The sequence below is a fragment of the Lactobacillus sp. ESL0259 genome (assembly GCF_003693045.1).
Classification (GTDB): Bacteria; Bacillota; Bacilli; order Lactobacillales; family Lactobacillaceae; genus Lactobacillus; species Lactobacillus melliventris.
This window is the reverse complement of record NZ_REHP01000005.1, coordinates 115344-230686: the sequence shown is the minus strand read 5'-3', so window position 1 is coordinate 230686 and position 115343 is coordinate 115344. Positions and strand designations below refer to the sequence as shown.

Sequence of the window (115343 nt, the reverse complement as noted above, 5' to 3'; positions counted from 1 at the left end):
ATCATTTGCATCCAGGAACTTTACCAGCAGCGGAAATTCTTTACTTTCAGGGTTGCCAAATAGCGTCGGGTTTTCTTGATAAACCTGACGCAGACTTTGCCCTTTAAATTGACCATTGATTACTGTAGAAGCATCCTCTTTATAGCCGGAGATTACCCAAGCTTCTCCAACCTTGCCATCCGGAATATTATAATTAAAGATTGTTTTCAATTTGCGTCCACCCCAAATTTTGGGTCTAAAATAAGGAGTAAGAAAAATTGGCTCCATTTTAATCACCTCTCTAATAGTTTAATCTTTTAAGATGTAAATTTAAAACTATTTTTTCAAATATGACAACATTTATTATTGTTATAATAATACTTTTTGCTAGCCCCTGCTCACATAAAATAATTTAATTGTAATAGTGTGCTTAAAAAAGGGCAAGAAAAAACCCGCCAGTTTATCTTGACGGGCTTTTTAGGGGAATAATTTACTACTTTCTTTTTGCTAATCTATCATTTTTTATTCTTTAGTTTATCTAGTCGTGATTGTGCTATTTCCTGCTCTAAATCATGTACATATTGAGTCTTTTGCTCTTTATCCCAGCCATAGTAATCAGACATATGGTTAACGACACCTTCTTTAACCTGGTTTAAAGTATCACTCTTGAATAAGATGTGATAAGTACGCCTTAAGAGATAGTCAACAGGTGTCAATGTCATTTCTTCAGCTAGTGAATAATCAAGGGCAGCTGTTTCGCCAAGACTTAATCCTGCAGCGGGCTTAATGGTTTTTGCATAGTCATAGATTTGCTCTGCTTGTGAACCAAACAAGTTGGCAATTTCCTTGGCATCATCAGCAGTAATTCCGGCTGCTACGCCATCTTTAGCAATTCGAGCAAGTTCTTCTTCTGCATGGTCTGAATCAAAGTCACCACCTGCAACTTTAATTTCAGCAGAATTTTGTAAAGTAAAGTTCTTAGAAAACTTGTCATGAAGCTTTTGCTGTATTTTCTTCATGGCACCATTAGCCATAATACGATAATCTGTTAATTTACCACCAGCTAGAGTAATTAAGCCATCCTCAGCTTCAGTTAATGAACTACCGCGAGATACAGCGGACGGCGCTGAAGTACTGTCAGAGACACTGGCACCAGTTGCTGCATCTGCTGCTTCATTGCCTTCAACTTCGACTTCAATTAGAGGACGAACTCCAGCCCAGCTGGCTTCAATATCGTTAATAGTTAAATGAGCGGAAGGATACTTCTTATTAATAATATTTAACAAATAATCGACATCACTTTGTTCAACAGTAGGATGAGCATAATCACCGGTAAAGTCGGTATCGGTAGTGCCAAAATAGGTTTTACCTTCTCTAGGAATAGTAAAAATCATACGACCGTCTGCTGTACCTGAACCAAAGTAAGTTGGTTGCGGCACAGTCAAGCGCGATTGGTCAACTACTAAGTGAACACCCTTTGTAGGACGCAGACGCGGCTTTTTATAAACAGCTTTATCTTCCTGTCTTACTAAATCGGACCAAGGCCCAGAGGTGTTAATAACTACATCCGCATGAATTTCAAATTCTTCACCGGTCAAGTTATCATGGACACGTACGCCGTTAACCTGCTTTTGCTCGTTATGTAAAATCGCAATGCATTTCAGCCGACTAACAGCCAAACATCCTAATTCATGTGCCTTTTTGACATTTTCTACTACTAAACGTGAATCATTGTTTTGGTAGTCTAGGTAAACGCCTGCGCCTTGTAGATTTTCGCTGTTTAATTGTGGCTCCCGTTTTAAAGTTTCTGCTTTATCCATTGTATAGTTGGCATACTTAATTAAAGGAGAGTCACCCTCGATTCCAGCTAAATGATCATATAGATCCATTGCTACTTTGACGGAAAACATGGTAAAGGTTGTTCCCGGCTCATCATAAATTGGTAAAATCATAGGATCAGGCCGAGTCATATGAGGAGCAATATGCTGAACTATTGCACGTTCCTTGACTGTATCAGAAACTACTTGGACATCAAAAGTCTTAAGATAGCGAATACCACCATGAACTAACCTGGTTGAACGTGATGAAGTTCCGCCACCAAAGTCCTGCATATCGATTAAACCGGTTTTCATCTTAGCTGCACTAGCTTGCAATGCAACGCCAGCTCCAGTAATACCGCCACCGATAACCAATAAATCTAATTTTTCATTTTTTAAACGTTCAATTTCTTCCTGTCTGGTTTTAATTGAAAACGCCATGGTATAACCTCTTTCTTTTAGTAAAACTGTTAACTAATTCTTTTGGTAAGGTTTGTATGAAAAACTTTGAGCAGCCTTAACAGCTGACTTCCACCCTTCATAAAGATGGTCTCTTTCAGCGCCACTCATTTGTGGTTTAAATATCTTGCCGACTTTTTGGATTTTCTTTATATCCTCGAAATCTTTCCAATAGCCAATAGCTAAACCAGCAAGAAAAGCAGCACCTAAAGCGGTTGTTTCAAGATTAGCCGCACGCTCTATTTCAATTCCTAAAATGTCTGCCTGGAATTGCATTAGATAGTCGTTATTGGCAGCACCGCCATCGACTTTTAATTTAGGAATTTTAATTTTGGTATCTTCATGCATAGTATCAATAACATCGCGACTTTCATAAGCCAAAGATTGTAGAGTTGCTTTTGTAAAATCATCCCTTGTCGTACCTCTAGTTAAGCCAAAGACTGAACCACGGACATTTGAGTCCCAGTAAGGAGCACCTAGACCGGTAAATGCTGGGACGACAAAAACTTCATTGTTATCCTTGGAACGTTTTGCGGCTTCTTCTGATTGAGGAGCGTCATCAATAATGCCCAATTGATCACGCAACCACTGAATAGCAGAACCGGCAACGTAAATACTACCTTCTAAAGCATAATTTACTTTGCCATTAATGCCATATGCCACAGTCGTTAACAAGTTATTGGCCGAGAATTTTGGCTTTTCCCCTGTATTCATAACAGTGAACGCACCGGTACCATAAGTGTTTTTAACCATTCCTGGTTCAAAAGCTAATTGACCAAACAGAGCTGATTGCTGGTCACCAGCCATTCCGGCTATGGGAACTTGACTGCCATAGAAGTGATATTCCGCAGTAGTGCCATAAATTTCAGAATTAGAACGAATTTCCGGTAAAATTTTTCTAGGAATATTTAATAATTTTAGTATCTCATCATCCCAATCAAGTTTGGTAATGTTAAAAAGCATTGTCCGGCTGGCATTAGTGTAATCAGTAACATGAACTTTGCCGCCAGTCAGTTTCCAGACGAGCCATGAATCGATGGTGCCAAATAATAATTCACCATTTTCAGCACGCTCCTGAGCGCTAGGAACATGGTCAAGTATCCAGCGAATTTTAGTTGCAGAGAAATATGCATCAGGGATTAAACCGGTTTTTTCATGGATCATATCGGAATACCCGTCAGCAATGATTTTATCGGCAATATCTGAAGTTTGCCGAGATTGCCAGACAATTGCGTGGTAGATTGGCAAGCCAGTTTTCTTATCCCAAATTACAGTAGTTTCCCGTTGGTTAGTGATACCAATAGCGGCAATCTGGTTAGGCTTAATTCCTGAATTAATAAACGAATTGGCAATAGTCGATAAAACTGAATTCCAAATTTCGTTAGCATCATGTTCTACCCAGCCAGGTTTAGGAAAATATTGATTAAACTCTTTCCGTGAATCAATTACTTTTTTACCAGAATGGTCTAAAATAATTGCACGTGTACTTGTAGTACCTTCATCAATCGCTAAAATATATTTTTCAGCCATTATACTTCTCCTTTTTAGTTACAAAACTAATTTAGTAAAGGTAACTGTCGTTACAATTCAATTTTACCCTCGCTTTTTAGTAAGCGCTAACATATAATGATGATAACTTATTAGATAAAGTTATAAGTAAAAGGACAAAATGTGATGAAATATAGCCTATTAGCATATAAATATTTTATAGATGTTGTAGAAACTCAAGGATTTACTCCGGCCGCTAAGAGAAATTTTGTTTCTCAAACAGCCATTAGTAACGCAATAAAAAATTTAGAGGAAGATTTAGGCGTGCAACTGATTGATCGTTCAACTTCCCATTTTAAAGTTACTTTAGCGGGTATTAATCTGTATCACTGTGCAGTACCGATACTTAAGAAATATTATGAATTTAATGAAAAAATTAGTCAGTTAAATGATTCATTTCAAACGTTGAGAATACATTATTTACATGGTTTTGATTATTGGGCCGTTAGCTTAGCGCGATTACTTACAAAAAACAATTCAGGCTTACAATTACAATTAGATACCGAAAATTTTGCTACTAGTATACCGAAACTTGATGCAGAGGATTACGATGTGCTGATTGGTTTCTCAACAGCGGTAAGTAAAATTAAGAATATTCATGTTAAGAAAATCGGAACTGCCAATTTTGGGATTTTACTGAGCAAAAAAGCTGTTAATCAAGATGGTAGGCTAAAAAGGAATGTTATAAAAAAGCAGCCCCTTTTCTTGCAAAAATGGACTGCTACAGATAAGAATGATGTACAAACAAAAATTAAAAATATTTTAGCAAAAAAGAATATTCACTATGACCAAATTATTTATTTAGACAGTTTCGACGCTGCATTATCGAATGTTGTTTTAGATTATGGTATAGCTATCTATCCAGATGAACTGCCATTACCAACAATTTATGCTAAATATGTTACTTTCTTACCAAACTTACCTAAATTAAAATATGATGTTGTAGCAATTTATAAGAATCCAGCTATTTATAATATATTAGACCATTGCTTGTCTAAAAAATAAGTTTTACGTTGTTTTTTATTAGTGTAACTTTTCCAGCCTACCCAATTTACTCAAACCAGTAGCTAGGGAAATGAACACAGAAAGAAACATGCAGACGGAAGCCACAACAAAATTAGAATGAACTTCTGCTTTAATTAAGAAGCCACTAACTAATAACATATTCAGGTTAGTGATGTCGAAATTGATGTTGTTGTTTCCTTAAATTGAGGCGGAGTTTCTGCGTGAAAAATGGTAAAAAGTTTGCCTGTGACCAGACGCTACTAACCAAAACCAATGCGTAACCAAAAGTGACCCAAACAAATGACTGGACATCAAGCATAATTAGGAAGCCCCCATTATTAATAGAGCAATCATAATCATTTGTGTACCAAGTTTCATATTCTTATTAGTACGCAAGTAAATAAAATTGCCAATAATAATGGCAACCGCAGCTACTGTGTAAAAACACTTACTAGGTTTACCGAGACCTTCATTTCCTGTTTTAATAAAAATTTAACATGGGAACAACTGCTTGAAAACCAACATTAGCAACAAAAAAACTGTAATCAGCCATTTAATGTCATCATGAGTAAGTAAATAAGAAAGCCCTTTTTCAGCACTTTTCATAAAGTAACCAGAGCGGCCCTTAATATGTGTCGCATCAAGATACCGTGATCTAAAATTTAACCATGTACCTTCTAATAAGCTGTTCATGCTATATTGCAAAGTAAATTCCTTGCAGCCTCTAAACCCGGACGGATCATTAGTAACGCTTATAAGAAAACCAACTGTTGAAAATGGTGACTTAGCAGCTATTTTAGTAGATGATGAGGCTACGATAAACGTGTAAAGTTTTTTGGAAATAAAGTCATCTTAATTCCTGAAAATAATGACTATGATTCGATTGTTTTAAACAAAAATCGGTAGAGAAGAATTCTAAGAAAAATTGTTCATGTAGAATATGATGTTCAATAGCACTGAAAAACATATGCCAATTTATTCTTTTAAGTCATTTATAAAAATGGTAAATTGTAATTGTATTGTTAAAAATATAGTGGGAGATGCAAATGAAATTCTTATGGATAATTGCACTAATAATATTTGTTATTTACATAATTATTAGTGATAAAAAATTAAAAAATAGAAAAGATTATAAAGAAGCATTAACACCAAGTAAAAATCCATCAAAGGAACTATTAGTAAAACGTTGGTGGGTATGGGGACTAGTACTAGTTTTAATTTGTGGTTTCTTTGTACCAGATTTAAATAATGCCGAAAATCATGATGAGACATACAAGACTAGCTCACATCATTCAAAAAAACCATCATCTGTAAAAAAGAGGAAAAGCCTTTCTGACTACGCTTCCAAAAAGGTTACCAAATTTATGCCAGTGAAGAACACAGCTAAAGCAGTTACTTTAGGTGCTGGTAAGTATAAGGTCGGTAGAGATATTAAGCCAGGCAGATACGTTATTAAAGCAGTCAAGGGCAATGGTAATTTATCTAATAGCGATTTCACTATTAACGTTATTTTAGGAAAAAATGTTAAAAGCGATCAGGTAACTTCTTTTACTACCAACTTAATAAAAAACGACAAAATTAAGTTAGACTGGATAGAGTCTACAAGCTTCACGCCAACACCAGATAAATATACTTATAAAACAAAATTAAGTGCTGGTATATGGCTAGTAGGACTTGATATTAAACCCGGAAGATATGTCATACGGCCAATAAAAGGCAGAGGTAACTTGATATCAGAAGATGGTTCTGATGATAATTTAAACGAAATATTAGGCAAAGATGCTAAACGAGATCAAGTCAGCAAAGTAACGGCTGATTTAACTGCTGGTGAAGTTATATTGTCTACTCTAGAATTAATTGGCTTAAGTAAAAAATAAGATTTAAATATTTTGAAAATAAGAAACTTGGTAAATTGTAAAATGAAGTTGAACACTTGCCCTGATTAGAAAATGAAAAAAGTCCATTGGACTTCTTTGATAGAATGTAATTAACTACAAAATTCTAGAAAGAAGTTACCAATGAACTCCCTTAATTCTACCATATCTACTCACCAAAAAGGCCAACATCTTGCTGTGCAAGACCGCATAATTATCCAAGTTTTACGCAGCCAATACCAGGAACACTGGCACGAAGTTTTTAAGACCATCACCACCGATAATGGTTCTGAGTTTGCGGATCTAGCCCAGTTAGAAGAAGCAGCGCAGACGCTGGTCTACTACGCGCACCCCTATACTTCTTGTGAGAAGGGCGGGGTTGAGCGGCACAACCGGCTAATTCGGCGCTTCATTCCCAAAGGCAAGACCATCAAGGATTATGACTTAAGGCAAATCTATGGCATTGAGGAATGGTGCAATAACCTGCCCCGCAAGATCTTAGCCTACCACACACCCGATGAATTATATGAAAGAAGATTAGATTGCATCTATCAGATCAAGTAGAGTGTTCAACTTAAAATTGCAATTTTCGAAACAAGAAACTTCAAAGAGATCATTGTTCGAATTTAGATTTCTTAAAGGCTCTATAATTTATCCTGTTGATGACTTAGCTGTTAATAGGTTTTTTATTGCATAAAAAAGGAGGACATCTTCCTCTTGCTTCTTGTAATAAAATATTAACTTCACCCAATATTTTATAGAAGGTTTGAATTATGTCCTCTTTTAATAATTATATTAAATTTGCGCTTGATATTAAAGATCAAAACATTGTTTTTGAAGATTATTTCTGCCGTTTGGTTAACGGCCATAAACAAAAAGTTTACCAAGCTGTCTTATTGCAGCCCAAATGTCCCTTTTGTGGCTCACAGGATGCGGACACAATGGCCGTTTGAAAACCGAAATCCGCTATCCTGCTGCCAATGCCAGTCAGCCAGTCATTATTAGACTTTTTAAGCAGAGAGTCTGGTGTCGCACCTGCAATAAACGCTCAATGGCTCAATCTGACCTGGTAGGCAAATACTGCTGTATTTCCCAGCCTGCAAAGCTTAAAATTCTCAGTGCCTTAACAGAAGACCGTTCAATGACCAGCATTGCCCGGGAAAACAATGTCTCTGTCAATACGGTGCAAAGAGTGCTGGGCTCTTGCTCGCATCAGTTTAATAGCAGCTATGATTATTTGCCGGAGCATCTAGCCTTCGACGAGTTTAAAGGCGTTGACCGCACCCTGCATTTTATTTGTCTTGATGCCGACAAGCACGAGGTGGTGCAGATTCTCCGCACACGCTATAAAAAAGCAATTATAGCCTACTGCAAAAAGTTTGCGCCAGCGGCTTTGCAAGGCGTCAAAACAGTTTCTCTGGACCTGAATTTTTACTATCAGGACATTGTGCGAGCATGCTTCCCCAACGCTGAGATTGTGCTTGATCGCTTTCACATGGTACAAATGCTTACGCGCTCCTTCAACTCTCTGCGCATGCAGGTCATGAAGAAATTCAAAAAGACCAGCAGAGAATACAAACTGCTTAAATCACCGTGGAAACTGTATCTCAAGCAGTACCAGGCACTCGACAAAATTCATCCGCATTACATCCGCATTACAATTGGAATTGCAAAGACAATCTGACGCAAGAGCAGATAGTCAACGAAGGCATCGCCTGCAGCACGGAGCTTACTAATGCCTACAACCTGCTGCAGGCATTTTATGAAGCTTTGGCTGCCAATGATCCGCTGGCAATTAAAGAAGTGATTCATGCTAAAGAAGAAGCAGATAAAAGTATTGTCATACTTCTATCTGCTTCCTACTTTAGGATGTTTGACAAAGAGCTAAATAAAACCCTATGAACGCTTTATTCATAGGGCCTTATTGGTATATTTTATGGAGGTGAGGGGAATTGAACCCCTGTCCAAACGCATTCCGTCACTGACATCTACGATCATAGTTATATTATTTGAATTTCACTAGTCCAAAACGCCATATAACAGGGCTAGTATGGACTAGCTAACCTGGAATGACTCTTTTTAACTATTCAGATGAGGTAGTTAAACGTAACTCACTAAGTTGATACTTGAATTCAGACGTGAGTAATCCGAAAGCAAGCAACACATGCGCCTAAACTAGGCAGCTAATGCGTAAGAATTTTCTTTATTTGCAGTTATAAAACTGTGACGTTTTTACGTAGACGTGACCTACGAACCGCAGTCAATGCGAATCTACGCCTGTCGAATCCCAAAACACCCCCGCTTTAGGTAATACAATTATAGCATAACAAAGCGAAATTGCCTAATGTCAAAGCGGAACCTTGAATTCTATCTAAAAAACAAATTGGTCAAAAGCCAAGGCAATTCCATCTTGATTATTTGATGCAGTTTCAAAGTTAGCTTGGTTTTTCGCTTTAGAAGAGCCATTTGCCATAACTACTGAAGTTCCTGCAACCCTAAACATAGGTATATCGTTTCGCTCATCCCCAATTGCCATCACTTCATTAGTTTCAAATCCTAGTTTTTTTGTCAAAAATTTAAGTGCCACCCCCTTGTTAACATCTGGATGCATTATTTCTAAAAAGTTATCGGCTGCTCGCACCACATAATTTTCTTTGCCAAAGGTTTTTACAACATTAGCTTCAACTTCGTCAAGCTTGACTTTTTCGTCAGCAAAAACAGCCTTAATTATTTGTTCATCTTTAGGTAGTTCATCAGGCCTTCTGATTAGAACACCAGCACTATTTTCCCACGCCTGGACAATAGTAATTCGATTAACATTTAAATTACTTGTAATGATTGCACTGTTTTCAGCGACAACATTGTAAGCCACGCCATGCTCTTTAGAATATTGGTCAATCTTTTCATAAGTTGTTTGATCAATTCCCAATTGTTGAAGAGTCTTACCTGTCACCGTCTCAATGACAGCGCCATTAAAAGTAACAACATATTGATTGTCTTGAACTATTCCTAGTTCATTCAAAAAATGCTTCACACCAGCTAATGGTCGTCCAGAACAGAGTACTACCTTGATATTTCGCGCTACTGCCTTCTTAACTACTTCAATAGTAGATTGAAGTAACCTTCCCTGACTATTTAATAGTGTGTCATCAACATCAATTGCAACTAATTTAATCATTTATTTTTCCTTTACCATTTCCTTCAGGTTTACAGTTATTTTCTATCGCAGCCGACCATACTTTTGCAAATTATTTTGATAGTCAGACCAGCTCAGCCATCACTATTAAGTTTGTCTCGAAATTTTTGAGCCAATTTGTTTTTTGCCAATCAAATATAATATTTCATTATGATGATGCTTTGCTTTTCGAATACTATAATATCAAAAATAAACAAAAAAAGTCGCTAATTTTTTCTTAGCAACTTCTCTATTTTATTATAAATTTCATCATTAACTCAAGTGAGCTAAACGAACGACATCCCGTTCAATCATTAATTCCTCATCAGTTGGAATAACTAAAGCTTTAATTTTTGAATCTGGCTTCGTAATAAATTTCTCACCATTTGATTTATTTGCTTCTAAATCAGGGTTTAAACCAATAAATTCAAATGATTTAATGATATTTTCACGAATACCAGAATCATGCTCACCTACTCCAGCAGTGAAAATAATCGCATCTGCACCTTTCATTTCAACCATGTAAGAACCAATATATTGAATGACACGATTTACAAAAATAGCTCTAGCAAGATCAGCTTTTTTATCAGAATTTTTCTCTAGGTCACGCATATCTGAGGAAATCTCAGAAATACCTAATAGACCAGATTTATCATTCAAAATATCAATCATTTCGTTAATATCAATATGGTCTTTATTCATGATATATTGCAAAACAGATGGATCAACATCACCGGAACGAGTACCCATAGTGATGCCTGCTAATGGAGTGAAGCCCATAGATGTATCAAAAGACTTGCCACCTTTAACTGCAGTAATCGATGCTCCGGAACCAAGATGACAAACAATCAGGCTCAAATCCTTGGCATCTTTACCAAGCATTTGAGCCGCACGACCAACTATATAACGAACTGAAGTACCATGGGCTCCATATTTACGTACGCCATATTTTTCATAATAATGATATGGAATTGAATACATGTAGTGAACAGGATCCAAAGTTTGGTGAAATGATGTATCAAACACGCCTACTTCAGGAACACCTGGTAGTAATTTCATAAAGGCTTCAATGCCTTTGCCTTCTGCAGGATTATGAAGGGGGGCATATTCTTTTAAATCATAAATTTTTTGTAACTTATCCTTGTCAATTAGTGCCGAATCGGTAAATTCTTCGCCACCCGCAACTATTCTATGACCTACACCAACAATTTCGCTTAGGTCATTAACAACATGGTATTTCTTCAAAGCCGAAAGCAATAAATTAACAGCAGTTTCCTGATCTGGAATTGCAACTTTCTCAGTATGTTTTTCGCCATTTGCCAGTTCAATTTGGAAAGAGGAACCATTAATGCCTACTCTGTCGGCAATTCCTTCTGCCAAAACCTTTTCTTCTGGTAAAGCAAACAACTTATATTTAAAAGAAGAGCTGCCTGAGTTGATTGCTAAAACTTTTTTCATAAATGTAATTCCCTCCATAAACTTGAATTATTAACTTTTCACAAATCAATTAATATTTTTAGTATACCACTCATTTAGTTTAACATTAAGCTTTATTAGGTCTTCTTCCTTTTTAAACGAGTCTAACTTTGTGAGAAATACTTCACTATTTCTGGCATTTTTTCCATGATTTTGAAAAATTAAAATTGATCTTTGGTTAAATTTGTTTTGAAAAGCATTGTCAGGCAATTCAATTATTGACCGTAAAAAAACTTTTTCTGACAGCCAAGGCATGAAGTCACTGCCGCCTTTACCAGAAAGAATTGTCTGTGGTACGAGTAGAAAAGCATAACCAGCTGGCCTGAGGTTCTTAATAATTTGTTCTATAAATAAAAGGTGAGCAAGCGAATGACCTTTCACAGATTTAGTAGCAAAATTAGCAGCATTATCATCAACCGGATAATAACCTACAGGCAAATCACTTACAACAACATCTGGGCTGGGAAACATCCAAGGAGTTAAACCATCTTGACAAAACATTTCAATATCAATTTTATTCAAATGGGCTGCAATATCTGCAAAGCTTAGCATTTCTTCATAATTATCAATACCATAAAGTTCAAAATCCGCTTTAGAATGGTTGGAATTTTTTAGTTGTCTGACTACAGAAAATAGCAAATTGCCAGTACCAATTGCCGGGTCAATAATAATTAGTTTTTCTTTTGGCAACAGTTTGAGCATAAACATAGCGATAACAGTAGCAATAGCAGGTGGAGTCGGCATTTGATTAACATCTAGCCCATCTTCATTAACAGCTTTTAAAACTAACAAAGTGAAGATTTGTATCTTAATTTTTGGTGAAAGCTGATCGTAGTGCAAATTAGCATACTTTTGACTCAATTTTTGAACGGTCTCTTTGTCAGGAGCTCCCAACTCAACTTTTATCTGATTATTTTCTAAATTGTCAAAGGTTTCAACTAGAGCATCACCCAAAGAGACATTCAATGCTTCTTGTAAACACTTAACACAATCCAAAAAATTATTAAAAAGTTTTTCTATATTATCCATAATTTCTTCCCCTTATCTCCTAACCATTTTAATTTTAATAGAAACAAGGTTATAAGAGCAAGCAAATCAATTATTAATCAGATATTCAATCAATAAAAAATTATTTTCCATACTTTCCTGATAAACTTCTAAATAAAATTGAATAAAAATCAAACAGGTAGTCAAAACTAAGACACTACTTAAAAGTGCGTTACCTCTTATTTTCCAACTTTTGCTTTTTATCATTTACTACCTTCTTCTTCAAATTGGGACGAGAATTAAATTTAAAGTATAATTCAGACTTTCTACCATCTTTTTCCATTACATTTATTTTAATCAACCTATCTTTTGTAAGAAAATCAGCTTTTTCAACATTCAGTAATAAAGGCATGTGCCCTCCTTTAGGTGTTGTCACACGTACCATATCTTTGTATAGCGTCAAATAATAGGTAGTTGTCTCATTCTTCATATTTGTTTTTACAAACACTGCTTTTGAGAAATTTGAATCTTTAGGTAAGGTATAAGCCTTTATACCCTTTTCTTCATTTATAAACCGATTTAATTGCACATATGAAAAAACAACATCATCTGTTTTATGGTGTGCTTTATTAGCTAATGTCAATGTCTTTAACAAATTTTGTAACATCAATACTACAATTAAGGTAATAAGAACTGAGAGCATTGTTTCAGCTAAAATAAAGCCTTTACTTCTTAATTTCATATTTTTTATTATTTTTTACATCGAGAATTTTTTTATTATCTACAAAGCGATAAAGGCGGTCATGCACCATTACCTGTTTAACGTTGGTTTTTTTCATCACGTTCCAAGCATAAGTACGGTCAGTTTTTTGCTCAATTTTCCTTTCAATAAGTCTACTTTCCCCAATTATTAATTCTACAGTGGTAATTCCAACACATGCGATTATTAATCCAATCATGCTTTCCATTACTAAAAAGCCACACATTTTTTTATGAATCATTTATAGCACGTCCCCAAGTCATTTGTAATTTTATCTTTCGTGTATTTTTATCGTTACTGATGGTAATAGTATGAGGAGCCATTGAACCGGTAGTTGATATTTGTAAATTAGACAAATTATAAACATGTATTGGCTGGCTTATTTTTAATGATTTAAAGTAATTATCTCCGACAAATTCTATTTCTTTCAAATCCGGAAAATATTTAATAACACATGCTTGTTTACTTGTTGCTGAAACACGAGCGGCTTGTTCCACTGCACTCCTAATTTCTCCAACTGTATTCTCTAAAATTAATTTTTCTTTATAAGCATTTAACTCTATTGCACCTATTCCTGTGATGATTATTGCTATGGCCAAGGTAATAACCATTTCTACGAGAGTAAATCCTTTTAAATTAACTTTATTTAGCATTCTTTTCAACGATACCATCTTTTACAGCATAGTCCTTCGACTTTGTCAGTTGCTTCTTAGTTAGATAACCATCTTCAAACATGTTCTGAAAACTGATTGTTTTACCATTACGATCTTTATCATCTTCGTATAAAGTTACTTGAGTTTGTAAAGTTGATTTAAAGGCGTCATCCGTTTTTTTATTTGCATTGTTTTTCTGTTTGGCTAAGTTCGGGGCAATAATCACTAAAAGCATCATAATTATTGCAACTACAACTACCATTTCTATTAAAGTAAATCCTTTAACTTTACTCTGCTTAGGTATCAAATTTAGTATTTTTTTCTTCATCATTATTCCTCAAATCTTTTGCATCATTGCATACATTGGTAAGAGTAACTTTAAATATAAGCCAATAATACATAACCCTATTAAAATAAAACAAAAAGGTTGTATGTTCACAATCAATTTTTCTATCTTTTGTGCTAATTCATTAAAAAGTGCGTGTCCTAGAAGCATGAATTTTTTACTTAAATCTATTTTCTTTGAACCGGTTTGTAATAACAAAAGTAATTCATTCGGTAAAAAATTCTCTTTTTTGATTATTAAGTCAGGACTTATTCCCTGAGCCAACTGCTTACCCACACTCAAGCCAATTTGTTGTTGTAATGAGCCTTCAACCTGCATAGCAGCATAATCACAAATTTTTTGTAAAGAGAACCCACTTGCAAGCAAAAGTCCAACATCGTAAATTAAAATATATTCCACATATATTTGAACTAAGGGCCCAATAATGGGGAAATGCCTCAGTTTACATAAAGAAGCATAATCTTGCTTTTTTAGTAAAAGTAACACTTTACTCATAAAACAAATTATTACTAAGCAGGAAAATAATAAAATTAACAACATGAAATCGCCAGTATGTTCACCAGATTCAGCAAATTGATTTGCTACAAAAGTTTGCATAAATAGTAAAAGGAAAATCATCATTAAAACTAAAACAAAGGGATAGGTCAGCTCAGATTTTAGTTTTTTAAGCTGATCATTTTTCAAGCGATTCAGTGTGGCAATTTGAGTCAGGCATTCTGTTAAATTTCCTTGTGCCATTGATAATTCGATTTGAGTTACTATTGTTTTAGAAAAACCTAACTTTAACATTTCTGAACTCAATTTCTTTCCTGCTTGAATTTCAGTACACAATCTAATAAAAATATTTTTGTGATTTGGCCATATTACTGGCATCATTTCTAAACTCGCATTAAGGGAAAAGCCGTTAGATAAACTATTTTGTAAATATTCCAAAAATTCTAGTCGTTCTTTACTCGTTAATTTATCCTTGTTGATATTGGTCAAATATTTGCGCACTTATTTTTCCTCTTTCTTTGAGCTCACTTAAATTTTCTGGCCAAGAGACAAAATCTGCCCTTTTTTCTTGGCTAATATCTTCTTGCAATTGGGAGCCGCTATCAATATCCATCAAACAGGCAAAACCATCTGCTGTAGGTAAAAGGCGTTGATAACATACAGCCGTCAAACAGTTATACAAATCTGCTGTACTAACGTGTAAACTTTCTAATCTAGAAATAGTTTGTAAAGTGCTTTTGGCATGAACCGTAGCAAAGACAAGGTGTCCACTTAAAGCTGCATCTACAGCTAATCTTGCAGTGACTTTATTTCTAATTTCTCCAATAACCAGAATGTCTGGTCGATGGCGCAAAGATGCTTCAAGTAGTCCCTCATAGCTAATATCAGCTGCTAAATTAACCTGTGTTTGCAAGAAATCCGCCTCTTGAATTTCAACAGGATCTTCAATAGTCATTACCATTTGGTTTTTACCTACTATTTTTGCCAAATTATACATAGTAGTTGTTTTACCTGACCCAGTTGGCCCACTGGTAATTATCAATCCCCTTCTTCTAGTTAAGTCTGTTAACTTTTCAATTTGCCTATTAAAAAAGTATTTGCCAGAGTTAATTTGATAAATAATCCTCACAACTAAAGATTCATTATCATTAAAATCCCCAATGCTGGAAAGTCTTAAATAGTACACAACATTTTTATACTTATATTCAAAAGCCCCCACTTGTGGTCTCCGATGTTCAGCTATATCCATTTGAGCACCAAATTTCAAAAAATTAATTATTTCTTTTCCTTCATTCACTGAATATTGAGCTTGATTATCTATTCCGGCAATTGTTCTAAAATTAACTACTAACTTATTTCTCTGCAATAAGAAAAAAATGTCACTTGCACGTTCATTTATTGCTTCTTCAATTAAATTATTAACTGTATCTTTGATTCTCATCAATTCCCTCCTTTTCTTTGTACTAATATTAATTACGCGAAATTGAGATAAAATTTTTAAAAATTTACGAAAAAACATGATCCCTAAATTTAAGAATCATGTTAGATATGCGTTTACTATTTAAATATTACTAATTGATATAATTTGAAATTTCAATCAAATTCTGGTCTGGATCTCTTACATATATTGAACGAATCTTACCTTCTGCTCCAGTTCTAATTACAGGTCCCAAAACAATAGGTAAATTATTTTTTTCGAATTCTTCCAGCAAATCATCAATCGGTGTATCACTAATTAGGCAGATATCAACAGATCCAGGTGTTGGATAGGCAGCTTTAGGGTCTTTCATGACCTACTTCATGCAAATTAATTTTTTGATGTCCGAACTTCAAAGCAGTTCTGCCATTCTGAAAATTAACTGCTTTAATATCAAAATAATGACGGTAAAAATCAGTTGTTACTTTTACATTGTTAACTGTTAATACTAAATGATCTAGTCGTACTATAGCCATTGGATAAGCTTCCTTTCGCTTTTTACTCTACAAACAAAAAATTAACTAAACTTATTTCAAAAGTTTTATAAGCAATAGAGTGAAGTGTACTGTCTTAAATTAACTTTAAAATGATATATATTATTAGTATATACTAGTAATAACTAAATTTTATATTTAACATATTACGTTGGTTTACCTTACGATGTTAGAGTTAATGTGCTTTTCTTTAAGAACTTAAAAATTCAACCGATGAAATATGTTTCTCTAACTTTTAGAGAAAAGTTTAACCACTATTCCAATATTCTTGATATAAAATATTGAATTAAATTTGATTAACGAAAATATTGACAAAGGATAAATAATAAAAGTCTTAATACCAAAATGTACTAATCTTGTTTTGGATGAAGAGAAATAATCGAAACTTTTAAAGTCGCATATTTTAAGCCCTAAAAATAGAAGAAATATTTTTCTTGCTTCTTATAAAAAGTACCAACTATACTGAATATTTATTGAAAGTTTAGAGTCACAGCTGCAATAAGCGCTTAATAGTTCAATCCGATTGGTAGGCAAATACTGCTTATTTCCCAGCCTGCTGAGCTTCTGCTCGCATAAATTTAACAGCAACTCTGATTATTTACCTGAACATCTGGACTTAGACGAGTTTAAAGGCGTTAACTGCACTTTGCATTTCACTTGTATTGATGCTGACAGACACGAGGAAGTTCAAATGTTCAGAATGAACCGTAAAAACTAATTACTGCTTTCCTCAAAAAGTTTAAGACGTCAAAACCGTTTCTATAGCTCCAAATTTTTACTATCAGGATAGAATGTTTCACCAACGCTGGTATCGTGATTGATCGTTTTCATATGGTTCAAATGCTTGTAGGTTCTCTCAATGCTCTGCGCGCACAAGGTCATGAAATAAATTCAAAAAGACCAGAAGAATACAGACTGCTTAAATCACTCTGGAAACTGTACCTCAAGAAATCCAGTAATCGACCAGATTCATCCTCATTGCATTAGCACTACAAAGATAATTTGATGTAAGGGTAGGTTAGCCTGCAGTGAGGAGCTCACTAATGCCTACACCTGCTGCACGCATTTTAAGAAGCTTTGGCTGTCATGATTCGCAAGCAATTAAAAAAGTCATTCATGCTAAAGAAAATATGATAAAAAAAGAATCAAACGGTTTACTAGCTGCTTGATTCTTTTCATTTATACTTTATCAACTGGTTTTTGCAGAGAGCCAGAACTTTTCCATTTGATTATTTTTAAATTGCTAAAAATTAGCTTTTTTAATATAACGATTCTTACCAACGATGTAATACAATTTCTTGTGCATTTTTACTGCTCCACCATAGGTCTTCAGTTTGGTGTGCTTTTTGAGTACCTTGCGGCCCAGACGCTTAACCTTCTTGTTAGCTTTCTTAGTGTAGATGTAAGCATTGTGCTTTAATTTACGGTTAACTCCAGTTATATTAACTGTTTTGACAAAATCATTATTGCCCAAATCATAGTATTTTTTGCCTTTAATTAGCTTAGTACCATATGTTTTGACCGTTTCACCAGCAAAGTACTCCCCCGTTTTACGGATGCCATTTTCATCATAAACGTATGAATTATGGAAGACAGTTCTTGTAACAGGACTTAAACCAGTAGCATTTTTAGTGTAAATGTAAGTAACATTTTGATTTTGGTCACTGTAAAAGCCGGTAGCATTATCAGGCCTAGATTTTAATGTATAACCAGGAATATTCAGCGTTTCAGTAATATAGCCATTACCAACATAGCCAGTTAAAATCCTATCAGGAGCCAGTTTGTTGCCAACTTCATCTTGATAATGAACAGTAATTTGAGCTAAACGATCATTTGATACCTGGCCTGAGACTACACCGTTGTTTGCTGGTCGTTTAACTACTATAACATTAGCATTTGCTTCAACTGTGTTGCCAGCTGCATCTGTATAAGAGTATTTCACAGGGTAGATGCCAGGAGTTTTCGTATCTACTGTACCGGTTACGCTTACTTGATCGAATTTGATGTCATTACCGTCTTCGTCTTTTCCGCTATCAAAGCTACTTGCCGGATTCCAAGTATTGCCTTGGTATATGGTGGTATCATGAACCTTAAGACTGGCTTGTGAAGCAACCACATGAACTACAGCCTCACTTTTTGCTACAAAGCCAGTTGAATCAGTATAGGTATATGTTAAGGTGTAATCACCCGGTTTAGTTGGATCAACAGTACCAGAAACTTTAATGTCACTTAAATTAAGTTTTTCACCATCTTTGCCTACTATAGTATCTATATTATCTGCCATCTTCCATTGACTGTTTGGACCAGCTACCAGATTTGTGTTCTTGGTTTTTATTTCTGATTGATTATGTTTTACAATAATCTTTCTGTTAAAATTAACACTTTTACCTGCATCATCTGTGACACTATACTTTATTAAATATTCATCTGCCTTCGGCTGCTTGCCATCTTTCGGATAATCATTATATTCAGTTATTATAATCCTATCGGTTAGCACATTAATCCCTTCAAAAGCATAAACATCCTTTTTAGCATCGTAATCCTGAGTGTCATAAATAGTTGTATTGACACCTCTAAAAAACGGAGTGTTCATATCACCATCAATGTTCTGAAACAGTGAAGTATTTTTGAAATTTTTATACCATCCTGTTACATAATTAACATTGTTCACAGCGTTAATTGTATCTTCGGGTACATAAGCACGTAAAAACAATGGATCCCACAAGTTGTTTTTAATTAAATAATCACCTGCGTCAACTTCAATTTCATTATCTGTAATTGTCCATTTCAACAATGGATCATTAGTTATGTCAACAAATTCTCCATCTTTGTTCATGAACAGATGGTAATGATTTAAATCAAATTTATCCTTAGACTTAATACCTAACTTAGCCCCTGCTTGTCCGCCAATGGAAGCTTGATAGTTGACTAGATAAGAAAAGAATAACGAACCTGATCTGCTTTTGTCATTAGGATTTCTAAAAACCAAATCATTAGGAAATTTAACTGGAAGAGTTTCATTGGGATATTCATTTTCATCATTTAGTTTAGCGTTGCCACCATTACCTGTATCCCCATAACCGGGTATGCCTGAATTATTTCCACTATGATATCCATAAGGCTTTATATAAACATTGTCAGTAAATATCGTCTTACTTTTCCCGGCATTTTGAAAAGTAACAAAAACTTTTCCTGGAACAACGTCTGGATCCTCAGTATTAGTACCATCTGGTTTATCCCAATCATATCCAGGATTAGCAGTAACAAAATTTACTATAAAATTATATTCTCCGGCTAGTAGATCATTATTGACACAAATATCATAAGTACCATCATTATTATCAACTAAAGAAAAATCATTCCTATTTTGATTAATAGAAGCAAAGTTAAGAAACTTACTATAAGGAACACGAGAATCAGGTTGAACATTTATTCTAAATTTAGTACCCTTAGGAATAACTTTATCGTCAGTACTTGTATTTTTGATCTGAAATTTTAGCATATATGCTTTATTATCAAAATCAAGTGGTTTATCTGATGCACTTTTAGGGTCAGCACTGACGGACACTGAAATATAAGACAAATTGTCTGTACTTTTACTATCAATATTGCCAGATTTAGTGGTATCTTGATTATTTGAGCTTGAATCAGATAACTTAGAATTGTTTTTACTACTGTTATTCTTAGATTGATTCAACTCTTTATTACTGTCACTTATATTATTTCTTTCTGTTTGAACACTCTGACTTGTATTTACTGTCTGATCAGCTTTAGCTTGATTAGTCTGTAAAGCAACACTAAGTAAACAAACAGGAACTGATAAAGCAGTAGCTAACATTTTACTCTTATACCTTTTGTACAAAATTTACCTCCAACTTATAACTATACATATATAATTTTTTATTAAAAAAATATTGATTAGCAATCTAAGTAATAATCAAATTAAATTGATTATTACTTAAACCAACTAATTAAATTATTTACACTTTTAGGTTTTTATATATTAAGTATATATATATGTGTGTAAGTACCAATTGGGTGTGATTGCTAACCAATATAATACAATAAAAAACTTTTATTATTGCAGTTTCGTCTCTTTGTATATATCATTAACAAAGAAGAAAAAATAACTGAGACATTTTTCTTCTTTGGCTTAAATGTTATTAAACATGATTATTTTTATCCTCAAAAATATAACACATTTGATTTAAGCCCTCGCTAACCCCCAATCTTCTTTTAGTGTGCAATATGTAATATTGCATTTTCAACTACCACAAGTGATACTATTTATGTAAGCTAAAAAAGTAGTCAGACTTCACACTTCGGCTACTTAATTAACTAACACAATAATGAAATTTTTGTGCTGTCCACTACGTGAACAATTTTATTATATTACCAGATATGGTAGCGGTCAAGTACAAAAAGCAATCAATTATGATACTTTTTGAAGGAAGAATTAAAAATGAATGTTTACTCCCGTATTTTTGATACTGCCAAAAAACATGGAATGTCCGTTAAAGAATTGGCAAGAAAAGCCGAAATTGGAGAAAATAGTATTTACCGTTGGAAAACCATTAAGCCCTCAATTCAATCATTAACAAAAGTAGCTCAACAGCTGCATGTTACGACTGACTATTTATTAGGTCAAGAAGAAATTGACAGTAATTACTGCATAGATATAGCTGATGAAAATATTCAACTGCTGTATCATGGGCAAATTGTGCCAGAAAAATATATTAAGATGCTTCGCTTCATTATGGAAGAAGATCAAGCAGAAATGGCTAAAGATTAAAAAAATTTTTAAAAAAAGTGATTCTTTTTTTCTCTATGCTTTTATTAGATTTTAAGTAAAAAAGAAGAAGCATATAAAAGTATACTCATACTTTTATATGCTTCTTACTTTGGTTATTTAATATAAATACCTTCTAGTCCTCATCTGCAGCTGCTGTATAGACATTCTGAACATCATCATCATCTTCCAGAGCATCTACCAAATGATCGAATTGTTCTTTTTTATCATCTGGAACTGGAGTGGTTGTTTCAGGTATCATTGTCAATTCTGCATTGGCTAACTTATAGCCCGCTTTTTCAAGTGCATCGCGTACTTGAGCAAATTGCTTAGGGTCCGTGTAAATTTCATATGCATCATCGCTGGTTTGCAAGTCATCACCGCCAGCATCCATTACATCAAGTAACATTTGATCTTCATCAGCATCAGTTGTTGAGCGGTCAATAACAATGTAACCCCTACGATTGAACATATATGCAACAGAACCTGTAGCACCAAGAGAGCCACCATTTCTGGTAAAAGCAACTCTAACAGCAGAAGCTGTTCGGTTCTTATTATCAGTTAACGCCTCGACAAAGATAGCTACACCACCAGGTGCATAACCTTCATAAGTAATTTCATCGTAATGTTCTTCTGAATTGCCTTCAGCCTTTTTAATAGCGCGGTCAATATTTGATTTAGGCATGTTGTTGGCATGAGCCTTATCCATTACCATACGCAAATTAGGATTCCCGGAAGGATCAGGACCACCATTCTTTGCAGCCATATATATTTCACGAGATAATTTTTGGAAAATTTTACCCCTCTTTGCGTCTTGCGCATTCTTGCGGCCTTGAATATTGTGCCATTTTGAATGTCCTGACATTTAAGAATCCTTCTTTCTTTTGCTAGCGTATTAACGATATTATCTTACCGCATAGCACCATAAATTTCAATACTAGCAATTATTTAGCTCAACTTTTTAGCATAAATTAATGCGCTTTCATTAAAATAAGTTTACCTTGACTCTGGTCAATTTTTTATTTAATTAGTAAAATAAAAACATTAATTGTTTTCAAAGGAGAGAGTTTTAGTGGAGGAAATAAATTCAAACAAGAAGTACATATCTTGGCCAGTCTTAACCCTGATGGCTTTTTGTACCGTGATCGGGCTGGACGATATTATGTACAACTTTCAAAATCAGGGAATGCCAGTGGTAACGTCATGGATTATCATGTGTTTGTTTTATGTCATTCCCTATTCATTAATGGTGGGCCAACTGGGATCTGTTTTTAATAATGAGGGTGGCGGTTTATCATCCTGGGTTCGTGGAACTAACGGAGAATTTCTCGGCTATTTTACTGCCTGGACATACTGGGCAGCATCAATTCCTTATGCCGTTGATTCAGCTAACGAAATAATCGTTGATATTGGCTGGGCTTTGACCGGTTCTGAAAAGTTTCAAAGTCAAATTTCTAATACCAAATTCGCTTTGATGACCTTTGCGATGTTCATTATTTTCATTATTGTTGAACATTACTTTTCTCACTCAATGGAAGTTCTTTCTACTATTGGTGGTGGATTAATGCTCATCATGACCTTGATGTTTGTTTTCTTGGCTTTCTTGGGACTAGCAAAATCCGGTGGTCACATGGCAACACAGCCGTTTACCTGGCGGACACTTATTCCCAAGTTTGACATGCATTATTGGACAACTATTGCTATGCTTATTTACGCACTGAATGGTTGTGAACTGGTGGCACCCTATGTGACTAAGATGAAAAAGCCTAAGTCTGATTTTCCTAAAGCAATGATTGCCTTGGCATTAATGACTATTTTCCTAACAGTCTTTGGCTCTTTTGCTTTGGGGATATATTTTAATAGCTACCATATTCCAAATGATTTAAAAATGAACGGCGCTTATTACGTTTTTGATATGGTAGGACACCAATATGGCTTAGGTAAAACTTTGCTCTACGTTTGGGCCTGGACATCTGTCTTTTATAATGCCGCTTTATTAGCTGTTCTTCTTGATGCCATGACTAGGATGCTCATTTCTGATACTGGCGATAAGTATATGCCTCAGTTTTTACAGAAAAAAGACAAAAACGGTCTACCTATTAATGGCTACATTTTAACTGTTTCTTTGTCAGCGTTTATTATGCTGTTAGGTATCTTCCTACCAGATATGAACGATATCTTTAATTGGCTGCTGAATTTGAATGGAATTATTTCTCCTGGAGTAACCTGCTGGATCTTCTTCTCTTTCATGCAGATCAGGAAAAACTCGCAAAAGTTTACCTCAGACTACGTTTTTATTAAGAACGATAAGCTGGGATATCTGGCTGGTTTATTCTTACTAATAGTGACTGCTGCAGCAACTATTTTAGGAATCGCACCTCAGGACATTAAAAAATTTAGTGGCTACTGGTGGTATGAACTAATAATCAATATTGTTGCTATCATTGTATTAATCGGCTTAGGTGCTATTTTACCAAGTATCAGAAGACGTGAAGAAGAATACGGTATTGCATTTAACAAGAAGCAATGGACAACTATTTTTGTTTTGATAATCGGTTCTATTATTTTTGATCTATACCTTGGTGAGAAAAATACACTATTTCACAATGCCGCAATTAATTTTGGTCAAATTAAAATTGGGGTAAATATTGTCATGATTATTATTGAAACAATTTTGGCAATCCTAGTTTGTTGGCTTGTCGGCAGAAGAAAACCTACTCAGGTGAACAACTAAATTTAACTCTATTCTCCGAAACTATTTTGGTTTCGGAGTTTTTACATATCAGAAAAATTTAGTTAAAAATAGCAGTACTCAACATTATTTCTCCCACATTGGTTAAAATATCCAAATATCTACTATATAATAGTAGTGACTGAAATAAATTAAGGAGATCTAAATGAAAAATATTCCCTTTAAAGCTGTAGCCGTTGACATGGATGGAACCTTTGAAAATGATGAAAAACAGTTTGATCATGAGCGCTTCGAAAAAGTCTTAACTAAATTGCGTCAAAGACACATCCACTTTATCGTCTCCAGTGGCAGACCATTATCACGTTTACGTCAAGATTTTTATGAATTTTTAGATCGGATTGATATTGTCGCTGATAATGGTTCAATTTTAACGAAAGACAATCAAATAATAGTTCGCCATGTGTTTACTTATAAAACTGGCATAAAATTAATTAATTTTATTCAAACCAATTATCCTTATGTTCAAATTGCTGCCAGCGGCTTGAACAACTCATATCTGAGTAAAAAGGCATTAAGTAACTTTAAAAATTTGATGCATTATTTTTATCCTAACGCCTGTGAAATTGGTGATCTTATTAATATTCCAACAAGTGATAGCCTAACCAAATTGACCTTAGAGTGCTCTGCTGAACTTGCACACGAATTAGAACTAAAATTCAATCAGACAAATCCAGAAAGAATTCATTGTACTACCAGTGGTTTTAATAATATAGATGTAATGCCGAATGGCGTTAATAAGGGACAGGGTTTAAAATATTTTCTGCGTTACTTTAACGTAAAACCTGAAGAATTAATTGCTTTTGGCGATGGTTTAAACGATCAAGAAATGATCGAATTAGCGGGATATAGTTATGCAATGAAAAATGGACATGAAGACCTTAAAAAAATTGCTAAATATGAGGCACCGTCTAATAACGAAATGGGCGTATTGCAAGTATTAGAGAGCTATTTAGATTAGAATAAGAATATGAATATTGTTTTAAAAATGATAAGGACAAATTTTCATGAGTTATATTGACGTACGACACAACTTTAAGCGTTACCATACAGGAGATACAGAAATATTAGCTAATAATGATGTTAGTTTTACTGTTGAAAAAGGTGAACTGGCCATTATTTTGGGTGCATCCGGTGCTGGTAAGTCAACTATTCTAAATATTTTAGGTGGAATGGATACCAACAGTTCCGGTGATGTCATTATCGATGGTAATAATATTGCTAAATATAATAAGCGGCAGCTTACAAGTTACCGCCGGACTGATATTGGCTTTGTATTTCAATTTTATAACTTAATTCAAAACCTCACAGCAAGAGAAAACGTTGAGCTGGCATCAGAAATCGTCCCTGACGCACTTGATCCGGTAAAAACTTTGGTTGACGTAGGTCTCAAAAACCGCATTAATAATTTTCCGGCAGAATTATCTGGTGGTGAACAGCAAAGAGTAGCAATCGCTCGCGCTATTGCCAAGAATCCTAAAATTTTACTTTGCGATGAGCCCACTGGTGCACTTGATTACCAAACGGGAAAAAGTGTTTTACAAACGATTATTAATATGAGCCGCAATAACGGAACTACTGTAGTTATAGTTACGCATAATAGCGCTTTGGCCCCTCTTGCTAACCGGGTAATTCACTTCCATGATGGCAAGGTTACGCAAATTGAAGAAAATTCACACCCCGATAGTGTTGCAAATGTTAAATGGTAGAAAAGGCTAATCATGAATAAAGTTATTCTAAAAGATTTTTGGCGATCAATTAAGCATACCAAGGGACAATTTGTTTCTATCATGGGACTCATGATGATCGGTGCGTTTGCTTTAGTTGGTTTAATGGTTACTGGCCCAGATATGCGCGATACTGGAAATCATTATGCACAAAAGCTCAATACTGCTGATTTAACGGTTATTTGCAATTACGGCTTGGATCATAAAGATACGCAAAAAATCAAGAAAACTAAGGGCCTGCAGGCTGTTGAATTTGGTTATATGACAGATACTGTAATCAAAAACAGTCAGGAAAGTTTTCGCATTTTTTCTAAGCCCAATTCTGTGGGCAAATATGAAGTTCGTAAAGGTCACCTGCCCACTAAGTCAAACGAAATTGCTTTAGCAAACCATTATTCTGATAAATATCAAATTGGTCAAAAAATCACTTTTACTGAAAAGAAAAATATTTTGGGTACGACTCTTTTAAAACGAAAAAGTTTTAAAATTGTGGGCTTTGTGCGCTCTAGCCAGATTTTATCGAATGTTAATTTAGGTCAGAGCAATAGCGGCACCGGAGAATTGAAAGGCTATGCTGTTGTTGATCCTAACGCTTTTAACCACACTGTTTATACGACTGCCAACTTAAGATATAAAGATTTGAGGGGGCTTGATTCTTATGGCAAGACTTATACCAGCAAGGTTAAGAATCATAAAAGAGTTTTACAGGATGATTTAAAAAATACTGCCCATCAAAGAAAAGCAAGGATTCTTTCTGCTGCTGGCAAAAAACTTGCGCCACAAGAAAAGAAGATCCGTGAAGCTGAACAAAAATTAAAAGCTGCCAGTCAGCAAATTAACACTGCCGCAAAACAATTAGCTACTCAAAAAGAAAAATTAAATTCAAAAGTAGCTCAAGCTAAAGCAGCTGGTGTAAATTTACCACAAGCTGCTCAGGCTCAATTAGAGCAGGCCGAACGAGAAATAGCTGCTGGGGAACAAAAACTCCAACAAGAGAAAAAAGAATTTGCACTAAAATCACGTAATGCAACCAAAAAAATAAAAACTGGTAAAGAGCAAATTAACAAGGCGAAAAGGCAATTAAATAAGTTAGCTCTTCCCAGTTATAGTGTGTATAACCGGCGAGAAGTTCCTGGTGGTGAAGGTAATTTAGTTTATACAACTGTGGCACAAGTAGTTGAAGATTTAGCAAAAGTGTTCCCGATTTTTCTCTATTTTGTTGCGGCTTTAGTTACATTTACTACCATGAATCGCTTTATCGACGAAGAAAGAATAAATTCCGGCACAATGAAAGCACTTGGTTATGATGATTATGTCATTATCAATAAGTTTCTGGCATATGGCTTCATCTCAGGTACCATCGGTACCATTTTAGGAGTTTATTTAGGCCATACTTTGATGCCGCAGATTGTTTATCATGCATATTACAAGTCATTAACGATTCCACCAATTGAATTACACTTTCACTGGCAGATCAGTCTGGTAGCTCTCCTATTGTCTTGGATTAGTTCAGTTTTACCGGCATATTTAACTGCGAAGAATGAATTTAGAGAAAAGCCAGCTGCCCTATTGTTACCAAAAGCTCCGGCTGCCGGATCCACAATCCTTTTGGAAAAAATTCCTTTCATTTGGAATCATCTCAGTTTTACCCATAAAGTTACTGCTCGTAATATTTTTCGTTATAAGAAACGCATGCTGATGACCATCTTTGGCGTTTGTGGTGCTGCTACTATGCTTTTTGCAGGTTTCGCTGTCAAAAATTCAATTACTAACATGAATAACAGGCAGTTCAACGATCTAATTCATTACAACATGATTGTCGCCCAAAAGCCTGGTATTTCAGTTAACCAGCAAAAGACTCTAAATAATAAGTTAAACGAAAACAATATTAAATCGGAGACTCCAATTTATTACGAATCTATGTCTAAAATTGCTGGTAAAACCGGTGACACCCAAGACATTACGTTAATTGCACCGTCTTCTGAGAAGGTATTAAAAGATTACGTTCAGTTAACTAATCGGAAAACCAAGCAGACTCTGCATTTAACTAATAATGGAGTTATCATATCGGAACGGTTGGCAACTCTGCTTAAAGTAAGCAAAGGCGGATATCTAACTCTCACGGACAAAGATAATAAGTCTAGAAGAATGAAAGTAGCTGGTATTACAGAAATGTACATGGGACACTTTGTCTTCATGAATAAAACTCAATATCAGGATATCTTTAAGCGCAATTTTAAATCTAACGCCTATTTAGTTAACTTAAACAATCCTAGTCGCAAAAACACTAGAAATATAGCCGCCCAATTTATGGCTCTATCCGGAGTGGCCGGTGTTGTACAAAACACGGCTGTTAGCCAGGAACTAGATGTCGTGGTCCAATCCTTAAATTTGATTATGCTGGTGCTAATAGTAGTCGCTGGACTTTTGGCAATTGTAATTCAATATAATTTAACTAATATCAACATTGCTGAAAGAATACGGGAACTTTCAACAATCAAAGTTTTAGGATTCTATGATAATGAAGTAACAATGTATATTTATCGCGAAACCATTCTTTTAACAGGCATTGGTATATTGGTAGGCTATCTGACCGGAGATTTACTCTATCGCTACATTCTTTACGTAGTACCACCTGATAATGTCATGTTTAATCCAGTATTATCTGCTTCTAGTTTTCTGTGGCCATTAGGTGTAATTGGTGTGATCACTATCATTTTAGGTTTTATCGTTAATAAAAAGTTAAAAGACCTCGATATGTTAGAAGCTTTAAAATCGGTTGATTAACTAAAATCTGCTCTCTGCGAGCAGGTTTTTTTATTCATAATAAATTAAAAAATAAATTAAGTTGTGCTATACTTTTCTTATTAGATTTAATGTTCATGAAAAAGATCTTCAAATTAACCTGTATACGAAATATTTATCATCCTTCCTTTTTAAATGATAAAGTTACTACAAATTAATTTTGGAGAAAAAATTGAATAATATTTTACAAGTTAAACATTTAAAAGAAACCTATAAGGATAAAAAGCAGGAATTTCAAGCTTTAGATGATGTTTCTTTTACAATTGACCAAGGAGAGATACTGGCGCTTTTAGGTCCTAATGGTGCTGGAAAAACTACTATTGTCTCAATCATTGGCGGTTATTTAATCCCTACTTCCGGCCATGTGATTTTGAATGGTCAAGATATTACCACTGCACGAAAGAGACCAAACATTGGCGTTTCTTTTGGTGGTGATTTAGGTTTTTACCGTAACGCTACAGCCAAGCAAAATTTGCAATTTTTTGCGGACTTGGCAAAGGTTCCCTTCCGTAAGCAGAACAAAGAAATCGAACGTGTTCTGTCAATTGTTGACCTTCTGAATGTTGCCAATAAAAAAGTGGGAGAATTTTCTAAAGGAATGACGCAAAGACTTCATATAGCACGCTCTTTGCTCAATAATCCTAATCTATTGCTCTTGGATGAACCCACAAGTGGTCTTGATGTTGAAATTGCACAGAGTGTGCAGAATACAATTAAAAATCTGTCTGACTCTGGTATTAGTATTTTATTAACCAGTCATACTATGTCCGAAGTTGAAAAATTGGCTAAACGGGTAGTCATTTTAGGTGCTGGAAAAGTATTTTTTACCGGCACCATTAATGCTGTTTTTGGCTTAGCTGAAAAAGAAATAAACCAAAAACCAAAAAATTTAGAAGAAGCCTACTTAGCTTTAGCGCCTAAATTAAGGAGGAAATAAAAATGCGTTTTATTCGTCTTTTCCTCTTTCATGTTAAAGATTATCTTTCAGATCAATATTTTGTCTGGTTGACGATTACAAGTACTACTTCTATTTTTTTAATGCAATATATTATGGCGTATGCTACACATAATTTGGATAATACACAAATATGGCTCCAAAGCGGTATTTTTGGAATGTGGACTTCTTGTACAACCGTTGCCGGTTGCATCAGTTTTGAACGATACAAAGGAACGCTGCCATATTTATTAAACAGCCAGTATGATGAAAGAGCTTCGTTAATTACCTTGCTTTTGCCTGCATCCAGCTATGGCCTGTTTTCGTTTCCGATTGCATTTATTCTGGCAAAAATTTTAGGAGCAGCTACTGGTACAGTTTCTCCTTACATTATTTTATTAATTTTGCTAATGTGGGTCGGTTGTGCAGTAATGGGCATCTTAATTTCATCTTTTCTAACCCTGTCACCAAATGCAATGGTCTATGAGAGCTTAATCGGAACCCCCATATTATTATTAGCAGGATTATTCGGCAATGATACCGTTTTAGAGCCATTAACCAACGTATCACAATGGTTTATTCCAATCACGGCACCAATTGCTGCTTTATCCCATAATAAAAGTCTCAACTGGTTTTCTTATTTCTGCAGTTTACTTCTTTGGATTGTATTAATTGTGGTTATTGTCAGAAAAATTAACGACCTGGTAAGAAGGAAAGGAGCTCTGAAAATTATCTAATGTTTGCTACACAGTTTTCGGGCCTTTCATTTCTGAATAATTGGCGGACAAAGCTGACTTACTTTTTCATTACACCAATGATTAGTTTGGCCCTGTTAGTATTAATCAATATGCAATATTCTAATCAATTTAATTGGGGAGTTGCTATTAGTTCAATTGCAATATCTGCAGCTGTACTTACTCTTGAAACATTTTGTTCAGCTGTGATTAACGATGCTAATTTAAGAATTGACTTTGAATTAATTGCCAAAAAACCTTTCAGTTTCAGATATTGGCTTACTAAGTTCATTGTTGCCCTTATTATAGGCAGCACTTTAGCACTAATTAACCTTTTTCTCTTGTACTTAGTAGGTGCGCCCTTAGTCATTATTGGACGAGCTTTACTCATGCTGCCGCTTTTATGTCTTTATGGCTGCGCTTTAGGTTTTGTATCTTGGGCTATTTCCTGGCAAATGAATGATCCCTATTTTTTAGAGAATATTATCAGTAGTATAGCCGAATTAGTATCAGGAGTGCTAGTTGTAATTGCCGCTTATCCTGATTGGTTAAAAGCAATTTCTTTTTTATTTCCCTTTTCAGAACCAGTTACTTATATCAAAACAGGTAGTGCTAACCTAACTTATAGTGTATTTATTACCTTCATTTGGCTTATAATTGGCATTTTAGCTTATATTTTTCAAATCAAGCCTGTTTTAGCTAAAGGGAAACATCATTATTAAGGCTTACACAGTAAAAAAGAGCGGTTGAATATTTTTAACCGCCCTTTTTTTAAATCCTATATTTTAGCTTTGCCTAATAAAACTGAACTAATTACAACTGATAGTGAACTAAATGCCATAGCTAGGCCAGCTATTTCTGGACTAAGAGTAAGACCAACGCCAGCAAACACACCAGCTGCAACCGGTATACCTAAAACGTTATAAATGAAAGCCCAAAACAGATTTAACTTTATCCTGTTAAAAGTCTTACGGCTAAGCTTTAAAGCCCGCACAACGTCTTCAAGATCGTTTTTAATTAGCACAATACCACCTGCATCTATTGCGACATCGGTACCGGAACCCATGGCAATACCAACATCAGCTTGGGTCAAAGCCGGCGCATCATTGATGCCATCACCCACAAAAGCCACATAATGCTTTTTCTGCAGGTTTTTAATAGCATCTGCTTTATCAACCGGTAAAACTTCAGCTATTACTTGATCAATACCAACCTGCTTTGCAATCGCCGCAGCTACCTGCTGGTTATCACCGGTGAGCATAACCGTTTTAAGTCCTAATTGATGTAAATCAGAAATTGCTTTTTTGGCGTTTTCTTTAGGTGCATCTTGAATTGCAATTAGACCCAGCACTTGATTATCTTGAACAACAGACACTACCGTTTTTGCCTCATTTTGCAATGCCACTATTTGCTCTTCTAAATCTGGAGCAATTTTAATTTCTTTATGCTTTTTGGGGCTGCCGACCGCAACATTTGTACCAGAAATTTTACCAGTGACACCCCATCCTTCAATTACAGTAAAATTTTCTACCGTTTTTAACTGCAACTTTTCCTTTTTAGCCGCAGCTAAGATAGCTGGAGCGAGAGGATGTTCAGACAATTTCTCTAAACTAGCAGCATATTGTAGGACATTTTCTTTATCTCCAACAATATCTGTTACTTGTGGTTGACCTTTGGTAATCGTTCCCGTTTTATCAAAAACTATAGTATCAATGCTATTGGCAGCCTCTAAAATTTCTCCGTTTTTAATTAGGATTCCCATTTTGGCACCACGACCAGTTCCAACCATTAAGGCTGTTGGGGTAGCCAGACCCAAAGCACAAGGACAGGCAATCACCATAACCGCAACGGCAAAAACTAATGCAGTTGCTATGCTTTTACCAAGGAAAATATACCAAACTAAAAATGTTACAATTGCAATAATCAAAACTGTTGGAACAAAAATATTAGCGACCTTATCAGTTAATTTTTGTATCGGTGCATGACTGTTCTGCGCCTTTTTTACAATATCTACTATCTGAGCCAGCATGGTATCGTTGCCAACTTTTTGAGCTTCCATTACAAATGAACCTGTTTGATTAATTGTTGCACCTATAACCTGATCGCCACTAATCTTTTTAACCGGCATGCTTTCACCGGTTACCATAGATTCGTCAACACTGGAATTGCCGAAAACGATTTTGCCATCTACTGGAACTTTTTGTCCAGGCATCACTTGAATTAAGTCGCCCTTAACTACCTGAGTGATGGGAGTACTGACAAAATGATCACCTTTTTTAACCAGAGCATCTTTTGCGCCTAAATTAAGTAACTTTCCCATAGCATTTGAAGCAGTAGACCGCATTTTTTCTTCTAAAACCTGCCCTAGTAAAACAAAAGTAATGACTAAAGCCGCACTTTCGAAAAATACGGGTTTACCGGTGGACATGGCATAAATGCTATAAAGATAAGTTATTGATGTCCCTAAAGCAACCAGAGTGTCCATGTTTGAATGGTGTTTTTTAAACGCAGACCAGGCACTGGAAACAAATGGACCAGCTGAAATCACCATAATAATCGTAGTAAAAATTAACATGGTCCATTCACCGCCAGGCAACATCCAGCCAGTAAAAGGATGGATGATCATTTCAATTAGCATTGGTAGTGATAATATTAGCGACGTCCAAAAACGTGTTGTGATCTTCATTGTTTTACCCTAACTATTTGACAATAACCTTACCATGAAACATATTCATACTGCATGCCCACTCGTATTCTCCAGGTTTTGATGTATCTATTTTGATCGGCTCTGTTTTACCTTGAGGCAATTTTTGATTTATCCCAAAATCTGAGAAGATAACATGGTCTAAACAACTGGAAGAATCAGTTCTTTTAAAGTTTAAGGTAGCCGGTATTCCCCTTTCTAAAATAACTTTTTCCGGAGAATATCCGCCTTTGACTACGATATCAACACTTTGTTTATTCGAATTAACAGATGCATTTTCTGTGGCAACATTGTGCTTACCAAAGAACCACCATGCGATAAAAGCGATAAGTGCGACTCCTAAGCATAAAATAATAATTCTAATCATGATAATTCCTCCTAATTGAAGTTGTATTTTATGTCTACATCTGTAAACTATTTTAAGTATAGATGATATATTTACAATTGTAAACATAAATGCTCAAAAAAAACTTACTGAGAACATCAGTAAGTTTTATCACTATCAATCGGCATCTAATCGCTTTAACCATTGAGTCAGATCATTTTTATCTAACATTATTTGCTTAAGTTCTGTTTTATTTTCCGCAGCCAGTAGCACCATTAACTGGAGATATTTACCAACTGAAATACCATATTTTTCCAAATTAAACTTAGCATTTTTTACTACTGCATTATCTAAACTAACTGTAACTAGTTCGTCTTTCACCGCTTATCCCTTTTCCCATATTTTAAAATAAAAACTGACAGGAATATTCTAAAAAAATTTATACGGCTGTGCAAGCTTTATGGAAAACAGTTTACTTAGCTATCTACCAGCTCCATCATACTTCTTGAGGCCTAAATTCCAGATTACATGATCCAGTACTACAAATATTAAAGCAACTAAAAGCTGTAGTAGCAAAATATGCCATTCTTCTGGCCTTAATAGAATAATTGTTGCGGGGCATGCAACTAGGCCAAAAGGCAAAATAAAATTAAATATTATATTGCCCAGGCCACGATAAATACTTGCAGGATAACGACTCATTTGTATCATACTTAAAAATAAATCATTTCTGCCAAAATTAGTTGGAAACCAAAAAGCTGAAATTGTCCAGAGATACCACAATGAATAATACAATATGCAGCCTAATACACAGGAAAATAAGAAACAAACTAGTTGGATAAGACTAATTTTTATTCCTTGACACGCATAAATAATTACTACCAGTCCCAAAACGGAATTTATTAGTTGAGTAAATTCAATGGAACTAAAAAAATAAAATAGTTTAGTATTAATTGGCTTTAGGAGCACCGAATCAAGCGTACCCTCTCTAATATCAGCTTCCATTTTAGGCATCGATTTGACTAAGAAGGCCATCAGGAAGCCATCTAGCATAGTATAAACCCCAACTAATAAGAGGCATTCCTTAAAACTCCAGCCTCCAACAGTGTCAACATTTAAATAAATTACTTTAAAGAAAGCAATTGGGATACCCAACCAAAGTACTGAGGAAATAATACCAAATACAGTATCCAGCCTAAAACTAATAGTCTCTAAAAAGGCTATCTTGATTAAAGAACCGATCAGTTTAAATTTATTTTTCATATCTAACCCATTACATCAGAATATCTCTGAAGCCCTTTTCTATTAACTATTTGTACAATTACATAAAAGATAACTGCCCAAGCAATCTCAATTCCAGTATTTTTAAGCCAAGATTGTAGGGAGAGCCCTTTTACCAAAGTATCTATGGGAAAAGAACTAAAATACTGAAAAGGTAAGCATTTGGTTATTTTTACCAAAAAAGGCGGCAAGATTTCTAGGGGAAAATAAAAACCGGCCAGCAAGTTTACCAACACTTCTTTTACTAGTAAAACAAAGAAGAGGTTATCAAACCAATAAGCAACACTACCTATGATGTAAGAGAAAAGAAACCAAAGCACAGCTGACATAATAATGCTAAAGGCAAATTCCAACAGCACTATCAGTGATATCTGCAATAAATTTTTTACTAGAATATATAATATTCCAATTATCAGTATTGGAGCCAGCAGAAGTAGATTTGCTAATCGGTCGCCAACCATTTTAGCGAAATAATATTTTTCAATTGCTATTGGTCGATGAACAATGTTTGACAATTCACCCGAATGAATATCATCATTTAATTCCCAATCAATTGCATACCAGACAAAGGAATTGATAAAGTTAACGCCAATGTAGTAAATAACAATTTGATTTTTAGTAAATCCGCCCACTGTTTGCCCGTGATTTAATATTAAAGACCACAGATAAAACATTACTATACTTGGCACAAGAGCTTGCAGTAGCAAAATCACCACACTGCTTTTATTCGCTAAAATAGACTTGAGGGAAATTTTACTTACTGCACGGTATGTTTTTAACATTTTTGATTCTCCTCGGCAAATAATTCTAAGATAATGTCTTCCAGTTTCAGTTCATTTATTTGATAATTTGAACCCTGTTTGTTTTTGGCAAGGAATGCAATCATATCATCAACTTCTTCATTTGGAACTTTGATGGTAATTGTTAAATCATCCTGATTGATTATTTTGCCCTCAATATTCTTCTCAGCAAAACTTTCTGATTTATCAAATGTGATGTACTTATTACTACTGAATTTATCCAGTAAATCCTGTTTCTGACCATTCCACATAATTTCTCCGTGATTAACAATTATTAAGCGATCACAGATAGTCGCAATATCTTCCATATCATGCGACGTCAAAAAGACGGTTAGTTTTTCTTCTTTGTTTAATTGCAAAAGGAATTTGCGGATGTCCCTTTTTGCCAGCACGTCAAGTCCTATTGTGGGCTCATCTAAAAAGAGCACTTTAGGTCTGGTGGCTACACCCGCTAAAAATTCAATTTTCATCCTCTCTCCCAGTGATAATTTACGCGTTTGAGTATCTAATTTTTCCGCAACGTTTAATATTCGCGCTAGATTATTAACTGTTTCTTGAAAAGATGTTTCAGAAATATCATACATTGATTGCAAGAGCTTTAAATAATCTCTAGGAGTTAAATCGGGAAAAAGTTGTGACCTGTTTCCCATCACCACCGAAATTGATTTTTTAAAATCATTAGTCCTTTTGGTAGGATCAAAGCCATTGACCCTGCAGTAGCCTGAAGATGGAAAAAGAGTACCGGTTAACATCTTTATAGTAGTAGTTTTACCTGCACCATTTTGTCCAATAAAACCTGCTTTCTCTCCTGGTTTAATGTTAAAGTTTAAGGATTTAACGGCATTAACAACCGTTCTTTCTGGCTTAAAAATATTTTTTGCTATAGCATGCCAAGTCTCGCCTCTGGTGGCCACCGCATATTTTTTTGACAGATCATGTACTTCAATTGCATTTTCGACCATGTTTCAAACTCCATTTTTTATCAAATCCGGCACAAAAAGGCAATTACCAAAGGAAAGTGTCCTTTAATAATTGCTCTTATTGAACAAAATCACCATACTTTGCCAATGCCATTGGTTTAACCTCATTATTAGATAGATATTTAATCAACAGCATTAGAAATAATTTTAACATAGTTTTAATTATTTTTAAATAGTATTTAATTGCTTTATTATTTTATTGTAAAGGCGAACAATATCAAGATATATAAAAATGATTTTTAATAGCTAATGCCCAACGATAAAGTAATGTAAAAATGTTAAAAATCAGAATTTTAGCTTTTATTATTTACAATAAAAACTAATATAGAATATTTGTTCGCTTTTAATGTTGAAATAGATTCAAAGTAATATTATACTTTTATCAATATAGTTTTTGATTTTATCTTGACCAAGATCAAAATCACTAGTAAAGTGTAATCAATTTAACTTTAATAATTTTAAAAAGGAGAGTGCATTAAATGTCAAATTGGACAACAAAATTTGTTAAAGAAGGTCTAACTTTTGATGATGTTTTATTAATTCCAGCCGAAAGCCACGTATTACCCAATGAAGTAGATTTACATACTCAACTGGCACCTAATCTTAAACTAAATATTCCTATAATAAGTGCGGGAATGGACACTGTGACTGAAGGTGCAATGGCCATAGCTATTGCACTGCAAGGCGGCTTAGGAGTGATCCATAAAAATATGTCAATCACCGCTCAAGCTGGAGAAGTAGCAAATGTCAAAAATGTTGTTGTCCCAAGTAATATTACGAAAGCCGCTGTTGATGATCACAACCACTTACTGGTTGCAGCTGCTATTGGCGTTACCAGTGATACATTTGAACGGGCTGAAGCACTTATAGAAAAGGGAGCAGACGCAATTGTCATTGACACTGCACATGGTCATTCAGCTGGAGTTTTACGTAAGATAAAAGAAATTAGGGCACATTTCCCTGATATTACCCTTATTGCCGGCAATATCGCTACTGGTGATGCTGCTAGAGCACTCTTTGATGCTGGGGTTGATATTGTCAAAGTTGGAATTGGGCCGGGTTCTATTTGCACCACACGTGTCGTAGCTGGTGTTGGAGTCCCACAAATTACTGCAATTTATGATGCGGCTACAGCTGCTAGAGAATACCACAAACCAATAATTGCCGATGGCGGTATGAAGTATTCCGGTGATATTGTTAAGGCTCTAGCTGCTGGTGGTAATGCTGTTATGCTTGGTAGCATGCTTTCAGGGACTACTGAGGCACCGGGCGAAATTTTCGAAAGTGACGGTCACAAATTTAAGACTTATCGCGGAATGGGTTCTGTCGGTGCAATGGCCCAAGCTCATGGCTCTTCAGACAGATATTTCCAAGGCGGAGTAAACGAGGCTAACAAGTTAGTACCTGAAGGCGTAGAAGCACGCGTTGAATATAAAGGTGATGTTTCTGATATTGTCTTCCAGATTATTGGCGGTCTGCGCTCAGGCATGGGTTATGTCGGTGCCGCTACAATTGCTGACTTACGAGAAAATGCACAATTTGTCAAAATTACTAATGCTGGTTTACGAGAATCTCACCCACATGACGTGCAAATTACCAAGAAAGCACCTAATTACGAAAGATAATAAAAATTAAGAAAAAACTAGTTATTGCCTCAAAACAATAACTAGTTTTTAATTTATCCTATTTTTCCGAAATAGCGTCATTCAGTTTCTGTAAATTCTCTACTAACTCATTTTTAGTTTCAGTTCCAAGAATTGCAGCGTAACTATTCTCAGACTGAAAAACATAGTTAGAAATTTTTTCTTCTAAGTTAACAGCTTTAGGGGTTAGGATGATTTCTTTTAATCGAGTGTCATGTGGATCGACTTTTTTCGTAATTAAGTCTTTTTCTGCCATTAAATGTAAAACATTGGTAGCCGTTGACTTTCTAATATTGAATTCATGCTCAATGTCTTTTTGATAAATTGGCTTATTTTGGGCAAAGGAAGATAAGTATTCGATAATCAACATTTGCGTTCCAGTTAGACCTATTTTTCTGGCATAGTGATCAGCGTTGCGGTTAAACGTATTTTGTACTCTCTGCAATGCCAATCCTAATCTTTTCATTATTTCATTCCTTTGCTTTTACTGGTTTTGTAGCCTGATAAAGTAAGTATACACCAATAAGGACAATAATTAGAATAAAAATTAGACCGACTTGTGCGGCATCAATGTATTTTCCAGAAGTAGAATTTTGACTACTCATCTGCTCTACGAATTGCATGATGGCTGAAATAACTGCAGTGCCAACCGCACCAGCAAATTGCTGCGCCATATTGAACAGACCATTGCCATCTGTATTTTCTTTTTCATCTAATTGACCAATGGAAGCCGTCATAGTATCACCCATTACTAAACCTATTCCCAGCATCGTAATGGTATAAAACAAGATTATCTTGCCAGAGGTTAACGATGAAGCAAATAAACAATATAATATACCACCAATTATTTCAAAAACAGCACCCGTCATAATTGGCTTTCTGGGTCCGTAGTTATCAAGCAACCTGCCACTAATTGGTGACATAATTGCTCCTACGAGCCCACCGGTTAGTAGTAATAGCCCCGCAGTCATCGCAGTAGAATGGTTGACAATTTGGACGTAATTAGGCAAGATGAACGACAAACCCAAGGTATTTACCTGGAAAATAAAGTAGGCTGTAATTCCTTGAGTGAATCTGATGTTTTTAAAAACACGAATATTAATCAGTGGATTAGTAGTATTCAATGAGTGTCTAATAAAAATGATTAAACTGATTATTCCTAATGCTAAAGGTAAAATAAACATGAACGGTTTTTGTAAAATTGTAGACAAGTTGCTAAAAGCAAAAATTAAACCAATAAATGTTAAAGCAATGCTCAGAAAGCCGGTAGTATCAAGCCTAGTATGCTTAATGCTCTCGGTTTGACTTGTTATTGAAGTTAAGCCCATGATCAAAGATATTACCATCAAGGGGATAATAAAGATAAAAATATAACGCCAGCCTAAATTATTAACAACCAACCCGCCAAAACTTGGTCCTAAAGCTGGAGCTACAGCAGTAATCATTGTTCCTATTCCCATAAGGAGGCCGAGTTTATCAAGCGGTGTCCTTTCCAAAATGATATTAAACATTAAGGGAATAGCTATTCCTGCGCCCGCGCCCTGAATTACGCGACCAATAACTAAAAAAATAAATTGGTTAGCAACTGCGTCGATCACCAATCCGCAAATAAATAAAGAAGCGGCTGTTACAAACAGCTTTTTCGAACTAAAGTTTCTTTTTAAATATGCCGATAGCGGCATAATAATGGAAGCAACCAGTAAATAGCCCGTTGTCATCCATTGTACTGTGGCCATATTAACATGAAAATCATTCATTAAAACTGGAAAAGTAACGTTCCCTGCCGTTTCAATTAGCACACCTGAAAATGACATCAGTCCAGCTGCGAAAATTGAACAAATTAATTTTGCATCTAATTTTCTTTCCATTCGAATTCCTCCTGGTTATTTAGTTAGCAAGCTAACTAAATAACCATAGTAACTCACATTTTTTTGAAATGCAATAAATTAAAAGCAAAGAAAAACCACCTTGAATTTCAAAGTGACTTTTTAAATGCTATTTATTTATCTGTATTAATCACATATTTTTGCCAGTAACGCCAAACATTATCACTGGAAAAGCGCTTAGCATTTTGATAAGCACCCTCATTCATTTTCCTGCGTAATTTTGGACTAGCAAAGAATTCACTAATTTTAGCTGCTAAGTCATCTATATGACCACTTGGCACGACAAAACCGCTCTGATCATCAGCAATCAAGTCTGCTGGACCATAATTGATATCATATGCAAATACCGGAACGCCGTGTGATTGAGCTTCAACTATTGAAAGCGGGGCTCCCTCGTATCTTGAAGAAAGAATTGAAAGTTGAGCATTGTCATAGACATAATCCATATCTTGGGTGTAACCCATAAAGTGAACTACATTTTCCAGCTTGAGATCTCGCACCAGTTTCTTTAGCATGTTTTCTTCTTTGAAATTATCCGCGCCATTGCCATAACCATAAATATCTAGAGTAAGTGCATCATTATTTTGATAAGCTTGATTAAAGGCTTTGATCGCGTCATCAATTCTTTTCTCATGGAATAAACGAGCTACAATTATTATTTTCCCTTTTATACGCTCACTCATCGGGATATGTTCAGTATGTAGTTGCTCATCTGGTACTATTCCCACAGGTATAGCTACTATCGGCACTTGCGTTCTTAGTCTTTCACGCATGTCATCCGCTTGATGTTTTCCAGGAGTGACTACTAAGTCGGTTTTACTGAGTAATTCGTTATTAGAAATTGAGTTGTAAGTAAGAGGTGAAGTAGGATCCCAGTAGTCTCTGAAGTGAATATTATGAAAATGTTCGATTTTTCTGGCAGGCGTTTTCATATTAATCATTGGCACGTTGGTAATATTACTGCGATCAGAGATAAAGGTTGACCTTTCATCCCCATCCTGCTGGTTTAATTCATCAAGCATAATAGTAAAGGCTTGACCACTATTCATAAGTGAGTGTACAACACCTTGAATATCAGTCAATTGAATGTTAGTTGCTGGATATGAATTCGGTCTTTTTTCATATGAAATCTCGTAATATATGGTATTGTCGGGACGGAAAAACAATTCACAGACTAAATGTCCATCCACTGTATCATAAATTTGTGTTAGGCTTTTAAACCCACGAGTATCATAAAAGTCCTGCTTAATGCAGTTGACATCTCCGTTATAATATTTAATCGTGTCCACACTACCATTAGGCAACATATTAATAGTCATGGTTTTACGATTATCTTCGTACACTTCATAACCATTATTGATTTTTTTCACCTTATTAAAGTTTGGTATCGGTAAATCTTTTATCGTGACAACGTGACTAGCAAACTTTACCGTACCGGCAAAGAAGTCAAACATATTGACATAATCATCATCAGTCATGCCATACAAAGGTAAATTACGATGTGCAAAGCGATTAAACTCCGACATCACAATCTTTGCTTTAACATGATTACGTTTAAATAACTTTAATCTTTTTACTTCTGCGTGCTCTATCCCTGAACTATTTGCGTCTAATCTATTGTTTAAAAAGTAGTACATTAATTTGTCCTTTATTTATACATTCGAATCACTATTAATTTTAGCACACATTTAACAAGTATTTACGTTACGTTAAAATAAATAAGCATTAACCTAATTTTTTAGGTAATGCTTAATTTTAAAATTAATATTTTATTCTTTTTTTGTTAGCTTTAAAACTAATGGCCAAATCAATGCTGTTATCACACCTACTGCCAATCCTGCCCACAGCACTGGAGAAACAGTTAACGAAATTCCTTGAGCAACATTACTTTCCAGCCATTGTACTAATTGGTTAGCTAAGAATTGTAATGCTCCAAATGATCCCACAGATGCAATTAACAAAATAATTGCAGCCCAATATTTACCAAATAATATTAACAAAGCGGATAGGATAAAAATTAGTATTGCGGCAAAAAAGCAATAATGGAAAATAGTGATACTTTGATTAACCTGATTCTGGTTTTCTTTCAAACCGTCGTTAATTTTGTTTAGTAACAATTTGCTGACTGCTTTTTGCACATCATTATTCTCTGGAAAAGATAAACTTTTAGCCGTCACTTCACCATTTTCCTGGTAACTTGCACCTAAATTGTACAAACTGGTATAAGACATATCATGATGATATTTTTTAGGTAATTGTTCGAGAATTTTGTCTTCAACACCAAAGTCCTTAGCCAATTTCAATGTACTCTTTAGTCTTGAATCACCTGTATTGTTAACACTCTTTTTGATCACTGTTTGAGCCAGACCACGAACATTTTGCACATTCACTGTTATCGGGGACTCTATCATTAGAAAACCGGAAACACCAACCGCTGCAACAAAAATTAGCCGTAACAAAATACTAGCGAATTTTCTCATTTAATTAACCTCCTAAAAAATATTAACTGTTTAATCTAACAGACATGTTGACCCGAAGCCAGACAGTTACAATTAACCATTTCAGGAGCATGCTCCTTTTTTAGAGCAAGTTCTTTTTCAATCTGGGTAATATCACCTTGAGAAAGAGGCATATCCTTCAGAATTGCTATCATTACCTTACCTTTATGCATATCACACATGTGGCACATCATTTCATTAGTGACTTGAATCATCATCTCTATCTGCGTAACAGTAGCGGAGTATACAAAACGGCGACCGTCCTTACGGGTTTTTAGCAGACCCTTTTTGACTAAGCGACCCATCAGAGTTTTAATAGTTGACTCAGACCAATCCTTTTTTGCTTGCAGTTGCTGAATCACATCACCAGTGTGAATTTCTCCTAAAGTCCACACTATTCTCATAACTTCCCACTCAGCTTCGGAAATATTATGTTCTTTATTTTTTTCTACCATAATAATCAACCTAGTTTTATTTTACTACAGAACAAACTTTTTTAGTGCTTTGGCAATTCCATCATTGTCATTATCTGCAGTCACATAATCTGCATTGTCTTTGATCATTCCCACAGCATTACCCATGGCTACTTTTTTGAAATCAGGATTAGTAAACATCGAAATATCGTTGCCCTGATCGCCAAAAACCATAACTTGACTTGACTTAATTTTCAGTCTCTCGGCTAATTCCTGGACTGCATTACCCTTAGAAGCATCTTTAATGTTAATTTCAACAATAGAAGAAAAGCTGCGGACAATATCATACTTGGCAAAGGCCCATTGAGGGATATTATTCCACAATTTATCAACTTCACGTTCATCATCAAGAACACTAAGCCCCACTTTATTAAAAGTAAAATCTTGTGGTATTTCTTCTGCTTTCCTCACTTTAATCACATTTTTATTATAGGTAGCATTTCTAGCTAAATTTACTCCTATATCACGATCACATGTCCAGTAACACTCAGGAGTTTCAAAATGAAGGTTGACATGGGCTAATCTTTGCAAGCGACGCATATTAGAGAAATCACGGTAGTTCATTTCTTCATTCATTAAAATATTTCCCGCCAGATCCTGAATTACTGCACCATTGAAAACAATGTCATATTGTCTTGCGCCTTGTAAACCTAATTGTTTATTAAATTCAATTGTACCAGACAATGGTCGACCTGTTGCCAAAACCACCTTAATGCCTTGACTGTCAGCTTGCTTCAGTGCCCTTTCAGTTTCCGGTGAAATCTGTTTAGAGGTGGTAAGTAAAGTACCATCTAAATCAACCGCAATCAATTTTATTGCCAAAATAATATCCTCCTACACTTTTTCACTATCTTCTTTATTATACAAAAAGTCGTAATTACTTACGACTTTTTCAAAAAATATTCTCTTTTAAAACAAAACAGAAACTCAAAAAGTTTATTCTACAGTAACGCTTTTCGCCAAATTACGCGGCTTATCAACATCTAGTCCTTTATCTTTAGCTGCAAAATATGCAAATAATTGTGCTGCTACTACACTAACAAGTGGCGAAAGATAATAATTAACTTCAGGTAAAACAATATCATCGCTAGGTTTAGCTAATGATTTACGCGCAATAGTAATAACAGTTGCACCACGTGCAATTACCTCCTGAATGTTTCCCCGCATCAAATCCGCCGTAACAGGGTCATTAATTAAAGCGACTACAGGCGTGCCTTTTTCAATCAATGAAATTGTGCCATGCTTTAATTCTGCTGCCGCAAAACCTTCTGTTTGAATATAAGATACTTCTTTAAGCTTAAGGGCAGCTTCCAAAGCGACCGGATAATCAATACCCCTGCCAATATAAAATGCATTGCGACTAGGTATTAAATCTTTTTGTGCTAGTTGCTCTATTTTAGCTTGACTGGAAATCACTTGTTCAATTCCTTCTGCAGCTAAAGCGAAATTCTTTTTCAAGTCAAAAGCTGCAGCATCTTTAACACCTAATTTTTCTCCTAATGCCTTGGCAACTATAGCTTGAACGGCAACTTGGGCAGTATAAGCTTTAGTTGAAGCTACAGCAATTTCGGGCCCAGCTTCAAGTGACATGGCATAATTAGCTTCGCGCGCTAAAGTAGAATTGGGAACATTCGTCAAAGTTAGACTAGGAATACCACGTTTAATCGCTTGTTGCAAGACAACGCGTGAATCAGCCGTTTCACCTGATTGCGATAAGAAAATAAAGAATGGGTCTTTTGACATCATTGGAAAATGGTAACCTGCTTCAGATGCAAATCCTACTTCAGTTGGAATCTTAGTCAGCTTTTCAAAAAGTTGTTTACCAATTAAGCCCGCATGATAACTGGTACCAGCAGCAAAGATATACAGTCTATCTGTCTGAGATAGAGCATTAATAATTTTAGCATCTACTTTAGGGTCACCATTTTGATCAAGATAATGTTGATCTAAGTGCCGTAAAACACTCGGCTGTTCACAAATTTCTTTAAGCATGTAAAATTCATAAGTACCCTTAGAAGCAGCATTTTCATCAATATTTAACTCATAGTGCTGATGATCAACCTTTTGACCTGCAACAGTTTCAAGCCGATACCCATCTTGCGTAATGTCTCCGACTTCACCATCTTGTAGATCAACGAAAGTTTTGGTTTGATCCAATACTGATAAGGCATCAGATGCGATAACATTAAAGCCATTACCAAGTCCCAGCATCAAAGGAGATTTATTTTTAGCAATAAAAATATGATCTGGATTTTGATTGTCAACTAATAAAAGAGCATATGATCCCTTAATCACTTGTAGAGCCTGCTTTAGAGCCGTAAAGGCATCTTCATTTTTTTCACGAGCAAATTTACTAACTAATTGAACTATTACCTCGGTATCAGTGTCAGACTTAAAGGTAACATCATTTAAGTATTGCTTTTTTATTTCTTGGTAATTTTCAATTACGCCATTATGAACCAGATAAAAGCGTTCAGTTTCATCAAATTGGGGATGAGCATTAGTTTCAGTGGGCTTACCATGTGTTGCCCAACGAGTATGACCAATTCCAATCATACCCTGCTCTTCTGGAGTCATTTTGTTCTTCAAGTCCTCAATACGACCAGCAGTTTTAGTTAAATATTCTTTTCCTGCCAAATCATTGAGGTAAATTCCTGCAGAATCATATCCGCGATATTCAAGCTTAGACAACCCATTTAAAACAATTTCTCTAGCAGACTTTCCAACTATGCCAACAATTCCACACATATTCTTCTCCTTTGGTCTAGTAAAAATAATTAATTTGGATTAATTAGTTAATTCAACTTACGTATGGAATATTAGCCTTTTTTAACAAATTGGTCAAGCAATATTTTAAAAATTGGTCTATACAATAATGTAAAATTACTATTACTAACACAAAAGTTTGCCCAAAATAATTGATGACAGTTATACCTTTGTACAAGCTGAAACAGTCAAATAAAAAGCAATAAAAACTTGTTTGTTTTAAGAGACGACCTTAAAACACCGCCTCGTCAAAGTCTAATACCGTATACCAATATTATGACTGTAAAATTTGTGAATGACGCATATCTTTATAATACAAAAGGAGAATTGGGAGACGAATCAAGATTTAGACCTGGTGATACGGTTTCGGTTACAAGTTTAAGATATATATGGGTTCCAGAAGATAAAAAAGCAGAGCTGTTTTATGAAGTTTTAGATTCACCTTCATCAGTGTTAAACTGTAATTTTGTAAAGGTTTCTACTGCTAAATATATTTTTGGTAAACATTTAAAGCCAATAAATACAGCAGCTGATGTCACGCCAGCCAACACAGAAAAAGACGTAAAAGAATAATACAAATATTTTTGAGTAAAGTTTGTATAATAAGACCCCAAAATTGACTTCAATTTTGGGGTCTTATTATTATTTACCTGCTTTTTAACTCAAAAATGCAATGGGTTTATTTTACTTACACGCCCATTTCCTTTTCAACTACATCAGTTATTCTCTTCACATAGGCATCAGTTTCCTCTTGGGTTGGTCCTTCAGCCATTACACGCAAAAGTGACTGTGTTCCGGAAGGTCGCACTAATACTCTACCATCGTCACCCATATCGTTTTCAACCTCTTTTATTACATCTAAAATAGGTTGATGTTCTTTCCAGGAGTTCTTATCTTTTACCGGAACATTTACCAGACACTGTGGATATTCTTTAAAATCAGTTAGTAACTCAGTTAGAGTTTTGCCAGTTCTTTTCATCACTAACATCAAATGTAAACCTGTTAGCATTCCGTCACCTGTATTATGATAATCACTCATAATCACGTGACCCGATTGTTCTCCACCTAAATTATAGCCATGCGCACGCATTTCTTCTGAAACATAGCGGTCGCCTACCTGAGTCCGGACATTTTTAATGCCACGCCTTTGCAACGCTTTAGTAAATCCGAGATTACTCATTACAGTGGTAACGATTGTATCTTTTTTCAAACGACCACCATCTTCCATATAGCTGCCGAGTATATACATAATGTGGTCGCCATCAACTTCATGACCATTTTCATCGACAGCGATACAACGATCAGCATCACCGTCAAATGCAAGACCAAGTTGTGCACCCTGTTTCACTACTTCTTCCTGCAGTTTTTCAGTATGAGTGGCTCCAACGTGATCATTAATGTTAAGGCCATCGGGATGAATGGCAATAGTAGTGAAGTCAACACCACAATCAGCAAATAACCGTGAAATTAGGCTGCTGGCGGCACCATTAGCACCATCAATCACAACCTTAATGCCACTAAGGTCTTCGGGAATAGTATTTTCAATAAACTGTAAATATTTGGCACTACCTTCATGAAAATCGGTGACAGAACCCAATCCTTTGGCAGAAGGTCGAGGTAAACTATCTTCAGGGGCATCAATCAATTTTTCAATTTCGCCTTCCATTTCGTCCGACAATTTCAAACCATCGCTGCCAAAGAACTTAATACCATTGTCTTCCACAGGATTATGGGAAGCAGAGATTTGAACACCTGCATCAGCGCCTTGAGCACGAACTAGATACGATAATCCCGGTGTAGTAATTACACCTACTTCCAAGACCTCAATTCCAACAGAAAGAAGTCCCGATATTAAGGCATATTCCAACATCTGGCCAGAAATCCTCGTATCACGAGAAACCAAAACTTTGGCCTGTTCTTCTTTAGACTTGTTTTTAGTTAAGACGTAACCACCGTCTCGCCCTAGTTTAAATGCCAATTCAGGAGATAAATCTTGATTAGCCACCCCACGAACACCATCAGTGCCAAAATATTTTAACATTACTAAACAACCTTTCTTTCTTATTTATCAACATTTTGTGTGTCTTTTGTATTTTCTACCTTTATATCAACATTGATTTGCCTTGGATTCGATTTAACTACACCGTCAGGTAAATTGAAAGTAATAGTTTTGGTAGCAGAAACATTAACAGAACCTAAATCAATGGGAACTTTCAAGCGCTTAACTTTCGCCAGAGCATCTTCATTGCCATATAAAGTTACATATTTAGTTTTAGCAGTCAATGAGTAAATTTTATTTGTTTTTTCATGTTCAGGCTCAAGCTGAACTTTTACTACTTTTTTTGCCGTTGTAATAGGTATTGTTACTTTAGCAGTTGCAGGATCAATTATTACATTCAACTGTCTGCCCTTATTATCTACTGCAATCAGGTTTACCTGGCGCTCATAAGTGTGATCAATACCATTAGGTAAAACCACCCTGGCAACAATCTGATCGATTTGATCAACTTCTGAGCGCGCCCCAGTTACCTCCACCTGTTGTGGATAAACACTGGAATGACCTCTCTGATAACCAGGGGCTACAGCACCCTTATTATACTCTATTTGTACAGGCATTGTAGTTGACTTACGTCGCTGAATGTCAACAGTAATATTTCGCGGCTTGACTGAATAAGATATTTGCTTATTAATGCCATTAATATGAATTTTGACATTATGCTTACCAATGCTTTTTTTCGTCAAGTCAATGTAAGCTCTAAAATTTTGGGTATTGATCGTAGAAGTAACAAGTGCCGTAGACCCTTCCAAAGTAACACTAACTCTTTCGGGATAGCCTACAACGTAATACTTATCGGTATCAACTGAAACCTGCAAAGGTACTTTGATAGTTTCAGTCTTATTAGCAGTTTGCTTTGTCTTTTCAGTTTGTCCCTGAGATAAAAATCCTTCTTGGGTAGAATTGACATAAATAACTAATAAAACTGCAATTAAAAGGGAAACCAGCCTGATAAACCAAGATTTTTTCCAAAACTCTTTCATCGGTCAGCACCCCATTTCCATATTTTACGGATAATTTTTTGATACCATTTATCATTATCATTTATCTTTGGTACCAGTTCAGCAGTAAGATATTTTAGATATTCATCCCGAGTCATATCGACCATAAAGCGACCGTTACGGGTAATTGTTACCCCACCTGTTTCCTCCGACACAACGACGGTAATTGCATCCGTCACTTCGGAAATACCTACAGCAGCCCGGTGACGGGTTCCCAATCTTTTAGGAATCATACTATTATCTGAAAGTGGTAAATAAGCTGCTGCCACTGCAATTTTGTGATCCTTGTTAATAATCACGGCACCATCGTGTAATGGAGTATTAGGAATAAAAATGTTAATTAATAATTCTCCTGTAACATCGGCGTTAAGCTTGATCCCAGTTTCAATATAATCTTCCAGGCCAGTTTCTTGCTGGATAGTAATGAGTGCCCCAATTCTTCTTTTTGACATATATTGAATAGCTTTGTCAATTTCATTAATAAACTTAATTGATTCGCTTCGAGCACTGTCCTCGCGACCGCCAAAAATTGGCAGGCGTCCTAAATGTTCGAGACCACGTCTAATTTCTGGTTGAAAAATCACAATAATTCCAACTACAGACCAAGAAACAATTTGGTCAATCAGCCAAGTCGTGGTATGTAGTTGCAGTATCCCTGCAATAATACGCACGATAAAAATCAGCACAATTCCCTTGGCTAGTTGGACAGCCTTAGTTCCCCTGATTAAAATAACTAAGTGATAAACTACAAACCAGATAATCAGGACATCAAGAATCGTAGATAAGTTGCCCCAAGTAAAAATATGTGCTCCGCTAGTTTGCATAAATACTCCTTTCTCTAATGTGTGAACATAATAATTGTAGCAGTTTATTCATCAGGTTCGCCAATTATTCTAACTTCAGTTTGCAAATCCAAACCAAATTGAGACTTAATTTTTGCCTGTATCAGATGAATTAAATTGAGGTAATCAGTCGCAGTAGCATTACCCTTATTTACAATAAATCCGGCGTGCTTGGTGGAATCTTGAGCGCCACCAATTTGCTTACCTTGTAATCCTGCCTTAATAATCATTGGACCAACATAGTGACCGGCCGGTCGTTTAAAAACACTGCCACACGAGGGGTATTCAAGCGGCTGTTTATATTTACGCAAAGCATTAAGATAATTCATTTCTGCTAAAATACGACTTTTGGCAGATCTTTTTAATGCAAAAACAGCCTCTATAACGATATCACCATTATCCTGGACTAATGAATGTCTATAAGAAAAATTCATTTCAGACAAAGAATATTGCTTTATTTTTCCCTTCCGCGTCATCACCTTGACACTTTGAATAACGTTACTAGTTTCACCTCCATAAGCACCAGCGTTCATGAAAACTGCACCACCAACACTTCCTGGTATCCCAGCTGCGAATTCTAACCCACTTAGGCCATGATGTGCAGCTGTAAAAGCCGTATCCACAATAGTGGCTCCTGATTGAGCAACAACTTGATTACCTTCAACCTTAATTTGGTTCATCGCGGTTAATATTAAAACCAGACCTGAAATACCACCATCACGTATTATTAAGTTAGAAGCATTGCCTATTACAGTTAAGGGAATCTTGTTATCATAAGCAGTAATTACTAAATCTCTTAATTCACTTTCACTGTGAGGAAAAGCAAGTAATTCAGCTGGACCTCCTGTTTTCGTAAATGTGTATTTACTAAGTGGAACCTGTTTTTTTATTTCTAAACCTTTTTTGGTTAAATCTGATAACTTCAAAACCAAAATCCCCTTTTATCTAATCTTTTTCTATTTTACCTCATTCAGTTAAGAGCTTCATCATATGTTATACTAAAATTAAAATTTAAAGGAGATAACATGAATTTTATTGCGATGGATTTCGAAACAGCCAACAGACACCCTGAAAGTGCCTGCTCTTTGGCCTTGGTAATGGTTCGCAACAACCAAATTGTAGATCGCTTTTATACGGTAATTAATCCGCAAATGCCTTTTGATGCACGCAATATTCAAATCCACGATATCACTGCAGAAGACGTTAAGGATGCCCCGACTATGGCTGAAGTCTGGCCTAAAATTAAGGCACTTTATCAGCCTGGGATGTTGGTTACAGCGCACAATGCTCGGTTCGATACTAATGTAATGCGTCAAAGCTTAGCTCGCTATGATATTCCTGAACCGCATTATTTCGTCATCGATACCTTGCAGACCAGCAAATTATTTGAACCCAAGCTACCTAATCTCAAACTGGATACAGTTTCTAAAGCTCTTAATGTGGAATTATGGCACCATCATAATGCTCTTAGCGATAGTGAGGCCTGTGCAGGTATTTTGATAGCGCAAAATGAAAAGTATGGAGATGAAGCTCTTAAAGGTTTGGTCTACCAAATATAAGCAAAAAAGCAGGGTTTAAAAACCCTACTTTTTAAGTTAGAAGCCGCAAAATATTTTTGACCCATTGTTTATATCTTTCACCCTTTGCCTCAAATTCAACTACTCGTTTAGTTGAAGACCAGCTATCATCTACTCTTTTAATGGTCAGTTGTAAAAATTGCTCAGGAAGTTCTTTTTGAATTACGTCTGGCCATTCAATTACCACTATTCCCGGTTCAGACAAATAGTTAGTCAAATCGATGGAAGATAAATCATCATTTTCTAAGCGATAAAAATCCATATGAAATAATGGCAGCTTGGCTTCAGGATATTCCCTCACAATAGTAAAAGTGGGACTTTTTACTGGGCGTTTAATTCCTAGAGCCCTGCCAATTCCCTGAGTTAAAGTCGTTTTACCAGCTCCGAGATCGCCATTTAGCAATAATAAGTCATGTGCCTGGGCAGTCTGAGCAATAGCTGCACCAAGCTCCTGCATTTTCTGAGCAGAATCAATACTAAGCTTCATTGTTTTCATCCCTTAATAACGCCTGCGCAGCAGTTAAAATTGCGATATTATAAACGTCCTGTGTACTGGCACCGCGTGACAGGTCGTTAACAGGTTTCTGTAATCCCTGCAAAATAGGACCAATAGCTGCAAAATTGCCCAAACGCTGAGCAATTTTATAGGAAATATTACCAGATTGCAGTTCAGGAAATATGAAGATATTTGCTTGGCCCTTTATTGCGGAATCAGGAGCCTTTTTAGCCGCCACAGCCGGCACAAAAGCGGCATCGAATTGTAGTTCGCCATCTGCTGGAATTTCAGGATGTTCTTTATGAAAAAGCGCAGCAGCTTTCTTAACTTTGGTAACCATATCGCCTTTAGCTGAGCCTTTAGTTGAAAAACTCAAAAATGCAACTTTAGGATTTATATCAATCATTTTGGCGGTTTGAACTGATTGGTATGCAATTTCCGCCAATGTTTCACTATCTGGCTCTAAATTGATAGCACAGTCTGCAAAAATATATTTCTCATCTTGGCGTTCCATAATGAAACTGCCAGAAACGCGCTTCATCCCTTCAGTTGTATGAATCAATTGTAGAGCAGGTCTAACCGTTTCAGCGGTTGAATGAGTTGCTCCAGATACCATGCCATCGGCCAGACCCATTTCCACCAACATAGTACCAAAATAATTGGGCTCATTTAATATTTCAGCAATATCAGACTGCGGGACATTTTTTCTACGTGCCTTTATAAAGCTTTGTACCATCGCCTTTTTGCTTTTATAGTGAATCGGATCAACTATTTCTAATTCGTTAAAAGCTAAATTGTTTTTGCGGATTGTATTAGTTATTACTCCGGCATTACCTAATAAAATAGGTTTAATAATATTTGCCAGGGATAACTGACTGGCTGCATTTAAAATACGTAAGTCGTTTCCCTCCGGAAAAACTATTTGATATACTTTTTTCGAATTTTGCACCTTATTTTTTAATAGATCAAAAACGCTCATTTATCTCCTACCTATGCTAAATCTGCTTGCGTAACCTTTGCCGGTAATTGCCAATCAATTGGGGTTTCTTCGAAATTTTTCAGCGCTTCATTGCAACGCGAAAACGGTCTTGAACCAAAGAATCCCCTATCAGCTGAATATGGACTTGGATGAGCTGATTTAATCACAAAATTTTTGTCTTGGTCAATTAAAACGATTTTGTTTTGAGCAAAACGCCCCCACAAAATAAAGACTACTTTACCACGATCACTCAAAGCTTTGATAGCGGCATCGGTCACGGCTTCCCAGCCCTTTCCCTGATGACCATTAGCATGACCATAAGGAACTGTCAAAACAGCATTTAACAATAATACTCCCTGATCTGCCCATTTTTTTAAGTAACCGTGATTAACTGGACGGCAACCAACATCATCATATAATTCTTTATAAATATTTTGAAGGGAAGGAGGCAATTTCACTCCCGGATTAACCGCAAAACTCATTCCAGTTGCCTGACCAGGATTGTGATACGGATCTTGTCCTAAAATCACAACTTTTGTATTTGCAAACGAGGTTAGTTTGAAAGCAGTAAAAATATGATACATATCAGGATAAATTTTCTTTGTAGCATATTCTGTTTTTAAAAATTCATGTAATTGCTGATATTCTTTGCTTTCGAAAATGGGAGCCAATATTTCATCCCAGTCGTTACCAATAAACTTTTTCATTACTTCAACAGGCCTCTCTTTCACTAACTTTTATGGTATCATGAAATTAATTATCGATGTGGTGAAATTTAATACATTTTAGCTCTTTTTATCATCTAAAATTATAAAGTAAGAATTTCTTCATATATGGTAATATGGTAGATAAAGAAATGATCTGTAACTAGGAGGAGTTAATTATCTGTGATTAAATTAGTAGCTTGTGATTTAGACGGAACCCTGTTTAACAGCGATATAAGAATTTCAGACGAAAACGTGTCTGCAATTCGCGCAGCACAAAGAAATGGAATTGAATTTTTAGTAGCTACGGGGCGTGCACCACGGCAATCACGGAAAACTATTAGAGATTATGGTTTAAAAACGGGTTTTATTAATATCAATGGTGCATTAGTATATGACGCGAATGATGATTTGCAGATTAAGCATAAATTGCCTAATGAGAAGGCACGTATAATCGCAAACATTCTTGAACAAAACAATATTTATTTTGAATTGGTTACCGCTGAACAAATATATTCAAGTGATATCAGTAAACGTGTGGTTAACTTGGCTCGTGCACTAATGACTCTGAATCCAGGAGTAACTTTTAAAAAAGCAGTTGCAACAGCGGCTGGTAGTAATGCTATGTTTAGCATGACCTTGGAAAAAAACTTTGACAAATTGTTAACTAACCCTAAAACCGAAATTATGAAAATAATTGCCTTTGATGCACACGGACCTGCTGCTTTTACCAAAGTTAAAAAAGAAATCAAGGGTGTAGACGGTGTTGTTGTGACGTCAAGCTCTGCAGCTAACATTGAGATTAATGATATTAAAGCACAGAAAGGCCCTGCCCTTTTAGATTATGCCAGAAAAAAGGGTATTAAAAGAGAGGAAGTAGCCGCAATTGGGGATAATCTTAATGATGCCAGTATGATTAGGGATGCCGGCGTAGGAGTAGCTATGGCAAATGCAGTACCCGCTATTAAGAAATTAGCACAAGTCCGGACTAAATCAAACAATGATAATGGAGTTGCTTATATTTTAAGGAAATTTATTAAAAATAACGCAAAAGAATAGAGGTGCTTAAATGCGCTACTTATTGGAATTAACTCAGAAACAGGAATATGGTCAAATACCTGTTGCAAATGAAGAAGACCAAATTGAATATATTATTCAAGGTAATTTAGATAATCCTAATCACACCCTGTACTTAAAAAGGTTTACCGGCAAAGAAATAGGACGGCTGTACACTGATGGTAATGGCATTATCTCTTCTTACACCATTGATGTGGTTAATCATTCTTTGGTCAAAGTTAAAAGATTAAACAATAAGGTAGCTAACCTTTTCTATGTTACTCGTTTAAACTACATAGTTACTGGCAGTATAAAAAAAGGAAGTTATAAATTTCTTTTTGGGCTAAAAAAAGTTGCTACTGTTAAGACTGTTGTTCGCAATGAGGGTGTCGTTTTAATTTGCGATATTGATCGTCCTGAAGACGTACCCTTTATATTATTATGCGCCACGCTTTTTACTCAATGGCACACTACTCCGCTACGACTGCCAACTTTTCCACCCGTTGGTCGTAAATATAATGTTAATTTTAATTAAAAAGGCGCTACTTGCATGATAGCTTAGCTAAACTGCTAGTAACGCTTTTTTTAGGCTAGTTTACAAAATATTATTTTAATAGCAGATTTTTGAAGGAAAAGTTAGCAACTTCTGCACTTCGATGTGAAACAACAATTACGCTTTCCACCCTATTTAATAATTTTTGCAATAAATCTTGTGCTGTTTTCAGGTCAATACTGGAAAAGCTCTCATCCAGTAAAATTAATTTACCCTTAGTATCGATTAGTCTAGCTAACGCAATACGTTGAGTTTGACCGCCAGATAAGGAATTATAATGCCAATTTTCATTAACTTCAAAATCTTGTTTTACCCTATCTAGACTTGCTTTATTATAGTTTCGTCCCAGCAAGATATTATAATTAATACTGCGAGGAAACACTGTCACTGTCTGGGGCAGATAGATAATTATTGAGTTTATTACGTTACGGGGTATAACAGTAATATTGGTCCCATTTAGTAAAATTTCGCCTTTAGTAGGAGTAAGTTGACCCGTTGCCAATTTAAGTAACGTGGATTTACCCCGGCCAGAAATCCCATTTAATTTATAAAAATCGCCTTTTTTAAAGACATAAGAAAAATTATGCAGAATTTTTTCTTTTGCATTAGGATATGAAAAGGTGACATTTTTAAATTCCAGTGACTGAAACTCCATTGAAAAATTAGTTTTAACAAAATTGTCATTTTCACTTTCCTCTTGTCCTTTCAGCTCATTAAATTTAGCAAAAATACTGGAAGTAGAAAGCAATTGTGCAAAGTAACGATTAATAATTCCGGCAGAGTCAAAAACCTTAGTAGCTAATTCAGCAGTGGACAAAATAGCACCTGCACTAATTTTTCCTTGAAAATGAAGAAGTCCTGTAATACCTAGAATAAGAAGTTGACTACCAATATTGATTACACCTGTAATAATATCCACAGCGGAACGTCTGACAGTGTTATGTACATTTGCCTGCTTTAAACTTTGTGATCCCGTCGCGACTAACTTCTTGATTTCACCCAAAGCGTTAAAAGCGTATAGAGTATCATAGCCGTGTAAACCGCTACTAGTAAATTTTAAAAAATTTTCGTTAGCCTGAGAAATTTTAGTAACCCCTGCTGTCAGAAATCTTTTGCAAAAACGCGGGACTAATATAATCACTAAAACTAATAAAATAGCTGCAAGAAATAGAATATTGCTATAAAGGTATAAAGCTATTAACGCAAAAATTGCATTACCACTAAAACGTACTATTAGAAAAAAGGTATTCAGACCTTCTTTTTGAATTAAATTGACATCATTTTGCAGGTAAGACTCATAATAATCCACTGGATTTTATTTAAATTCATTTTGAGAAAGTTTAATTAGACTAGTAACAATGTCATTGCGAATATTGCTAAGAATATCTTGTATAACTGTTTCTTGAATATAACTTTCCAGAAAAGAAATAAGAAACGTGAGAAACCAAAGTAAAAAGATCACTACCAACATGCTAACAAAAGGCCTAATTTTGCCGGCAATTAAATAATTTGCCAGTACGGCCATTTTGGTAGCAGCCAAAACTTGCAATACAGAATTTACTAAAAGTAATAGACAAGATGTTATAACTGCAAATGCATGTTTTTTGAGATAATGATACATTTTGGCCCTCCTTTATTAGTTCACATGGCAGTAAAATAATTTCAGCAAAATCTTTAATTATTTTTTAATTTATTAGTAATATTAACAAATTAAATTATGCTAAACAAGATATAATTGTAATTGTTCCAAATTTAACTTCTAACCAATAACAAAAACACTCCTAAAATTACTAATTAGTTTTAAGAGCGTTTATCGTGGCAAGGCTTAAATGCGTTTTTCATATGCCAGTTTTTCTTTTTCAAAACTTAACAATTGATCATCAAAATGATCAATTTTATAATCAAGATAATTAACTGTTTTTTTAATATTTATAATTTCCTTATTCAGCTGGCTTCGCTGCACAATTAGCAAATGCTTCCGTATTTCTGCAGTTGAAGAGTATTTCATATATAAATTGACAAACTTTTTTAATTTTTTGATAGACATACCTGCTTTACGTAAAACCATAATGTAAAAAACCCAGTTTTGTTCTTTTGTGTCATACACGCGATAGCCATTTTTGTCTCTTTTAACAGTAGGTATCAGCTTTTCTTTTTCCCAGTAACGTAAGGTATCTTTAGATAAGCTAAATTTTTTACTGATTTCGTTTATTGTCAAAATTCGTTTTCCTTTAATCTACGTTTCTAATTAAATCATGAATATTTTTCACTGATGCTGGATCACGATGATCAAAAAACTGACTTTCATTTTTATCCAGATTTTTTATTTGTGCCATTTCTGCTTGATTTAATTCAAAGTCAAAAATTTTACTGTTTTCTACCAAGCGATCGTGATGAATTGATTTTGGAATGACTACTATTCCTCTTTGAACTAACCAGCGTAAGATAACTTGACCAGTTGTTTTATGATGATCTGCAGCTATTTGCCTAATTAGTGAATTAGTAAACATATGATGCTTTCCTTCCGCGAAAGGTGCCCAAGCTTCGGGTTGAATTTTATTTTTTTGGAGGAAAGAAACTTCTTTTGCTTCTTGCATCCAAGGATTAATTTCAATTTGGTCAACAACAGGACGGATATCATTATACAAACTTAAATCGAGAACACGGTCTGGTGAAAAATTAGAAACTCCAATTGCTCTGATAATTCCGGCCTTATATACTTCTTCCATTGCACGCCAGGAACCATAAACATCACCATAAGGCTGGTGTATTAGATACAGATCTAAATAATCAAGCTGTAATTTTCTTAGAGAATTGGTAATTGCCCGTTTGGTTGCCTCATAACCTGTATCAGATACCCACAATTTAGTGGTGATAAACAAATCGCTTCTATCAACTCCACTGTTTTTAATGGCCTTTCCTACAGCCTCTTCATTACCATATGATGAAGCTGTGTCAATTAGACGATATCCTATTCGGATTGCATCCTCAACTACATTTTCAGCCATAGTCGGGTCAGTTATTTGAAAAACGCCTATACCTAGAGTAGGCATTGATATACCATTATTTAGTGTTGTTTCTTTCATTTTGGTACTCCTTTATCATTTTGAAATAAAGCGTATAACATAGAGTTAGCTCCATAGCAAGGATTTTTCAAATACTGAGCTTGATTCCTATTCTTGCAGTTTTTTAACTATTAAATTTGCTAATAGGTTATATCCTTCTTTTCCAAAATGTAAGCCGTCATCCAATTGCCCTTTACAGAGTGTTGTTAAATTGCCATGATCAATCATAGCTTGGAATAGATTAATAAAATTTAAATTGTAGGTTTCTGCTAACTTAATCAGCTCAGCAGTATAAACAGCAATTTCACGGTTGGTCCGCTTATTTTGCCTATTTTAATCAACAGCAGGAGGGGAAATTAAAATTAAATTTTGAGGATAATATAAACAAATTATGCTAGATATAATGAGAGCCATGTTTCTCTTGAATTGAGCGATAGGTACCCGCTTGTGTTTTGCTATATCGTTTGTTCCCAAAAGCAATACCAACTTATCGCAGCGTTCAACTTTTAGGATCAAATCTGGCAATAATGCATAAAAGGCTCCCGAATTTACTCCGGAAACTGCAGTATTGGCAATCTCAATATCAGGTATTTTTGCTTTTATTGCATTATTAATACGAGGTTCTCTTAGTCCTTCTTTACGGGCAATAATGCTGTCCCCTGTTAAAAGTATTTTCATTTTTGCTCCAAATGTTGATAAAAACCTGTAATCACAATTAGTTGCGACTACAGTTTCAATAATTAACGTGGGTTAACTTTACTATATTTCATATCTTTAAATTCAAATGCACTATACTTATTTGTTATAGATTTTGTTTTAAAAAATTGGTTAGTTACTAAACCATCTTCTGGATTACTTTGAAATAAAACTTTATGTTTTTTACCAGCTATTTTTTCAGTCTTAACTGTGAAAGCATTTCCGTTTTTAGTTGTCTTTTCCTGTACCGGACTTAGTATGATCCACTTACTCCCATGCATTTTTTTACTAGATATTCGTAAATATTTTGCTAAAATGCTCTGATTTTCCTCTTGCCAAGCTGAAGGCATTTCCCAAGGATATTTCTTTGTGCCTTTGACCATTCCGACTTTTATTACTTTAAAATAATCATTAGTTAGAGGCATATTGATCGCAGACGCATGAATACTCATTGGATTGGGGGTAAAATTGTTATTGCTATACCATTTGCCACGCCAGGTTTTGGGAAATCTAAATTGTTTTCCAAAACCATATTTGTTTTTCTGGGTTTGCGCAGCCTGCACGGTTTTTGGTTGAACACTTGCAAGTGGCACTGTCATAGGTATAGCTAAGCCTGCTAATGCAAATATAGTAATAAATTTTTTAGCCATGTTTCTCTCCTGTAAAACAATATTGTGTTTTTATTTATAGTAATAATTATAAACTGGTTGGTTGTATAAAGTAATTCAATTTATTAAAAAAACTAATTCCTTAATTGAGAATTAGTTTTAAAATCTGATATTTACTTTACTTAATACTGGTTAAATGAAGGGGCATAAGTTTCACCCTTAAAATTATAGTGTTGATATTTTTGCGCTAATTTTGGTGAACGGAAGAACTGGTCAACGATTTCACCGGTTTTAGGATTAGCTTCAAATATTACTTTTTGAGTTTTACCAGCAACTTTTTCATTCCTTAATCTAAAAGCGAAGCCAATTTCAATATTGTTTTCATCTATTGGACTAAAGACAAGCCATTTTTTGTTGCTAATCTTATTAGTGGTTAATCTACCTAAATGTTTAAAAATTTTATCATGCTTGGTAAACCAACTTTGCGGCATTTGCCACAAGTATTTATTAGTACCTTTTACTTTACCTGCAGATACCAATTCGACATATTCTCCGGTCCAAGGCGTATTGAAACCATTCTTTTTAACGGTCATTTTGCTTAATTTATCATGAGTATTACTATACCATTTGCCACGCCACGATTTAGGAAACTTAAAGTCTCTCTTAAAGCCATATTTTGTTTTATTAGTAGTAATTTTGGCATTTTTTGAAGTACTTGCCGCCTGAACCAAATTCGTCTGATTAACACTAATTCCACTTGTTGCAGCTAAGGCAGCCAAAATAACTGACCAAGTAATTGTTTTACGTAATTTCATAGTCTTTACCTCCCATATTGGAATTATTTCACCCTATTATGGACACGCATTATGATAAAAGCAAGCGATAGTGGAAATATTAAACAAAAAAGTCTCTGAAAAATCAGAGACTCTTTTATTATATACAGTTAAAAATTAATCTTGGTAATTTACTAATTCTAAGAATGAATCAGGTTTAAGTGAAGCACCACCGACTAAACCACCATCAATATCAGGTTTAGCCATTAATTCCTTAACATTACCTGGATTTACTGAACCACCATATTGAATTCTAACATTCTCAGCAGTTTCTTCGTTGTACAGATCTTTAATAGTATCACGAATAGTCTTGCACATTTCTTCAGCTTGGTCAGAACTGGCAGTCTTACCGGTACCAATAGCCCAGATAGGTTCATAAGCAATAACTAAACTTGAAACTTGATCAGCTGACAAACCGGCAAGTGCAGCCTTAATTTGACTAACTACCCAATCTTCTTGCTTGTTAGCTTCACGTGTTTCAAGTGATTCACCACAGCAAATAATTGGAGTAACGCCATTAGCAAATAAAGCCTTAGCTTTCTTGTTAATGTCATCATCTGTTTCGTGAAAATAGCCACGGCGTTCGGAGTGACCAATAATACAATAGTTCATGCCCATTTCTTTTAAAACTTTAGGTGAAGTTTCACCAGTGAAGGCACCTTCATCTTCAAAATAAGCATTTTCTGCACCGACGCGCAGGTTTGTGCCAGCAGCTGCGTTCGCTAAACTTTCAAGATCGACGGCAGGAGCACAAATTAGTGCTTCAACCTTACTTGCTTCTGGCAATTTATCCTTTACAGCAGCAACAAATTCAGTTGTTTGCTTAGGATTCATATGTAATTTCCAGTTACCAGCAATAATTGGTGTACGCATGTAAATAATGTCCTTTCTTAAAGTTTACTTGTCTGAAATGCAGGCAATTCCTGGTAATTCTTTACCTTCAAGATATTGCAAAGAAGCACCACCACCAGTTGAAATGTGGGTGATCTTTGGAGCGATACCAAGTTGTTTAGCGGCTGCAGTTGAGTCACCACCACCAATAATAGTAGTAGCATCAGTTAAATCAGCAAGAGCCTTACCAACTTCTAGAGTACCTTCAGCAAAGTTGGACATTTCAAAGGCACCCATTGGTCCATTCCAAACAACAGTCTTAGCATCTTTTAAAACATCCTTGAACTTGGCAACAGTCTTAGGACCGATATCAAGACCCATCATGTTTTCTGGAATGTCATCGCCGACAACTTTACGGGCAGCATCGTTTGAAAATTCTGTTGCTGCAACATTGTCAACAGGTAATACAATCTTACCATCAGCGTCTTTCAACAATTTTTTAGCAAGATCAACTTTATCTGGTTCAAACAATGATTTACCAATTTCATGACCTTGGGCTGCTAAGAAAGTATAAGCCATACCACCACCAATTAAAATGTGGTCTGACTTAGGAATAAGGTTGGTAATAACATCAATCTTGTCTGAAACCTTAGCACCACCCAAAATGGTAACAAATGGGTGTACAGGGTTAGCAACAGCATCGCCCAAGAACTTGATTTCCTTTTCCATTAAGAAACCGGCAGCAACAGGCTTGCCATCTTTCTTCATAGCTTCAGCGATACCAACATTGGATGCGTGACTTCTGTGAGCAGTACCAAAGGCATCATTAACATACATGTCACCTAATGAAGCCCAGTATTCACCCAGTTTAGGATCATTTTTGCTTTCACGTTTGCCAAAGTCATTGTCAATATCTTGGAAACGAGTGTTTTCAAGAACAGCAACGTCACCGTCTTGCATCTTGGCAACGGCATCTTCAACTTCTTTACCTTCGTTAGCTGGAACAAAGGTAACTGGCTTCTTTAAGAGCTCGCTTAAACGGTCAGCAACTGGTTTTAATGACAATTCTTTCTTATCATCATCTGACTTTACACGTCCCAAGTGACTGAGTAAAATTGCCTTACCACCATTTTCAATGATGTAGTTAATAGTAGGAAGGGCAGCAACAATTCTGTTGTCATCTCCGATCACACCATCTTTAATTGGCACGTTAAAATCAACACGAACTAAAACCTTTTTGCCCTTTACATCAAGGTCAGAAACAATTAATTTAGCCATCTATATCCTCCGATAATTTAATTATTTTTATTTTGAAAAAAAGGCGGAAGGAAGAATTTCCCTCCGCCTTCTCTTTCACCACTTAACAGTAATCAAATATTACAGATTAAAGAGTAGCAAATTTCAACAAAGTACGAACCATTTGGCAAGTGAATGAGTATTCATTGTCATACCAAGCAACAGTCTTAACTAATTGATTGTCACCGGCAGTAGTTACCATAGTTTGAGTTGGGTCAAAGATTGAACCAGCAGTCATACCAACTACATCACTTGAAACGATTTCGTCATCGTTGTAAGCAAATGATGGGCTTTCGTACTTCTTCAATGCTGAGTTAACTTCGTCAGCAGTAACTTTCTTGTCAAGGATTGAAACTAATTCAGTTAATGAACCATCAGTAACTGGAACACGTTGTGCGTGACCGTTAACTTTACCGTTCAATTCTGGAACAACAAGACCAATAGCCTTAGCAGCACCAGTTGAGTGAGGAATAATGTTAACTGCAGCAGCACGAGCGGCACGCTTGTTACCACCACGAACAGGTCCATCCAAAAGCATTTGGGTTGAAGTGTAAGCGTGGATAGTAGTCATAGTAGCTACCTTGATGCCAAATTCTTTTTGCAAAGCGTCAACCATTGGTGCTAATGAGTTAGTAGTACATGAACCAGCTGAAACGATCTTGTCGTTAGCATCTAAAGTATCATCGTTTACTGAGTAAACAATAGTCTTCAAGTCATTGCCGGCAGGAGCTGAAATCAAGACTCTCTTGGCACCTGCGTCAAGGTGAGCTTGTGACTTAGCCTTGCTGGTGTAGAAACCAGTACATTCAAGAACAAAGTCAACACCATCATTCTTAACCCAAGGAATGTTTTGAGCTTGTGGTTCAGCGTATACACGGTATTTCTTACCATCTACAACGATTGAATCTTCAGTAGCTGAAACTTCGTGGTCAAAAGTACCATGAGTTGAGTCATATTTTAGCAAGTGTGCCAAAAGTGCTGGGGTAGTTAAGTCGTTAATAGCAACAACTTCAATATCCTTTGACTTTTCGCCTAAATCCATGATCCGACGGAATGCCAAACGACCAATACGGCCAAAGCCGTTAATACCAATTTTAACTGTCATATTCTAAAGTCCTCCTTAAGAACTATGTAAGAACTGTAAACATCAATTTATTTTAAATGAGAATTACTTCTCCTTTAAAATCTTCTCTGAGGCTCCTTCATCAGTAATTAACCAGGTTTGATGGGGAGCATTTGGCATATAAGCCTTGATTGCTTTAGCCTTGCGGCCACCACAAGCAAATGCAAATATGTGAGGTATTTTATTTAGATTCTCAAACTGCAAACCAACCTGATGTACGCGGTCGACAATCTTCCCTTCGCCATCGAAGAAACACCCGAAACATTCGGTGACTACTTTTTTTTCACGCAATTCAGATAAGCGAATTGAATCGTATCCTCTGCGTCTTGCCATGTCATGAGCTAGTCCAATTCCATGAATTACTACATCCGTCTGAGAAATATCTTCCAGCACGTCAGTAAAAGTAGATTCACGAATCAAAGAATTGTAAGCTGCTTGAGAAATCTGCTCCGGTAAATACAATGTTTTATATTTACCACCAGTTTCAGCAGCCATTTTCTGAACAATAGTATTGCTTTGAATAGCAACATTTTCACCCAGAGCCCCACGACCTGGCACAAATTCCAGTTGTCGATTTTTACTTAAACTTTTAGACAAATTCCTAGTCGATTTTGCAAGAGCTTCACCACCCAAAACAGTAATAATTGAATGTCCCAGGGGTAACAGTAAATCAAGAGCTGCATTAAGCTCTTCACCCATTCTCTCATATACCAGTTCTTGTAAATCACTATCGCCTGGCACAATAATTGTGCGCTCGATACCGAGTTTACGCGCTAAATCAATTTCTGTTTTGCGTGCGTTAAACAACCGATCTATCAGAGGTGCCGCCTCTTGCAATATCTTTTTGCCCTTCTCTGTCATAAACATGCCAAAGCTTTTAATCTCAATCAAACCTCGATCACGCAGATACTCAGTTTCTGTTCGCACGTTTCTTTCAGATAGTCCTAAAGACTGAGCTACGCTTCTGCGACCTACAGGTGCATTAAGCGATATTTGCTCAAGAACAAGATATCTTTGCCGAAAAACTTTTAAGATGTCAGGAACGAGAGCTTCAAGCACAGGAAATTCCGAGTACATTAATTTCTCTCCTTCTTCTGGGACCAAATTGACCCATTTGTTGTCATTAGGTGTCCCAGATTGTCTAAAAATATATGAGAAACGTAAATCGACATTAATCAATTTAGCCATTCCTCAATCGACAAATACAGTATAGCAACACTCCAAAAATAATTCAAGTTAAATTGCCGCAATTAGAAAGTCTTAATAAATTAATCGATATTGATACTAAGACATGCAAAACTGCAGCTCTTTTGTCAATATCAATAAAAAACAATTCAATTTTTGTTTCTTTTCTGTTATACTTGTTGTTGTGCAAATTCGGGTCCTTAGTGTAATGGATCGCACGTAAGATTCCGGTTCTTAAAATCTGAGTTCGACTCTCAGGGGACCCATTGAGTTAATTTAAAAAGAGTAGCTGTTGCAATCTAGCAGTAGCTACTCTTTTATTTTAATTTTCAAGCATGTTTTTTAAATCTCTTTGAAACTCATTATCAATCTGGTTCGAAAAGTCTTCTTTAGCTAATTTATCTTTAAGCAAATAAGTAAATATTGCTCTCATTGCCGTCTTTTTGTTTGCTGCTTGTTGCCAGACAATCGAGTTTTCACCGTCAAGCACAGAAGCTGTCACTTCTTCACCTCTGTTTGCAGGTAAACAATGCATAAATTTAACCGCAGAATTGTTTGTTTTAGCCAGCATCTCTGCGTTAACCTGATACTTAGGATAAAATATTTTCATATACTCTGTTTGATCAAGCTCTTGATCATATAGACCATACCAAACATCAGTATAAATAAAATCAGCATTTTCTAAGACTTTTTCATCATCAGATAGAGTAATTGTGGCGCCATTTTGCTGAGCTATTTTTTTTGCTTTGCGCAATAAATTTGGAGATACTTGTTTTTCTTTAGGACCATATTGGACAAAGTGCATTCCCATTTGAGCACACAAAAATAATGCTGAAACAGTAATTTGCGTTGCATCCCCTACAAAGACCAGCTTAATATCAGATAATTTTTTACCTTTCGGTAAAAATTCTTTAATTGTAATCAAATCACCTAAAGCCTGAGTAGGATGGTCATCATCGCTCATGAAGTTAACTACAGGTGCATGCGAATTTTGGGCAATTTCCACAATATCTTCTTGACTAGCCGTTCGCACTCCAATGATATCGACTAAGTCACCTAAAGCATGACTGGTATCAGCCAAACCCTCATGACCATTTTCTCCTAGTTGTATCTGCCCTGGAGCTAAATACAAAGCATGTCCTCCTAATTCAGACATTGCTGTTTCAGCAGAGCAGCGCGTTCTAGTAGATACCTGATCAAAGATCATACCTAAGCTTTTACCTTTTAAAAGCTGAGGGTAATAGCCATGGTTGATAGTCTCCTTAATTTTCAGACCTAAATCAGCCAGGTATTGCATTTCATTTTTTGAAAAGGTACAAGTATCAATAAAATCTTTTTTAACCAAAAAATCCTCCTTTTTGTATTCTTTACTTTTCTTATCGCCTACCATAATACAGAAACTAAGTTTATTTGAAAAACAATTACATTCAAATATAGAAAGTCTTAAATATTTTAGGAATAAAAGTCTAACTAAAATGAAAAAGCCACTGAGAAATTTCAGTGACTTTCATAATTTATTTAATTGCCAATCCTGATTTTGCCAGTTGTCGAGCACTTATATGATTAACAAAATGCTTAAAATAATTTTTCTAATTTATGTTACCAGCTGTTAACTCTCCGCGTTGGGCAAATTCAACGTACAGTTTATTACCTGATGAAGACAAGCCTTCAATCTCACGCCTTACGTGAAGGTGATGGGTGCTCTTATAGGTTCCGTCTTCACCAACTTTAAAGATATAATCATTAAAACCGATATAAAATTGGTTATGATTTTGATCGTAGGTAAACCCTTGAACTGGAGAACCATTACTTACAAAGTTGCCTTTAGTAGCCCCTACTTCAACGGGAGTCCAGGAATCACCATTGCGAGTTACTTTCCAATATTCATAATAGCCGTTTCCACCGTTATGGAAGAGGCAATACATCGTGTTGTCACCGGCAAAGGTGGCATTATGAATGTATCTAGGACTACCATAGTTAGAAATTCTAAAGGTCCAGATTTGATTGATCTTCATGTCTGACTTACGTATTTGTAAAATTTCTTCAGAAGCATTTGAATTGCTAGAAGTATTATTATTAGCAATTACATAAATGTATGCTGGAGATGAACCTATTGCCTGGCCGTGACCTAACTTGATATAAGGACTAACTTTGATATGAGAAGCATATTTCTTAAAAGTTGACCATTTTAAAGTTTGTAAATTTTGCGCCTTAAATTTATTAATATGCTTTAAATTATAAGAAACTAAATGACCGTTTTGTGCACTACTTGAATTAAATAATGCAACTGTAAAGTTTGAACCATTTACGGTAATGCCTTCAGGAATTACACCTACTTGCCCCATCTTATCACCGGATTGATTGTAACCAAGACTGACAAAACGAGGTTGGAACAGCTTGGTTTTTAAAGTTAAACCGTTAGCTCTAAATGTATTAGATCTAGTTTCGGAAGTATAATGATGCGCTGCGTTCCAGTTTCTTGAAGAAGACTTGGAACTACCTTTCCAAGTTGAGACTTCCTTTGGCCCGTTCATAGGCTTTTTATCAGCTCTTGCTATACCCTCGTTCTTATCTGAACGAACAGTAACATTGACTGTTGCTTTAGCCTTGCCATAACTATAGTCAACTGTAGTTTTACCTGGAGTGCCTGAGTTAATCTTTGACTTTGAAACTGTTACTTTGCTGTTATCTACAGCAGTACCTGCACTATTAGTCACATAATTAATGGCATCTTTAGTATTAAACGAGTATTGATTGTTTTGTACTAAACTCACGTTCTGCGCTACAGAAATCTTGTTTCTGGCAAAAAAGTTCTGGTTAACCCAGCCGACCGTACGCCCGTCCACAATTATCTTCCAAAACTTGCCTTTCTTAGTGGCAATTGACTGTTTAGATTGAATCTGTGCGTGCTTAAAATATTTAGTCGACGTAAACTTGCCAGATGGTCCCATTTTTGAAGCATAATGATAAACTGCATAATTACCATTACCGGCTATTTTAGTAACAGCTTTGTGGTAAGTTTTTGCAGAAATATAAGAATTATTACTCCCAACAAATAAGCCAAGTGCAGCTATTGTCCCAGCAATTAGCAGCTTGCTTTTAATTTTTCTTTTCATTAAACTTACAACCCCTTCTTCTATTATATAATAACAGTTTTACACTTTTTTAATTCATATATCAATATTTATTTTTGTTATTAATTTCAAATGACTTATTATTAGATTTTTAAAAACATTTAAGTTAAAATAAAAAATTGTTATTTTTATATAAGGGAGAAGTTTCATGGGTGAAACACCAAACAATTCTAAAAAGATGATGTGGACAACGCTTGCCACTATGGCTTTCTCTATTGTGTGGAGCTTTGGCAACGTTGTTAACGGATTCATATACTTTGATGGTACCAAGGTAATTTTCAGCTGGATCATTATTTTCCTGCTTTTCTTTATTCCTTATGCCTTAATGGTCGGTGAACTCGGATCAGTATTTAAAGACTCTGAGGGTGGCGTTGCTTCCTGGATTAACGCTACTATCGGACCTAAATGGGCCTATTATGCCGGTTGGACATTCTGGGCAGTACATGTGGTTTATATTTCCAGTAAAGGTACAACTGGCTTAAGAGGCATGGCCTGGGGCATTTTTGGTAATACTAAATGGTACGATAGTTTGCCAACTGCCTGGACTCAACTAGCCACACTGGCAGTATTTTTGTTCTTTTGCTGGGTAGCCAGCCGAGGAATTCCGGTAATTAAAACTTTATCAACAATTGCTGGTACTTCAATGTTTATTATGTCAATTTTATTTATTATCATGATGTTTGCGGCACCGATGATTAATCCGCATGCTAGTTTTAACAGCATAAACTGGAATTGGCAAAATTTTATGCCAGATTTTAATACAAAGTACTTTACTTCACTTTCAATTTTGGTATTTGCTATAGGTGGAGCTGAAAAGATTTCGCCATATGTTAACAAGTTGAAAAAGCCTGCAAAAAATTTCCCGAAAGCTATGCTAGGATTAGCGGGAATGGTTATGATTTCTGCCATCTTAGGTACCATTGCTTTAGCATTAATGTTTGATCCTAAAGTAGTTAATGGTAATTTGAATGAATACATTTCAAATGGTCCGTACATTGCTTTTCAAAAATTAGGTGAATATTATGGCGTGGGCGGATTATTCCTCTATATTTATGCCTGGTGCAACGTCATTGGACAATTTTCCGCACTGGTTATTAGTATTGATGCTCCTTTGAGAATGCTTTTAGGAGGCAAAGAAGCAAAAGACTTTATCCCGAAAAAGTTATTAAAAGTCAATAAACATGGAGCTTATATTAACGGTATCTGGATGATTGTCATTCTTTCTGGCGGTATCATTGCATTGCAAGCCGTTATGCCTGATGCACAAACCGTAATGGCACAATTAGTTAAACTAAATTCGATAGTGATGCCAATGCGTTATTTATGGGTTTTCATTGCCTACTTAGCTTTGCGTAAACAACATGAAAAATTCCATAACGGTACTGATAACTATCAAATGACTAAGCATCAGTGGTTAGCCTATACTGCCGGAATTTGGGGATTAGCCGTTACAGTTGCTTGTTGTTTAATGGGAATGTATTCAAATGATCCATTCACACTTTGTTTAAATATTGCCACTCCAGTGGTATTATTCCTACTTGGTTTAATTATGCCAACAATCAGACGAAAACAAGAAGAAAAAATAAGCTAAATAATACTTAACCGCCTAGCAATAGGCGGTTTTTTTACATAAAAAATGCTACACTATAATTAATTGAGGAGATGAGAATCATGCCTAATTTTTCTGATGAAGCAGGAAGTCTGCTACGTAGCCATCATTTAAAAGTAACTAAACCGCGTTTAAAAATACTTGAATATTTAATGGTACATCATAATCATCCCACCGCTTCCACAATTTTTACAGCAATTAGTGGAGACGAGCCAGCTTATCGTGCAACCGTTTATAATAATTTGAACAAATTAGTTGACGCAGGGATCGTAACAGAAATTAAAAATGGTGATGATTCTCTGCACTATGACTATTTTGTAAAACCACACTTTCATATTATCTGTAAAAAGTGCGGTAAAATTGCCGATGTTTATTATCCTGACTTTGGGAGAATTGAAGAGCAGATGAGAACTGAAGCAGATAAGCAAACTGGTTTTGTCACTTCATCCAGCCACGTTGAAATCTATGGCCTTTGTCCTGACTGCCAAAGCAAAGAAAAAAAGAGCTGAAAGATGCAAAATCTTAAAATTCAGACAGCAATCAAATTCTAATTATGGACTAACTTTTAATATTTGATTTAGGTTAGTCTTTTTATGTTACTTTTTTAATAAATATCTCAATCACAATATGGCAAAATTCCTAAAATAGATAACTTTCAGGTTTTTTACGACATTTCCTAAGCCAAAAAAATAAGAGCTTTTCAGCTCTCATCTAAAAATATTTATTTTATTTAATATTCATGCTTACCAATAATTCAGCTCTTTGTGCAAGGTTTACATACAATTTATTATCACTAACTGATAAACCTTCAATTTCACGACCGGTATCAAAAGAATAAGTATCTTTTAACTTGCCATCGCGGCCAATCTTAAAGATTAAGTCATTGAATGCCAAGTAAAAGTTTTTATTCTTGGTATCATAAGTAAAACCTTGAACAGGTGAATTATTGTTTACAAAGTTGCCATCGGTTTTACCGACTAATTTTGGATACCAATTATCTCCAGTACGAGTGAATTCCCAGTATTCATAACAATTATTTTCTGTGTCATGGTAAACAGTGTACATATCCTTATCTGATACAATTACACCATTTTGGAAATAGCGATTACTCTTCCCATCATCAATCCAAGTTTTGATTGTCCAAATCTTGTTAATTTGCAAATCACTCTTACGGATTTGAAGTAATTCTTCAGAGTCGTTAGTGTCATTTAGCGTATTATCATTATTTAACACATAAATATATTTATCACTTGCGCCCAATGCCTGACCATGGCCAATTGGAATATAGGGACTTACCTTGATGTTTTTAACATAATTGTTAAACTTCTTTTGCGACATATCAAGTAAATGTTGCGCATCAAACGGGTCAGTTAAAGTATTCAGATCATAACCAACAATATGACCAGATACCAAATTTGTGTGACTTAAAAGACTGGTATATGCCCAGCCATTAGAAACGGTAACACCTTCTGGAATGTGACCAACACGGTTAATATTATCGTCTGATGGATCAGCTACACTTAATAAGACTGGTTGATATAACCGTGTCTTTAAGGTCAAATCACCACTAGTCAAAGTATGTTTATTGGTTTCAGGCGTGTATTCTGTAGGGCTAATATAATTTAATGATGAGCCATAATGTGTTTTCCAGGCTTGATAATCATTTGTACCAGGTTGCGCTGGGAAGGAGGCAACGGTATTCGCATCAACTACCCCTTCTTTCTTACTTTTTCTGACAGTTATTTTAACTGTAGCAGTTGCATCTCCATAAGTATATTTAACTTTATATGTCTTAGGAGTCCCGCAATTAATGCTATCTTTTGATACAGTTACTTGACTGTTGTCAATTACTGTACCCATGCTGTTAGTTATATAAGAAATAGCATCTCTGGTAGGGAAGTTGTAGAACTCATTGCGCACTAGAGATATAGTCTTAGGAACCGCAATTTGATTTCTGGCAAAGTAACGTTCATTAACATACCCTACTTGCCTGCCATTAACATAAATGCGCCAATAACGATATTTTTTAGTTTCAATCAACTGATCTGATTGAATATGACTATAACGAAAGTTAATGCCGTCAGCTACTTTGGTGCTAACTTTTCCGTTATTTACTTCTTTCCAGACCTTATAATTTTTGTTGCCCGCAACTTTGGTCATCATAGAAAAACCAGTAACAATTTGCTTAGGCTTAGGTTTTTTAGTATTGGTGTCGTCTGTCCCAGTTTGATCAGATTTACCTGTTTGATCATTAGTGGCATTATTATCATTATTTACATCAGTTGAGTTGCTTGATGACTTGTTGCTGTCATCTTGAACTGGCGGTTGAGCGCTATTCGAATCTGCCGCAACTGATGTAGTTGACAAGCCGGTACAAACTAGTAATCCGACAACCAATGTCAGTAAATATGGTAATTTTTTCTTATAAAGCTTCAAAATATATCCTCCAATATTTAGTTTACCTTTAAATTATATAATAAAACTCTCACTAAAAAGAATACAAAATTAATACACTTTCATTGACAGCAAGTAATGTAAGTGATTTAATTAGCACTGTACTTGATAGAGTGCTAATTATATTTAGGAGGTAGAAAGATGCTTGTACCTACAGTTATTGAACAAACTGCACGTGGCGAACGCGCATATGATATATATTCACGTTTATTGAAAGACAGAATCATCATGCTTAGCGGCGAAATTAACGATGATATGGCCAATTCAATTATTGCACAATTACTATTTCTTGATGCTCAAGACAACACCAAGGATATTTCACTTTACATTAATTCACCGGGTGGTGTGATTACTTCTGGTTTGGCAATCATGGATACCATGAACTTTATTAAATCAGATGTTTCAACTATTGCCATCGGCATGGCAGCTTCTATGGCTTCCATTTTACTGACTAGCGGAGCAAAAGGTAAGCGTTTTGCATTACCTAACTCAACTGTTTTGATTCATCAACCTTTAGGTGGTGCACAGGGTCAGCAAACTGACATTCAAATTGCAGCCAATGAAATTTTAAAGAGCCGTGAAAAAATTAATCGGATCTTACATGAAACTACTGGTCAGCCTTTAGAAAAGATTCAAAAGGACACTGAACGGGACAATTACATGACCGCACAGCAAGCTAAAGACTATGGTTTAATCGATGAAATTATGGTTAATCAAAAGAAATAGTATCAATAAACTGCAATAAAAAAGAAACCCATCAATTGATGAGCTTCTTTTTTTATTGCTCTAAGCTTGCAGCAATATCGTGAATTTTTTTAAAGCGATGATTGACTCCAGATTTTGAAATCGGACCATCTGGCACCTGTTGCGCTATTTCTTTCAGTGATAGTTCCGGTTCATCTAATCTTAGTCTAGCCAAACCTTGCAATTTTTCAGGAATATTTTCTAGCCCAATTTTACGTTCAATTAACTCAATATCTTCAACCTGTTTGGCTGCTGCATTGGCCGTCTTTTTTAAATTAGCTGTATCACAGTTAACCAACCTGTTAACAGAATTACGCATATCCCGCATTATACGCAAATCTTCAAAAGACAGCATTGCATTTAATGCTCCGACAATATGTAAAAAGTCACCAATTTTTTCGGCTTCTTTTAAATAAACAATATAGCCACGCCTTCTTGGTGTACTTTTAGCATTCAGATTAAAGCGGTCATTCATAATATGAAGCAAATCGTTATTATGGTCTTGATAAATAGAATAAATTTCCAAATGATACCGACTCGTATTAGGATTATTCACACTACCACTGGCTAAAAAAGCACCACGCAAATATGACATTGATCCTTCCCGTGAATTAATTATTCTTTTAGGAATTCTTGTAATTAAATTCAAGCTTGGGGTCAAAATTTCCAAATTATTCAGTATTTCTTTAACGTGATTTTGTAATCTCACTAAATACTGATTGTTTTTTTTAAGCTTCATTTTGCGAGAAACTATCAATTGTGGTTCAACCTTATATGCAGTTTTTATCAAAGAAAAAATACGTCTAGCTATGGCTGGATTTTCAGTAGTGATATCAAGGCTAAATTTATGCTCATGAAAATTCAAAACGCCATTCATACGCAGGAAAGCAGCCAATTCTGCTTTGGCATGTTCTTGGTGAATGGGCAGCGAAGTCAACTCTTTTTTTACGTTACTAGCATAGCTGGCCATTATTTGTTATTCCTTCCTGCGAGCCATTGCGGCAAATGCCAGGTTGATGATCTCATTTGCTACCTTCTTACCGTCATGAAAAACCAATCCGCTACGCTGGTCAATGAAATCATCGGTGATCACCCGACAGCCCTGCTCGCGCAGTCCCTTAAAGTCCCTTTTCACTGGTTCAATATACGCATCGTAATCATTAGGATTAAACTTAGACATGTCAATTTTGGCACCATTAACTAAAGCAGTATTAATATAATGACCACCAAGATGGGCGTTAATTACTTTAACGTGATCACAGTCTGAAAAATGATCGGTTTCACCAAGCTGCGTCATAATATTGCAAATATATATTACTTCTGCACTAGTTTTCCTAACAGCTTCGCCTAAATTAGGTATCATCAGATTGGGTAAGATTGAAGTAAACAAGCTTCCAGGACCTAGCACAACAGCATCAGCATTTTTAATAGCATTTAGCACTTTAGACACGGCTTTTGGTTCAGAATTTGAGTTTGTATTGGTAACCCAAACTCGTTTTATCCTCTTATCCTTATCAGTGATTTCTTTTTCTCCTGCTTGAATAGTTCCATCAACAAACTCAGCATTAAGTGTTAACGGCTCGTTAGAGGCAGGATACACGTGTCCATCTACGTGCATCATTTTAGACAAAGACTGGACAGCATCAAAAATATTGCCATGCATCTCATTCAAAGCAGCAATGATTAAGTTTCCGATAGCATGCCCTGAAAAAAATGAATCGGAGGAATCAAACCGATATTGAAAAATATCTTTTTCTTCCTGTGAAATTCCACTTAAAGAAACCAACACATTGCGAATATCACCAGGTGGAACAACATTAATAAAGTTGCGAATTGATCCTGATGAACCACCATCATCTGATACCGTCACAATGGCAGTAATTTCAGCTTCCTGTTCTTTAAGCGCATTCAAAACAACTGGCAACCCAGTTCCACCACCAATGACCACAATCTGTGGTCTTCTACTTCTAGTTACACGAATCACTTTTTCAGCATATGTCATGAAAATCACCTTTTTCTAGTGTAACGACTAATTTCGCGGTGCGTAATATCAACTGTATAGTCTTCAGCCAAATCATGTGCCAATTGCTGTGCAATTGCAACGCTGCGATGCTGACCACCCGTACACCCAATTGCAATAGTTAATTTGCTTTTGCCTTCATTAATGTACCCTGGCAAAGCAACTTTTAATAAGTCTAAAAATTTTTGATAAAAAGTCTGGGTTTGTTTTTTATCCATTACATAATTAAAAACCCGTTTATCGAGTCCCGTAAATGGCCTTAATTCAGGTATATAAAATGGGTTAGGCAAAAACCTGACATCCATCACAATATCTGCATCAATCGGCATACCGTATTTAAAGCCGAAAGATAACACTTCAATGGAAAATGGCTGTTTATGCTGTTTACTAAATCTATTAACCAGCTCCTGCTTTAGCTCCTTAGGAGACAAATTAGAGGTATCTATAATGTCATTAGCACGATTCTTTATACCTGTTAAAATTCGTCTTTCTTCTAAAATACCGTCAAGCAAGCGGCCATTGTTTGCCAATGGTGGTACACGCCGTGTCTCTTTGTAACGAGCAACTAAAGTGTTATCGGACGCGTCCAGAAATACAATTCTAGTTTGAGCGTTGCCATTATCTTCAAGCGAATTGATTTCATTATCTAAATCCTTATAAAACCGTCTAACTCGTAAATCAATTACCACTGCTACTTTAGTAAAATCATCCGATCTGACAATTAAATCCCAAAAACTAGGTAAAAGCGATGGAGGCAAATTATCAACTATAAAATAGCCCATATCTTCCAAAGCATGAGAAGCCACGGTTTTACCCGCACCACTCATTCCTGTAATAATCAGTAGTTGCTTTTTGTGCTCAGCCATTTTCAAACTACCCCCTATTAATAAAATTATACCATACCAGGTTTTTCATAACTTTTTTGAGTAAAAAAAAAAGTTCTAATGAACTTTTTATTTATTAGCGATTGACAAAAGCTGCAATAATTTGATTAATTCCAAAAATCAATAACCAGAATGACACTAACCAAATTAGTGTTAAGGCAGATAATGCCGGATTAAACATCAGGCTGATTGCTATCAATAATCCTAGTATATTTAAGATTAGATTTAGCCAAAAGAAGAAATTAGAAATTCTTCTCATCCGCCATGAAAAAACTATACCGGTAATCGAATCAAATAAGAACCAAAAAGCAAAAAGGTAGGCAATTGTTAATCCAGCAGCGTCGTATGAGTAAAGAAACAAAATTCCAACGATAATGTCCAATACTCCTGAAACAATTGACCACCAGCTAGAAGGGATAAAATACCGAAAACGGCTGTAAAATACCAGCCAAACAAATCCCTGGACAATAGAGACAATAGCGAACAGCAAGACAAATGCGTGTAGTGCTTTACCAGGGTGCCGCAATAGAAATAACCCGGCAATTACCATTAAAATACCAGAAATAAATGCGGCCCAATTAAAACCACGATTTTGTCCGTAACTAGAAAAATTATCCATTTTTATTCCTCCTTGCGCTATATTTTACACTTTATCACAAACAATTAATACTATTTAATTACTTTTTGCACTAGCCTTTTTTGTTAGTGACGTGTCACGCATAAGAACTGGCTTTAAATACTGACCGGTATAACTTTCCTTAACTTGTGCTACCTGCTCTGGTGTGCCAGTGGCAACTATTTGGCCACCACCTTCTCCTCCTTCAGGACCCAGATCAATTAACCAATCAGCATTTTTAATCACATCCAAATTGTGTTCGATTATCAAAACTGTATTGCCTTGATCAACGAGTCTTTGCAATACTTCCAGTAAACGCTTGATATCATCTGTATGCAAACCAGTTGTCGGCTCATCTAAAATGTAAAAGTTCTTACCTGTTGATAACTTCTGCAACTCCGCAGCAAGCTTCATCCTTTGCGCTTCACCACCGGATAAGGTAGTAGCAGATTGCCCTAGTTTGACATAGCCTAAACCGACATCCACAATTGTTTGTAATTTGCGCGCAATTTTAGGAATATTTTTAAAGAACAAGCAAGCCTCACTAATTGTCATATCCAAAACTTGTGCAATATTTTTCTTGCGATAGGTTACTTCGAGAGTTTCAGAATTATAACGACTGCCATGACAAACTTCACACGGAACATAGACGTCCGGCAAAAAATTCATTTCTATTTTAATAATGCCATCGCCATGGCAGGCTTCACAACGACCGCCTTTAACATTAAAAGAAAAGCGCGCCTTAGTGTAACCACGGAGTTTGGCTTCATTTGTTTGGGCAAATAAAGCTCTAATATCATCAAAAACACTGGTATAAGTAGCGGGATTACTTCGAGGAGTGCGCCCGATCGGACTTTGATCAATATCAATGATTTTTTCAATGTTTTGGTAGCCACTGATAGTTTTGAATTTACCAGGTTTAGTTTGGTTCCGATTCAATTTTTGTGCTAAAGCACGTTTTAATATCATATTTACCAAGGTTGATTTACCAGAACCTGAAACTCCAGTAACCACAATTAATTTGCCTAAAGGAAATTCAACCTTTAAATTCTTGAGATTATTTTCAGTTGCACCGGTAATTGTAATTTTTTTCCCATTACCTTTACGCCTTTTTAACGGAACAGGAACAAACTTTTTACCTGCCATATACTGTCCAGTTAGAGATTTTTCATTCTGTTCAACCTCCTCTGGAGTTCCGGCAGCCATAACTTCACCGCCGTAAGTCCCGGCACCCGGACCCATATCGATCAGGTAATCGGCTTGTCTCATAGTCTCATCATCATGTTCAACTACGATTAAGGAATTACCTAAATCACGCATGCGCTTCAAAGCAGCTATCAGCCGGTCATTATCACGCTGATGTAAACCGATTGATGGTTCATCCAAAACATACATGACTCCTGAAAGATTGGAACCAATTTGGGTCGCAAGTCGGATTCTCTGAGCTTCCCCACCAGAAAGAGTATTAGCAGAACGCGACAAAGTCAAATAGTCTAGGCCCACGCTATTTAAGAAAGTAAGCCTGTCGCGCACCTCCTTTAATATCGGCTTAGCAATGACAGATTCCTGCTCATCAAGTTTGATATTATTGAAAAATTTAAGGGCATGACTGATTGCCAATTCTGATGCTTCAGCAATATCCTTGCCATTAACCTTTACCGCTAATGCTTTACGATTTAATCTTTTGCCATGACAGGTTGAGCAAGTAAGTTCTGTCATATATTTGCCCATCACATCTCTCATGAACTTGGACATCGGATGATAATAACGTCTTTCAACGTTATCCATAGCGCCTTCAAAAGGCGCTGTCGTATCATTAACTCCGAAATCACCGGTAACATGAAACTTAATTTTTTTAGTTGAGCCGTGTAAAATTGTCTCTTTTTGCTTCTTAGTCAACTTAGAAAATGGTTTATCAAGCGGAATTTTCAAAGCCATACATGCCTGTTCAAGCATTTCTCCGTAATACTTGGAATTTTTCCAAGGTGCAACTGCGCCTTGGGCTAAAGTTTTGCTTTGATCTGGAACAACCAAGTCCTCATCAACTGCTAACTTGACACCTAAGCCGTCACAATCAGGACAAGCGCCAAACGGTGCATTAAAAGAGAAAAGCCGTGGTTCCATTTCTCCTACAGTAAAGCCGCATTTAGGACAAGCATAGTATTCTGAAAAGTTGATCGTTTCTGCGCCGATAACATCAACATTCATATAGCCGTCTGATAGGCGCAGAGCTGCCTCTACCGAATCAAAAAGCCGTGACCGAATGCCTTCTTTAACAATCAAACGGTCAACCACGATATCAATTGAATGGCGCTTATTTTTTTCTAAATCAAATTTTTCACCGATTTCATGCATAGTGCCATCAACGATTACACGAACATAGCCTGCTCTTTGTACGCGTTTAAAGACTTCCTTATGTGCTCCTCTTTTAGCTCTAATTACTGGTGCCAAAATTTGAATACGGCTCCGTTCAGGCAAAGTCAAAATGCGATTAACCATTTGTTCAACCGACTGTCTTTCAATTAAAGTACCATCGTTAGGACAAACTGGATGCCCAACTCGAGCCCATAATAATCTGAGATAGTCATTTATTTCAGTAACCGTGCCCACGGTTGATCTGGGATTATGCGATGTCGTTTTTTGGTCAATTGAGATTGCAGGATTTAAGCCATCAATTGAATCAACATCTGGCTTATCCATTTGTCCTAAAAATTGGCGCGCATAGCTTGACAGTGATTGAACATATCTTCTGCGCCCTTCGGCATACAAAGTATCAAAAGCCAAAGAACTTTTGCCAGAACCCGACAACCCAGTAATAACAACTAATTTATCCTTAGGTATTGAAAGATTGATGTCTTTTAAATTGTGTTCACGCGCACCCCGAATAACAATTTTATCATTTACCATTTAATGCTTTCCCTTTTTTCTTAATTGGACTTCTAGTTGAACTTTCCAGTTCCATGATAGCATCCCGCAAGGTTGCAGCACCTTCGAAATCAAGTTTCTTAGCAGCTTCCTGCATTTGCTTACGCAAGTCTTTAATCATGGTTCTCTTTTGTTTAACGGTTAATTCGTCAAAGTTCAAATCAGCAAAACTATCAGTTTGCGTATCATCATCCGCCACTTTTGTAGCAGAAATAACATCCCTGATCGGTTTAACGATAGTTTTTGGTTTCATACCATGTTCTTCATTAAACTTAATCTGTAATTTACGTCTTCTCTGCGTTGCATCAATAGCTTCCCGCATTGAGTCTGTGATTGTATCGGCATACATAATTACAGCCCCATCTGCGTTTCTGGAAGCACGCCCCATTGTTTGCACTAGTGGCCGGTATGCGCGTAGAAAGCCTTCCTTATCAGCATCAAGAATTGCAACAAGTGAAACTTCCGGTACATCAATACCCTCACGCAATAAGTTAATACCAATTAAAACGTCATACTTGCCAGTACGCAAGTCACGCAATATTTGCATCCGTTCCAAAGTTTTAACATCTGAATGAAGATATTGCACTTTAATCCCGAGATCTTTTAAATAATCTGTTAAGTCCTCAGCCATTTTTTTCGTTAATGTAGTAACGAAAACACGTTCATTCTTTTCAATCCGCTTGTTAATTTCAGCAACTAGATCATCAATTTGACCCTCAACCGGTTTAACCTCAATTTTAGGATCAAGCAAACCAGTTGGTCTGATGATTTGTTCGACCTTATGATTTGTCCGTTCGAGCTCATAATCTCCCGGGGTTGCTGAAACATATAATATTTGGTTAACGTGTTTTTCAAATTCAGCCAGCTTCAAGGGCCTGTTATCAAGCGCAGAAGGTAAACGAAAGCCGTAATCAATCAAAGTCTTTTTACGATTACGGTCACCGTTATACATTGCCCTAATTTCCGGCATAGTGGCGTGAGACTCATCAATTAGAATGAGAAAATCATCCGGAAAGAAGTCAAGTAAAGTATAAGGGGGTTCTCCTTCTTTTCTTCCTTCCATATGACGAGAATAGTTTTCAATACCGTTGGTATAGCCAACTTCACCCATCATTTCCATATCGAAAGTGGTCCGTTGCTTAATACGTTCAGCTTCCAGCAACTTTCCCTCGCCTTCAAACTTTTTCACTTGAATTTTCATTTCTTGTGAAATGGCCTTGAGAGCGCGTCTCATTTGCTCTTCATTGGTCATGAAGTGCGTTGCTGGGAAAAGTGAAATACTCTCTCTTTCACCAATAACTTCACCAGTTAAGGCATCAACTTCTACAATTCTGTCAATTTCATCGCCGAAAAATTCAATCCGATAAGCGTGGTTAGAGTTGCCTGCAGGAAAAATTTCTACAACATCTCCACGAACGCGAAAACGAGCACGTTGAAAGTCAATATCATTGCGGTCATATTGAATATTGACTAGATCACGCAGTAAAGTATTCCTGTTATATTCTTCACCTTCATGAACCGTAATCACACTCGCAGCATATTCTTTCGGGTCACCTAAGCCGTAAATGCATGAAACTGACGCTACGACAATAACATCGTTACGTTCCATTAAGTCGCTGGTAGCTTGGTGACGCAACTGGTCAATTTCATCATTAATTGCTGAGTCCTTTTCAATATATGTGTCTGATTGCGGCACATATGCTTCAGGTTGGTAATAATCATAGTATGACACAAAATAGTCAACGGCATTATGTGGGAAAAACTCTTTAAATTCTCCATATAGCTGTCCCACCAAAGTCTTATTATGCGAAATGACTAAAGTGGGTTTATTTAACTTAGCAATAATATTGGCCATAGTGAAAGTTTTACCAGTACCGGTAGCACCTTCCAAAATCTGTTCTTTATACCCTTTTTTAAAGCCAGCAGCCAATTTATCAATGGCTTGTTGCTGATCGCCTGCTGGATTAAATTTAGAAACGAGTTCAAATTTACGTTCTTCTTGTCGTTTAATCATCGAAAGACTCCTCGTAGAAAAAGTTGGACGAAATTGCCCAACTCTTATTTGACTTATTATATTTTACTCTCTCGAACGTATTTTCGCATCCTTTTTGTCTTATTTTAACAGTTTTGCCAAAGCATTTTGATAACTTTCAGCCGCCGCGTGAGCAGTAGCAATATCGGGCTTATTAACACCAACATAGGCTTTGATTACTGGCTCTGTACCAGATGGTCTTAAAGCCAGCCAGGTTTCATCTGCCAAATAATATTTTAATACATTAGATTTAGGTAGTCCTGCTAGTGGTTGAACACCATTTTCAGTGATTTCTTGCTGCTTTAAAAAGTCTTGAATTTTGTTAACCTTAACACCATTTATCTTTTCCAAATGTTCTGAGCGCAACTTTGCCATCAAAAGCGCCATTTTCTTTTGGCCACCGATGCCTGGCATTTCAACAGCTTTGGTTATTTCGTATGAAGTGCCATATTTTTGCCAAATTTCATTGAGTCCATCTAGCACGGTCATGTTGCGCGAAGCATAATAAGAAGCTACTTCAGCAAACATTAGTGCACCCTGCATAGCGTCTTTATCTCGCGCAAAAGGCTTAAAAAGATAGCCGTAGCTTTCCTCAAAGCCCATCAAGAATTTGCCATCATGCATCTTACTCATGCGATCGATTTCTTCGCCAATAAACTTGAAACCGGTCAAAACATATTTGGTTTTAATACCAAAATCTTGGGCAATTTTAAACGGCATGCTACTGGAAACTACTGAGGTAATTAATTCATAATCGCTGGCTAATTGACCATTATTTTTTAAATTAACCAGCAAATAATAAATCATCAGCGTGGCAATTTGGTTACCAGTTAGTACCTGAAAATCACCATTTTTGGTGCGCACGCATGCACCCATTCGATCAGCATCAGGATCCGTGGCAATGATTAAGTCTGCCTGTTTTTCATTTGCTAATTTTATTCCCGGATCAAAAACATCACGGTATTCCGGATTTGGTTTTTTAGTTGTTGGAAATTCCGGATCAATGATTGCCTGGCTGGGAACCGGAATTACATTAGTAAAACCTCCTTGCCTGAATGCGCGATCATAAATCATTTTACCTGTACCATGCAATGGGGTATAAATAATGGTTAATTTGTCGGCATTTTGCCGGATAAGGTCGGGGTTAACATTTACCGTTTTTAATGCTGCTAAATATGCTTCATCAATGTCTTCACCAATCAGCTGTAAAGTTTTTCGTGCACGGAGTTGCACTACTGGCGCTGCTTGAACGTTAAAAATATCTGTTACTCTTTGAGAATACTCAAAAACTCGCTCTGCATCTTCAGGACCCATTTGGGCGCCATCGGCACCATAAACCTTGTAACCATTATATTGTTTGGCATTATGAGAAGCAGTAATATTAATTCCGGCTGCAGCGTGTAAGTACCTAACAGCAAATGATAATTCAGGTGTTGGTCTTAAATCATCAAACAGATAAACATGGATATTATGGCTTCCTAGAATTCTGGCCGCATGTTCCGCAAATTCACGTGAGTGATAACGTGAATCAAAAGAAATTACCACCCCTTTATTTTGAGCTTGCTCACCTTTTTCATCTATCAACCGAGCTAAGCCCTCTGTTACACGGCCAACAGTGTACAAATTGATGCGATTAGTTCCCGGCTCTAGCCTGCCTCTCATACCGGCAGTACCAAAATTAATATCTTGCCCAAACGCATCTTCAACCCAATTTGGATTTTGACCAAGTTCAGACAGTTGATCTTTTAAATAATCGGGCAAATTTTGTGTCTGTTGCCATTTTTGAAATGTTTCTCTTGCTTTCATTTCAGTAAAGTTCCTCTTTTTCTAGCATTTAATTCGTTTTCATAAATTATATTCTAGCATTTATCACTATCGCTATCTGTAAAAATAAAAAAAGAATTCATTTAAGCTGAATTCTTTTTGTAATCCTTATATTTTCCGATCATTTAAATCTTGCAAATAATTATAAGCCTGTTGACCAGCAATACTACCATCACCAACTGCATTGGCAATTTGGCGCAAGTCTTTTGCCCTTACATCACCCAGGGCAAAAATACCATCAACCTTAGTTCTCATATGCTCATCCGTTGGAATCCAACCATTCTCATCAGTTACGCCCAAATCTTTAAAAGGTGCAGTTTGAGGAATAACGCCAACGTAAATAAAAACACCGCGAGTCTTTAAGTGTTTTTCTTCACCGGTCTCTTTATCTTTATAGGTAACGCCAGTAACCTTATTGCCGTCACCATCAATAGATTGAGTTAAGCCATTCCAAATAAAATGCATTTTAGGATTGGCAAAAGCACGTTTTTGCAGAGTTGGTTGAGCACGTAGTTGATCCCGCCTATGTATAACCGTAACAGATTTAGCACTTTGAGCCAAGTAAATTCCTTCTTCAATAGCTGAATCGCCGCCACCTATAACCGCAATATCTTCATCTTTAAAAAAGGCAGCATCACAAACTGCGCAATAAGAAACACCCTTACCGGAATATTCATCTTCACCAGGAACACCTAAATGACGATGATCCGCTCCGGTAGCAATAATTAAGGCAGGTGCACTGTACTCGCCAGTATCTGTTTTAACTATTTTTAGGTCACCATCAGTGGTTACTGTTTGAACATCACCATATTCAAATTTGGCACCAAACTTCATAACAGAATTGTACATTTTTTCGCCCAACTCTGGTCCTTTAATTTCACTAAAGCCGGGATAGTTATCAATTGCATCGGTGTTATTCATTTGCCCACCATACAAACCACGATCAAGCATTAACACTGAAAGGTTTGCACGAGAAGCATAAAGAGCAGCAGTTAAGCCACCAGGTCCTGCTCCGATAATGATTACGTCATATTTTTCCGTCATAGTTTTACCCCCAGTACTTTCTTATTTTTCGTAAGTAAATATTACAACGATTTGCATGTTAAAGTCTAATCTCCTGTTTAGGACTTCTACCCATCATCTGGGTAATTTCATCATCTACATTAGAATTTTGGTATAAAACGCGGTAGATAGCTTCACTAATCGGCATATCAATATGCTTTTCTGCGCATAATTCGTGCACAGCCTTTACTGTTGTAGCACCTTCAACAACCTGACCCATATTTTGCAAGACATAGTCAAGACTCTTGCCCTCACCTAATTGCTTACCACAGCGCCAATTACGAGAATTGACTGATGTACAAGTAACAATTAAATCACCTATGCCTGCAAGACCACTAAAAGTCATTGGGTCGGCACCAAAATAATTAACTCCTAGGCGTGTAATCTCTGCTAAGCCTCGGGTCATTAAAGCCGCCTTAGCATCGTCACCATAGTGCTTACCAACTAAAATCCCAGCCGCGATTGCAATAACATTTTTAACCGCACCAGCTACTTCGACACCAATTAAGTCGCTATTGGTATATAAACGGAAATAGTCATTTGAAAATAACTGCTGCACTTTTTGTGCATTTTCCATGCTGCTTGAAGCACATGAAATGGCAGTCAAATCTTTTTGAGCAACACTTTCAGCATGGCTAGGTCCTGAAATAGCTACAATTTTATCCTCATCATCCGGATAGATTTCTTCAGTTAAAATTTCCGATATCAGTTTTTTGGAACCCGGTTCAATACCTTTCGTAGCAGTGACTATAAGCGGCTTTGAATTAGTTTGTCTTAAAATTTTACTTACATTCTGAGCAACACTGCGAATAGCTTGAGTAGGTAAAACAAATAATACAATTTCGGCTTCCGTTAAAGCTTCATTTAAATCACCTGTCGCAACAGCCGTTTTATTTACCTGCCAGTTTCTCATGTAGTGCTCATTGGTATGATTCTGGTTAATTTCGTCATTAACTTTTTCGTTATTACCATACAGAACGATATTATATCCTTTATCAGCAAGCATTGATCCTAAAACCGTACCCCATGAACCTGCTCCTAAAACTGCAATTTTTGTCATTTTTTACTCTCTTTCACTAAAATAATTATTAATCTCGACTATAAGGGTATTTCAAGCCACTGCCGTCTAAATACCATTTGGGTTTAACAATTCGCCTGCGATAAATAAATAATACTATAACCACTATCAGCAATATTACACTAAGCATTTGCGAAACCCGAATCGATCCCCAAAGGTAAAGACTATCTGTCCGCATGCCTTCTACGAAAAAACGTACGACAGAATACCATGCCAAATAGAGCATAAATATTTCGCCTTGTTTAAACAGATGCTTTCTGTGTCTTAATAACAATATTATCAGTAAACCAATCAAATTAAAAAAAGATTCATATAGAAAAGTTGGCTGATAGTATACTCCACCGATTTTCATCTGATTAATAATAAAATCAGGTAAGTGTAAGCTTTGTAAAAAAGCCAAGGTTGTGGGCCCACCATGAGCTTCTTGATTAATAAAATTACCCCAGCGGCCTAATATTTGAGCAGCCATTACTCCTGGCGTAATGATGTCCAGCATCAGAAATGGTGGCAACATTCTCTTATAACAAAATACCAGTAAAACTGCCAATCCGGCCAGTAAGCCGCCATAGATAGCTATGCCACCATTCCAAATAGCAATTATCTCGTCAAGATGCTGAGAATAATAATTCCATTCAAAAATAACATAGTAAATGCGTGCACCCACATATCCAAGAGGAACAGCCCATAACAGCAAATCCATGAAGTCATCACTTTCAATTTGACGTTTACGTCCTTCAAAGATTGCCATTGAGACAGCTAAAATAATTGCGACAGCCATAATAATGCCATACCACTTGACACTTAGGTTTCCTAATTTAAATGCTACAGGATTGATGATCAATATCATTTATTCTTATCCTTTGCTGTGTCTGCTTGAGAGTTTTTCTTAATTAATTTCGTTAAATTACTGTCAAAAGTTTTGGTAGCATTATAGCCGCTTCTCTTGGCGCGGAAATTCATAGTTGCAATTTCAATAATATCTTCCATGTTACGACCGACTTTAACAGGAATAGTGATTTGGGGAACTTCAACATTACAAATATCTCGTTTGCTTTCCTCAAAACCTAAACGATCATAATTAGCTTTCTTATCCCAATTGACAAGTTTGATAACCAGCTGGATGCTTTCACGGTTTTTAACAGCTCCAACACCGAACAGATCCATAACATCAATGATACCAATACCACGAATTTCCATTAGGTGTTTTAATATTTCCGGAGCTTCACCCATCACGGTTTCCACATCTTTTTGATAAACATCAACTCGATCATCAGCTATTAAACGGTGACCACGATGAATTAAGCCTAAAGCAGTTTCAGATTTCCCAACACCTGAATCACCAGTCAGTAACACGCCCATACCTTTAACTTCAACTAAGACGCCGTGAATCGTATCACGGACAGCTAGTCGCTCTCTTAAATATTCCGTCAAAATACTGGAAACATAGGTAGTTGACTCTGGTGAAGAAAGAATAGGAATCTCCGCCTCATCAGCAGCTTGAGCTAGTTCCGGTGGTATTCGCAGAGAACGCGATACAAAAAAGCAGGGCGTATCAGGGGTACAAAGTTTTTTAAAAACCTGCACTAAACTATCGTGGTCTAGTCTAGCGGCATAAGAAATTTCTGTACGCCCAAGTAACTGAATACGCTGGCGGGGGTAAAAGTCAAAGTAGCCTGTTAACTCCAGTCCTGGTCTATAAATATCAGATACAACAATCTCCTTATTATTGATATATTGTTTTCCCTGCACAACATGAACAATTTTATTATCACGAATTAAATTTCTTAATTTAACAGCGTTTGTCATTTCAAAATGCCCCTTTATTACTTGTCGACATCTTTGGTTTTAGCATCGCGTACCTTTTTTCGTTTTGGTTTAGTTTGATTATTTTCATTCCAATTGTCCCAGCTATAAGAACCAGAATTAAGATCAGAGTGTCCAGCATTATTATCATCATTTTTGGTAAAATGATTGATTAACCAGATAATACCAATAATTACTAAGGCTGCCGGTAATATCATGAAAAAGATGTGAAATATAGCAAAAATAATACTTAAAATAACAACTGCCAATAATACTAAACCAACAATTCCCCAAAAACTCATCTAATCACCTACTCTGGATTTTCCTGGCTCAAAAGCCATTGTAAATATGCATAAACAAACGGTTGCAGCTTGCCATCCATTACACCACTTGTATCGGAAGTTTCATAGCCTGTGCGCAGATCTTTAACCAAATTATAAGGATGAAAAACATAAGATCTAATTTGTGAGCCCCAACCAATTTCTTTTTGATCACCTTTAAGCTCCTGCTTGTGCTTACGTTTCTTTTCTTCTTCCAGGTGAAATAGTTTTGCTCGCAGTTCATTCATTGCGGTTTCCCGATTCTGCAACTGTGAACGCTGCGCCTGAGACGTAGTTACGATTCCTGTCGGTAAATGAGTGATTCTGACAGCGCTTGATGTTTTATTAATATGCTGGCCGCCTGCACCACTCGACCGGTAAACGTCAACACGGAGATCTTTAGGATCGATATCCACCTTAATACTCTCATCAATTTCCGGAATAACTTCAACCGAAGCAAAAGATGTATGTCTCCTCTTGGCCGAATCGAAGGGAGAAATTCTCACCAAGCGGTGAACACCATTTTCCGATTTCATCAGGCCGTAGGCATTTTTACCAGTAATCTTGGCACTAACGCTTTTAAGACCAGCTTCTTCTCCAGGTTCATAATTATTAATTTCAAATTTAAAGCCGCGAATATCGGCATATCTCTGGTACATCCGCAAGAGCATTTGGCCCCAGTCCATCGCTTCAGTGCCACCTGCTCCCGGATGAATTTCAATTAGCGCATTGTGATCATCATATTTGCCAGATAAGAGTAAATCTAGCTCATAATCATGAAACTCAGTTTGCAATTTTTGCAGATCGGTTTCAACTTCTTTTTGTAAATCTTGATCTGCTTCTTCACGCAGTAATTCTAGTGCTGTTATTTCATTTTGATAATCCTTTTCCAATTTAACAAAAGAATCACGTTTTTCTTTCAACACATTTGTCTCACTAATCAAAGTTTGTGCTTTTTCCTGATCATCCCAAAAAGTCGGCTCTTGCATCTTATTTTCATTAACAATGATACTTTCGTTTATTGAATCTAAGTCAAAGAGACCCCCTAAAGTGGTCTAACCGCTTTTTTAAACTATCTAGTTCATTTTGAATGTCACTTATTTCCATATTTTTACATTAGCTCCTTTATTTTTAATAAAATTTCAGTAAAAAAGAGAAAGCAGCTGCTTTCTCTTCCATCTTAACTATTAACGACTAAGATTTTGTCTAATTTCAGCTTTCATAAATAAACGAGTCACATCAAATTCAATATTTGATACCATTTCTTCAAACATGTTGTAGCCAGAATCCTGATATTCTACCAGCGGATTAAGTTGACCATAGCCACGCAGACTAATTGATTGCCGTAATTGGTCCATAGCATCTATATGATCAGTCCAGCGATCGTCAACTACCCGCAAGATAACTACTTTTTCAAATTCAAGCATTTCTGAAGGATCAGCCAAAATCGCTTCTTTTTCTTCATAGTTGGCTTCAACGATATCATACAGCTTTTGCTTTAAGTCAGGAACCGTAATTGTCTTGAAGTCAATTGCATCAGTTTCTTCTTCGCTCGTCAAACTTGAAGAAATAAAATCACGCAGTGAATCAAGCCGCCATTTACTGCGATCACCCTGTGTAAACATATCAACTTGACTATTAATAGTACGGCGAATCATTGGGATTAAAACATCCTTAAGTGACTTTTCTTCACCAATAACCTGCATCCGTTCACCATAAATAATCTCACGTTGAATACGCATAACATCATCATACTGCAATGTTTGCTTACGGGTATCATAGTTATTACCTTCAACCCGTTTTTGAGCAGACTCAACTTGTCTAGTGATCAAGCGACTCTCAATTACCTTGTCATCATCATTGTCAGACAAACGGTCAAGGAAGTCTTTGACTCTGTCGCCGCCAAAACGTTTCATCAAATCATCTTCAAGTGAGAGATAGAAACGAGTAACACCAGGGTCACCTTGACGACCCGAACGTCCACGGAGCTGGTTATCAATTCTACGAGACTCATGACGTTCAGTACCGATGACAGAAAGTCCACCTAGTTCTTTCACACCTGGCCCTAATTTAATGTCGGTACCACGACCTGCCATGTTAGTCGCAATAGTGACCGCACCGCGTTGACCGGCATTCATGATAATCTGAGCTTCCTTAGCATGGTTTTTAGCATTCAAAACGGCATGAGGAATTCCTTCTTTGTCGAGTAACTTACTCAATCTTTCAGAACTTTCAACCGCAACGGTACCAACTAATACCGGTTGGCCCTTTGAGTGCCGGTCTTTAATTTCATTAACAACTGCCGCAAACTTGGATGACAAAGTAGGATAAAGAATATCCGGATTATCTTTCCTGATCAAAGGACGGTTAGTCGGGATAGTAATTACCTGCATGTTGTAAATTTCACGGAATTCTTCTTCTTCAGTTTTAGCAGTACCTGTCATACCGGCAAGTTTTTTATACATTCTGAAAAAGTTCTGATAAGTAATTGTTGCCTGTGTCTTAGATTCTTCCTGAATCTTAACGCCTTCTTTAGCTTCAATAGCCTGGTGCAGGCCATCAGAATAGCGCCGTCCCTGCATAACACGACCGGTGAAAGAATCAACGATTAAAACTTCACCGTTTTGCACAACATAATCAATATCTTTAAGCATAATGTAATTTGCTCTTAAAGCCTGATCAAGGTGGTGTACTAATTTCTGGTTTTCAACGTCATACAAATTTTTAAGGCCAAAATGATCACAAGCTTTTTGAATACCAGTTCTAGTCAAAGAAATGGTCTTAGTTGGCCAATCAATCTTGTAATCACCATAGTCCTTATCATCATCCGCATCATCATCACTTTTGTCTTCTTTAAGAGTTTTAACAAAGCGATCAGCACGAATATAGTCACCATTAGCCTGTTCTGCTTCGCCGGAAATAATTAATGGTGTCCTAGCCTCATCGATTAAAATTGAGTCAACCTCATCGATAATAGCATAGTTAAGTTCACGTTGAACCATTTGTTCCTTGTAAACGACCATATTATCACGCAGATAATCAAAGCCCAGTTCTGAGTTAGTGGAATAAGTTACATCACAATTATATGCTTCACGTTTTTCATCAGGAGACATAGCATTCAAGTTAAGACCAACTGTTAAGCCTAACCATTTGTATAACTGACCCATTTCTTCGGCATCACGACTGGACAAATATTCGTTAACAGTAACAACGTGAACGCCTTTTCCTGTTAGTGCATTCAGATAAACAGGCATAGTCGCAGTTAAGGTCTTACCTTCACCAGTCATCATTTCGGCAATATTACCGTAGTGCAGCGCAATACCACCTAATACTTGAACGTGAAATGGGTATAGGCCTAAAACTCTTTTAGCTCCTTCACGAGAAACTGCAAAAGCTTCCGGCAAGAGCGAATCTAAGCTTTCGCCATTTTTCAATCTATCACGAAATTCAGGTGTTTTTGCCTGTAATTCTTCGTCTGAAAGCCGACTGTATTCGTCTGCATGACTTTCAACTTTATCTGCAATTTTTTCAAATTTTTTCAGTTCTCTTTTATCGTTATTGTATAGTTTCTTTAAAATGTTTACCATTTAATCGATCCTTATATGTAGTTAAAGTATAAAAACACATTATAATTTTACCATGATTAGCGCTAAATGAAAAATAAACAAAACAAAGACCTCACACTAAATGTGGGGCCCTTACTTAATAATATTATTACTATTTGGTCTCAATCAAACCATAACGGCCGTCATTTCTGCGATAGACAACACTTGTACCGCTAGTTTCACCATCTTGGAAAACAAAGAAATCATGCTCAAGCATATTCATTTGCAAAATTGCTTCTTCAGGACTCATTGGTTTCAAGCCAATTTGCTTATTACGAACAATTGTAAATTCATTACTTTCTTTGTCTTTTGAATCTTCCTGCGCACTTTCAACGAAGAAATCATTAATTCCTTTTTCACGACTCTTACGATTTACACGTGTCTTATATTTTCTAATTTGTCTTTCCAATTTTTCAGAAACAAAATCAATACTGCGATACATATCGTCAGTTGTTTCTTCAGCTCTCAATACTAAGTATGGCAGTGGTATAGTTACCTCGACTTTAGCCTTGTGATCACGATACACCTTTAAATTAACATGAGCAATCATATCTTGATTTAAATCGAAATATTTTTCTAATTTTTTAAGGCGCTTTTCTACGTAACTTCTTAAAGCATCCGTTACCTCGATATTTTCACCACGAACATTATACTTTAACATATGAGATTCTCCTTTCAACTGCTTGAGGCAGTCTGATGTTATCTATATTATAGCAAAATTATAACAAAACATGAAAGCGCTGAACAATTTTGTTTTATCTACATAAGGTAAAACTACTGATTTTCGCATTGGGAAAAATTTTTGCCAGCGCATCTCGAGCATGATAAAGCGTTCTGCCAGTAGTGTATATGTCATCCAGCAAGAGGACAGTGCATTTTTGAAAATTAATCGTAAAGTTTTCCTTAACAAAAAAGCTTTGCTCACTAGTTAATCTTTCGGCCCGATTTTTCTCTCCTTGGGCTCCTAGTCCTGCTTTCTTACCCAGCATGTTTGTTAAAGGAACAAGACTACAGTACAGTGCAGTGATTGTATCGAATTGTCTTTTAGCGATGTGCTCAGGAGAAGTTGGAACTGGAACATAAACATCAGCTTTAAATTCAGACAGTTCTTTAACACACAATTCTTGTAGTGCAGCGTATAAAACGTAGTCACCATAACGTTTATAGTTAACCATTAAATCATGGAATGCTCTGTTATATAAATACACAGAGTGATTAATTAATAACTTTTCGCCATATATTTTTTGCCAATTCATACAGTCTGAACAAATCTGATTTTGATTTAAATTTCCCGAGCATATTGGGCAATGCTTTTCAGGTATATGAATGAACTTTTTAAAACAGTGGTCGCAAATACTTTTTCGATCCTCCTGGTGCCAGGAAAATAGATTTAAAAATGACATTTTTGAAATGAAATATTGTCCACACAATAGGCATTTTTTCATTTATTCATCTCACGAATTTGTTTCATCGCATTACGCAGACTTGAAGTATATTTTTGGTAGCAAAATAATATTAAACCCGTTGGATCAGTCTTAGCGCGACCAACTCTACCCGCAATTTGGACCAAACTAGAAGTATTATAAATTTTATCATCAGCCTGGACCACAATTACCCAAACATGATTAAAGGTTACGCCACGTTCCAAAATAGTAGTGGTAACAAGCAATTGTATTTGTCCCTGCCTGAATTTATCAACTTTTGCAATTCTCTGCACATCATTTGCATGTACACCCTCTATTGTTACCTGCTTAAATTCAGGCTCATTTCTAAGTGCGCTAACATATGGCTTAATCAAATCAATTCTGGGCAAAAATAAAAGTAGTGGATGCTTAGCCTTAATTACTTTGCTAATTTCTTGCACAAGTTTTGGATTAATTCGTTTACCTTTTAAAAATGGACGTAAAAACAGTTTTTCTTTTGGTACAGGCAAAAGATGACCATGAAAACGTCTATTTAACTTTAATTGCTGAATTAGACCCTTTTTAACAAGTTTTAACAGTTCTTTTGTAGGCGTTGCTGTTAGATAGACTATCTGACCATTATTCTTATGCGCATTTTTCGCTGCAAAATTAAGTTCAGGATTCCGTACATATGGAAAAGAATCAGCTTCATCAATAATCAATAAGTCAAAAGCACGAAAAAATTTTAATAATTGATGGGTGGTACAGATGGTTAACTGCTCTAAGCCTGGCTCTTGGTATTCATGCCCGTGGTATTTACCAATTCTAATTTTAGTGAATGCCATCTGCAAGCGGGGAAATAATTCATTAACTACATCTATTCTCGGTGCAGCTATGCAGCACCGCTTCCCTTCCGCTAAACAGTGCGCAATCAAAGGAAACATCATCTCAGTTTTACCAGCACCGGTTAATGCATGAACTAAAGTATTTTGCTTATTTATGTAGTTCTGAACCAAATCCTTAGCGATTTTTTCTTGTTGAACTGTTAATTTACCATTCCAAGTCAAACCACCGTTTCTTGTTCGCGGGAAGTTTACTTTCTCCTCATTACGAATAAGATAATCGCCTTCAACTACTCTTCCTAAACCAATACATTCGCGACAATATCTTTTGCCATTGGGCAATTTAGCCCAAACCTTAGCATTGCATCGTGAACACCGACCATTGATAACAGCCTTGATTTTTGTTATACCTTTCTTTGTACTAAAATCCATTTGACTACTAAGCCATTGACGACCAGCAAGATGAGAAATATTTTCCATTTTGTCCTCCAATGATAAATACGCAAAAAAGGGCTGATTTTTTTGAACGAAAACGAAAAAGAAGATTATTTAACCATTAAGGAAAACGGTGATCACGAATTAGTAATTAAAAAAAGTCGCTTTATTGCTACTGTTATAAGAACTTTAACCGTTAAGGAGGCCGAAAGTGCAATTAATGCTGTTACCCAAAAATACCGTGACGCTACCCATAACACTTTTGCTTACACTATTGGATTAAACGACGAGCATGTCAAAGCAAGCGATAATGGTGAACCATCCGGAACTGCAGGTGTCCCAGAGTTAAAGGCACTTCAATTAATGAATCTGAAAAACGTTACCGTGGTCGTAACGCGCTATTTTGGTGGGATAAAGTTGGGAGCTGGCGGCTTAATCCGTGCATATTCCAACAGTGTCACTAAGGCTGTTGAAGCTATTGGAGTGGTTAAGCGCGTGCAACAACAAGGCTTGAAATTTCAAGTCGATTATAAAAAATTTGACGAGACTCAGCATTATCTTAATCAAAAAAAGATTTTCATTGATAATATCGACTATGAAACGAAAGTCACGATTTCCATTTTTATTGATGAAGATAAGTTAAAGCAGCTTGAAAATGACTTAATCAATATTTTGGCGGGCAAAGTAGAATTTGAGCTTCTTCCCCAAAGATATAATGAAGTTCCTGTCACTCAAAACAACTATCATGAGCAGTAAAAAAACTCACATCTGAAATGTGAGTCAAGTTTAAAATTTATTCTTTTTTCTTCTTTTTTAGTTGCTCAGGTTTATCCTGTCCCAGATGCCATACCTCAACTGTTGGATCTTTTTTACTGCGCGAATTAATTAATTTTTGGGTTAAATTCAGCAAGGGTTTATATTTTTCACCTAAAAGCCCAATGGACTCTACAAAAAATTCAAGGGCAACTGCTAGACCAGCAATTAAGACCCACATGCCCCACATTGGCGACAATAAAAATAACAGAGAAATAAAAGAGAAGACCAATGATATTGCATAAATACTTAAAACCGTTTGTCTGTGTGTCAAGCCCATTTTCATAAGTTGATGATGCAAATGATGCTTATCAGCTTGAGAAACGGGCCGATTATTAAGCTTCCGCCGAATCATAGCATAAAGCGTATCAGTAATTGGCACACCCAGAATAGTAACCGGCACAAGCAGCGAAATGAAAGTTACGTTCTTCAAGCCTTTTAGAGAAAATACTGCAATCATAAATCCGATGTATAACGCACCTGTATCACCTAAAAATATTTTAGCCGGGTGAAAGTTATATGGTAAAAAGCCCAGTAAACAAGCTGCCAGCATAAAACAGCCGATCGGAATATAGAGTTGGCCGGTGTGCAAAAAGAAATAGCCGACAATTCCCATAGTTATGAGTGAAATCATAGAGACACCATCAGCCAATCCGTCAAGCCCATCAATTAAATCAACAGCATTAGTTAAAGCTAAGATCCAAAAAATAGTAATTGGCAGACTCCACCATCCCAAATTTATTTGTTTGTTCAAGAATGGCAGATTGAGAACATTCATTTTAATACCGGCAAGAAAATAAATTACTAAAGCACCGATAAAAATACCCAGCATTTTTTGTCTTGGTTTCAGCTCCATAATATCATCGATTATGCCAGTCAAGACAATTACACTAGAGCCTAAAAGTATGCTAAATGCTTCATGAGTTGGAAACTGATCGCGCAGAAGAATAAAAGCTCCTATATTGAAGGTGACAAAAATACCCAAACCCCCTAGGGTTGGCATTGGCTTTTTATTTACTCTTCTTTTATTGGGAATGTCGACAGCACCTAATACAAAAGCTAATCGCCTAATAAAAGGTGTGATCGCAGCCTGTATAATCACTAAAAAGAATAATTCAACAATAATTTTAAACATAGTCGGCTACTTTCATTTAAAGTTGTCTTAATTATACAGGGTAGAGCAAAAATGCACAAATTAGGTTGATTAAGTATGAGCATTTTTGAAAATAACAGCCTCTATCACTCTATGAAACTTCACTAGAAATTGAAAGTCGTAATTAGGATATTCACTGAATAATCAAGATAGCAAAAGCATCAAGAACAAACTTAAAAAAGTAACTGTTTCAAAGCTGGAAATAAAATTTGCTAAAGTAGATTAAAAAAAGATTGAATTTTGCATTCAATCCTTTTACTTTATTTTGCAATTGATACAGCACGTTTTTCACGAATAACTGTTATTTTTATATTACCAGGGTAATCAAGTTCTTTTTCAATTTGATTGCGAATGTCACGTGCTAAAACTGTAATGCGATCATCTGAAATCTTATCGGGTTCAACCATCACACGGACTTCTCGTCCAGCCTGAATAGCATACGCCTGTTTGACACCGTCATACCTATTTGCTATTTGTTCAAGGTCAGTAAGTCTTCTGATATAATTTTCCAAACTTTCGCTTCTGGCACCAGGTCTTGCAGAAGAAATGGTATCTGCTGCAACTACCAATTCAGCAATAAATGATAACTTAGGCACATCCCCATGATGTGCTGCAATTGCATTAACAACCACATCCGGCTCATGATACTTCCTTGTCAGTTCTACACCAATTTCTACGTGTGAACCTTCAATGTCATGGTCGACTGCTTTTCCAATATCGTGTAATAATCCCGCGCGAACGGCTAATTTTTCATTTAATCCAAGCTCCGCAGCCATTGTACCAGCTAATTTTGCAACTTCAATTGAATGACCCAAAACATTTTGACCATAAGATGTCCGGTATTTAAGTCTACCCAATATTTTAACCAGTTCTGGATTCATTTTATGAATTCCCAGCTCCATTAGAGCGCTTTCTCCAGCTTCGTAAATATCATCATTTACTTCTTTACGGGCTTTATCAACAGTTTCCTCTATTCGAGCCGGATGAATCCGTCCATCTTTTATCAAGCGTTCCATTGCTCTTTTCGCAATTTCACGCCTGATGGCATCAAAACCACTTAAAGTTACAACCTTTGGAGTGTCATCAATTATAAGATCAACTCCAGTAAGTGCTTCAAAAGATCTGATATTACGTCCTTCACGACCAATAATCCGACCTTTCATTTCCTCATTGGGCAAATCAACTACAGATACAGTTGTTTCAGCTACTGTATCTGCCGAGCTGCTTTGAATTGCATCAATAATTATTTTGCGCGCATAATGGTCAGCTTTAGCTTTTACTTCTTGATTACTATTACTAATCAACTCTGCCCGTTCTTTAACTAATTCGTCTGCTAATTGATCTAAAACAAGCTTTTTTGCCTGCTCTTTGTCTAAATGAGCCACTTCGTAAAGCTTCTGCGTAGTCTGTTCAACTAATGCATCAGCTTTTTGCAATTTAGCAGCTAATTCTGTTTGCTTTTGCTCTAGCTGTTCATCTTTTTTAGTTAAATCATCCTCTTTTTCTTTTAGCAAAGAGTTCTTATGATCAAGAGTATCCTCTCGTTGGGTTAAGCGATTTTGATCGCGTGCAATTTTATCACGTTTGTCGTTTAATTCATCTTCAACTTTTTGTCGGTAGTCTTGAATTTGTTCTTGAGCTTCAAGAATTTTTTCTTTTTTAGTGTTTTGCGCACTCTGTTTAATAGCATCAGCTGCTTGCTTTTGTGCATTGACTTCAGCTTTAGCAGCATCAACTCGTGCTTTTGCTTCGGTTAAAATATGGTCGGCATCGTTTTGAGCGTTCTGAGCCTTTTTCTCCCAGATCCTTTTACGAATAGAGTATCCTCCAACAACGCCAACAATAATTGAAATTATAGCTATCGCGACGGGAATCAAAAATTTACTTATCATGATTTCTATCGCCTTTTTTATTTTTTAGATTATTCACACAATATTAATAATAAAGAACGATGGGACTTATGTCAAACGACATGAAAAAACCTTAACCCATTTTCACAGGTCAAGGTTTATTTCCTCGTAATTAGCTTTTGCTGTCTGCTTCTTTTTTAGCAGAAGCTTCCTTTTCTGTATCAGCAGCTTTTTGGGCTTTTTTGGCTTTGACTTTTTCAGGATCTTCTCTTTCAGCAACTGATTCTTCATCAATACCGAAAGCTTGACGAACCTGCTTTTGAACATCGTCATAGACATCAGGGTGATCTTCAAGGTACTTCTTGGCATTTTCTCGGCCCTGCCCAATTCGTTCATCGTGATATGAATACCACGAACCGGCCTTGGCTATAATGTCCTTGTCGGCCGCCATATCCAACAGCTCACCACTCTGTGAAATACCCTTGCCATACATCATGTCAACTTCAGCAACTTTAAAAGGCGGCGCAACTTTGTTTTTAACTACCTTGATTTTTACACGGTTACCAGTAATTTCTCCACCGGTTTGCTTGATCTTTTCCGCTCTTCTGATTTCCAAGCGAATAGTGGCATAAAATTTCAGTGCCCGACCACCAGGAGTAGTTTCAGGATTACCAAACATAATTCCAACTTTTTCACGAATTTGATTGATAAAAATTGCAATAGTTTTGGTCTTATTAATGTTACCCGAAAGCTTACGCAGAGCTTGACTCATTAAACGAGCTTGCAGACCAACATGACTGTCACCCATTTCTCCGTCAATTTCAGCTTGAGGCACAAGTGCCGCAACAGAGTCAACAACTAAAATATCAATTGCACCACTTGTAATCAACGTATCAGCAATTTGTAAACCTTCTTCACCAGTATTTGGCTGAGACAAAATAAGTGAATCAACGTCTACACCTAATGCCTCCGCATAAGCCGGATCCATAGCATTTTCGGCATCGATATAAGCAGCTGTACCACCTCTTTTTTGCACTTCAGCTACTGCATGTAATGCAACGGTTGTTTTACCAGAAGATTCTGGTCCGTAAATTTCTACAATTCTACCCCGGGGATAGCCGCCAACTCCCAGAGCTGCATCAAGAGCAAGCGAACCTGAGGGAACGGTCGAGATTTTGGTGTCAGCTTTATCACCCATACGCATAACAGCGCCTTTACCAAAATTCTTTTCAATTTTCTTAAGCGCATTTTCCAGTGCAGCTTGTTTTTCATCCTTGGCCAAGACTCTTGTCCTCCTCTATCAAAATTTCTTTAATTTAGTACGTAATAATTATACTTTGCTTTAGTGTATATTTGCAAGAAAAAAGGCGAACAAATGTTTATTATTTTTATTCACATTATTAAATACGAAAAAAATGCAAAAAACTTTTAATTTATTTTTTAAGGCCTTTGGGTTCCAAAACTTTTTGCAAGAAATTCAAAATCACATCTGCCAAGATTGCCATCAATGCTGTAGGAAGGGCACCAGCTAGTATAATCGCACTGCCATTAGTAGCATTGGTGCCGCGAATAATTATGTCTCCTAAGCCACCTGCTCCAACGAACGAACCAATTGAAGTGATACCAATTGCTATTACCAAAGCGTTTTTCAAGCCAGCTATAATAACAGACATTGAGAGCGGTAATCTCACCATATAAAGTAGTTGCAGCTTTGTCATTCCCATTCCTTTTCCTGAATCAATGACATTCTTATTAACGTTCCTCATACCAGTATATGTATTCTTAATAATTGGCAAAAGTGAATAAAGCGTAACGGTGACAATAACGGTCATAACGCCTAGGCCCAAACCAATCATTACAATAGACAAAAGGGCAAGCGAAGGAATTGTTTGGATAAAGTTCGCAATTTCTACAACAAAATCTCCTAAATGTCCATTGCGCGAAATAAAAATTCCAACTGGTATGCCAATAATAGCTGCAAATAAAACGCCATAGATTGAAATCAAAAAAGTCCGGTTAAATTGTGCTAATACATAACTACCATTATGGACATAATAATAAATAAATTGCTGCCATAAAGATAAATGAGACATTATTTCTCCCCCCTAAAGTAATTATGTTTTTCTAAAAATTGCCGTGCAACCGTAGCAGGTTCAAGTAGCTTGTCATCTACTTGGAAGTTCATTTTACGGATATCATGAACACTCACATTACCCACTAATCTTGCCAAAATTGCTTTTAATTCAGGATGCTCTCTTAATAAATAGTTATTGATTAGCATGCCACAATTATACGGCGGAAAGAAATGTTTATCATCCTTCAATAGGTGCAAATTGTAGCTATCAATTCGGCCATCAGTAGAATAGCCTAGAATAACATCCATCTTACCGCTTTTCAGTGCTGAATATACTAAGCCGATATTCATAGGGTGTGCTTTAGAAAAGGTTAATCCGTAAGCTGTTTGAAAAGCAGGATAACCGACTCCTGGAGCATTTACCCATTCGGATGCTACACCGAAAGAAAATTTATCTTTAACTTTCTTTAAATCAGAAATCTGATACAGATGGTACTTCTTTTGGTCTTTTGCTCTCACCATAAAAGCATAATTATTAGCGAAGCCATATGTATGCAAATAAGTTTGATCCCATCTCTTTTTTACTTCACGTCTGACTGTATCATTTGCCTTTTTGGAATCCTTAATAGCTGGCAATAAAAGATTTGCAGTTAATTCACCACCATCATAAGCAGCAGCTTGAATATCGGCGTCATGACGAATTAGAGCCTGATGCTGCATAGGAGCAGAACCCAAATTATTAACAATTGAAGTTTTGTATGAAGTTTCATGTTCAATCAATTGGGCAACAATATTAGCCATAATTTGCGATTCAGTAGTTGTTAGTGCCGTAATTCTAATATTTTCCTGACTGCCTTGACTATCAGAAAGTCCAGGCAAGCCACAAGCACTAGTAGTTAACATAATAATCAAGGCTGTTATCATCAGGAATATCTTTTTAAAATACTTTTTCATGATGAATACCTCCTTATATTCCTTTTGGTGTTAATTTACGTTCAAGCTTACCCAAGAGATAATCAGTTAGAAGTGCCAATATGATGACTGGAATGGTACCACCAAAAATTAGATCAGTCTGATATAAACTAAGGCCATTAAAGATGAAGTCGCCAAGGCCCCCAGCACCTATATAAGAAGCTAGAGTCGCCCACGCAATAACATAAATAGCAGAAAGTCTTATTCCCGCCATGATCACAGGCATCGCTAACGGAATATCAACTTTCAAGATTAATTGTATATTCGTCATACCTAAGCCGCGAGCTGAATCAATAGTGTCCGGGTTTACCCCCATCAAACCCACATATGTGTTACGCAAAATGGGCATTAAACTATAGAGAAAAAGTGCAATAATTGCGGGCAGCTTACCAACACCAAAAAATGGAATCATGATCGCAAGCAGAGCCAAAGCTGGTATGGTCTGCAACATACTGGCAATAGCAATCACGACTTTTGCCACGCGCGGAAATTTCATTAATATGATACTTAATGGAACTGCTACAACAATTCCCAAGCCCAGTGAAATAGCTGAAATATATATTTGTTGCCAAGTTTTTACCAATAATTCTGAGCCATGTTGTGCAAAAAAGGCTGACATTTTAGTTCGCCTCTTTTCCCGTATTATTTTGCGTGTGGCCCTTATCGCCCCATATTTTTTGATAAACGACATTAACCAAACTTGCACGAGTAACTATACCGACTAATTTATTATCCGAATCAATTACCGGAATATAACTCTTGTTACGGCTCATAATACGACTAAAGTTATCACGTAAATATTCATCCGGACCAACTGTGCTTACTTTAGTAATCAAGATATCACTAACGCTGCTTGCCTTAGAATAATTTCGTTGCAAATCATCAATCGAAATATAACCTTTAAGGCGGTCACTATTATCAACCACTAGAAGCGTATCGACACGGTTTTCCTTCATCATGGTTAAGGCATCAGATAATGAAGCACCCAAGTCAATCTTAATCGGATTTGTTAGCATCACGTTTTTAACTTTTACAGTTTCATATTTTGCTTCTGACAAGCGCTCTTCACCGATCAAACTTTTAACGTAGTCATTAGCAGGATGATGTAAAATCTCCTCAGGCGTTCCTACTTGAATCAACTGCCCATCATGCAAAACAACTACTTTAGTAGCTAACTTTAACGCTTCATCCATATCATGAGTGACAAAAACAATTGTTTTGCCTAATCGCACTTGTAAGTTTTGTACCAAATTTTGTAAACTTTCGCGAGTTATCGGATCTAATGCTCCAAAAGGCTCATCCATTAATATGAGATTTTGGTTTGCTGCCAGTGCGCGTACAACTCCAATTCTTTGTTGTTGACCACCAGATAGCTCAGTCGGATACCTGTCTAAATATGATTCCGGCAATTCAGCCATTTGAATTAACTTTTGCGCTTCACCAGCTAATTTTTCCTTAGGCCATTTTAATAGCTTGGGTACCAAAATAATGTTTTCTCTAATAGTCATATGAGGCATCAAACCATTATTTTGAATAACATACCCAATATGACGTCTCAAGTTGACGGGATTAAAACTTTTAACGTTTTTACCATTAACCAACACTTCGCCTTTAGTTACGCTGTTCATGCGATTAATCATTCGCATCAAAGTAGTCTTTCCTGAACCGGAGGTGCCAATTAGGCAGCAAAAATCACCTTTATCTATTTCAAAACTGATATGGTTAACAGCCGGATTCTTCATTTTAGGATATATCTTGGATACATCTTTGAACTCAACCATTGGTATTTTTTCTTCCATAAATTTTCCTCCTTTTCAATATTTCCTTAATTTAATCCTAACAAGTAAACGGAGCATAATCAACAATTGACCATTTTATGCTCTTTTTATATTAAAAAAGAAGCACAAAAAAGCACTGCAAGGCAGTGCTTTTTAATAAAACTAAATTTTTCTTTAATTACATTGAACCTTCAAAGACATCCCATGAACTGTGGAAATAGTCCCAGCCAGAATAGATAGTAAAAATCAGTGCAATATAAAGTAAGATAGTGCCTATATGATAAAAGTCTCCAATTAGCAAAAAGATAATTGAAAGCATTTGACATGTCGTTTTGATTTTACCCGGCATAGCTGCAGCCATAACTTGTCCCTTATTCTCCGCCAAAATCAAACGCAATCCAGTTACTGCCAATTCACGACAAACAATTATTGCTACAACCCAGGCCGGAGCAAGTTTTAAAGAAATTAACATTATAAATGCAGTCATAGTAAGCATTTTGTCAGCCAAAGGATCCGCAAATTTTCCAAAATTTGTAACCAAGTTGCGTGACCTAGCAATATGACCATCAAACCAATCGGTTGCAGAAGCAACTGCAAACACAATCGCAGCTATTACCAATCTCCAATATACAGTAGTGCCAGCAACTTTAAAACTGGCATCACCACCAAAAATAACAATTAGCATGAAAACCGGAATCAATAATATTCTAAAAACCGTTAACTTATTAGGCAAATTCATTCTTAACTTTTCCTCCAAAAATAGTTACTATTTTTTATCATCATTTCCACTAGAGGAAGTACCTCCGGAATGGCCAGAATCATTACTGTGCTCAGTGTTATTTGATTGATTGTTATCGTGATTCGATTGACCATTGTTCTGGGAATTTTGATTATTTTGTTGACCATTATTTGTACTCGAACTTGCACCATTATTACCATTAGAATTATCAGTTTGGCTATGCTGTTGATTTTGCTGGTTCGAATTACTCTGTCCTGAATTATTATTCGTAGTTCCGGAATTATTTTGACTTTGATGTGGTTGATTGCTTTGAATATTTTGACTATTACGCCGTTTGCCAATATAAAAGGTTAAAGAAAGACTCGAATTTTGAGCTGTATATGGTACTTTTCTGCCACCAATTGTTACTGATGTTCCCAGAGCGTTGCTAAATGTAACGACGACAGATTGCGCAGTTTCTGGAATTCGTAAAGTATGCTTTTGACCAGCTGTTAAAGTCTGACCACTTTGAGTTACGCCATTCATTGCAATAGAAACTGTAGTTGCTTGATCACCGGCTCTAACAACTAAATTGCGGTTATTTTTAAGGCCTGTAATTTGAAACTGATTCGCAGCCAATTCCTTAATCTTAACGCTCTTCTTTTTAATTTTCTTAACTTTGCGGTGTCGTTTACCACTATCCGAAGAAACAGAAACATCATTTGCTTCGTTGTTATTTTCATTGCGACTAGAAGAAAAATGAGCAAATACAACGTAGCATACCAAAATTACTGCAACTATCCCCAAACCGACAATGATTCGTGGCAGGTAATCCTGCCAAATCTTTTTCTTACTACTGGTGGTTTTACGTACTTCCTCACTTTTATTGTCAATCGAGTCTTCGACAAATTCTTCAGGTTCGGCTTTAGGTATGTCTTCGTGGTATTCACTTAGCAACTTTTTGCCATCTAAACCAACTATCTGTGCATATTGTCTAATGAAGGCTCTAACGTAAAAATCTCCAGGAAGTTTATCAAAATCGTTTTGCTCGATTGCAGTCAGATATCTACCTTGAATTTTGGTTGTTTTTTCAATGTCTTCAATTGAAAGTCCCTTAGCCTCTCTGGCACTGCGTAATTTATCTCCGATATCTGCCATAGTTACCTCTTCAAATTCTAAATTTACTCTTTGAGTATAACATATACTACATATAATTATTACATTTAAATAAGCCAGCCGCCACTAACATAAATGGTCTGACCAGTTAGATACCCTGACTGAACGTCAAGTAAAGTTTTAACCCAATAAGAAATGTCCTTACCCTCTGCTAAACGACCAACAGGTATTTCACCCTTAACTTCTTCCATCGTTTCAGGGCCAAGCACGGAATTCATTGCTGTATTGACAGCACCGGGTGCAACAACATTAACCGTCAGATTAGCTGAAGCAACTTCGCGGGCATATGCTTGTGCAAACCCTTCAAGACCTGATTTGGAAGAACTGTATGCCGCTTCCATAGCACTACCTGAACCACCGTAAACTGATCCTAAATAAACAATACGACTATAATCATTTTTTATCAAATGAGGTTCAAATAGTCCTGTCAACTTAATTGGGGTAATCAAGTTTATGCGCATAATCTCATCAATTTTGGCCGTATCTTGACTACTAACAAAATTATAATCGGTAATTCCCTGGGCAAATACCACAGCGTTAACTGGCAGTAAATTATTAACAAATTCTTTTAAATCATTATTTTCAGCCAGAAAATCTAATTTGATGGGAATAAAATCCTGCTGAGGATATTTTTGACTCATTCCTTGAGCCAAAGAATAAGCTTTTCGCCAATTTTGACTGCAATGAATGTAAAGAGACCAACCAGCATTAGCCAACTCAACACAAATAGCTTGACCAATGCCACCTGTAGCACCAAATACAAGAGCTCGCTGCAATTAAAACATTCCTTTTATTCTATTTTTTCTTTAAATATTGAAAATGATCTTTAATAACTGAACTAATCTTCTTGAGAATAGTTCAGTTATGTATTCACATTCAATTTTATTTTACCATTATTTTTTCACAAATTTGAACTAATAAAACGACATGATAAACTTTCTTAAAAATTAGCTCTTATCTCCCTCTTTTTTAGGCGGTAATAAAACTTGGCGAGGCTTTGAACCTTCAGATGGGCCCACAATACCTTTTTCTTCCATTTCATCAACAATCCTAGCTGCACGATTATAACCAATACGAAATCTTCTTTGTAAGAGTGATACACTGGCCGTTTGTTGTTGCCTTACTAAATCCACTGCTTGCTCATAGAATTCATCTTTTGGCTCATCATCTTTATTTTCAGAATTCTCTTGGCCTTTTTGTGGAATCATACCTTTATCATATTCGGGTTTCTGCTGTTTTTTTACCCAGGAAATGATATTTTCAACCTCATGTGACGAAACATAGGCACCCTGAATACGTTCAGGCTTTGAAGCACCAACAGGCATATATAGCATATCGCCGCGACCGAGTAATTTTTCGGCCCCAGTTTGATCTAAAATAGTCCGTGAATCGATACCACTTGAAACAGCAAAAGAAATCCGTGAAGGAACATTTGCTTTAATTAGACCGGTTATGACATCAACACTCGGTCTTTGTGTGGCCAAAATCATGTGAATACCAGCCGCTCGAGCCATCTGGCCCAAACGGACAATTGCTCCTTCAACGTCACGTCCGCCAACCATCATTAAGTCACTAAGTTCATCAACTACCACTAAGATATATGGTAACGGCTTCATTGCCGGTTTTGATTTATCTTGGTTATTCAGCCGCACCTTTTCGTTAAATTCACTCATGTTACGGGCTCCACTTGCAGCGAACAGTTTATAGCGGCGTTCCATTTCTTTAACGGCTTTACTCAAAGCATTTGCTGCCAATTTTGCATCAGTAACTACCGGTATCAATAAATGAGGTACTCCATTATAAACAGAAAGCTCCACCATCTTTGGGTCTATCAAGATTAACTTGACCTGATCCGGCAATGCTTTCATTAAAATACTGGTTAAAATTGTATTAATGGCTACAGATTTACCCGAACCGGTTGATCCAGCAATCAAAAGATGAGGCATTTTAGTCAAATTAGCCGAAACAGTTTGGCCACTGACATCCTTACCCAAAGGAACCTGCATCGGATCCTCTTTGGCCCTGACACTCTGATTTTGCATTACATCCTTAAAAGCAACTACTGAAGTGTTCTTATTAGGCACCTCTATTCCGATATACGGTTTACCGGGTATTGGTGCTTCTATTCTGATATCTTTTGCAGCTAACGCGAGGGCTAAATCGTCAGCGAGATTAACAATACGACTGACTTTGACACCAACAGCTGGTTGAACCTCATAGCGCGTAATAGTCGGACCCAATATTGCCTTTTTAATAATAACGTTAACACCAAAACTCTTGAAGGTAGATTGTAATGTCTGAGTATTTTTGCGAATGAGAGCTTTATCAGTACTTTGGTCAATATTTTTTATGTTATCAAGTAAAGTTAACGGCGGTTTTTGGTAATCCGGACTAACTTTTTGATCTTGTTTTAATTCACCGTGGTTTACTGCTCCTAATTCTTCCTTAATCTTTTTATCTTCTTCAACAAAAGAATGTGATTTAGGTAATGATGAAACAGAAGAATTATTTTGTTGTACTTTAGCGCTATTATTTTGACTCGCAACTTGAATTTGCGGCTCAACAGGAGCATGTTCCGGAATATCACCGTATTCTGCTTTATCAGATGGAAAAGCAGTTACTTCGTTTTGATCTATGTTACTTACAGAAGAGTTATCATCCACAGTAAAATCATCCACGTCCGGAAAAACTGGAGCTTTTGTACCTACTGAATTGCTATCTTCCTGTTCATGCAACTCGTTTTTTTTCTGCTCACGCTTCTCTTTGAAAGAGCCGTATTTATCTTTTATTTTGCTACCAGCTGCTTTGTTTTTATTAATAAAAAGCTGACTAACAGACTGAAATTTTTTGATAATTGTCGAGAATTTAACATCAAAAAACATCAAAATTCCACTCGGTATCAATAAAATTGCAATTACACGCAGTCCTATATGACCAAGTAAAGGGTAAAAAATCTGATAGCATAAGGCGCCTATGACTCCACCGCCGATATTTTTGGTAACAGCCATGCGACCGAATTCAGCTGAAATTTCATGCCAAAAGACATTCATAAAAGCATTATTAACGAATTCACGTTCAAAATAAATACTACTTTGAATCAATAAAATTCCCAAAATAGCAAAAAATAGTCCACAACTGCGTTTGAAGCTAAAGTGCATCGGCTTATTATAAATCAGCATAACCAAGCCGAACACAATGCAAATACCAGCTGCGAGCAAATAGGAATCGCCAAAGACCAGGCGAAAAGTATTTGCTACTTGCTTACCCAGGATCCCAAACTTGGCAAATGCTAAAGCTGAAATAACAATTTGTAAAAGTCCGACAATTGCCCATTTAATTCCAGTATTCTGATTTTTCTTTCGAGCCTTTGTGGTTTTTCTCCCTTTCTTTTTTGGCATGATATTACCTAGTCACTAGCTAAAAATTAGCTTGGAAGTTCAAGTTGACTGGCTTATCCAGCGTAATTTGAGTAACTTGATAAGTTAATGTTTCAATATACTCAACTAAAGGTCTACTAAGCAATTTGTAATCAGCCTTACTAAGATCACTGCCATCACCAAAATAATTTTTGATCTGAACGATTTGGCTAATCATCCCACTTACTGAGAATTCCCCTGGAGCAGGTGCCACATCAAAAATGATGGTGATATCAAAATAATTACCATCTACCCCTGCATCTGTTGTGCCATCATCATTTTGTTTTTCAACTTTTTTAAGACCAAAATTAACTTGATCTTTAGTTTCAGGTTCTTCATTAACATCATAGTGAAAATTTTTTACTATCACCGGTGTTTCTTTTGCAAAATCCATTTTAATTTCCTCCCAAATTTCTTTCATAGCGTTCAGGACGATTGTAGTTATCTTTTAACTTGTCATTTTCGTAATGATGAGAAGTTTCCAGCATAGGAAAACCTTGTTGACGTAATGCTTCAAGCAAAACTATTGCCACTGAATTAGCTAAATTGTAACAACGAATATTATTTGACATAGGTATGCGCAAATTACGTTCGTAATATTCTCGCATAAAAGTTTCAGGTAAGCCAGTAGTTTCCTTACCAAATACGAAGTAGTAATTTTTGGAAGAATCCGTGTAATCTACCTCAGCATAATTTTTGGAAGAAAACTTAGAAATAAGATAAAGCTCATCCTGTGATCCCAACTGCTTCAAAAAGGCATTAAGATCATCATGAAGCCGCACATCAACTTTATCCCAATAATCAAGCCCGGCTCGTCTCATTTTTTTATTATCAATTTGAAAACCTAAGGGCTCAATTAAGTCAAGAACTGTATTAGTACCAGCACAAGTGCGAGCAATATTTCCCGTATTGGCCGGCATTAATGGTTCATATAACACTACATGATTTGTCAATCTTTTTCTCCTTCAACATCAAACTTCTAAATAAACTAGCCTTATTCTTATTTTTTTCAATCAGCTTTTTCTTCATTTGGCGCAGCAATTTGAGTAGTTTCTTCGCCTTCATCTTCTCTAAAAACTTGAGAAACATTACGGTAATAATTATAAACACGTAAAATAATGATTTTTAAGATTGCATAAATAGGAATACCAAAAATGACACCCCAAAGTCCCCAAACTGCACTAGAACCAATTAACAATAAGATTGTAGTTACCGGATGCATTTCCATCTTATTACCCATTACGAGAGGACTGATAATTCTTGATTCAATTGTTTGCTCGATTGCAAACACAATCAGAACTTTAATGACCATTGGAACTGAAAGCATGATCGCAATTACAATTGCAGGAATAAAGGAAATAAACGTACCAAAATATGGGATCAGGTTAAGTAAACCACTTAAAACAGCAAGTGCAATGCCATACGGTAAGCCTACTATACTATAACCAATGGCGAACATAATTCCTACCCAAAAGGCAACTGTGATTTGACCCCTGATATAAGAAGCTAAAGCGGTGTTAATATCATAGAGCAGTTCACCAAAGCTCTTTTGCCAGCGCTTAGGTGCAAATTGGGTTAAATAGGGCCGCAAATTATGGGCATCTTTTAACATAAAGAAGAGAATAAACGGTGCCGTAAGTAAAGTCATAACAATAATAGTTACTACACTGATTGCTGAGGAAATATTGCTCAAAGCGGCATTTATGGCTTCATGACCTGATTTAAAAAGCGTATCCTGCGCGCGATTAATAGCATCATTAATATTGCCTTTTACACTATGAAACTGCGGTTTGCTCAGTGCTTCTTGTACAGCATTACTTGCATCCTTCCAAATATGCGGCCAATGTGCAATTAATGAATTAATTTGACTTTGAACAATTGGCAATAGCGTATTAACAATCCACACCAGCAAAATTGCCACAAGAAGAAACAGTCCCAAGATCGTAACCAGTCTCGGCACTTTAAATTTCCGCTCTAAAATATCAACCAGCGGGTTCATGATATAAAATTGAATTAAAGCAAGCATTAGTGGTGGCAAGATTGCACTCACGAATACTTTAGCAGGATTTAAGACAAATGAAATTTTGTTGAACAACCAGATTACAAGGAAGAACAACAAAATGTTTAGTAATGCAATACTAAACCGATTATTCAAAAACCATTTTTGAAAGATGGTTCTTTTTTTATGTTTTTTCTCAACTTCCATCAAATCATCCTAATCAAATATGTTCATAAATTATATCATCGCCAACGTTAAATTCAGGCAGAGTTTGCTTGTCACCTAATGTAAGATACACAGCATTTGCCAAGGGATTTTTAGACTTTTTCTGATTAAAGAAAAGTGTGGCGTGTCCCAATGCCTTCATGTCACTGACAACCATGGCGCCAACATAATCAGCTACATATGTTTGACCATCAATTGTAATTGTATCGCCTTTTTTCAAAATAAAACCAGTCAGTGGCGACTCAGAGTCAAACTTTTGCATAATTGAAACGTCCACCAGTTCAGCTGTAACATTTTCACCAAATAAAATCACCATATTGCTCTTAGGCTCTATAGCTTGTTTACCAATTTTTTTAATAGTTGCTGTCCACTTCATAATTTGTTCTCCTTAAGCTTTAATTTTAGCATAACAAAAACCGCTTAACTAATATATAAGCGGTTTTATTTGTTACTTCTTTATTTCTGATGGTAAAGGAGCCATTTTTTAATTTCATCAATTATAACTAATGGGATCGGCAGGCAGAACAGGAATAACCAGTCAACTGGCAATAATCTCGTCGTATTGAATAATTGTTGCAATCCTGGAGTTACAGTTAAAGCTAAAAATAGCAGTATTTCAAAGATAATGCCATACCAGATATTGCGGTTACTAAAGATACCTTTCTTGAATAAAGAAACTTTGTTTGTTCTACAATTCAAGACATTTGCAATCTGAGTAAAAATAATTGCTCCCAAGACCATTGTGGTTGCACGCATGTATACCGAGCCGTTAGCAGCTAAAGGCACCTGCGGCCAACCATTTTGGAAGTTAACGAAGAAGTATGCGCCAATCGAAATGGCACTGGAAATGAGACCGTACCATAAAAATGCTTTAATAATTACACTTTTATTAAGCAAGTGCTCATTGCGTTCACGTGGTGCCTGTTTCATAACATCTGGATCAACCGCTTCTCCACCAAGTCCTAATGCTGGCAACATATCTGTTCCCAAATCGACTGTCAGAATCTGCATTACAGTCATTGGTAAGGGAATCATACCTCCTGAAAACAGGAATAAAATTGAAGGAAAGGCTTCCGGCACATTTGAAGTTAGGATATAAGTCAAGAACTTACGAATATTGCTATATACTGCCCGTCCTTCTTCAATTGCGGCTACAATTGAAGCAAAATTGTCATCAGTCAATATAATATTAGCAGCGTCCTTTGCCACGTCTGTGCCAGTGAGACCCATTGCGATACCGATATCAGCTTGCTTCAGTGCAGGGGCATCATTAACTCCATCACCAGTAGAGGCGACAATTTCACCGTTTTCCTGCAAGGTCTTAACAACCTTGTATTTTTGTTCAGGAGCAACCCGGGCAAAAATCACTTCTCCTTTTAGCGCTTCTCGCAAATCTGCATCACTCATATCCTCGAGCTCATCACCAGATATGACCCGCGCCTTGTCTGAAGTCAAACCGATTTGGACAGCCACTGACTTAGCCGTTAGCTTAGAGTCACCGGTAACCATAATAATCTTAATCTTGGCTTGGTGACACCTTTTAACAGCATTATAAATTTCTGGACGAGGAGGATCGCTCATCGTAGTCAAACCGACGAATACCAAGTGCTGTTCAGCCGTTTCGATCGTTAACTTAGCTACGTCAGTATTCTCTTTTTCGACAATGCGGTAAGCCATCGCCATACTGCGGAAACCCTTAGCAGCATAATTAGCATTGTGCTTTTCCGCACGCTTTTTATCATCTTCAGTCAGAGAGCGAACCTTACCGTCAACTTGAATCTGATCACACTGCTTAATTACGTCACTGAAAGACCCCTTAGTAAAAATAATATACTGACTGTCATTCCAGCGATGAATAGTTGACATGCGTTTACGATTAGAGTCAAAAGGCAATTCACGTAAACGAGGGTATTTAACCAGAACTTTCTGACGATCAAAGCCTGCCTTTTCAGCCATAATAATTAAACAAGCTTCAGTTGGAGTTCCCAAAATTTTGGGTTTACCCCCTTTGACTTTGCTGGGTTGAACCGCAGTATCATTATCTAAAGAAGCTATCTGTACCAGCTTATGCAAGTCGGGGTTTTCTTCATACCATAACTGCTTCTTATTCAGCTCAATCTGACCATTATTAACATAGCCGTTACCCGTAACTGTATATTCATTTTGCGGCGTCCAAATGTAATGAATAGTCATTTGATTCTGGGTTAAAGTACCAGTTTTATCTGAACAAATAACTGTGGTTTCGCCTAAAGTTTCTACGGAATTCAATTCTTTAACTAAGGCATGCTTTTTAGCCATGCGCTTAACTCCTTGAGCTAAGCTTAAAGTAACAGTTGGAAGCAATCCTTCAGGAATAAAGGCAACAATCATACCTAACGCAAAGATAAAGGCCTTGGCAAAAGGATATTTGACGAAAAAGATTGCCGCAATTAAGAATAAAACCCCAATTGAAACTGCAATTATTGATAATTGCTTCGTCAGGCGATTTAGTTCCTGGGTTAGTGGACTATCAACTTTATTTTGCTTTTGGGTTAGCTGCGCAATTTTACCAAATTCAGTATTCATCCCTGTGGCAAAAGCAATAGCACGAGCAGTACCAGAGCCAACTGTTGTCCCAGAATAAACCAAGTTTGCTTCCGCATAACTGCCTTCGCCTGGGGCGTATTCTGTAGTTTTTGATTCTGGCACAGATTCACCATTTAACGCACTTTGATCAACCTGCATAGAACTGGCAGTAATCAGCCTGGCATCAGCCGGAATGGCATTGCCGGCCTGAAGAATAAAAACATCTCCCGGAACCAGTTCTTTGGCATCAATCTGCGTTTTTTTACCATCACGGATTGCTTGAACATAGGTGGGCAACATATTATTCAAAGCATCTGTCGCTCTTTTGGCAGCTCTTTCCTGCCAAAAGCTGAACAGTCCGTTAATGATATTGACCATCCAAATGGCAATTCCTAATTCAAGCGTCCCACTAAACATGGCTACGGCACCTGAAATCCACAATAAAATTGCCATCATACTAATAAAATTCTTGAAGAAAGTTTTCCACTCGGATTCTTCCTCGGACTTTTTAATTTCGTTACGACCATATTTTGCCAATCTTGCGGTTGCTTCTGCAGAAGTTAAACCTGCCGAAGATGAGTGAAGATTAGTATAAACTTCAGAAATATCATTCTTAGCGTAAAGCTCTCGAATTTTATTTTCTTCCATTTCCAACATACCTCTTGTTTACATTTATTGTTTTTATACTAATAAAGCCGACACCATACTTTACCACTTTTTAAAATGATAAAGTCACTCAATATTTTACAATTGCGTGTCATGCTATACTAATTATTGAGACAATTATAAATGAAATTGGAGGCTTTTCAAGCATGAAATTATTAATTGGCGGGTACACCAAAAAAAAGTCAACGGGAATTTATGAGCTGCCGCTTACTCCGGCTGCTAATGGCGTGGAAATGCAAATGGGACCGGCAAAAGAAGTAATCCAAGTAGGTGGACCTACTTATTTTGTTCAAGATGGTAACCTCATTTTTACCATTAATAATGCTGGAGCAAAAGGTGGAATCAGTTCTTTTGCATTAATTAATGGCAAATATTCAGAAAAGGACTCTTATTTAACCCCAGGATCTTCGCCAGCCTATATTGGAATTAACCGCGAAAAAAAATTATTATATACGGCAAATTACCATACAGCTGTCCTCAGTGTATTTTCGTATGATGATGAGGGTAAACTGGCCTTTCTCGATTCCGTAACTCACACGGCAGATACTCTTGGTCCCTGTCCAGAACAAGCTGATGGCCCTCATCCCCACTTTTTCGATCAAACACCACAAGGCAATTTAGTGAGTTGTGATCTAGGTAACGACTGTGTTGATTTCTACAGTTTCAAGAATAATAAGCTGAATCACCTGGCTAAATATCAAAACGAACCGGGTTTTGGCACACGTCATATTGTATTTAGTCCTGATGGTAATTATTTTTATGTGATCGGTGAGCTTTCAAGTAAAGTTAACTTAGTTAAGTTCGATGAAACCCACTGGAATTTTAAAAATATTGCTACCTATTCAACTATTCCTAATGATTTTTCTGATCACAATGGCGCAGCTGCCATCAAAATTAGCCATGATGGTAAATTTATTTACACTTCCAACCGTGGTCATGATACAATCACTGTTTTTGCAGTTAATGATGACCATACCCTGCAACTACGTCAGAGAATTTCAACTTTTGGTGAATTTCCTCGTGATTTTAACTGGGACAAAAATGAAAAATATGTGGTGGCAACCAACCAAAATTCAGATAATGCCACTTTATATACACGAGATGCTGAAAATGGTTGTTTAACACCAGTTCAAAAAAATATTTTTGTTCCCGAAGGTACTCGCGTACTTTTTAGTGAATAAATTTTGTAAAACAAATAAAAGAGTTGTCTAACGCAAGACAACTCTTTTATTTCTCTAAAGATCTATTAAAGTCTCTGCCATAATTTTTGCATATCAAGTGCATCAGGTATTTCAATACTAGTATGCTGGCCTTTAGTAAATGGATCAGGAAAACCCAAATAAAAGCAATTGAGTGCCTGACGCTTAAACTCATCATTAATGCCATATAGAGGATCACCATACAAAGGATGACCCATATATTGCATATGAATGCGAATCTGGTGAGTTCGACCGGTATATAGGCGCAGTTCTACTAAACTGGCCCCACTTTTTTGAGCAATCACTTTATAAGCAGTTTTAGCATTCTTGCCAGTGGAATCAATGCTGCGCACAATTGAGGTTCCTTTGCGACCAATAGGCTGATCTATCACTCCTGTCAATTCTTCCGGCGCAAAATTGCCATGAACTATTGCATGATATTTTTTAATAAATTGAGCTTTATCAATCTGACTAAAACGAGCATGAGCGATAGCATTTTTCCCAACCAGAACCAGACCAGAAGTATCGCGATCGAGTCGCGTCACTATGTGCGGTTTAACGTCAACCTCTTCTTTACTGTTAAAATAACCTAAAACTTGGTTAACTAAAGCATTGTCATCATAACGAGATGGAATTGACAAAATGCCAGCTGGTTTATTTACTACCAAATAATTTGCAGTTTCCAGTGCGACCGCTAGCGGCTTCTTTGAGGGGACTAGCCAGGGATTGACCCTCTCTTTTCCCGGAATAAAAATCACTTCATCACCTTGATGTAACATGTAGTTGGTAAAGCGCCTTTTATGATTTACTAAAAGCATCCCACCGGAATTTTTAGCATTATTCACAGCTCTTTTTGAAAAACCGCTTTGCAGTAAAAAAGCTCCTAATTTCTTGGGAACTTTGTCTTGTACAATAACTTTAAATGGTGTCATCTTTATCTCCAATAAAGGCGCTCTGAACACGGGACCAAAAATGAGTATGCCCAAAACGATCAAAATGAATTTCCTTACTAGAAATACGATATTCAATTTGTTTAGCGTTGCGTACATTAATGCGACGGCCATCAACAGTCATAACGCAGTGGTCAGCATCAGGTATGACAGTAATCCACTGCTCTGGTGCCAACACTATTGGCGAAGATAATGATCTGAAAATTCGGTTATTAATTGAAGCTATTTCTGCCATTTGCAAGGCTTTAAGTCTTGGGTGAATCACAGCACCACCAAGTGACTTATTATAACCGGTTGAACCGGTAGGAGTTGATATACATAAGCCATCTCCCCGGAAATTTTCAAATAATTGATCATCAATATAGACTTTTGCTTCTAATGTATGCGATACCCGTTTGACTGCAGATTCATTTAAGGCCAAAAAATGTTTCTTTTCATTCGCTTCGGTTAAAAGTTCTA

General features: G+C 36.3%; 107 protein-coding genes, 1 other RNA gene and 3 pseudogenes (2 of these 111 cut by a window edge). 25 read left to right on the top strand and 86 right to left on the bottom strand.

What is annotated here, in order from left to right:
- The 3 genes from manA to glpK form a co-directional block, all read right to left on the bottom strand.
- Positions 1–267, bottom strand: partial view of a mannose-6-phosphate isomerase, class I gene (gene manA, locus F5ESL0259_RS03375; protein WP_046324677.1) — the start only. The gene continues 696 nt to the left of window position 1, outside the view; 267 of the gene's 963 nt are visible here — the first part of the coding sequence; the start codon lies at positions 265–267; its stop codon lies beyond the left edge, outside the window.
- A gap of 227 nt (positions 268–494) precedes the next feature.
- Positions 495–2237 carry an FAD-dependent oxidoreductase gene (locus F5ESL0259_RS03370; RefSeq protein WP_122037472.1) on the bottom strand — a complete coding sequence of 581 codons (1743 nt, stop codon included), beginning with the start codon at positions 2235–2237 and terminating at the stop codon, positions 495–497.
- Positions 2238–2270: 33 nt separating this feature from the next.
- Entirely contained in the window at positions 2271–3785 is a 1515-nt protein-coding gene (gene glpK / locus F5ESL0259_RS03365) for a glycerol kinase GlpK (protein ID WP_122037471.1), read from the bottom strand.
- Positions 3786–3929: 144 nt separating this feature from the next.
- On the opposite strand from glpK, the gene F5ESL0259_RS03360 reads away from it, so the two are divergent.
- The 5 genes and pseudogenes from F5ESL0259_RS03360 to F5ESL0259_RS03340 form a co-directional block, all read left to right on the top strand.
- The gene (locus F5ESL0259_RS03360) at positions 3930–4808 is read left to right on the top strand and encodes a LysR family transcriptional regulator (RefSeq protein ID WP_122037470.1); all 879 of its coding nucleotides are present in this window, start codon (positions 3930–3932) and stop codon (positions 4806–4808) included.
- A gap of 628 nt (positions 4809–5436) precedes the next feature.
- Positions 5437–5637: a S24 family peptidase gene (locus F5ESL0259_RS09070; protein WP_370448797.1), complete on the top strand. Its 201-nt coding sequence runs from the start codon at positions 5437–5439 to the stop codon at positions 5635–5637.
- Between the two features lie 217 nt (positions 5638–5854).
- The gene (locus F5ESL0259_RS03350) at positions 5855–6685 is read left to right on the top strand and encodes a hypothetical protein (protein WP_122037468.1); all 831 of its coding nucleotides are present in this window, start codon (positions 5855–5857) and stop codon (positions 6683–6685) included.
- Positions 6686–6907: 222 nt separating this feature from the next.
- Positions 6908–7246 (top strand): annotated as a pseudogene (locus F5ESL0259_RS03345) (IS30 family transposase); the annotation flags it as partial.
- A 209-nt stretch (positions 7247–7455) separates the two neighbouring features.
- A pseudogene (locus F5ESL0259_RS03340) lies at positions 7456–8506 on the top strand (ISL3 family transposase); the annotation flags it as partial.
- Between the two features lie 110 nt (positions 8507–8616).
- Here F5ESL0259_RS03340 and ssrA read toward each other — a convergent pair.
- The 12 genes from ssrA to F5ESL0259_RS08980 form a co-directional block, all read right to left on the bottom strand.
- Positions 8617–8982: a transfer-messenger RNA gene (gene ssrA / locus F5ESL0259_RS03335) on the bottom strand.
- 71 nt (positions 8983–9053) lie between these two features.
- The gene (locus F5ESL0259_RS03330; RefSeq protein ID WP_122037466.1) at positions 9054–9860 is read right to left on the bottom strand and encodes a Cof-type HAD-IIB family hydrolase; all 807 of its coding nucleotides are present in this window, start codon (positions 9858–9860) and stop codon (positions 9054–9056) included.
- A gap of 270 nt (positions 9861–10130) precedes the next feature.
- Positions 10131–11315, bottom strand: coding sequence for an acetate/propionate family kinase (locus F5ESL0259_RS03325; RefSeq protein WP_122037465.1), 1185 nt, complete (start codon positions 11313–11315; stop codon positions 10131–10133).
- Between the two features lie 45 nt (positions 11316–11360).
- On the bottom strand, positions 11361–12362 hold the full coding sequence (locus tag F5ESL0259_RS03320; protein WP_122037464.1) for a class I SAM-dependent methyltransferase: 1002 nt from the start codon (positions 12360–12362) through the stop codon (positions 11361–11363).
- A gap of 190 nt (positions 12363–12552) precedes the next feature.
- The gene (locus F5ESL0259_RS03315; RefSeq protein WP_122037463.1) at positions 12553–13062 is read right to left on the bottom strand and encodes a ComGF family competence protein; all 510 of its coding nucleotides are present in this window, start codon (positions 13060–13062) and stop codon (positions 12553–12555) included.
- On the bottom strand, positions 13046–13321 hold the full coding sequence (locus tag F5ESL0259_RS03310; RefSeq protein WP_122037462.1) for a type II secretion system protein: 276 nt from the start codon (positions 13319–13321) through the stop codon (positions 13046–13048). Before F5ESL0259_RS03310 ends, F5ESL0259_RS03315 begins: the two co-directional genes overlap by 17 nt.
- Positions 13311–13733: a prepilin-type N-terminal cleavage/methylation domain-containing protein gene (locus tag F5ESL0259_RS03305; RefSeq protein ID WP_233558039.1), complete on the bottom strand. Its 423-nt coding sequence runs from the start codon at positions 13731–13733 to the stop codon at positions 13311–13313. The genes F5ESL0259_RS03310 and F5ESL0259_RS03305 overlap by 11 nt, the downstream gene beginning before the upstream one ends.
- The gene (gene comGC, locus F5ESL0259_RS03300; RefSeq protein WP_233558037.1) at positions 13723–14064 is read right to left on the bottom strand and encodes a competence type IV pilus major pilin ComGC; all 342 of its coding nucleotides are present in this window, start codon (positions 14062–14064) and stop codon (positions 13723–13725) included. The genes F5ESL0259_RS03305 and comGC overlap by 11 nt, the downstream gene beginning before the upstream one ends.
- A 6-nt stretch (positions 14065–14070) precedes the next feature.
- Entirely contained in the window at positions 14071–15075 is a 1005-nt protein-coding gene (locus F5ESL0259_RS03295; RefSeq protein WP_122037459.1) for a type II secretion system F family protein, read from the bottom strand.
- A complete protein-coding gene (comGA, locus tag F5ESL0259_RS03290) occupies positions 15041–16015 on the bottom strand; it encodes a competence type IV pilus ATPase ComGA (protein ID WP_122037458.1) in 975 nt (324 codons plus the stop codon). The genes F5ESL0259_RS03295 and comGA overlap by 35 nt, the downstream gene beginning before the upstream one ends.
- Before the next feature lie 130 nt (positions 16016–16145).
- A complete protein-coding gene (locus tag F5ESL0259_RS08985; protein WP_199726688.1) occupies positions 16146–16364 on the bottom strand; it encodes a hypothetical protein in 219 nt (72 codons plus the stop codon).
- The gene (locus tag F5ESL0259_RS08980; protein WP_199726687.1) at positions 16351–16527 is read right to left on the bottom strand and encodes a hypothetical protein; all 177 of its coding nucleotides are present in this window, start codon (positions 16525–16527) and stop codon (positions 16351–16353) included. The genes F5ESL0259_RS08985 and F5ESL0259_RS08980 overlap by 14 nt, the downstream gene beginning before the upstream one ends.
- A 789-nt stretch (positions 16528–17316) precedes the next feature.
- Here F5ESL0259_RS08980 and F5ESL0259_RS09065 point away from each other — a divergent pair.
- Together F5ESL0259_RS09065 and F5ESL0259_RS09030 are read left to right on the top strand one after the other, a co-directional pair.
- On the top strand, positions 17317–17532 hold the full coding sequence (locus F5ESL0259_RS09065) for a transposase (protein WP_370448796.1): 216 nt from the start codon (positions 17317–17319) through the stop codon (positions 17530–17532).
- Positions 17533–17588: 56 nt separating this feature from the next.
- Positions 17589–17714 (top strand): hypothetical protein, encoded by a 126-nt coding sequence (locus tag F5ESL0259_RS09030; RefSeq protein WP_255409577.1) that lies wholly within the window; start codon positions 17589–17591, stop codon positions 17712–17714.
- Positions 17715–17788: 74 nt separating this feature from the next.
- Here the strand turns inward: F5ESL0259_RS09030 and F5ESL0259_RS03275 are convergent, their stop codons facing one another.
- Complete coding sequence (locus tag F5ESL0259_RS03275) at positions 17789–20407, bottom strand: bacterial Ig-like domain-containing protein (RefSeq protein ID WP_147446423.1); 2619 nt, start codon at positions 20405–20407, stop codon at positions 17789–17791.
- A gap of 600 nt (positions 20408–21007) precedes the next feature.
- On the opposite strand from F5ESL0259_RS03275, the gene F5ESL0259_RS03270 reads away from it, so the two are divergent.
- A complete protein-coding gene (locus tag F5ESL0259_RS03270) occupies positions 21008–21337 on the top strand; it encodes a helix-turn-helix domain-containing protein (RefSeq protein WP_122037455.1) in 330 nt (109 codons plus the stop codon).
- Positions 21338–21470: 133 nt separating this feature from the next.
- On the opposite strand, the gene F5ESL0259_RS03265 is transcribed toward F5ESL0259_RS03270, so the two are convergent.
- Positions 21471–22199 (bottom strand): YebC/PmpR family DNA-binding transcriptional regulator, encoded by a 729-nt coding sequence (locus tag F5ESL0259_RS03265; RefSeq protein ID WP_046324664.1) that lies wholly within the window; start codon positions 22197–22199, stop codon positions 21471–21473.
- A 261-nt stretch (positions 22200–22460) separates the two neighbouring features.
- On the opposite strand from F5ESL0259_RS03265, the gene F5ESL0259_RS03260 reads away from it, so the two are divergent.
- The 7 genes from F5ESL0259_RS03260 to F5ESL0259_RS03230 all read left to right on the top strand — a co-directional run bounded on the left by F5ESL0259_RS03260 (position 22461) and on the right by F5ESL0259_RS03230 (position 31005).
- Complete coding sequence (locus F5ESL0259_RS03260) at positions 22461–24068, top strand: amino acid permease (RefSeq protein WP_232352199.1); 1608 nt, start codon at positions 22461–22463, stop codon at positions 24066–24068.
- A gap of 163 nt (positions 24069–24231) precedes the next feature.
- Positions 24232–25044 (top strand): Cof-type HAD-IIB family hydrolase, encoded by an 813-nt coding sequence (locus tag F5ESL0259_RS03255; RefSeq protein ID WP_046324662.1) that lies wholly within the window; start codon positions 24232–24234, stop codon positions 25042–25044.
- Between the two features lie 46 nt (positions 25045–25090).
- A complete protein-coding gene (locus F5ESL0259_RS03250) occupies positions 25091–25792 on the top strand; it encodes an ABC transporter ATP-binding protein (protein ID WP_046324661.1) in 702 nt (233 codons plus the stop codon).
- Between the two features lie 12 nt (positions 25793–25804).
- Positions 25805–28597, top strand: a complete 2793-nt coding sequence (locus F5ESL0259_RS03245; protein ID WP_122037454.1) for an ABC transporter permease — start codon at positions 25805–25807, stop codon at positions 28595–28597.
- Positions 28598–28787: 190 nt separating this feature from the next.
- Complete coding sequence (locus F5ESL0259_RS03240) at positions 28788–29552, top strand: ABC transporter ATP-binding protein (protein ID WP_122037453.1); 765 nt, start codon at positions 28788–28790, stop codon at positions 29550–29552.
- A 2-nt stretch (positions 29553–29554) separates the two neighbouring features.
- A complete protein-coding gene (locus F5ESL0259_RS03235) occupies positions 29555–30286 on the top strand; it encodes a multidrug ABC transporter permease (protein ID WP_122037452.1) in 732 nt (243 codons plus the stop codon).
- Positions 30286–31005: an antibiotic transporter permease gene (locus F5ESL0259_RS03230; RefSeq protein ID WP_122037451.1), complete on the top strand. Its 720-nt coding sequence runs from the start codon at positions 30286–30288 to the stop codon at positions 31003–31005. Before F5ESL0259_RS03235 ends, F5ESL0259_RS03230 begins: the two co-directional genes overlap by 1 nt.
- Positions 31006–31061: 56 nt before the next feature.
- On the opposite strand, the gene F5ESL0259_RS03225 is transcribed toward F5ESL0259_RS03230, so the two are convergent.
- The 6 genes from F5ESL0259_RS03225 to F5ESL0259_RS03200 all read right to left on the bottom strand — a co-directional run bounded on the left by F5ESL0259_RS03225 (position 31062) and on the right by F5ESL0259_RS03200 (position 36355).
- Positions 31062–32969 carry a copper-translocating P-type ATPase gene (locus F5ESL0259_RS03225; protein WP_122037450.1) on the bottom strand — a complete coding sequence of 636 codons (1908 nt, stop codon included), beginning with the start codon at positions 32967–32969 and terminating at the stop codon, positions 31062–31064.
- 13 nt (positions 32970–32982) lie between these two features.
- Positions 32983–33354 (bottom strand): cupredoxin domain-containing protein, encoded by a 372-nt coding sequence (locus F5ESL0259_RS03220; protein ID WP_122037449.1) that lies wholly within the window; start codon positions 33352–33354, stop codon positions 32983–32985.
- 135 nt (positions 33355–33489) lie between these two features.
- Positions 33490–33693: a hypothetical protein gene (locus F5ESL0259_RS03215; protein ID WP_122037448.1), complete on the bottom strand. Its 204-nt coding sequence runs from the start codon at positions 33691–33693 to the stop codon at positions 33490–33492.
- 99 nt (positions 33694–33792) lie between these two features.
- Positions 33793–34575, bottom strand: coding sequence for an ABC transporter permease (locus F5ESL0259_RS03210; RefSeq protein WP_046324653.1), 783 nt, complete (start codon positions 34573–34575; stop codon positions 33793–33795).
- Positions 34576–34577: 2 nt separating this feature from the next.
- Positions 34578–35375 carry an ABC-2 family transporter protein gene (locus F5ESL0259_RS03205; RefSeq protein WP_052724636.1) on the bottom strand — a complete coding sequence of 266 codons (798 nt, stop codon included), beginning with the start codon at positions 35373–35375 and terminating at the stop codon, positions 34578–34580.
- Complete coding sequence (locus F5ESL0259_RS03200; RefSeq protein ID WP_122037447.1) at positions 35369–36355, bottom strand: ATP-binding cassette domain-containing protein; 987 nt, start codon at positions 36353–36355, stop codon at positions 35369–35371. Before F5ESL0259_RS03200 ends, F5ESL0259_RS03205 begins: the two co-directional genes overlap by 7 nt.
- A 497-nt stretch (positions 36356–36852) precedes the next feature.
- Here F5ESL0259_RS03200 and F5ESL0259_RS03195 point away from each other — a divergent pair, with 497 nt between their 5' ends.
- Complete coding sequence (locus F5ESL0259_RS03195; protein WP_046324651.1) at positions 36853–37998, top strand: IMP dehydrogenase; 1146 nt, start codon at positions 36853–36855, stop codon at positions 37996–37998.
- A 58-nt stretch (positions 37999–38056) separates the two neighbouring features.
- Here the strand turns inward: F5ESL0259_RS03195 and F5ESL0259_RS03190 are convergent, their stop codons facing one another.
- From F5ESL0259_RS03190 to glmS, 7 genes are all read right to left on the bottom strand, one after another.
- Positions 38057–38482 (bottom strand): MarR family winged helix-turn-helix transcriptional regulator, encoded by a 426-nt coding sequence (locus tag F5ESL0259_RS03190; protein WP_122037446.1) that lies wholly within the window; start codon positions 38480–38482, stop codon positions 38057–38059.
- A 4-nt stretch (positions 38483–38486) separates the two neighbouring features.
- Positions 38487–39884 (bottom strand): DHA2 family efflux MFS transporter permease subunit, encoded by a 1398-nt coding sequence (locus F5ESL0259_RS03185; RefSeq protein WP_122037445.1) that lies wholly within the window; start codon positions 39882–39884, stop codon positions 38487–38489.
- A gap of 131 nt (positions 39885–40015) precedes the next feature.
- Complete coding sequence (locus F5ESL0259_RS03180; protein ID WP_122037444.1) at positions 40016–41539, bottom strand: glycosyltransferase; 1524 nt, start codon at positions 41537–41539, stop codon at positions 40016–40018.
- 132 nt (positions 41540–41671) lie between these two features.
- Positions 41672–42382, bottom strand: a complete 711-nt coding sequence (locus F5ESL0259_RS03175) for a hypothetical protein (RefSeq protein WP_046324647.1) — start codon at positions 42380–42382, stop codon at positions 41672–41674.
- Positions 42383–42417: 35 nt separating this feature from the next.
- Complete coding sequence (locus tag F5ESL0259_RS03170; protein WP_046324646.1) at positions 42418–42855, bottom strand: CopY/TcrY family copper transport repressor; 438 nt, start codon at positions 42853–42855, stop codon at positions 42418–42420.
- 24 nt (positions 42856–42879) lie between these two features.
- Positions 42880–43695 (bottom strand): Cof-type HAD-IIB family hydrolase, encoded by an 816-nt coding sequence (locus F5ESL0259_RS03165; RefSeq protein ID WP_122037443.1) that lies wholly within the window; start codon positions 43693–43695, stop codon positions 42880–42882.
- 114 nt (positions 43696–43809) lie between these two features.
- Positions 43810–45621 (bottom strand): glutamine--fructose-6-phosphate transaminase (isomerizing), encoded by a 1812-nt coding sequence (gene glmS, locus F5ESL0259_RS03160; protein WP_122037442.1) that lies wholly within the window; start codon positions 45619–45621, stop codon positions 43810–43812.
- A gap of 345 nt (positions 45622–45966) precedes the next feature.
- Here glmS and F5ESL0259_RS03155 point away from each other — a divergent pair, with 345 nt between their 5' ends.
- Positions 45967–46212 carry a hypothetical protein gene (locus F5ESL0259_RS03155; RefSeq protein ID WP_147446420.1) on the top strand — a complete coding sequence of 82 codons (246 nt, stop codon included), beginning with the start codon at positions 45967–45969 and terminating at the stop codon, positions 46210–46212.
- Between the two features lie 115 nt (positions 46213–46327).
- Here F5ESL0259_RS03155 and glmM read toward each other — a convergent pair whose 3' ends face one another.
- From glmM to murB, 4 genes are read right to left on the bottom strand one after another with little or no spacing between them, the layout of a single operon-like run.
- Positions 46328–47680, bottom strand: a complete 1353-nt coding sequence (gene glmM, locus F5ESL0259_RS03150; RefSeq protein ID WP_122037440.1) for a phosphoglucosamine mutase — start codon at positions 47678–47680, stop codon at positions 46328–46330.
- Between the two features lie 20 nt (positions 47681–47700).
- Positions 47701–48678, bottom strand: coding sequence for a YbbR-like domain-containing protein (locus F5ESL0259_RS03145; RefSeq protein ID WP_122037439.1), 978 nt, complete (start codon positions 48676–48678; stop codon positions 47701–47703).
- The gene (cdaA, locus tag F5ESL0259_RS03140; protein ID WP_122037438.1) at positions 48675–49520 is read right to left on the bottom strand and encodes a diadenylate cyclase CdaA; all 846 of its coding nucleotides are present in this window, start codon (positions 49518–49520) and stop codon (positions 48675–48677) included. Before cdaA ends, F5ESL0259_RS03145 begins: the two co-directional genes overlap by 4 nt.
- A gap of 44 nt (positions 49521–49564) precedes the next feature.
- Positions 49565–50464, bottom strand: coding sequence for a UDP-N-acetylmuramate dehydrogenase (murB, locus tag F5ESL0259_RS03135; protein ID WP_122037535.1), 900 nt, complete (start codon positions 50462–50464; stop codon positions 49565–49567).
- Between the two features lie 99 nt (positions 50465–50563).
- Here murB and F5ESL0259_RS03130 point away from each other — a divergent pair, with 99 nt between their 5' ends.
- Entirely contained in the window at positions 50564–51097 is a 534-nt protein-coding gene (locus tag F5ESL0259_RS03130; RefSeq protein ID WP_122037437.1) for a 3'-5' exonuclease, read from the top strand.
- A gap of 31 nt (positions 51098–51128) precedes the next feature.
- Here the strand turns inward: F5ESL0259_RS03130 and tsaE are convergent, their stop codons facing one another.
- The 3 genes from tsaE to F5ESL0259_RS03115 are packed head-to-tail and all read right to left on the bottom strand — an operon-like array spanning position 51129 to position 53297.
- Positions 51129–51602 (bottom strand): tRNA (adenosine(37)-N6)-threonylcarbamoyltransferase complex ATPase subunit type 1 TsaE, encoded by a 474-nt coding sequence (tsaE, locus tag F5ESL0259_RS03125; protein WP_122025887.1) that lies wholly within the window; start codon positions 51600–51602, stop codon positions 51129–51131.
- Positions 51592–52590, bottom strand: a complete 999-nt coding sequence (gene pta / locus F5ESL0259_RS03120; RefSeq protein WP_122037436.1) for a phosphate acetyltransferase — start codon at positions 52588–52590, stop codon at positions 51592–51594. The genes tsaE and pta overlap by 11 nt, the downstream gene beginning before the upstream one ends.
- Positions 52591–52601: 11 nt before the next feature.
- Positions 52602–53297, bottom strand: a complete 696-nt coding sequence (locus F5ESL0259_RS03115; RefSeq protein ID WP_122037435.1) for a uracil-DNA glycosylase — start codon at positions 53295–53297, stop codon at positions 52602–52604.
- A gap of 180 nt (positions 53298–53477) precedes the next feature.
- Here F5ESL0259_RS03115 and F5ESL0259_RS03110 point away from each other — a divergent pair, with 180 nt between their 5' ends.
- Complete coding sequence (locus F5ESL0259_RS03110; RefSeq protein WP_122025879.1) at positions 53478–54353, top strand: Cof-type HAD-IIB family hydrolase; 876 nt, start codon at positions 53478–53480, stop codon at positions 54351–54353.
- A 10-nt stretch (positions 54354–54363) separates the two neighbouring features.
- Entirely contained in the window at positions 54364–54885 is a 522-nt protein-coding gene (locus tag F5ESL0259_RS08955) for a hypothetical protein (RefSeq protein ID WP_158593805.1), read from the top strand.
- A 70-nt stretch (positions 54886–54955) separates the two neighbouring features.
- Here F5ESL0259_RS08955 and F5ESL0259_RS03105 read toward each other — a convergent pair whose 3' ends face one another.
- From F5ESL0259_RS03105 to F5ESL0259_RS03045, 13 genes and pseudogenes are all read right to left on the bottom strand, one after another.
- Entirely contained in the window at positions 54956–56212 is a 1257-nt protein-coding gene (locus F5ESL0259_RS03105) for an ATP-binding cassette domain-containing protein (protein WP_122037434.1), read from the bottom strand.
- Positions 56213–56218: 6 nt separating this feature from the next.
- Entirely contained in the window at positions 56219–56524 is a 306-nt protein-coding gene (locus F5ESL0259_RS03100) for an ABC transporter ATP-binding protein (protein ID WP_122037433.1), read from the bottom strand.
- 204 nt (positions 56525–56728) lie between these two features.
- Positions 56729–57121, bottom strand: coding sequence for a MerR family transcriptional regulator (locus tag F5ESL0259_RS03095; RefSeq protein WP_122037432.1), 393 nt, complete (start codon positions 57119–57121; stop codon positions 56729–56731).
- Between the two features lie 13 nt (positions 57122–57134).
- Complete coding sequence (locus F5ESL0259_RS03090) at positions 57135–57989, bottom strand: aldo/keto reductase (protein ID WP_122037431.1); 855 nt, start codon at positions 57987–57989, stop codon at positions 57135–57137.
- 87 nt (positions 57990–58076) lie between these two features.
- A pseudogene (locus F5ESL0259_RS03085) lies at positions 58077–58646 on the bottom strand (GDSL-type esterase/lipase family protein).
- Positions 58647–58708: 62 nt separating this feature from the next.
- Positions 58709–59314, bottom strand: a complete 606-nt coding sequence (locus tag F5ESL0259_RS03080; RefSeq protein ID WP_122037430.1) for a hypothetical protein — start codon at positions 59312–59314, stop codon at positions 58709–58711.
- Between the two features lie 140 nt (positions 59315–59454).
- Complete coding sequence (locus tag F5ESL0259_RS03075) at positions 59455–60087, bottom strand: hypothetical protein (RefSeq protein WP_122037429.1); 633 nt, start codon at positions 60085–60087, stop codon at positions 59455–59457.
- Between the two features lie 135 nt (positions 60088–60222).
- Positions 60223–60978, bottom strand: coding sequence for a triose-phosphate isomerase (gene tpiA, locus F5ESL0259_RS03070; protein WP_122037428.1), 756 nt, complete (start codon positions 60976–60978; stop codon positions 60223–60225).
- 24 nt (positions 60979–61002) lie between these two features.
- Positions 61003–62214 carry a phosphoglycerate kinase gene (pgk, locus tag F5ESL0259_RS03065; RefSeq protein WP_122025871.1) on the bottom strand — a complete coding sequence of 404 codons (1212 nt, stop codon included), beginning with the start codon at positions 62212–62214 and terminating at the stop codon, positions 61003–61005.
- Between the two features lie 106 nt (positions 62215–62320).
- Positions 62321–63337 carry a type I glyceraldehyde-3-phosphate dehydrogenase gene (gap, locus tag F5ESL0259_RS03060; protein ID WP_046324625.1) on the bottom strand — a complete coding sequence of 339 codons (1017 nt, stop codon included), beginning with the start codon at positions 63335–63337 and terminating at the stop codon, positions 62321–62323.
- A 63-nt stretch (positions 63338–63400) separates the two neighbouring features.
- Entirely contained in the window at positions 63401–64432 is a 1032-nt protein-coding gene (locus tag F5ESL0259_RS03055; RefSeq protein ID WP_046324624.1) for a sugar-binding transcriptional regulator, read from the bottom strand.
- Between the two features lie 430 nt (positions 64433–64862).
- Positions 64863–65885, bottom strand: a complete 1023-nt coding sequence (gene argF, locus F5ESL0259_RS03050; protein WP_122037427.1) for an ornithine carbamoyltransferase — start codon at positions 65883–65885, stop codon at positions 64863–64865.
- 244 nt (positions 65886–66129) lie between these two features.
- On the bottom strand, positions 66130–67656 hold the full coding sequence (locus tag F5ESL0259_RS03045; RefSeq protein WP_122037426.1) for a GW dipeptide domain-containing protein: 1527 nt from the start codon (positions 67654–67656) through the stop codon (positions 66130–66132).
- A 166-nt stretch (positions 67657–67822) separates the two neighbouring features.
- Here F5ESL0259_RS03045 and F5ESL0259_RS03040 point away from each other — a divergent pair, with 166 nt between their 5' ends.
- Complete coding sequence (locus F5ESL0259_RS03040; protein WP_046324621.1) at positions 67823–69265, top strand: APC family permease; 1443 nt, start codon at positions 67823–67825, stop codon at positions 69263–69265.
- An 80-nt stretch (positions 69266–69345) separates the two neighbouring features.
- Positions 69346–69792 carry a Fur family transcriptional regulator gene (locus F5ESL0259_RS03035; RefSeq protein ID WP_199726686.1) on the top strand — a complete coding sequence of 149 codons (447 nt, stop codon included), beginning with the start codon at positions 69346–69348 and terminating at the stop codon, positions 69790–69792.
- Between the two features lie 217 nt (positions 69793–70009).
- On the opposite strand, the gene F5ESL0259_RS03030 is transcribed toward F5ESL0259_RS03035, so the two are convergent.
- Positions 70010–71719 (bottom strand): SH3-like domain-containing protein, encoded by a 1710-nt coding sequence (locus F5ESL0259_RS03030; protein ID WP_233558036.1) that lies wholly within the window; start codon positions 71717–71719, stop codon positions 70010–70012.
- A gap of 159 nt (positions 71720–71878) precedes the next feature.
- Between F5ESL0259_RS03030 and clpP the strand changes: the two genes are divergently transcribed.
- Positions 71879–72463: an ATP-dependent Clp endopeptidase proteolytic subunit ClpP gene (gene clpP / locus F5ESL0259_RS03025; RefSeq protein WP_034977497.1), complete on the top strand. Its 585-nt coding sequence runs from the start codon at positions 71879–71881 to the stop codon at positions 72461–72463.
- 52 nt (positions 72464–72515) lie between these two features.
- Here the strand turns inward: clpP and whiA are convergent, their stop codons facing one another.
- The 17 genes from whiA to F5ESL0259_RS02940 form a co-directional block, all read right to left on the bottom strand.
- Positions 72516–73451: a DNA-binding protein WhiA gene (gene whiA, locus F5ESL0259_RS03020; RefSeq protein WP_122037424.1), complete on the bottom strand. Its 936-nt coding sequence runs from the start codon at positions 73449–73451 to the stop codon at positions 72516–72518.
- 6 nt (positions 73452–73457) lie between these two features.
- Entirely contained in the window at positions 73458–74483 is a 1026-nt protein-coding gene (yvcK, locus tag F5ESL0259_RS03015; protein WP_122037423.1) for a gluconeogenesis factor YvcK family protein, read from the bottom strand.
- A gap of 5 nt (positions 74484–74488) precedes the next feature.
- Positions 74489–75367: an RNase adapter RapZ gene (gene rapZ / locus F5ESL0259_RS03010; RefSeq protein ID WP_122037422.1), complete on the bottom strand. Its 879-nt coding sequence runs from the start codon at positions 75365–75367 to the stop codon at positions 74489–74491.
- Between the two features lie 94 nt (positions 75368–75461).
- Positions 75462–76004, bottom strand: a complete 543-nt coding sequence (locus F5ESL0259_RS03005; protein ID WP_110445867.1) for an HdeD family acid-resistance protein — start codon at positions 76002–76004, stop codon at positions 75462–75464.
- 54 nt (positions 76005–76058) lie between these two features.
- Entirely contained in the window at positions 76059–78908 is a 2850-nt protein-coding gene (uvrA, locus tag F5ESL0259_RS03000) for an excinuclease ABC subunit UvrA (RefSeq protein ID WP_122037421.1), read from the bottom strand.
- Positions 78898–80940: an excinuclease ABC subunit UvrB gene (gene uvrB, locus F5ESL0259_RS02995; RefSeq protein ID WP_122037420.1), complete on the bottom strand. Its 2043-nt coding sequence runs from the start codon at positions 80938–80940 to the stop codon at positions 78898–78900. Before uvrB ends, uvrA begins: the two co-directional genes overlap by 11 nt.
- A 99-nt stretch (positions 80941–81039) precedes the next feature.
- Complete coding sequence (locus tag F5ESL0259_RS02990) at positions 81040–82764, bottom strand: phospho-sugar mutase (RefSeq protein WP_122037419.1); 1725 nt, start codon at positions 82762–82764, stop codon at positions 81040–81042.
- 126 nt (positions 82765–82890) lie between these two features.
- Positions 82891–83826 (bottom strand): thioredoxin-disulfide reductase, encoded by a 936-nt coding sequence (gene trxB, locus F5ESL0259_RS02985; RefSeq protein WP_046324612.1) that lies wholly within the window; start codon positions 83824–83826, stop codon positions 82891–82893.
- Positions 83827–83884: 58 nt separating this feature from the next.
- Positions 83885–84904 (bottom strand): NAD(P)H-dependent glycerol-3-phosphate dehydrogenase, encoded by a 1020-nt coding sequence (locus F5ESL0259_RS02980; RefSeq protein ID WP_122037418.1) that lies wholly within the window; start codon positions 84902–84904, stop codon positions 83885–83887.
- Between the two features lie 28 nt (positions 84905–84932).
- A complete protein-coding gene (gene lgt / locus F5ESL0259_RS02975) occupies positions 84933–85769 on the bottom strand; it encodes a prolipoprotein diacylglyceryl transferase (RefSeq protein WP_122037417.1) in 837 nt (278 codons plus the stop codon).
- On the bottom strand, positions 85766–86728 hold the full coding sequence (gene hprK, locus F5ESL0259_RS02970; protein WP_110445862.1) for an HPr(Ser) kinase/phosphatase: 963 nt from the start codon (positions 86726–86728) through the stop codon (positions 85766–85768). The genes lgt and hprK overlap by 4 nt, the downstream gene beginning before the upstream one ends.
- A gap of 17 nt (positions 86729–86745) precedes the next feature.
- On the bottom strand, positions 86746–87027 hold the full coding sequence (locus F5ESL0259_RS02965) for a hypothetical protein (RefSeq protein WP_046324608.1): 282 nt from the start codon (positions 87025–87027) through the stop codon (positions 86746–86748).
- Positions 87028–87035: 8 nt separating this feature from the next.
- Positions 87036–88152, bottom strand: a protein-coding gene (prfB, locus tag F5ESL0259_RS02960; RefSeq protein ID WP_199726685.1) for a peptide chain release factor 2 whose coding sequence is annotated in 2 segments (ribosomal slippage) — positions 87036–88079 and positions 88081–88152 — 1116 coding nt in all. Because the reading frame shifts where the segments join, the coding sequence is not laid out codon by codon here.
- Between the two features lie 80 nt (positions 88153–88232).
- The gene (gene secA / locus F5ESL0259_RS02955; protein ID WP_122037415.1) at positions 88233–90632 is read right to left on the bottom strand and encodes a preprotein translocase subunit SecA; all 2400 of its coding nucleotides are present in this window, start codon (positions 90630–90632) and stop codon (positions 88233–88235) included.
- 130 nt (positions 90633–90762) lie between these two features.
- Entirely contained in the window at positions 90763–91311 is a 549-nt protein-coding gene (gene hpf / locus F5ESL0259_RS02950) for a ribosome hibernation-promoting factor, HPF/YfiA family (RefSeq protein WP_122037414.1), read from the bottom strand.
- A 94-nt stretch (positions 91312–91405) separates the two neighbouring features.
- Entirely contained in the window at positions 91406–92095 is a 690-nt protein-coding gene (locus tag F5ESL0259_RS02945; protein ID WP_122037413.1) for a ComF family protein, read from the bottom strand.
- Positions 92092–93375, bottom strand: a complete 1284-nt coding sequence (locus F5ESL0259_RS02940; RefSeq protein ID WP_122037412.1) for a DEAD/DEAH box helicase — start codon at positions 93373–93375, stop codon at positions 92092–92094. Before F5ESL0259_RS02940 ends, F5ESL0259_RS02945 begins: the two co-directional genes overlap by 4 nt.
- A gap of 42 nt (positions 93376–93417) precedes the next feature.
- On the opposite strand from F5ESL0259_RS02940, the gene F5ESL0259_RS02935 reads away from it, so the two are divergent.
- A complete protein-coding gene (locus tag F5ESL0259_RS02935; RefSeq protein ID WP_370448795.1) occupies positions 93418–94086 on the top strand; it encodes a YigZ family protein in 669 nt (222 codons plus the stop codon).
- 37 nt (positions 94087–94123) lie between these two features.
- Here the strand turns inward: F5ESL0259_RS02935 and F5ESL0259_RS02930 are convergent, their stop codons facing one another.
- The 16 genes from F5ESL0259_RS02930 to F5ESL0259_RS02855 form a co-directional block, all read right to left on the bottom strand.
- Complete coding sequence (locus F5ESL0259_RS02930) at positions 94124–95278, bottom strand: glycosyltransferase family 4 protein (protein WP_110445855.1); 1155 nt, start codon at positions 95276–95278, stop codon at positions 94124–94126.
- Positions 95279–95556: 278 nt separating this feature from the next.
- Complete coding sequence (rny, locus tag F5ESL0259_RS02925; protein WP_122037410.1) at positions 95557–97188, bottom strand: ribonuclease Y; 1632 nt, start codon at positions 97186–97188, stop codon at positions 95557–95559.
- A 130-nt stretch (positions 97189–97318) separates the two neighbouring features.
- Positions 97319–98428, bottom strand: coding sequence for a recombinase RecA (recA, locus tag F5ESL0259_RS02920; protein WP_122037409.1), 1110 nt, complete (start codon positions 98426–98428; stop codon positions 97319–97321).
- Positions 98429–98579: 151 nt separating this feature from the next.
- Positions 98580–99239 carry an ABC transporter permease gene (locus F5ESL0259_RS02915; protein ID WP_046324596.1) on the bottom strand — a complete coding sequence of 220 codons (660 nt, stop codon included), beginning with the start codon at positions 99237–99239 and terminating at the stop codon, positions 98580–98582.
- On the bottom strand, positions 99239–100174 hold the full coding sequence (locus F5ESL0259_RS02910; protein WP_122037408.1) for an osmoprotectant ABC transporter substrate-binding protein: 936 nt from the start codon (positions 100172–100174) through the stop codon (positions 99239–99241). Before F5ESL0259_RS02910 ends, F5ESL0259_RS02915 begins: the two co-directional genes overlap by 1 nt.
- 13 nt (positions 100175–100187) lie before the next feature.
- Positions 100188–100811, bottom strand: a complete 624-nt coding sequence (locus F5ESL0259_RS02905) for an ABC transporter permease (protein WP_122037407.1) — start codon at positions 100809–100811, stop codon at positions 100188–100190.
- A 1-nt stretch (position 100812) separates the two neighbouring features.
- The gene (locus F5ESL0259_RS02900; RefSeq protein ID WP_122037406.1) at positions 100813–101991 is read right to left on the bottom strand and encodes a betaine/proline/choline family ABC transporter ATP-binding protein; all 1179 of its coding nucleotides are present in this window, start codon (positions 101989–101991) and stop codon (positions 100813–100815) included.
- A 157-nt stretch (positions 101992–102148) separates the two neighbouring features.
- Positions 102149–102709, bottom strand: a complete 561-nt coding sequence (gene pgsA / locus F5ESL0259_RS02895; RefSeq protein ID WP_046324592.1) for a CDP-diacylglycerol--glycerol-3-phosphate 3-phosphatidyltransferase — start codon at positions 102707–102709, stop codon at positions 102149–102151.
- A gap of 27 nt (positions 102710–102736) precedes the next feature.
- Positions 102737–103846 carry a RodZ family helix-turn-helix domain-containing protein gene (locus tag F5ESL0259_RS02890; RefSeq protein WP_122037405.1) on the bottom strand — a complete coding sequence of 370 codons (1110 nt, stop codon included), beginning with the start codon at positions 103844–103846 and terminating at the stop codon, positions 102737–102739.
- Positions 103847–103911: 65 nt separating this feature from the next.
- Positions 103912–104640, bottom strand: coding sequence for an elongation factor P 5-aminopentanone reductase (gene ymfI / locus F5ESL0259_RS02885; protein WP_046324590.1), 729 nt, complete (start codon positions 104638–104640; stop codon positions 103912–103914).
- 171 nt (positions 104641–104811) lie between these two features.
- Positions 104812–107262, bottom strand: a complete 2451-nt coding sequence (locus F5ESL0259_RS02880; RefSeq protein WP_122037404.1) for a DNA translocase FtsK — start codon at positions 107260–107262, stop codon at positions 104812–104814.
- A gap of 19 nt (positions 107263–107281) precedes the next feature.
- On the bottom strand, positions 107282–107674 hold the full coding sequence (locus F5ESL0259_RS02875; RefSeq protein ID WP_122037403.1) for a DUF1149 family protein: 393 nt from the start codon (positions 107672–107674) through the stop codon (positions 107282–107284).
- Position 107675: 1 nt separating this feature from the next.
- On the bottom strand, positions 107676–108233 hold the full coding sequence (locus F5ESL0259_RS02870; RefSeq protein ID WP_122037402.1) for a tRNA (cytidine(34)-2'-O)-methyltransferase: 558 nt from the start codon (positions 108231–108233) through the stop codon (positions 107676–107678).
- 56 nt (positions 108234–108289) lie between these two features.
- Positions 108290–109486, bottom strand: a complete 1197-nt coding sequence (locus tag F5ESL0259_RS02865; RefSeq protein ID WP_122037401.1) for an AI-2E family transporter — start codon at positions 109484–109486, stop codon at positions 108290–108292.
- A 13-nt stretch (positions 109487–109499) separates the two neighbouring features.
- Positions 109500–109880, bottom strand: coding sequence for a PTS glucitol/sorbitol transporter subunit IIA (locus F5ESL0259_RS02860; RefSeq protein ID WP_122037400.1), 381 nt, complete (start codon positions 109878–109880; stop codon positions 109500–109502).
- A gap of 80 nt (positions 109881–109960) precedes the next feature.
- The gene (locus F5ESL0259_RS02855) at positions 109961–112717 is read right to left on the bottom strand and encodes a cation-transporting P-type ATPase (RefSeq protein ID WP_122037399.1); all 2757 of its coding nucleotides are present in this window, start codon (positions 112715–112717) and stop codon (positions 109961–109963) included.
- Between the two features lie 164 nt (positions 112718–112881).
- On the opposite strand from F5ESL0259_RS02855, the gene F5ESL0259_RS02850 reads away from it, so the two are divergent.
- Positions 112882–113916: a lactonase family protein gene (locus tag F5ESL0259_RS02850; protein ID WP_122037398.1), complete on the top strand. Its 1035-nt coding sequence runs from the start codon at positions 112882–112884 to the stop codon at positions 113914–113916.
- 65 nt (positions 113917–113981) lie between these two features.
- Here F5ESL0259_RS02850 and F5ESL0259_RS02845 read toward each other — a convergent pair whose 3' ends face one another.
- Together F5ESL0259_RS02845 and F5ESL0259_RS02840 are read right to left on the bottom strand one after the other, a co-directional pair.
- Positions 113982–114866: an RluA family pseudouridine synthase gene (locus F5ESL0259_RS02845; RefSeq protein ID WP_122037397.1), complete on the bottom strand. Its 885-nt coding sequence runs from the start codon at positions 114864–114866 to the stop codon at positions 113982–113984.
- Positions 114853–115343, bottom strand: partial view of an NAD kinase gene (locus F5ESL0259_RS02840; protein WP_122037396.1) — the 3' portion only. 316 nt of this gene lie beyond the right edge of the window; the window shows 491 of its 807 coding nt (coding positions 317–807); its start codon lies off the right edge, out of view — the gene reads right to left on this strand; the stop codon is at positions 114853–114855. The genes F5ESL0259_RS02845 and F5ESL0259_RS02840 overlap by 14 nt, the downstream gene beginning before the upstream one ends.

Excerpts from the sequence above, each read along its gene's own strand:
- F5ESL0259_RS03370 (WP_122037472.1), bottom strand. The coding sequence starts at position 2,237 with ATGGCGTTTTCAATTAAAACCAGACAGGAAGAAATTGAACGTTTAAAA.
- glpK (WP_122037471.1), bottom strand. The coding sequence starts at position 3,785 with ATGGCTGAAAAATATATTTTAGCGATTGATGAAGGTACTACAAGTACA.
- F5ESL0259_RS03360 (WP_122037470.1), top strand. The coding sequence starts at position 3,930 with ATGAAATATAGCCTATTAGCATATAAATATTTTATAGATGTTGTAGAA.
- F5ESL0259_RS03350 (WP_122037468.1), top strand. The coding sequence starts at position 5,855 with ATGAAATTCTTATGGATAATTGCACTAATAATATTTGTTATTTACATA.
- F5ESL0259_RS03330 (WP_122037466.1), bottom strand. The coding sequence starts at position 9,860 with ATGATTAAATTAGTTGCAATTGATGTTGATGACACACTATTAAATAGT.
- F5ESL0259_RS03325 (WP_122037465.1), bottom strand. The coding sequence starts at position 11,315 with ATGAAAAAAGTTTTAGCAATCAACTCAGGCAGCTCTTCTTTTAAATAT.
- F5ESL0259_RS03320 (WP_122037464.1), bottom strand. The coding sequence starts at position 12,362 with ATGGATAATATAGAAAAACTTTTTAATAATTTTTTGGATTGTGTTAAG.
- F5ESL0259_RS03315 (WP_122037463.1), bottom strand. The coding sequence starts at position 13,062 with ATGAAATTAAGAAGTAAAGGCTTTATTTTAGCTGAAACAATGCTCTCA.
- F5ESL0259_RS03310 (WP_122037462.1), bottom strand. The coding sequence starts at position 13,321 with ATGATTCATAAAAAAATGTGTGGCTTTTTAGTAATGGAAAGCATGATT.
- F5ESL0259_RS03305 (WP_233558039.1), bottom strand. The coding sequence starts at position 13,733 with ATGCTAAATAAAGTTAATTTAAAAGGATTTACTCTCGTAGAAATGGTT.
- comGC (WP_233558037.1), bottom strand. The coding sequence starts at position 14,064 with ATGATGAAGAAAAAAATACTAAATTTGATACCTAAGCAGAGTAAAGTT.
- comGA (WP_122037458.1), bottom strand. The coding sequence starts at position 16,015 with ATGAGAATCAAAGATACAGTTAATAATTTAATTGAAGAAGCAATAAAT.
- F5ESL0259_RS08985 (WP_199726688.1), bottom strand. The coding sequence starts at position 16,364 with ATGAAAGACCCTAAAGCTGCCTATCCAACACCTGGATCTGTTGATATC.
- F5ESL0259_RS08980 (WP_199726687.1), bottom strand. The coding sequence starts at position 16,527 with ATGGCTATAGTACGACTAGATCATTTAGTATTAACAGTTAACAATGTA.
- F5ESL0259_RS09030 (WP_255409577.1), top strand. The coding sequence starts at position 17,589 with ATGCCTACACCTGCTGCACGCATTTTAAGAAGCTTTGGCTGTCATGAT.
- F5ESL0259_RS03270 (WP_122037455.1), top strand. The coding sequence starts at position 21,008 with ATGAATGTTTACTCCCGTATTTTTGATACTGCCAAAAAACATGGAATG.
- F5ESL0259_RS03265 (WP_046324664.1), bottom strand. The coding sequence starts at position 22,199 with ATGTCAGGACATTCAAAATGGCACAATATTCAAGGCCGCAAGAATGCG.
- F5ESL0259_RS03260 (WP_232352199.1), top strand. The coding sequence starts at position 22,461 with ATGGCTTTTTGTACCGTGATCGGGCTGGACGATATTATGTACAACTTT.
- F5ESL0259_RS03255 (WP_046324662.1), top strand. The coding sequence starts at position 24,232 with ATGAAAAATATTCCCTTTAAAGCTGTAGCCGTTGACATGGATGGAACC.
- F5ESL0259_RS03250 (WP_046324661.1), top strand. The coding sequence starts at position 25,091 with ATGAGTTATATTGACGTACGACACAACTTTAAGCGTTACCATACAGGA.
- F5ESL0259_RS03245 (WP_122037454.1), top strand. The coding sequence starts at position 25,805 with ATGAATAAAGTTATTCTAAAAGATTTTTGGCGATCAATTAAGCATACC.
- F5ESL0259_RS03235 (WP_122037452.1), top strand. The coding sequence starts at position 29,555 with ATGCGTTTTATTCGTCTTTTCCTCTTTCATGTTAAAGATTATCTTTCA.
- F5ESL0259_RS03230 (WP_122037451.1), top strand. The coding sequence starts at position 30,286 with ATGTTTGCTACACAGTTTTCGGGCCTTTCATTTCTGAATAATTGGCGG.
- F5ESL0259_RS03225 (WP_122037450.1), bottom strand. The coding sequence starts at position 32,969 with ATGAAGATCACAACACGTTTTTGGACGTCGCTAATATTATCACTACCA.
- F5ESL0259_RS03220 (WP_122037449.1), bottom strand. The coding sequence starts at position 33,354 with ATGATTAGAATTATTATTTTATGCTTAGGAGTCGCACTTATCGCTTTT.
- F5ESL0259_RS03210 (WP_046324653.1), bottom strand. The coding sequence starts at position 34,575 with ATGAAAAATAAATTTAAACTGATCGGTTCTTTAATCAAGATAGCCTTT.
- F5ESL0259_RS03205 (WP_052724636.1), bottom strand. The coding sequence starts at position 35,375 with ATGTTAAAAACATACCGTGCAGTAAGTAAAATTTCCCTCAAGTCTATT.
- F5ESL0259_RS03200 (WP_122037447.1), bottom strand. The coding sequence starts at position 36,355 with ATGGTCGAAAATGCAATTGAAGTACATGATCTGTCAAAAAAATATGCG.
- F5ESL0259_RS03195 (WP_046324651.1), top strand. The coding sequence starts at position 36,853 with ATGTCAAATTGGACAACAAAATTTGTTAAAGAAGGTCTAACTTTTGAT.
- F5ESL0259_RS03190 (WP_122037446.1), bottom strand. The coding sequence starts at position 38,482 with ATGAAAAGATTAGGATTGGCATTGCAGAGAGTACAAAATACGTTTAAC.
- F5ESL0259_RS03185 (WP_122037445.1), bottom strand. The coding sequence starts at position 39,884 with ATGGAAAGAAAATTAGATGCAAAATTAATTTGTTCAATTTTCGCAGCT.
- F5ESL0259_RS03180 (WP_122037444.1), bottom strand. The coding sequence starts at position 41,539 with ATGTACTACTTTTTAAACAATAGATTAGACGCAAATAGTTCAGGGATA.
- F5ESL0259_RS03175 (WP_046324647.1), bottom strand. The coding sequence starts at position 42,382 with ATGAGAAAATTCGCTAGTATTTTGTTACGGCTAATTTTTGTTGCAGCG.
- F5ESL0259_RS03170 (WP_046324646.1), bottom strand. The coding sequence starts at position 42,855 with ATGGTAGAAAAAAATAAAGAACATAATATTTCCGAAGCTGAGTGGGAA.
- glmS (WP_122037442.1), bottom strand. The coding sequence starts at position 45,621 with ATGTGTGGAATTGTTGGCATAGTTGGAAAGTCTGCTAGAGAAATTGTT.
- glmM (WP_122037440.1), bottom strand. The coding sequence starts at position 47,680 with ATGTTAAAATATTTTGGCACTGATGGTGTTCGTGGGGTGGCTAATCAA.
- F5ESL0259_RS03145 (WP_122037439.1), bottom strand. The coding sequence starts at position 48,678 with ATGAAAGAGTTTTGGAAAAAATCTTGGTTTATCAGGCTGGTTTCCCTT.
- cdaA (WP_122037438.1), bottom strand. The coding sequence starts at position 49,520 with ATGCAAACTAGCGGAGCACATATTTTTACTTGGGGCAACTTATCTACG.
- F5ESL0259_RS03130 (WP_122037437.1), top strand. The coding sequence starts at position 50,564 with ATGAATTTTATTGCGATGGATTTCGAAACAGCCAACAGACACCCTGAA.
- tsaE (WP_122025887.1), bottom strand. The coding sequence starts at position 51,602 with ATGAAGCTTAGTATTGATTCTGCTCAGAAAATGCAGGAGCTTGGTGCA.
- pta (WP_122037436.1), bottom strand. The coding sequence starts at position 52,590 with ATGAGCGTTTTTGATCTATTAAAAAATAAGGTGCAAAATTCGAAAAAA.
- F5ESL0259_RS03115 (WP_122037435.1), bottom strand. The coding sequence starts at position 53,297 with ATGAAAAAGTTTATTGGTAACGACTGGGATGAAATATTGGCTCCCATT.
- F5ESL0259_RS08955 (WP_158593805.1), top strand. The coding sequence starts at position 54,364 with ATGCGCTACTTATTGGAATTAACTCAGAAACAGGAATATGGTCAAATA.
- F5ESL0259_RS03100 (WP_122037433.1), bottom strand. The coding sequence starts at position 56,524 with ATGTATCATTATCTCAAAAAACATGCATTTGCAGTTATAACATCTTGT.
- F5ESL0259_RS03090 (WP_122037431.1), bottom strand. The coding sequence starts at position 57,989 with ATGAAAGAAACAACACTAAATAATGGTATATCAATGCCTACTCTAGGT.
- F5ESL0259_RS03080 (WP_122037430.1), bottom strand. The coding sequence starts at position 59,314 with ATGGCTAAAAAATTTATTACTATATTTGCATTAGCAGGCTTAGCTATA.
- F5ESL0259_RS03075 (WP_122037429.1), bottom strand. The coding sequence starts at position 60,087 with ATGAAATTACGTAAAACAATTACTTGGTCAGTTATTTTGGCTGCCTTA.
- tpiA (WP_122037428.1), bottom strand. The coding sequence starts at position 60,978 with ATGCGTACACCAATTATTGCTGGTAACTGGAAATTACATATGAATCCT.
- pgk (WP_122025871.1), bottom strand. The coding sequence starts at position 62,214 with ATGGCTAAATTAATTGTTTCTGACCTTGATGTAAAGGGCAAAAAGGTT.
- gap (WP_046324625.1), bottom strand. The coding sequence starts at position 63,337 with ATGACAGTTAAAATTGGTATTAACGGCTTTGGCCGTATTGGTCGTTTG.
- F5ESL0259_RS03055 (WP_046324624.1), bottom strand. The coding sequence starts at position 64,432 with ATGTACTCGGAATTTCCTGTGCTTGAAGCTCTCGTTCCTGACATCTTA.
- F5ESL0259_RS03045 (WP_122037426.1), bottom strand. The coding sequence starts at position 67,656 with ATGAAAAGAAAAATTAAAAGCAAGCTGCTAATTGCTGGGACAATAGCT.
- F5ESL0259_RS03040 (WP_046324621.1), top strand. The coding sequence starts at position 67,823 with ATGGGTGAAACACCAAACAATTCTAAAAAGATGATGTGGACAACGCTT.
- F5ESL0259_RS03035 (WP_199726686.1), top strand. The coding sequence starts at position 69,346 with ATGCCTAATTTTTCTGATGAAGCAGGAAGTCTGCTACGTAGCCATCAT.
- clpP (WP_034977497.1), top strand. The coding sequence starts at position 71,879 with ATGCTTGTACCTACAGTTATTGAACAAACTGCACGTGGCGAACGCGCA.
- whiA (WP_122037424.1), bottom strand. The coding sequence starts at position 73,451 with ATGGCCAGCTATGCTAGTAACGTAAAAAAAGAGTTGACTTCGCTGCCC.
- yvcK (WP_122037423.1), bottom strand. The coding sequence starts at position 74,483 with ATGACATATGCTGAAAAAGTGATTCGTGTAACTAGAAGTAGAAGACCA.
- rapZ (WP_122037422.1), bottom strand. The coding sequence starts at position 75,367 with ATGGCTGAGCACAAAAAGCAACTACTGATTATTACAGGAATGAGTGGT.
- F5ESL0259_RS03005 (WP_110445867.1), bottom strand. The coding sequence starts at position 76,004 with ATGGATAATTTTTCTAGTTACGGACAAAATCGTGGTTTTAATTGGGCC.
- uvrA (WP_122037421.1), bottom strand. The coding sequence starts at position 78,908 with ATGGTAAATGATAAAATTGTTATTCGGGGTGCGCGTGAACACAATTTA.
- uvrB (WP_122037420.1), bottom strand. The coding sequence starts at position 80,940 with ATGATTAAACGACAAGAAGAACGTAAATTTGAACTCGTTTCTAAATTT.
- F5ESL0259_RS02990 (WP_122037419.1), bottom strand. The coding sequence starts at position 82,764 with ATGAAAGCAAGAGAAACATTTCAAAAATGGCAACAGACACAAAATTTG.
- trxB (WP_046324612.1), bottom strand. The coding sequence starts at position 83,826 with ATGACGGAAAAATATGACGTAATCATTATCGGAGCAGGACCTGGTGGC.
- F5ESL0259_RS02980 (WP_122037418.1), bottom strand. The coding sequence starts at position 84,904 with ATGACAAAAATTGCAGTTTTAGGAGCAGGTTCATGGGGTACGGTTTTA.
- lgt (WP_122037417.1), bottom strand. The coding sequence starts at position 85,769 with ATGATATTGATCATCAATCCTGTAGCATTTAAATTAGGAAACCTAAGT.
- hprK (WP_110445862.1), bottom strand. The coding sequence starts at position 86,728 with ATGACAAACGCTGTTAAATTAAGAAATTTAATTCGTGATAATAAAATT.
- F5ESL0259_RS02965 (WP_046324608.1), bottom strand. The coding sequence starts at position 87,027 with ATGAGTTTTTGGGGAATTGTTGGTTTAGTATTATTGGCAGTTGTTATT.
- secA (WP_122037415.1), bottom strand. The coding sequence starts at position 90,632 with ATGGTAAACATTTTAAAGAAACTATACAATAACGATAAAAGAGAACTG.
- hpf (WP_122037414.1), bottom strand. The coding sequence starts at position 91,311 with ATGTTAAAGTATAATGTTCGTGGTGAAAATATCGAGGTAACGGATGCT.
- F5ESL0259_RS02945 (WP_122037413.1), bottom strand. The coding sequence starts at position 92,095 with ATGAAAAAATGCCTATTGTGTGGACAATATTTCATTTCAAAAATGTCA.
- F5ESL0259_RS02940 (WP_122037412.1), bottom strand. The coding sequence starts at position 93,375 with ATGGAAAATATTTCTCATCTTGCTGGTCGTCAATGGCTTAGTAGTCAA.
- F5ESL0259_RS02930 (WP_110445855.1), bottom strand. The coding sequence starts at position 95,278 with ATGTTTAAAATTATTGTTGAATTATTCTTTTTAGTGATTATACAGGCT.
- rny (WP_122037410.1), bottom strand. The coding sequence starts at position 97,188 with ATGATAAGTAAATTTTTGATTCCCGTCGCGATAGCTATAATTTCAATT.
- F5ESL0259_RS02915 (WP_046324596.1), bottom strand. The coding sequence starts at position 99,239 with ATGTCTCATTTATCTTTATGGCAGCAATTTATTTATTATTATGTCCAT.
- F5ESL0259_RS02910 (WP_122037408.1), bottom strand. The coding sequence starts at position 100,174 with ATGAAAAAGTATTTTAAAAAGATATTCCTGATGATAACAGCCTTGATT.
- F5ESL0259_RS02905 (WP_122037407.1), bottom strand. The coding sequence starts at position 100,811 with ATGTCAGCCTTTTTTGCACAACATGGCTCAGAATTATTGGTAAAAACT.
- F5ESL0259_RS02900 (WP_122037406.1), bottom strand. The coding sequence starts at position 101,991 with ATGGAAGAAAAAATACCAATGGTTGAGTTCAAAGATGTATCCAAGATA.
- pgsA (WP_046324592.1), bottom strand. The coding sequence starts at position 102,709 with ATGAATTTGCCTAATAAGTTAACGGTTTTTAGAATATTATTGATTCCG.
- F5ESL0259_RS02890 (WP_122037405.1), bottom strand. The coding sequence starts at position 103,846 with ATGGCAGATATCGGAGATAAATTACGCAGTGCCAGAGAGGCTAAGGGA.
- F5ESL0259_RS02880 (WP_122037404.1), bottom strand. The coding sequence starts at position 107,262 with ATGCCAAAAAAGAAAGGGAGAAAAACCACAAAGGCTCGAAAGAAAAAT.
- F5ESL0259_RS02875 (WP_122037403.1), bottom strand. The coding sequence starts at position 107,674 with ATGGATTTTGCAAAAGAAACACCGGTGATAGTAAAAAATTTTCACTAT.
- F5ESL0259_RS02865 (WP_122037401.1), bottom strand. The coding sequence starts at position 109,486 with ATGGAAGTTGAGAAAAAACATAAAAAAAGAACCATCTTTCAAAAATGG.
- F5ESL0259_RS02860 (WP_122037400.1), bottom strand. The coding sequence starts at position 109,880 with ATGAAGTGGACAGCAACTATTAAAAAAATTGGTAAACAAGCTATAGAG.
- F5ESL0259_RS02855 (WP_122037399.1), bottom strand. The coding sequence starts at position 112,717 with ATGGAAGAAAATAAAATTCGAGAGCTTTACGCTAAGAATGATATTTCT.
- F5ESL0259_RS02850 (WP_122037398.1), top strand. The coding sequence starts at position 112,882 with ATGAAATTATTAATTGGCGGGTACACCAAAAAAAAGTCAACGGGAATT.
- F5ESL0259_RS02845 (WP_122037397.1), bottom strand. The coding sequence starts at position 114,866 with ATGACACCATTTAAAGTTATTGTACAAGACAAAGTTCCCAAGAAATTA.